Annotated in this window: 105 protein-coding genes and 1 tRNA gene (1 of these 106 only partly in view); 40 read left to right on the plus strand and 66 right to left on the minus strand. The window is 71.4% G+C overall.

The features are described 5' to 3' along the window. The first annotated feature begins 511 nt into the window (after positions 1-511). On the plus strand, positions 512-1,510 hold the full coding sequence (trpS, locus tag ACIPJI_RS31090) for a tryptophan--tRNA ligase (protein WP_356620674.1): 999 nt from the start codon (positions 512-514) through the stop codon (positions 1,508-1,510). A gap of 33 nt (positions 1,511-1,543) precedes the next feature. On the opposite strand, the gene proC is transcribed toward trpS, so the two are convergent. From proC to ACIPJI_RS31115, 5 genes are all read right to left on the minus strand, one after another. Then, positions 1,544-2,353 (minus strand): pyrroline-5-carboxylate reductase, encoded by an 810-nt coding sequence (proC, locus tag ACIPJI_RS31095; protein ID WP_307707666.1) that lies wholly within the window; start codon positions 2,351-2,353, stop codon positions 1,544-1,546. 109 nt (positions 2,354-2,462) lie between these two features. Further along, positions 2,463-3,248, minus strand: a complete 786-nt coding sequence (locus tag ACIPJI_RS31100; RefSeq protein WP_307707665.1) for an ABC transporter permease — start codon at positions 3,246-3,248, stop codon at positions 2,463-2,465. Beyond that, positions 3,245-4,012, minus strand: coding sequence for an ABC transporter ATP-binding protein (locus tag ACIPJI_RS31105; protein WP_307707664.1), 768 nt, complete (start codon positions 4,010-4,012; stop codon positions 3,245-3,247). Before ACIPJI_RS31105 ends, ACIPJI_RS31100 begins: the two co-directional genes overlap by 4 nt. A gap of 97 nt (positions 4,013-4,109) precedes the next feature. Further along, entirely contained in the window at positions 4,110-4,625 is a 516-nt protein-coding gene (locus ACIPJI_RS31110) for a hypothetical protein (protein WP_402250128.1), read from the minus strand. Between the two features lie 33 nt (positions 4,626-4,658). Next, positions 4,659-4,997 (minus strand): peptidase, encoded by a 339-nt coding sequence (locus tag ACIPJI_RS31115; protein ID WP_402250130.1) that lies wholly within the window; start codon positions 4,995-4,997, stop codon positions 4,659-4,661. 140 nt (positions 4,998-5,137) lie between these two features. Between ACIPJI_RS31115 and ACIPJI_RS31120 the strand changes: the two genes are divergently transcribed. Continuing rightward, positions 5,138-7,315 carry a PQQ-binding-like beta-propeller repeat protein gene (locus ACIPJI_RS31120; RefSeq protein WP_402250364.1) on the plus strand — a complete coding sequence of 726 codons (2,178 nt, stop codon included), beginning with the start codon at positions 5,138-5,140 and terminating at the stop codon, positions 7,313-7,315. Between the two features lie 33 nt (positions 7,316-7,348). Here the strand turns inward: ACIPJI_RS31120 and ilvD are convergent, their stop codons facing one another. From ilvD to ACIPJI_RS31140, 4 genes are all read right to left on the minus strand, one after another. Further along, the gene (gene ilvD, locus ACIPJI_RS31125) at positions 7,349-9,199 is read right to left on the minus strand and encodes a dihydroxy-acid dehydratase (RefSeq protein ID WP_356620676.1); all 1,851 of its coding nucleotides are present in this window, start codon (positions 9,197-9,199) and stop codon (positions 7,349-7,351) included. A gap of 93 nt (positions 9,200-9,292) precedes the next feature. Continuing rightward, complete coding sequence (locus tag ACIPJI_RS31130; protein ID WP_402250132.1) at positions 9,293-9,925, minus strand: TetR family transcriptional regulator; 633 nt, start codon at positions 9,923-9,925, stop codon at positions 9,293-9,295. Continuing rightward, a complete protein-coding gene (locus ACIPJI_RS31135; protein ID WP_356620678.1) occupies positions 9,922-10,740 on the minus strand; it encodes a sugar phosphate isomerase/epimerase in 819 nt (272 codons plus the stop codon). Before ACIPJI_RS31135 ends, ACIPJI_RS31130 begins: the two co-directional genes overlap by 4 nt. Before the next feature lie 23 nt (positions 10,741-10,763). Beyond that, entirely contained in the window at positions 10,764-11,696 is a 933-nt protein-coding gene (locus tag ACIPJI_RS31140) for a Ppx/GppA phosphatase family protein (protein WP_356620679.1), read from the minus strand. A gap of 40 nt (positions 11,697-11,736) precedes the next feature. Here ACIPJI_RS31140 and ACIPJI_RS31145 point away from each other — a divergent pair, with 40 nt between their 5' ends. Beyond that, positions 11,737-12,543, plus strand: coding sequence for a hypothetical protein (locus ACIPJI_RS31145; RefSeq protein ID WP_307707657.1), 807 nt, complete (start codon positions 11,737-11,739; stop codon positions 12,541-12,543). 106 nt (positions 12,544-12,649) lie between these two features. Here ACIPJI_RS31145 and ACIPJI_RS31150 read toward each other — a convergent pair whose 3' ends face one another. Then, positions 12,650-14,329: a hypothetical protein gene (locus ACIPJI_RS31150; RefSeq protein ID WP_402250135.1), complete on the minus strand. Its 1,680-nt coding sequence runs from the start codon at positions 14,327-14,329 to the stop codon at positions 12,650-12,652. Between the two features lie 172 nt (positions 14,330-14,501). Between ACIPJI_RS31150 and radA the strand changes: the two genes are divergently transcribed. Continuing rightward, positions 14,502-15,944 (plus strand): DNA repair protein RadA, encoded by a 1,443-nt coding sequence (gene radA / locus ACIPJI_RS31155; RefSeq protein ID WP_307707655.1) that lies wholly within the window; start codon positions 14,502-14,504, stop codon positions 15,942-15,944. A gap of 44 nt (positions 15,945-15,988) precedes the next feature. Beyond that, on the plus strand, positions 15,989-17,113 hold the full coding sequence (gene disA / locus ACIPJI_RS31160) for a DNA integrity scanning diadenylate cyclase DisA (RefSeq protein ID WP_005314096.1): 1,125 nt from the start codon (positions 15,989-15,991) through the stop codon (positions 17,111-17,113). Between the two features lie 84 nt (positions 17,114-17,197). Here disA and ACIPJI_RS31165 read toward each other — a convergent pair whose 3' ends face one another. Continuing rightward, on the minus strand, positions 17,198-18,049 hold the full coding sequence (locus ACIPJI_RS31165; protein WP_402250138.1) for a hypothetical protein: 852 nt from the start codon (positions 18,047-18,049) through the stop codon (positions 17,198-17,200). Positions 18,050-18,224: 175 nt separating this feature from the next. On the opposite strand from ACIPJI_RS31165, the gene ACIPJI_RS31170 reads away from it, so the two are divergent. From ACIPJI_RS31170 to cseC, 6 genes are all read left to right on the plus strand, one after another. After that, positions 18,225-18,878: a phosphatase PAP2 family protein gene (locus ACIPJI_RS31170; RefSeq protein WP_307707653.1), complete on the plus strand. Its 654-nt coding sequence runs from the start codon at positions 18,225-18,227 to the stop codon at positions 18,876-18,878. Between the two features lie 219 nt (positions 18,879-19,097). Continuing rightward, on the plus strand, positions 19,098-20,012 hold the full coding sequence (locus ACIPJI_RS31175; protein WP_356620682.1) for an A/G-specific adenine glycosylase: 915 nt from the start codon (positions 19,098-19,100) through the stop codon (positions 20,010-20,012). A gap of 203 nt (positions 20,013-20,215) precedes the next feature. Continuing rightward, positions 20,216-20,788, plus strand: coding sequence for a SigE family RNA polymerase sigma factor (locus ACIPJI_RS31180; RefSeq protein WP_307707651.1), 573 nt, complete (start codon positions 20,216-20,218; stop codon positions 20,786-20,788). Then, positions 20,776-21,441, plus strand: a complete 666-nt coding sequence (locus ACIPJI_RS31185; RefSeq protein ID WP_373465317.1) for a hypothetical protein — start codon at positions 20,776-20,778, stop codon at positions 21,439-21,441. The genes ACIPJI_RS31180 and ACIPJI_RS31185 overlap by 13 nt, the downstream gene beginning before the upstream one ends. A gap of 20 nt (positions 21,442-21,461) precedes the next feature. Further along, on the plus strand, positions 21,462-22,166 hold the full coding sequence (gene cseB / locus ACIPJI_RS31190; RefSeq protein ID WP_307707650.1) for a two-component system response regulator CseB: 705 nt from the start codon (positions 21,462-21,464) through the stop codon (positions 22,164-22,166). Between the two features lie 51 nt (positions 22,167-22,217). Next, the gene (cseC, locus tag ACIPJI_RS31195; RefSeq protein WP_356620683.1) at positions 22,218-23,594 is read left to right on the plus strand and encodes a two-component system sensor histidine kinase CseC; all 1,377 of its coding nucleotides are present in this window, start codon (positions 22,218-22,220) and stop codon (positions 23,592-23,594) included. Between the two features lie 98 nt (positions 23,595-23,692). Here cseC and ACIPJI_RS31200 read toward each other — a convergent pair whose 3' ends face one another. Next, positions 23,693-24,370: a M23 family metallopeptidase gene (locus tag ACIPJI_RS31200; RefSeq protein ID WP_307707648.1), complete on the minus strand. Its 678-nt coding sequence runs from the start codon at positions 24,368-24,370 to the stop codon at positions 23,693-23,695. A 565-nt stretch (positions 24,371-24,935) separates the two neighbouring features. On the opposite strand from ACIPJI_RS31200, the gene dacB (ACIPJI_RS31205) reads away from it, so the two are divergent. Further along, a complete protein-coding gene (gene dacB, locus ACIPJI_RS31205; protein WP_402250141.1) occupies positions 24,936-26,534 on the plus strand; it encodes a D-alanyl-D-alanine carboxypeptidase/D-alanyl-D-alanine-endopeptidase in 1,599 nt (532 codons plus the stop codon). 159 nt (positions 26,535-26,693) lie between these two features. Here the strand turns inward: dacB (ACIPJI_RS31205) and ACIPJI_RS31210 are convergent, their stop codons facing one another. Further along, entirely contained in the window at positions 26,694-29,219 is a 2,526-nt protein-coding gene (locus tag ACIPJI_RS31210; protein WP_005314109.1) for an ATP-dependent Clp protease ATP-binding subunit, read from the minus strand. Between the two features lie 431 nt (positions 29,220-29,650). On the opposite strand from ACIPJI_RS31210, the gene ACIPJI_RS31215 reads away from it, so the two are divergent. Continuing rightward, a complete protein-coding gene (locus ACIPJI_RS31215) occupies positions 29,651-30,217 on the plus strand; it encodes an SCO3374 family protein (RefSeq protein ID WP_402250144.1) in 567 nt (188 codons plus the stop codon). On the opposite strand, the gene ACIPJI_RS31220 is transcribed toward ACIPJI_RS31215, so the two are convergent. From ACIPJI_RS31220 to ACIPJI_RS31265, 10 genes are all read right to left on the minus strand, one after another. After that, a complete protein-coding gene (locus ACIPJI_RS31220; protein ID WP_005314111.1) occupies positions 30,196-30,531 on the minus strand; it encodes an Lsr2 family protein in 336 nt (111 codons plus the stop codon). The genes ACIPJI_RS31215 and ACIPJI_RS31220 overlap by 22 nt on opposite strands. A 146-nt stretch (positions 30,532-30,677) precedes the next feature. Next, a complete protein-coding gene (locus ACIPJI_RS31225) occupies positions 30,678-31,205 on the minus strand; it encodes an amino-acid N-acetyltransferase (protein ID WP_005314113.1) in 528 nt (175 codons plus the stop codon). A 9-nt stretch (positions 31,206-31,214) separates the two neighbouring features. After that, on the minus strand, positions 31,215-31,610 hold the full coding sequence (locus ACIPJI_RS31230) for a BlaI/MecI/CopY family transcriptional regulator (protein ID WP_189470353.1): 396 nt from the start codon (positions 31,608-31,610) through the stop codon (positions 31,215-31,217). A gap of 104 nt (positions 31,611-31,714) precedes the next feature. Then, positions 31,715-31,888: a hypothetical protein gene (locus ACIPJI_RS31235; RefSeq protein ID WP_402250147.1), complete on the minus strand. Its 174-nt coding sequence runs from the start codon at positions 31,886-31,888 to the stop codon at positions 31,715-31,717. A 14-nt stretch (positions 31,889-31,902) separates the two neighbouring features. Then, positions 31,903-32,490, minus strand: a complete 588-nt coding sequence (locus ACIPJI_RS31240; protein ID WP_307710444.1) for a hypothetical protein — start codon at positions 32,488-32,490, stop codon at positions 31,903-31,905. Between the two features lie 239 nt (positions 32,491-32,729). After that, the gene (locus tag ACIPJI_RS31245; protein WP_005314126.1) at positions 32,730-33,527 is read right to left on the minus strand and encodes a type III pantothenate kinase; all 798 of its coding nucleotides are present in this window, start codon (positions 33,525-33,527) and stop codon (positions 32,730-32,732) included. Next, positions 33,527-34,531, minus strand: a complete 1,005-nt coding sequence (nadC, locus tag ACIPJI_RS31250) for a carboxylating nicotinate-nucleotide diphosphorylase (RefSeq protein ID WP_189470359.1) — start codon at positions 34,529-34,531, stop codon at positions 33,527-33,529. The genes ACIPJI_RS31245 and nadC overlap by 1 nt, the downstream gene beginning before the upstream one ends. 2 nt (positions 34,532-34,533) lie before the next feature. Further along, the gene (locus ACIPJI_RS31255) at positions 34,534-36,246 is read right to left on the minus strand and encodes an L-aspartate oxidase (protein ID WP_402250150.1); all 1,713 of its coding nucleotides are present in this window, start codon (positions 36,244-36,246) and stop codon (positions 34,534-34,536) included. Next, complete coding sequence (gene panC / locus ACIPJI_RS31260; protein WP_307707641.1) at positions 36,243-37,289, minus strand: pantoate--beta-alanine ligase; 1,047 nt, start codon at positions 37,287-37,289, stop codon at positions 36,243-36,245. The genes ACIPJI_RS31255 and panC overlap by 4 nt, the downstream gene beginning before the upstream one ends. Further along, positions 37,286-38,206 (minus strand): Rossmann-like and DUF2520 domain-containing protein, encoded by a 921-nt coding sequence (locus tag ACIPJI_RS31265; RefSeq protein WP_402250151.1) that lies wholly within the window; start codon positions 38,204-38,206, stop codon positions 37,286-37,288. The genes panC and ACIPJI_RS31265 overlap by 4 nt, the downstream gene beginning before the upstream one ends. A gap of 118 nt (positions 38,207-38,324) precedes the next feature. Between ACIPJI_RS31265 and ACIPJI_RS31270 the strand changes: the two genes are divergently transcribed. Further along, complete coding sequence (locus ACIPJI_RS31270; RefSeq protein ID WP_402250153.1) at positions 38,325-39,578, plus strand: threonine aldolase family protein; 1,254 nt, start codon at positions 38,325-38,327, stop codon at positions 39,576-39,578. 115 nt (positions 39,579-39,693) lie between these two features. On the opposite strand, the gene ACIPJI_RS31275 is transcribed toward ACIPJI_RS31270, so the two are convergent. After that, positions 39,694-39,915 carry a hypothetical protein gene (locus ACIPJI_RS31275; RefSeq protein WP_402250155.1) on the minus strand — a complete coding sequence of 74 codons (222 nt, stop codon included), beginning with the start codon at positions 39,913-39,915 and terminating at the stop codon, positions 39,694-39,696. 104 nt (positions 39,916-40,019) lie between these two features. On the opposite strand from ACIPJI_RS31275, the gene ACIPJI_RS31280 reads away from it, so the two are divergent. Then, positions 40,020-41,132: a DUF5937 family protein gene (locus tag ACIPJI_RS31280; protein WP_402250366.1), complete on the plus strand. Its 1,113-nt coding sequence runs from the start codon at positions 40,020-40,022 to the stop codon at positions 41,130-41,132. Positions 41,133-41,188: 56 nt separating this feature from the next. Here the strand turns inward: ACIPJI_RS31280 and ACIPJI_RS31285 are convergent, their stop codons facing one another. Then, positions 41,189-41,863: a response regulator transcription factor gene (locus ACIPJI_RS31285; protein WP_159689055.1), complete on the minus strand. Its 675-nt coding sequence runs from the start codon at positions 41,861-41,863 to the stop codon at positions 41,189-41,191. 29 nt (positions 41,864-41,892) lie between these two features. Continuing rightward, positions 41,893-43,092, minus strand: coding sequence for a sensor histidine kinase (locus ACIPJI_RS31290; protein WP_356620691.1), 1,200 nt, complete (start codon positions 43,090-43,092; stop codon positions 41,893-41,895). An 87-nt stretch (positions 43,093-43,179) separates the two neighbouring features. Between ACIPJI_RS31290 and ACIPJI_RS31295 the strand changes: the two genes are divergently transcribed. Both ACIPJI_RS31295 and ACIPJI_RS31300 read left to right on the plus strand, forming a co-directional pair. Beyond that, positions 43,180-44,172 carry an SAM-dependent methyltransferase gene (locus tag ACIPJI_RS31295; protein ID WP_402250368.1) on the plus strand — a complete coding sequence of 331 codons (993 nt, stop codon included), beginning with the start codon at positions 43,180-43,182 and terminating at the stop codon, positions 44,170-44,172. Further along, on the plus strand, positions 44,169-45,311 hold the full coding sequence (locus ACIPJI_RS31300; RefSeq protein ID WP_307707635.1) for an NADH-quinone oxidoreductase subunit D: 1,143 nt from the start codon (positions 44,169-44,171) through the stop codon (positions 45,309-45,311). The genes ACIPJI_RS31295 and ACIPJI_RS31300 overlap by 4 nt, the downstream gene beginning before the upstream one ends. 12 nt (positions 45,312-45,323) lie before the next feature. Here the strand turns inward: ACIPJI_RS31300 and ACIPJI_RS31305 are convergent, their stop codons facing one another. The 4 genes from ACIPJI_RS31305 to ACIPJI_RS31320 all read right to left on the minus strand — a co-directional run bounded on the left by ACIPJI_RS31305 (position 45,324) and on the right by ACIPJI_RS31320 (position 48,940). Further along, positions 45,324-46,421: a hypothetical protein gene (locus ACIPJI_RS31305; protein WP_402250158.1), complete on the minus strand. Its 1,098-nt coding sequence runs from the start codon at positions 46,419-46,421 to the stop codon at positions 45,324-45,326. 83 nt (positions 46,422-46,504) lie between these two features. Then, positions 46,505-47,482, minus strand: a complete 978-nt coding sequence (locus ACIPJI_RS31310; RefSeq protein ID WP_402250160.1) for an ABC transporter substrate-binding protein — start codon at positions 47,480-47,482, stop codon at positions 46,505-46,507. Positions 47,483-47,546: 64 nt separating this feature from the next. Next, positions 47,547-48,227, minus strand: a complete 681-nt coding sequence (locus ACIPJI_RS31315) for an ABC transporter permease (protein WP_356620694.1) — start codon at positions 48,225-48,227, stop codon at positions 47,547-47,549. Further along, the gene (locus tag ACIPJI_RS31320; protein WP_402250162.1) at positions 48,227-48,940 is read right to left on the minus strand and encodes an ABC transporter permease; all 714 of its coding nucleotides are present in this window, start codon (positions 48,938-48,940) and stop codon (positions 48,227-48,229) included. The genes ACIPJI_RS31315 and ACIPJI_RS31320 overlap by 1 nt, the downstream gene beginning before the upstream one ends. A 129-nt stretch (positions 48,941-49,069) precedes the next feature. Here ACIPJI_RS31320 and ACIPJI_RS31325 point away from each other — a divergent pair, with 129 nt between their 5' ends. Beyond that, positions 49,070-50,242: an ABC transporter ATP-binding protein gene (locus ACIPJI_RS31325; RefSeq protein ID WP_307707630.1), complete on the plus strand. Its 1,173-nt coding sequence runs from the start codon at positions 49,070-49,072 to the stop codon at positions 50,240-50,242. Here the strand turns inward: ACIPJI_RS31325 and ACIPJI_RS31330 are convergent. Further along, on the minus strand, positions 50,229-51,338 hold the full coding sequence (locus ACIPJI_RS31330; RefSeq protein ID WP_356620695.1) for an alpha/beta hydrolase-fold protein: 1,110 nt from the start codon (positions 51,336-51,338) through the stop codon (positions 50,229-50,231). The two genes, ACIPJI_RS31325 and ACIPJI_RS31330, sit on opposite strands and share 14 nt — an antisense overlap. Before the next feature lie 143 nt (positions 51,339-51,481). On the opposite strand from ACIPJI_RS31330, the gene ACIPJI_RS31335 reads away from it, so the two are divergent. The 6 genes from ACIPJI_RS31335 (at position 51,482) to ACIPJI_RS31360 (ending at position 56,493) form a co-directional block, all read left to right on the plus strand. After that, positions 51,482-53,317 carry a phosphatidylglycerol lysyltransferase domain-containing protein gene (locus ACIPJI_RS31335; protein ID WP_402250165.1) on the plus strand — a complete coding sequence of 612 codons (1,836 nt, stop codon included), beginning with the start codon at positions 51,482-51,484 and terminating at the stop codon, positions 53,315-53,317. A 162-nt stretch (positions 53,318-53,479) separates the two neighbouring features. Further along, positions 53,480-54,337, plus strand: coding sequence for a dihydropteroate synthase (gene folP / locus ACIPJI_RS31340; RefSeq protein WP_356620697.1), 858 nt, complete (start codon positions 53,480-53,482; stop codon positions 54,335-54,337). After that, a complete protein-coding gene (locus tag ACIPJI_RS31345; protein ID WP_159689081.1) occupies positions 54,334-54,780 on the plus strand; it encodes a nuclear transport factor 2 family protein in 447 nt (148 codons plus the stop codon). Before folP ends, ACIPJI_RS31345 begins: the two co-directional genes overlap by 4 nt. 191 nt (positions 54,781-54,971) lie before the next feature. Then, positions 54,972-55,331 carry a dihydroneopterin aldolase gene (gene folB, locus ACIPJI_RS31350; RefSeq protein WP_005314173.1) on the plus strand — a complete coding sequence of 120 codons (360 nt, stop codon included), beginning with the start codon at positions 54,972-54,974 and terminating at the stop codon, positions 55,329-55,331. Then, a complete protein-coding gene (folK, locus tag ACIPJI_RS31355) occupies positions 55,328-55,927 on the plus strand; it encodes a 2-amino-4-hydroxy-6-hydroxymethyldihydropteridine diphosphokinase (RefSeq protein WP_307707626.1) in 600 nt (199 codons plus the stop codon). Before folB ends, folK begins: the two co-directional genes overlap by 4 nt. Before the next feature lie 77 nt (positions 55,928-56,004). Further along, a complete protein-coding gene (locus ACIPJI_RS31360; RefSeq protein WP_307710442.1) occupies positions 56,005-56,493 on the plus strand; it encodes a DUF3180 domain-containing protein in 489 nt (162 codons plus the stop codon). Positions 56,494-56,537: 44 nt separating this feature from the next. Here the strand turns inward: ACIPJI_RS31360 and ACIPJI_RS31365 are convergent, their stop codons facing one another. The 7 genes from ACIPJI_RS31365 to dacB (ACIPJI_RS31395) all read right to left on the minus strand — a co-directional run bounded on the left by ACIPJI_RS31365 (position 56,538) and on the right by dacB (ACIPJI_RS31395) (position 65,083). Next, positions 56,538-57,533 carry an aldo/keto reductase gene (locus ACIPJI_RS31365; protein ID WP_402250168.1) on the minus strand — a complete coding sequence of 332 codons (996 nt, stop codon included), beginning with the start codon at positions 57,531-57,533 and terminating at the stop codon, positions 56,538-56,540. 77 nt (positions 57,534-57,610) lie between these two features. After that, a complete protein-coding gene (folE, locus tag ACIPJI_RS31370) occupies positions 57,611-58,216 on the minus strand; it encodes a GTP cyclohydrolase I FolE (RefSeq protein WP_307707624.1) in 606 nt (201 codons plus the stop codon). A gap of 117 nt (positions 58,217-58,333) precedes the next feature. Beyond that, the gene (ftsH, locus tag ACIPJI_RS31375; protein WP_402250171.1) at positions 58,334-60,376 is read right to left on the minus strand and encodes an ATP-dependent zinc metalloprotease FtsH; all 2,043 of its coding nucleotides are present in this window, start codon (positions 60,374-60,376) and stop codon (positions 58,334-58,336) included. A 162-nt stretch (positions 60,377-60,538) separates the two neighbouring features. Further along, complete coding sequence (gene hpt, locus ACIPJI_RS31380; RefSeq protein ID WP_159689106.1) at positions 60,539-61,078, minus strand: hypoxanthine phosphoribosyltransferase; 540 nt, start codon at positions 61,076-61,078, stop codon at positions 60,539-60,541. Positions 61,079-61,116: 38 nt separating this feature from the next. Beyond that, the gene (gene tilS, locus ACIPJI_RS31385; RefSeq protein WP_356620700.1) at positions 61,117-62,160 is read right to left on the minus strand and encodes a tRNA lysidine(34) synthetase TilS; all 1,044 of its coding nucleotides are present in this window, start codon (positions 62,158-62,160) and stop codon (positions 61,117-61,119) included. A gap of 235 nt (positions 62,161-62,395) precedes the next feature. Next, positions 62,396-63,544: a zinc-dependent metalloprotease gene (locus ACIPJI_RS31390; protein WP_307707621.1), complete on the minus strand. Its 1,149-nt coding sequence runs from the start codon at positions 63,542-63,544 to the stop codon at positions 62,396-62,398. Between the two features lie 87 nt (positions 63,545-63,631). Continuing rightward, positions 63,632-65,083 (minus strand): D-alanyl-D-alanine carboxypeptidase/D-alanyl-D-alanine-endopeptidase, encoded by a 1,452-nt coding sequence (gene dacB, locus ACIPJI_RS31395; RefSeq protein WP_402250173.1) that lies wholly within the window; start codon positions 65,081-65,083, stop codon positions 63,632-63,634. 66 nt (positions 65,084-65,149) lie between these two features. Between dacB (ACIPJI_RS31395) and ACIPJI_RS31400 the strand changes: the two genes are divergently transcribed. Both ACIPJI_RS31400 and ACIPJI_RS31405 read left to right on the plus strand, forming a co-directional pair. Further along, positions 65,150-65,644, plus strand: coding sequence for an inorganic diphosphatase (locus ACIPJI_RS31400; protein ID WP_005314187.1), 495 nt, complete (start codon positions 65,150-65,152; stop codon positions 65,642-65,644). Between the two features lie 138 nt (positions 65,645-65,782). Next, complete coding sequence (locus ACIPJI_RS31405) at positions 65,783-67,456, plus strand: threonine/serine exporter ThrE family protein (RefSeq protein WP_307707619.1); 1,674 nt, start codon at positions 65,783-65,785, stop codon at positions 67,454-67,456. A gap of 23 nt (positions 67,457-67,479) precedes the next feature. Here the strand turns inward: ACIPJI_RS31405 and ACIPJI_RS31410 are convergent, their stop codons facing one another. After that, positions 67,480-68,181 carry a DedA family protein gene (locus ACIPJI_RS31410; RefSeq protein WP_307707618.1) on the minus strand — a complete coding sequence of 234 codons (702 nt, stop codon included), beginning with the start codon at positions 68,179-68,181 and terminating at the stop codon, positions 67,480-67,482. 131 nt (positions 68,182-68,312) lie between these two features. Between ACIPJI_RS31410 and ACIPJI_RS31415 the strand changes: the two genes are divergently transcribed. Next, positions 68,313-68,678, plus strand: a complete 366-nt coding sequence (locus tag ACIPJI_RS31415) for a YbjQ family protein (RefSeq protein WP_307707617.1) — start codon at positions 68,313-68,315, stop codon at positions 68,676-68,678. A gap of 85 nt (positions 68,679-68,763) precedes the next feature. Here ACIPJI_RS31415 and ACIPJI_RS31420 read toward each other — a convergent pair whose 3' ends face one another. Beyond that, the gene (locus ACIPJI_RS31420) at positions 68,764-69,522 is read right to left on the minus strand and encodes a MerR family transcriptional regulator (RefSeq protein ID WP_402250176.1); all 759 of its coding nucleotides are present in this window, start codon (positions 69,520-69,522) and stop codon (positions 68,764-68,766) included. Positions 69,523-69,606: 84 nt separating this feature from the next. Here ACIPJI_RS31420 and ACIPJI_RS31425 point away from each other — a divergent pair, with 84 nt between their 5' ends. Further along, positions 69,607-71,031, plus strand: a complete 1,425-nt coding sequence (locus ACIPJI_RS31425) for a glutamate decarboxylase (RefSeq protein WP_356620703.1) — start codon at positions 69,607-69,609, stop codon at positions 71,029-71,031. Between the two features lie 43 nt (positions 71,032-71,074). Here ACIPJI_RS31425 and ACIPJI_RS31430 read toward each other — a convergent pair whose 3' ends face one another. The 6 genes from ACIPJI_RS31430 to ACIPJI_RS31455 form a co-directional block, all read right to left on the minus strand. Then, positions 71,075-71,854: an ABC transporter permease gene (locus ACIPJI_RS31430; RefSeq protein ID WP_307707614.1), complete on the minus strand. Its 780-nt coding sequence runs from the start codon at positions 71,852-71,854 to the stop codon at positions 71,075-71,077. Beyond that, positions 71,851-72,780 carry an ATP-binding cassette domain-containing protein gene (locus ACIPJI_RS31435; protein ID WP_356620705.1) on the minus strand — a complete coding sequence of 310 codons (930 nt, stop codon included), beginning with the start codon at positions 72,778-72,780 and terminating at the stop codon, positions 71,851-71,853. Before ACIPJI_RS31435 ends, ACIPJI_RS31430 begins: the two co-directional genes overlap by 4 nt. An 86-nt stretch (positions 72,781-72,866) precedes the next feature. Next, entirely contained in the window at positions 72,867-73,508 is a 642-nt protein-coding gene (locus ACIPJI_RS31440) for a PadR family transcriptional regulator (RefSeq protein WP_307707612.1), read from the minus strand. 44 nt (positions 73,509-73,552) lie between these two features. Beyond that, positions 73,553-74,104 (minus strand): DinB family protein, encoded by a 552-nt coding sequence (locus tag ACIPJI_RS31445; protein WP_307707611.1) that lies wholly within the window; start codon positions 74,102-74,104, stop codon positions 73,553-73,555. Positions 74,105-74,221: 117 nt separating this feature from the next. Further along, positions 74,222-75,679 (minus strand): aldehyde dehydrogenase family protein, encoded by a 1,458-nt coding sequence (locus ACIPJI_RS31450; protein WP_402250179.1) that lies wholly within the window; start codon positions 75,677-75,679, stop codon positions 74,222-74,224. A gap of 62 nt (positions 75,680-75,741) precedes the next feature. After that, positions 75,742-76,662: a helix-turn-helix transcriptional regulator gene (locus ACIPJI_RS31455; RefSeq protein WP_356620710.1), complete on the minus strand. Its 921-nt coding sequence runs from the start codon at positions 76,660-76,662 to the stop codon at positions 75,742-75,744. Positions 76,663-76,975: 313 nt separating this feature from the next. Between ACIPJI_RS31455 and ACIPJI_RS31460 the strand changes: the two genes are divergently transcribed. Next, positions 76,976-77,470 carry an ATP-binding protein gene (locus ACIPJI_RS31460; protein ID WP_356620712.1) on the plus strand — a complete coding sequence of 165 codons (495 nt, stop codon included), beginning with the start codon at positions 76,976-76,978 and terminating at the stop codon, positions 77,468-77,470. 81 nt (positions 77,471-77,551) lie between these two features. On the opposite strand, the gene ACIPJI_RS31465 is transcribed toward ACIPJI_RS31460, so the two are convergent. From ACIPJI_RS31465 to rpmG, 5 genes are all read right to left on the minus strand, one after another. Next, positions 77,552-77,794 (minus strand): DUF397 domain-containing protein, encoded by a 243-nt coding sequence (locus ACIPJI_RS31465; protein ID WP_005314214.1) that lies wholly within the window; start codon positions 77,792-77,794, stop codon positions 77,552-77,554. A 225-nt stretch (positions 77,795-78,019) separates the two neighbouring features. Next, a complete protein-coding gene (gene rpsR / locus ACIPJI_RS31470; RefSeq protein ID WP_307707607.1) occupies positions 78,020-78,271 on the minus strand; it encodes a 30S ribosomal protein S18 in 252 nt (83 codons plus the stop codon). A gap of 1 nt (position 78,272) precedes the next feature. After that, complete coding sequence (locus tag ACIPJI_RS31475) at positions 78,273-79,409, minus strand: GTP-binding protein (RefSeq protein ID WP_356620713.1); 1,137 nt, start codon at positions 79,407-79,409, stop codon at positions 78,273-78,275. Then, positions 79,406-79,654 (minus strand): type B 50S ribosomal protein L31, encoded by a 249-nt coding sequence (locus ACIPJI_RS31480; protein WP_307707605.1) that lies wholly within the window; start codon positions 79,652-79,654, stop codon positions 79,406-79,408. Before ACIPJI_RS31480 ends, ACIPJI_RS31475 begins: the two co-directional genes overlap by 4 nt. A 1-nt stretch (position 79,655) precedes the next feature. Beyond that, the gene (gene rpmG / locus ACIPJI_RS31485; protein ID WP_005314221.1) at positions 79,656-79,820 is read right to left on the minus strand and encodes a 50S ribosomal protein L33; all 165 of its coding nucleotides are present in this window, start codon (positions 79,818-79,820) and stop codon (positions 79,656-79,658) included. A 61-nt stretch (positions 79,821-79,881) separates the two neighbouring features. Here rpmG and rpmB point away from each other — a divergent pair, with 61 nt between their 5' ends. From rpmB to ACIPJI_RS31500, 3 genes are read left to right on the plus strand one after another with little or no spacing between them, the layout of a single operon-like run. Continuing rightward, positions 79,882-80,118, plus strand: coding sequence for a 50S ribosomal protein L28 (gene rpmB, locus ACIPJI_RS31490; protein ID WP_307707604.1), 237 nt, complete (start codon positions 79,882-79,884; stop codon positions 80,116-80,118). Then, the gene (rpsN, locus tag ACIPJI_RS31495) at positions 80,118-80,423 is read left to right on the plus strand and encodes a 30S ribosomal protein S14 (protein WP_307707603.1); all 306 of its coding nucleotides are present in this window, start codon (positions 80,118-80,120) and stop codon (positions 80,421-80,423) included. The genes rpmB and rpsN overlap by 1 nt, the downstream gene beginning before the upstream one ends. Positions 80,424-80,461: 38 nt before the next feature. Continuing rightward, positions 80,462-80,941: a hypothetical protein gene (locus ACIPJI_RS31500; protein ID WP_402250182.1), complete on the plus strand. Its 480-nt coding sequence runs from the start codon at positions 80,462-80,464 to the stop codon at positions 80,939-80,941. A gap of 62 nt (positions 80,942-81,003) precedes the next feature. Here ACIPJI_RS31500 and ACIPJI_RS31505 read toward each other — a convergent pair whose 3' ends face one another. After that, positions 81,004-83,124 (minus strand): FUSC family protein, encoded by a 2,121-nt coding sequence (locus tag ACIPJI_RS31505; protein ID WP_402250184.1) that lies wholly within the window; start codon positions 83,122-83,124, stop codon positions 81,004-81,006. A gap of 93 nt (positions 83,125-83,217) precedes the next feature. On the opposite strand from ACIPJI_RS31505, the gene ACIPJI_RS31510 reads away from it, so the two are divergent. Then, complete coding sequence (locus ACIPJI_RS31510; RefSeq protein ID WP_356620716.1) at positions 83,218-83,874, plus strand: hypothetical protein; 657 nt, start codon at positions 83,218-83,220, stop codon at positions 83,872-83,874. A gap of 65 nt (positions 83,875-83,939) precedes the next feature. On the opposite strand, the gene ACIPJI_RS31515 is transcribed toward ACIPJI_RS31510, so the two are convergent. Beyond that, a complete protein-coding gene (locus tag ACIPJI_RS31515; RefSeq protein ID WP_356620717.1) occupies positions 83,940-85,082 on the minus strand; it encodes a DUF2786 domain-containing protein in 1,143 nt (380 codons plus the stop codon). Between the two features lie 125 nt (positions 85,083-85,207). Here ACIPJI_RS31515 and ACIPJI_RS31520 point away from each other — a divergent pair, with 125 nt between their 5' ends. Further along, positions 85,208-85,933, plus strand: coding sequence for an ABC transporter ATP-binding protein (locus ACIPJI_RS31520; RefSeq protein ID WP_402250185.1), 726 nt, complete (start codon positions 85,208-85,210; stop codon positions 85,931-85,933). Further along, entirely contained in the window at positions 85,927-88,077 is a 2,151-nt protein-coding gene (locus tag ACIPJI_RS31525; RefSeq protein ID WP_402250187.1) for an FtsX-like permease family protein, read from the plus strand. Before ACIPJI_RS31520 ends, ACIPJI_RS31525 begins: the two co-directional genes overlap by 7 nt. A 111-nt stretch (positions 88,078-88,188) precedes the next feature. Here the strand turns inward: ACIPJI_RS31525 and ACIPJI_RS31530 are convergent, their stop codons facing one another. Beyond that, a complete protein-coding gene (locus ACIPJI_RS31530; protein ID WP_356620720.1) occupies positions 88,189-88,902 on the minus strand; it encodes a lipoprotein in 714 nt (237 codons plus the stop codon). A 101-nt stretch (positions 88,903-89,003) separates the two neighbouring features. Between ACIPJI_RS31530 and ACIPJI_RS31535 the strand changes: the two genes are divergently transcribed. Continuing rightward, on the plus strand, positions 89,004-89,564 hold the full coding sequence (locus ACIPJI_RS31535; RefSeq protein ID WP_307707595.1) for a sugar O-acetyltransferase: 561 nt from the start codon (positions 89,004-89,006) through the stop codon (positions 89,562-89,564). A gap of 83 nt (positions 89,565-89,647) precedes the next feature. Then, on the plus strand, positions 89,648-91,333 hold the full coding sequence (locus tag ACIPJI_RS31540) for a bifunctional 3'-5' exonuclease/DNA polymerase (RefSeq protein ID WP_356620721.1): 1,686 nt from the start codon (positions 89,648-89,650) through the stop codon (positions 91,331-91,333). 155 nt (positions 91,334-91,488) lie between these two features. Here the strand turns inward: ACIPJI_RS31540 and ACIPJI_RS31545 are convergent, their stop codons facing one another. The 3 genes from ACIPJI_RS31545 to ACIPJI_RS31555 all read right to left on the minus strand — a co-directional run bounded on the left by ACIPJI_RS31545 (position 91,489) and on the right by ACIPJI_RS31555 (position 95,734). Continuing rightward, on the minus strand, positions 91,489-92,760 hold the full coding sequence (locus ACIPJI_RS31545; RefSeq protein WP_402250190.1) for a hypothetical protein: 1,272 nt from the start codon (positions 92,758-92,760) through the stop codon (positions 91,489-91,491). 95 nt (positions 92,761-92,855) lie between these two features. Beyond that, the gene (locus tag ACIPJI_RS31550; protein ID WP_356620723.1) at positions 92,856-93,365 is read right to left on the minus strand and encodes a SigE family RNA polymerase sigma factor; all 510 of its coding nucleotides are present in this window, start codon (positions 93,363-93,365) and stop codon (positions 92,856-92,858) included. 107 nt (positions 93,366-93,472) lie between these two features. Then, positions 93,473-95,734, minus strand: a complete 2,262-nt coding sequence (locus ACIPJI_RS31555) for an excinuclease ABC subunit UvrA (protein ID WP_356620724.1) — start codon at positions 95,732-95,734, stop codon at positions 93,473-93,475. Between the two features lie 127 nt (positions 95,735-95,861). Here ACIPJI_RS31555 and ACIPJI_RS31560 point away from each other — a divergent pair, with 127 nt between their 5' ends. Further along, positions 95,862-98,411 carry a polysaccharide lyase family 8 super-sandwich domain-containing protein gene (locus tag ACIPJI_RS31560; protein ID WP_402250194.1) on the plus strand — a complete coding sequence of 850 codons (2,550 nt, stop codon included), beginning with the start codon at positions 95,862-95,864 and terminating at the stop codon, positions 98,409-98,411. Positions 98,412-98,542: 131 nt separating this feature from the next. On the opposite strand, the gene ACIPJI_RS31565 is transcribed toward ACIPJI_RS31560, so the two are convergent. After that, positions 98,543-98,704 (minus strand): hypothetical protein, encoded by a 162-nt coding sequence (locus ACIPJI_RS31565; RefSeq protein WP_402250196.1) that lies wholly within the window; start codon positions 98,702-98,704, stop codon positions 98,543-98,545. Between the two features lie 354 nt (positions 98,705-99,058). On the opposite strand from ACIPJI_RS31565, the gene ACIPJI_RS31570 reads away from it, so the two are divergent. After that, on the plus strand, positions 99,059-99,631 hold the full coding sequence (locus ACIPJI_RS31570; protein WP_402250198.1) for a GNAT family N-acetyltransferase: 573 nt from the start codon (positions 99,059-99,061) through the stop codon (positions 99,629-99,631). A gap of 116 nt (positions 99,632-99,747) precedes the next feature. Continuing rightward, a complete protein-coding gene (locus ACIPJI_RS31575; protein ID WP_402250200.1) occupies positions 99,748-100,221 on the plus strand; it encodes a hypothetical protein in 474 nt (157 codons plus the stop codon). A gap of 23 nt (positions 100,222-100,244) precedes the next feature. Here ACIPJI_RS31575 and ACIPJI_RS31580 read toward each other — a convergent pair whose 3' ends face one another. The 8 genes from ACIPJI_RS31580 to ACIPJI_RS31615 form a co-directional block, all read right to left on the minus strand. Next, positions 100,245-100,910 (minus strand): proteophosphoglycan 5, encoded by a 666-nt coding sequence (locus ACIPJI_RS31580; RefSeq protein ID WP_402250201.1) that lies wholly within the window; start codon positions 100,908-100,910, stop codon positions 100,245-100,247. A 53-nt stretch (positions 100,911-100,963) separates the two neighbouring features. Continuing rightward, positions 100,964-101,040, minus strand: a tRNA-Thr gene (locus ACIPJI_RS31585). 117 nt (positions 101,041-101,157) lie between these two features. Then, positions 101,158-102,699 (minus strand): alpha/beta hydrolase, encoded by a 1,542-nt coding sequence (locus ACIPJI_RS31590; protein WP_402250203.1) that lies wholly within the window; start codon positions 102,697-102,699, stop codon positions 101,158-101,160. A gap of 105 nt (positions 102,700-102,804) precedes the next feature. Then, on the minus strand, positions 102,805-104,010 hold the full coding sequence (locus tag ACIPJI_RS31595) for a DNA polymerase III subunit delta' (RefSeq protein WP_402250205.1): 1,206 nt from the start codon (positions 104,008-104,010) through the stop codon (positions 102,805-102,807). A 194-nt stretch (positions 104,011-104,204) separates the two neighbouring features. After that, positions 104,205-107,360 carry a dTMP kinase gene (gene tmk, locus ACIPJI_RS31600; RefSeq protein ID WP_402250207.1) on the minus strand — a complete coding sequence of 1,052 codons (3,156 nt, stop codon included), beginning with the start codon at positions 107,358-107,360 and terminating at the stop codon, positions 104,205-104,207. Positions 107,361-107,516: 156 nt separating this feature from the next. Continuing rightward, complete coding sequence (topA, locus tag ACIPJI_RS31605) at positions 107,517-110,348, minus strand: type I DNA topoisomerase (protein ID WP_402250208.1); 2,832 nt, start codon at positions 110,346-110,348, stop codon at positions 107,517-107,519. Positions 110,349-110,572: 224 nt separating this feature from the next. Continuing rightward, a complete protein-coding gene (locus ACIPJI_RS31610; RefSeq protein ID WP_356620752.1) occupies positions 110,573-110,770 on the minus strand; it encodes a hypothetical protein in 198 nt (65 codons plus the stop codon). Positions 110,771-111,083: 313 nt separating this feature from the next. Further along, positions 111,084-111,840 carry the 3' portion of a methyltransferase gene (locus ACIPJI_RS31615; RefSeq protein WP_402250210.1) on the minus strand. The gene runs 743 nt beyond the window's last position, so the window shows 757 of its 1,500 coding nt (coding positions 744-1,500); its start codon lies beyond the right edge, outside the window; it ends in the stop codon at positions 111,084-111,086.

The following is a 111,840-nucleotide window of genomic DNA, read 5'->3' on the forward strand; positions in this document are numbered from 1 at the left end:
TTCGGCCTTCCGGCGGTTCCGACTCTATCAGACTCTTTCGGGCCTGATTCCCGGTCAGCGGGAGTTGTCTTCGCGGCTGTTGGGCCGTTCCGACGAGTGAGACTTTAGCGGAATCCCCCGCCCCGAAGCGAATCGGGGCCGGCGTCCTTTCGAACGCGGATTCTTCATTTCGCAAAGGCGCACGAAAGACAGACGACACAGAATGCCGTTCATCGAAGTGGGTCTTACGGAATGGCTGTCCGGGGCCGACCGGGGTCGGTGCTCACGTCGGACAACTCGGAGAACACTACGGATGCGGGTACCCGATGTCAACCCACCCCCAGAGGGCCCCGGGCGGCGTACTGTTGGGCCCATGACATCGCGCATGTGCCTCCACCAGTGGTGGGCCGCCTGACGGCGGCCGGCACCTTCGCATGCACCCACGGCCGCCGCCTCGGCGGCCGTTCGCGTATCTCCCTCCGGGAGCCCGGCCGCTGAGCGCGGCGGCTTCGATCAGGAGACGGAGAACGGGATGAAGCGGATCTTCAGCGGGATCAAGCCGACAGGGCATCTGACCCTGGGGAACTACCTGGGCGCGCTGCGCAGGTGGGTCGAGGTGGACCAGCACCAGGCGGACGCGCTGTTCAGCGTGGTCGACCTGCACGCCCTCACGGTCGAGCACGACCCGGCGCGGGTGCGCAGACTCAGCCGTCAGGCAGCGACCCTGATGCTGGCCGCCGGTCTGAACCCTGATCTGTGCACCGTCTTCGTGCAGAGCCATGTGGACGAGCACGCCCGGCTGTCGTACATCCTCGAGTGCACGGCCACCGACGGCGAGCTGCGGCGCATGATCCAGTACAAGGAGAAGAGCGTCCGGGCGCGCGCGGCCGGACAGAGCGTGCGGCTGTCGCTGCTCACCTATCCGGCGCTCATGGCGGCGGACATCCTGGCCTACCAGGCCGACGAGGTGCCCGTGGGTGAGGACCAGACGCAGCACGTGGAACTCACCCGCGACCTGGCGGTGCGGTTCAACCAGCGCTACGGGCACACCTTCAACGTCCCCCGGGCCACGCCCCCGCCGGTCGCGGCCCGGGTCATGGACCTTCAGGACCCCACGTCGAAGATGGGGAAGTCGCACGAGTCCGGCGCGGGCATCGTCTATCTGCTGGACGAGGCCGATGTGGTGCGCAAGAAGATCATGCGGGCGGTCACGGACAGCGGGCGGGACGTCGAGTACGACCCCGAGACCCGGCCCGGCGTCGCGAACCTGCTCGAGATCCTCGCGGCCTGCTCGGGCGGGCGCCCCAAGGAACTGGCCGGTGCGTACGAGTCGTACGGGGCCTTGAAGAAGGACACGGCCGAGGCGGTGCTCGAGGTGCTGAGGCCGATCAGGGAGCGGCACGCCGAACTGGCGGCCGACCCGGGACACGTCGACGACGTGCTCAGGAAGGGAGCGGAGCGGGCCAGGGGCATGGCCCGTCCGACGGTGGACGCCGCCTACCGGGCGATCGGACTGCTGCCGGCCGCATGACGGAACGCGGCAGGAGAACCGCGGCGGGGCCGGTCAGCCGTTGCCGGAGGCCAGTTCGCGGCTGCGGTCGCGGGCGGCCTCGAGTGCGGCGATCAGGGCCGCCCGTACGCCGTGGTTCTCCAGTTCGCGGATGGCGCTGATGGTGGTGCCGGCCGGCGATGTGACCGCTTCACGCAGTTTCACCGGGTGCTCGCCGCTGTCCCTGAGCATCACGGCCGCGCCGATGGCGGCCTGGACGATCAGGTCGTGCGCCTGGGCGCGCGGAATGCCGAGCAGGATTCCCGCGTCCGTCATGGCCTCGACGAGGAAGTAGAAGTACGCCGGACCCGAGCCGGAGAGGGCGGTCGCCGCGTCCTGCTGCGACTCGGGGACGCGCAGCGTCTTGCCCACACCGCCGAAGATCTCCTCGGCGTGGGCGACGTGTTCGGCCGTGGCATGGCTGCCGGCGGAGATCACGGACATGCCCTCGTCCACGAGAACCGGGGTGTTGGGCATGACCCGGACCACGGGCGTGCCCGCGGCCAGGCGCTCCTCGATGAAGGAGGTGGTGATACCGGCCGCCGCGCTGATGACGAGACGGTCCGCGGTGATGTGCGGGCCGAGTTCGTCGAGAAGCTTGCCCATGTCCTGCGGCTTGACGGCGAGAATCAGGGTGTCGGCGCGCTTGGCGGCTTCCGCGTTGGTGACGGGCTCGACGCCGTAGCGGGTGCGCAGCTCGTCGGCGCGGTCGGTACGGCGGGTGGTGACCAGCAGGTCCGCGGGGCGCCAGCCCGCACGGATCATGCCGCTGAGCAGTGCTTCACCGATCTTGCCCGTACCGAGGACTGCGACTGTCTGGGTCATGGCTGAAGTTCACCTCGCCGGTGGGGATACGTGCGCACATCCTGTCACCGGGGACGGGGTCGTGCCGTGGTCGTCCGAGTGTCGGTACGGGCGCCCCGCGGTGTCGGGGTCAGGCGGTGCGGCGGCGCAGGGTGGCGGCGCCGAGGGCGAGGACGACCAGTGCGCAGGCCGCGACGACCAGGACGTCCCGCACGAAGTCGCCGGTGACGTCGCGATGACGCAGGACCTCGCTCATGGCGTCGACGGCGTAGGACATGGGGAGCACGTCGGAGATCGCTTCGAGGACGGGCTGCATCGTGTCGCGGGGAGCGAACAGGCCGCACAGCAGCAGCTGGGGGAAGATCACGGCCGGCATGAACTGGACCGCCTGGAACTCGGAGGCGGCGAAGGCGGAGACGAACAGTCCGAGCGCCGTGCCCAGCAACGCGTCGAGCAGCGCGACGAGGAGCAGCAGCCAGGGCGAGCCGACGATGTCGAGGCCGAGGACCCACAGGGCGAGGCCGGTGGCCAGCAGGGACTGGATCACTGCGACGAGGCCGAAGGCGAGTGCGTAGCCGGCGATCAGGTCGGCCTTGCCGAGCGGCATGGCGAGGAGTCGTTCCAGGGTGCCGGAGGTGCGTTCGCGCAGGGTGGCGATGGAGGTCACCAGGAACATGGTGATCAGCGGGAAGATGCCCAGCAACGAGGCGCCGATGGAGTCGAACGTGCCGGGGCTGCCGTCGAACACGAACCGGAGCAGGAAGAGCATCACGCACGGCACGAGCAGCATCAGGGCGATGGAGCGCGGGTCGTGGCGGAGCTGCCGCAGGACCCGTGCGGCGGTCGCGAGGGTGCGGGACACGGAAGGTGCGTAAGCCGGCCGCGGAACGGTGGCGGGGATCGGGTGGGAGCTCATCGGCGGCTCTCCTGAAGGGCGTCGGCCTCGTCCACGAGGTGGAGGAAGGCCTGTTCGACGGTTTCCGAGCGGGTGCGGACGCGCAGGTCGTCCGGGGCGTCCTCGGCGAGGATCTCGCCTTCGCGCATGAGGAGGAGGCGGTGACAGCGTTCGGCCTCGTCCATGACGTGGGAGGAGACGAGGATCGTCGCTCCGCGTTCGCCGGCGAGGCGGTGGAAGAGGTCCCACAGGTCGCGGCGGAGGACGGGGTCGAGGCCGACGGTGGGTTCGTCGAGGACGAGCACCTCGGGGGTGCCCAGCAGGGCGACGGCGAGCGAGACGCGGCTGCGCTGGCCGCCGGAGAGCCGGCCGGCGAGCGAGTCGGCATGCGAGGCGAGGTCGACGTCCTCGATGGCTCGCGTGACGTACTCGCGGCGGGCGTCGCGGTTGCGGCGGCCCGGCAGGAGGACGGCGGCGAAGTAGTCGAGGTTCTGCCGGACGGTGAGGTCGTCGTAGACGGACGGGGCCTGGGTGACGTAGCCGATGCGGGAGCGGAGCTCGGCGGCGCCGGCGGGGCGGCCGAGGATCTCGAGGGTGCCGCCGACCTTGGCCTGGGTGCCGACGACCGCGCGCATCAGCGTCGACTTCCCGCAGCCGGAAGGCCCCAGGAGGCCGGTGATACGGCCGGACAGGACCGAGAAGTCGAGGCCGCGCAGGACGGTGCGGTCTCCTCGTAGCACGGTGAGGCCGCGGGCGAGGACGGCGACGCCAGAGGAATTCATCATGCGATGAATAATGCTCCCGCCGACAGGGGGCCGTCAAGCACGAACGCCCGGCCTCACCCCTGAGGGGCGTGACCGGGCGTTCGATTTCGTGTCGCCGTCAGCGGCGCTTGGTGCGGCCCTTCGTCCCACGGGCGGCCGGGTTGCCGGAGCGGGTGCCGCGACGCTTCTCGTACTGCCTGAGCGCCGACTCGTACTCGGCGCGGCGCAGCTTCTCGCCCGGCGCCTCACCGAGGCAGCGCAGGGCGTACGCGATGAGCGAGCCGATGAAGCCGATCATCTTGAGGCTGCGCAGCGCGTCCTCCGACGGGGAGCCGTCGGGCCGGCGGGAGAAGCCCTCCCAGGTCTTACGGAACGCGATGGCGCTGCACACGGCGAACATCACGACGACGATGACGTTCACGAAGCTGCCGACCTCTGCGATGGCCAGTCCCTGATATGCCAAGCGCAGGAGCAGGGCGGCCGCGAAGGCGGTGATCAGCGAGCCGGCGGCGACACCGGCCCGACGCAGCCCGTACCCCCCGTCGTGGCCGACCCAGGTCGTGCCGAAGAAACGGATGGGCTCGGGCTCCGGGCCGCCGCCGCTCGCCGTGGTGTTCTCGCTCTGCTCGCTCACGGGGTCGATTATCCCCGGTACGCCGGCGGAGGGTCAGGCGCAGCGCCGGGCGACGTAGCCGTCGCTGCCGGTCTGCACGTACGCGTCCGCCACGAACTCGCCGTTGGCGATGTTGTCCCAGAGGTTGCTCGTGCCGTAGGTGCCGGTGACGGTCTCGCCGGCCTTCTGGCAGTTGATCGGGACGGTGGCACCGTACGGCAGGATCCTGACCAGCCGGTAGTTCGTCCCCGGCCCGCTGCGCACATTGAGACGCACGCCGGGGGCGACCGGGTAGCGCTTCACCGTCATGGTGCCGACCGAATCGGCCTCGATCGCGTCCGCCTCGGCAGCCGCGTTCCCGGCCGCTGTGTTCTGAGCCTCTTCAAGAGCCATCGGACTTCCCCCCGTTGACATGATTGACATGGACGATTGGCGTTTCGCCGCGCGCAGGCTAGCAAGCCATGGCTGGATCGCACGCATCATCGACTAGGCTCCGTGCGTCGCGCGTGCGCACCATCAGACGGGGGTGGGAGATGCCACCGCTGCGCAGCACCGGGCCGTTCCCGGAAGCGGAGCATCCGGAATATGCAGGGCAGTACCGCCTCGAGGCGGTGCTGGGCAACGGGGGGATGGGCGTCGTCCATCTGGCCACCTCCGCCTCGGGTCTGCGGCTCGCGGTCAAGGTCATTCATGCCGAGCACGCCCTCGACCCGGAGTTCAGGGCGCGTTTCCGGCAGGAGGTCGCCGCCGCCCGACGGGTCAGCGGGGCTTTCACCGCGCCGGTCGTCGACGCCGACCCGGACGCCGATCGGCCCTGGATGGCCACCCTCTTCATCGAGGGCCCGACACTCGCCGACCGGGTGAAGCGGAACGGCCCGCTGAACTCGGCCGAGCTCGTCAGGGCGGGCGCCGGGCTCGCGGAGGCGCTGCGCGACATCCACCGGGCCGGCGTGGTGCACCGCGACCTCAAACCCAGCAACGTGCTGCTGGCCGCGGACGGACCGAAAGTCATCGACTTCGGGATCTCGCGTCCCACGGACAGCGATCTTCGCACCGAGACCGGAAAGCTGATCGGCACACCGCCGTTCATGGCGCCCGAGCAGTTCCAGCGGCCGCGCGAGGTCGGGCCGGCCGCGGATGTGTTCGCGCTGGGCGCGGTGCTGGTCCACGCGGCGACGGGTCGCGGGCCGTTCGACTCCGACAGCCCGTACATCGTGGCCTACCAGGTCGTGCACAACGAGCCGGACCTGGCGGGCGTGCCGGAGCAGCTCGTACCGCTCGTGGCGCGCTGTCTGGCGAAGGACCCGCAGGCGCGGCCGACGCCGTACGAACTGATGGTGGCGCTTCGGGCGTCCTCGCCGTCCTCCGCGTACGACACCCAGGCCTACATACCGGCGCAGCGCGATCCCGCTCCCTGTGAGAACCCTGGTTCTGTGGCCCCGCCGGCATCGAAGCAGGCGGCGGACGCGCCCGCCACCGCTTCTCCCGCGCGCCGGGCCCGAAGGCGCTGGGCCGTCGCCGCGGCCGCGTTCGCCGTGCTGGCCGCCGCCGGCACCGCCGCCGTCGTCGCCCTGGACGACGGCTCACCCGCAGGCGACCGCACCACGCCCTCCGCCGCACAGCGCTTCCGCCCGTGGAACGTCCCGCTGCGGGACGGCGCCGTCTCCGGTGTCCCGGTGTGCACGACCGGCGACGGCGACGCCCTCTACTGCGCCGCCCCGGGCGTCGGGGCCACCCGGCTGGACCCGGCCGACGGCACGACCCTCTGGACGGCGAAGGAGCGGGCGGCCGGTGCCGCCGCCGCTCAGAGCGACGAGGGCCTGGTGCCCCACCCCGCCGGCGGGCTGCTGCATGTGGTGACGCCGGACGGTGACCGCTACCAGGCGCTCGACCCCGAGACGGGCGAGGTGCGCCGGGAGCTGGACGCGTCCGGTCATCCGACCCTGCGAGCCGTCGGCGACACCGTCCTGCTGGTGTCGGACGCCGGGACGGTGCGGGCGATCGACGCGACGACCGGCGAGGAGCGCTGGCAGAAGCGGCACGGCGGGCCCGGTACCCAGTGGCTGTCCGACCCGGGCGGCGACGGTCCGGCGCTCGCCGCCACCCCGTCGGCCGACGGGACCTCCACCCTTGTCAGCGCCGTCGGTCCGATGAGCGGCGAGCTGCTGTGGACCGAACGCCTGCCGGGTTCGCTGACGCCGGTGCAGCTCTCCGGCGGCGTCCTCTTCCTCCTCTCGGCCGGCACCGACGGCTTCACCGGCGCGGTCGTCACGATCGACACCGCGACCGACAGCCGGCCCGTGCGCAGCATCCCTCTGACCGTCCCGGTCGACCAGGCGCAGGCGACGGTCGCGGGGAGGACCGTCTACATCTCCGGTTCCGGCGGCTCGCTCTTCGCGGTGGACACGGCCCGGCCGGGTCCCGGTGCCGACGGCCCCGAGCTGTGGCGCCTGGAGACCGGGGTCGCCCACCTTTCGCGCCCGGTCACCGACGGACGGGCGGTCTACCTGTCCGCCGCCGACGGGCGGCTGCTCGCCGTCGACGCGCGGATCGGAAGGATCACCGGCCAGACGGGCCTGCGGATGTCCGACGACGGTTCGACCTTCTCCGCGCTGCTGCCCGCACCCGTCGCCGCGAAGGGAAAGGTGTACGCCAGCGCCCCGGACGGCTCGGTCTTCGCCGTGGACGCGAAGGACCCGGCGCGCTGGTGAGCGCACCGGGTCCACAAGCAGTCGGGCGGCGGGTCAGCCCAGCTTGGACACGTCCCTGACGGCGCCCCTGTCGGCGCTCGTCGCCATCGCGGCGTAGGCGCGCAGTGCGGCGGACACCTTGCGTTCCCGCGACCTGGGGGCGTAGACGCCGCCCAGGGCCTCACGCCGTGAGGCCAGCGTGGCGTCGTCGACGAGGAGTTCGATGGTGCGGCCCGGGATGTCGATGCGGATGCGGTCGCCGTCCTCGACGAGCGCGATCGTGCCGCCCGAGGCCGCCTCCGGGGAGGCGTGGCCGATCGACAGGCCCGAGGTGCCGCCGGAGAAGCGGCCGTCGGTGATCAGGGCGCAGGTCTTGCCGAGGCCGCGGCCCTTGAGGAAGGACGTCGGGTAGAGCATCTCCTGCATGCCGGGGCCGCCCTTGGGACCCTCGTAGCGGATGACCACCACGTCACCGTGGGTGATCTCCTTCTTGAGGATCTTGTCGACGGCCTCGTCCTGGGACTCGCAGACCACGGCCGGGCCCTCGAAGGTCCAGATCGACTCGTCCACACCGGCGGTCTTCACGACACAGCCGTCGACGGCGAGGTTGCCGCGCAGCACCGCGAGTCCGCCGTCCTTGGAGTACGCGTGCTCGGCGGAGCGGATGCAGCCGTTCTCAGCGTCGTCGTCCAGCGCCTCCCAGCGCTCGGACTGGGAGAAGGCCGTGGCGGAGCGGACGCAGCCGGGCGCCGCGTGCCACAGCTCGACGGCCTCGGCGGACGGCGAACCGCCGCGCACGTCCCAGCTCTTGAGCCAGTCCGCGAGTGAGGGGCTGTGCACGGAGTGCACGTCCTCGTTCAGCAGGCCGGCGCGGTGCAGCTCGCCCAGCAGGGCGGGGATGCCGCCGGCCCGGTGGACGTCCTCCATGTAGTACGTGCGGTCCTTGGCGACGTTCGGCGCGACCTTGGCCAGGCAGGGCACCCGGCGCGAGACGGCGTCGATCTCGTCGAGGCCGAACTCGACGCCCGCCTCCTGGGCGGCGGCCAGCAGGTGAAGGATCGTGTTCGTCGAGCCGCCCATGGCGATGTCGAGGGCCATGGCGTTCTCGAAGGCCGCGAAGGTGGCGACGTTGCGCGGCAGGACGGACTCGTCGCCCTGCTCGTAGTACCGCTTGGTGATGTCGACGACCGTCGCGGCGGCGTTCTCGTACAGCGCCTTGCGGGCGGTGTGGGTGGCGAGGACGGAACCGTTGCCCGGCAGCGACAGGCCGATGGCCTCGGTCAGGCAGTTCATCGAGTTGGCGGTGAACATGCCCGAACAGGAGCCGCAGGTCGGGCAGGCGTTCTCCTCGATACGGAGGATGTCCTCGTCCGAGATCTTGTCGTTGACCGCGTCCGAGATCGCGTCGACCAGGTCGAGCGTGCGGACCGTGCCGTCGACGAGCGTCGCCCGGCCGGACTCCATCGGGCCGCCGGAGACGAAGACGGTCGGGATGTTCAGCCGCAGGGCGGCGTTGAGCATGCCCGGGGTGATCTTGTCGCAGTTGGAGATGCAGATCAGGGCGTCCGCGCAGTGCGCCTCGACCATGTACTCGACCGAGTCGGCGATCAGGTCACGGGAGGGCAGCGAGTAGAGCATGCCGCCGTGGCCCATGGCGATGCCGTCGTCGACGGCGATCGTGTTGAACTCGCGGGGCACGGCACCTGCGGCCTTGATCGCCTCGGACACGATCCGGCCCACCGGGGCCAGATGTGTGTGCCCGGGGACGAACTCGGTGAAGGAGTTGGCGACGGCGACGATCGGCTTGCCGATGTCCTCGCTCGCTACGCCCGACGCCCGCATAAGGGCGCGGGCGCCCGCCATGTTGCGGCCGTGGGTGACAGTGCGGGACCTCAGCTCGGGCATCGTCGCTCGCTCCTCGTGACGGGTGTACCTGCCTCGAGCGTACGCCGCCGCTCCAAGATCTGGACAGCTTGTCCGGAATGCGGGACGCCCGGCTCAGTCCTCGGTCGGTCGGCCGTCGACGTCCTCGGTCAGATAGCGCTGCAGCGACGGCGCCACCATCCGAACGATCTCCTCCGGGTCCACGGACGCCAGCGGCTCCACCTGCACCACGTACCGCAGGATGGCGATGCCCACCATGTGGGAGGCGGCGAGTTCGGCCCGGAAGTGCGGATCCGGTACGTCCAGCTCCGCCGCCACCCGCTCCAGCAGGCGCCGCAGCACGAAGCCCCGCAGCACCTTGGCCGCCGCCTCGTGGGTCAGCGCGGAACGGACGATCGCGAGCAGGGGCGCGCGGGTCGCCGGGTTCTCCCAGATGCCGATGAAGTAGCGCGCCAGGCGCTCGCCGATACCGGCCTGACCCTGGCCGAGGATCTGCGGAAGCACCATCGCCGGTTCGAAGGAGACCTCGATCGCGGCGGCGAAGACGTCGTCCTTGGTGCCGAAGTAGTGGTGGACGAGTGCCGCGTCGACCCCGGCCGCCCTGGCGATCCCGCGCATCGTCGTCTTGTCGTAACCGCGCTCGGCGAACTCGGCCCGGGCCGCCTGAAGGATGCGTTCCCGCGCGCCGGGCCCCTCGTCGGCCGCCTTACGGGCGGGACGGCCGCGCCGCCTGCGTTCCTCCGTCACGAGATGCGGGTGGCCGACGCCAGGTGCAGCCGGGTGAAGGCCAGCGCCTCCGCGAGATCGGCCTCGCGTTCGGCGGCGGACATGGCGCGACGGGTGTTGACCTCGATGACGACATGGCCGTCGAAGCCCGTGCGCGCGAGCCGCTCCAGCAGTTCCGCGCAGGGCTGGTCGCCGCGGCCGGGCACCAGGTGCTCGTCCTTCGCGGACCCCTTGCCGTCGGCCAGGTGCACATGGCCGAGCCGGTCGCCCATGCGGTCGACCATCGCCATGGTGTCGGTGCGGGAGGTCGCAGTGTGCGACAGGTCGATCGTGAAGTGGCGGTAGTCGTCCTTGGTGACGTCCCAGTCGGGGGCGTAGGCGAGCATCTCGCGGTCCCGGTAGCGCCACGGGTACATGTTCTCCACCGCGAACCGCACGTCCGTCTCGTCCGCCATCCGCCAGATCCCGCGGACGAAGTCGCGTGAGTACTGGCGCTGCCAGCGGAACGGCGGGTGCACCACGACCGTCGACGCGCCGAGCTTCTCCGCCGCCGCCTTCGCCCGCTGGAGCTTCACCCACGGATCCGTGGACCAGACCCGCTGGGTGATCAGCAGACACGGCGCATGGACCGCGTGGACCGGCATCCGGTGATAGTCGGAGAGCCGGCGGAGCGCCTCGATGTCCTGGCTCACGGGATCGGTCCACACCATGACCTCGACCCCGTCGTAGCCGAGGCGTGCGGCGACCTCGAAGGCTGTCGCCGTCGACTCCGGATAGACGGAAGCCGTCGACAGGACAACCTTCGCATCCGGGATACGCACGACTGGTTCTGCCACGGGGAACAGGGTACGGGGCCGAACTAGTCGGCAGGGAGGTGATCCAGGCGGCGGAGGATCACACCCTCGCGCAGCGCCCAGGGGCAGATCTCGAGTTCGTCCGCCCCGAAGAGGTCCATCGCACCCTCCGCCACCAGGGCTCCCGCGAGGATCTGGCGGGCCCGCCCCTCCGACACACCGGGCAGGCAGGCGCGCTGCTCGACGGTCATGGCCGCCAGCTTGGGGACCCACTCCTCCAGTGATTTACGACTCAGTTCCCTCTGCACGTACAGCCCCTCGGCGGAGCGGGCCGCGCCGGTTATCCGGGCGAGCTGCTTGAAGGTCTTGGAGGTCGCGACTATGTGGTCCGGCCTGCCGAAGCGGCTGAACTCCCCGACGACCCGGGCGATCTGGGCCCGCACATGGCGGCGCAGGGCCTTGACGTCGTGCGTGTCCGGCGGGTCGCCGGGCAGCATGCCCGCGGTGAGCCGGCCCGCGCCGAGCGGCAGGGACACGGCCGCGTCGGGCTCCTCGTCTATGCCGTACGCGATCTCGAGGGAGCCGCCACCGATGTCGAGGACGAGCAGCTTCCCGGCGGACCAGCCGAACCAACGGCGGGCGGCGAGGAAGGTGAGCCGCGCCTCCTCCTCGCCGCTCAGCACCGTCAGGACGACACCCGTCTCTTCCTTCACCCGGGCCAGCACGGCGTCCGCGTTGGTGGCCTCGCGCACCGCGGAGGTGGCGAAGGCCAGCACCTCTTCGCAGCCCTTGTCCTCCGCGGCCTCGAGGGCATCGGTGATCGTGTGGATGAGCCGGTCGACGCCTTCGTCACCGATCGCCCCGTCCTCGTCGAGCAGCTCGGCGAGGCGCAGTTCCGCCTTGTGCGAGTGGGCGGGCAGCGGCCGTGCGCCGGGGTGGGCATCCACTGCCAGCAGATGCACCGTGTTCGAACCGACGTCGAGGACTCCGAGTCTCATGGACGGAACGCTACTGCGGCCGCCCGCATACGCTGGACCCGTGCCAAAGACGAAAAAGGCGAAGCCGGGCAAAGCCAGCCCTCCGGAGAAGATCGAGACCGACGAGAAGGGCCTGGACTTCGCCCGCGCCTGGGTGGAGTTCCCCGACCCGGCCGACGACGAACAGGTCTTCCGCTGCGACCTGACCTGGCTGACCTCGCGCTGGAGCTGCATCTTCGGCAGCGGCTGCCAGGGCATCCAGGCGGGGCGCGCGGACGACGGCTGCTGCACGCTGGGGGCGCACTTCTCCGACGAGGACGACGAGAAGCGCGTCGCGGAGCACGTGGCCCGTCTCACGCCGGACCTCTGGCAGTTCCACGACGTCGGCACGAGCACGGGATGGGTGCAGAAGGACGACGACGGCGAGCGCCAGACGCGGCGCTGGGAGGGTTCGTGCATCTTCCAGAACCGCCCGGGCTTCGCGGGCGGCGCGGGGTGCTCGCTGCACATCCTGGCGCTGCGCGAGGGCCGCGAGCCGCTGGAGACCAAGCCGGACGTGTGCTGGCAGCTGCCGGTGCGGCGCACGTACGAATGGATCGACCGACCCGACGACTCAAGGGTCCTTCAGGTGTCCATCGGTGAGTACGACCGCCGCGGCTGGGGCCCCGGCGGTCACGATCTGCACTGGTGGTGCACGTCGGCGACGTCCGCGCACGGCGCCGGCGAGCCGGTGTACGTGACGTACCGCCCGGAGCTGACGGAGCTGATGGGCAAGGCGGCGTACGACGTCCTGGCCGGCCTGTGCGAGGCCCGCCTGGCGTCCTCGCTCCCCCTGGTCGCCCCGCACCCGGCCGATCCGGCCGTCTGAGAAACGCCGCGGCATCGGCGCACGCCGGTTGCGGAAGGCGGCCGCCCGCCCGTAGGGGCACAGGGGCGGGCGGCCGCGTTCCGGTCGGGGCTGCGCCCGTTGGCCGTCAGTTCGCCGGCGGAGGTGTCGCCGGCTCCGTGGGCGGACCCGTCGGCGGGTCCGACGGGGTCGGGTCCGGAGCGGGCGACGACGGCGGGTCGGAGGGCGGCGGACTCGACGGCGGCGTCGGGTCCGGCGACGAGGGGGGTGGGCTCGACGGCGGGGTCGGGTCCGGGGCCGGCGACGACGGTGGCCTCGTCGCGTCACCGTGCCCGCGGATGAAGACGACCGCCCCGGACGGATCGACCCCCACCCGTGCCCGCCACGGCCCGGCCGGCTCCCGCGAACGGTCGACGATCACATACAGGGTGATCGTTTCGCCGGGGTCCAGCGTGCCGGACGACCGGCTCAGGTAGAGCCAGGACGCACCCGTCCACGCCGACCAGTGGACCGGCGATCCGCCGGACGCCGTGAGCGTGATGCGCGTGCGGTCACCGGCCGGCTCCGCCTCGACGGTGATCCGGCCGGGCCCCACCCGGCCCGGGGCGGACGGCGGCGTGATCCTTTCCGCGCTGACGACCTCGACGGAGACGTCGGGCGAGCGGCGGTTCGCCGTGAACCTCGGGTCCGGCGTGGTGCTCGCGTTGCCCGCGTTCTCGTAGTGGTCGTACGGGTCGGCGGCCGAGCCGCCGGCGCCCGCCCGCTCGTCCGCGCTGGCCACGGGACCGCGGGCCTCCCCCGTCAGCGGCGCCCCTCGGTACGCCGCCCACAGGGCGAGCACCGGAGCGGCCACGACGGTGGCCACGACCGTCGTCGTCACCGCCCGCGCGCGCAGCCGGTCCCGCCGGGCCGCGTGGTCCTTCGGGTCCAGCGGGAAGCCTCGGGGGCCGAACCGGGGCCCTCCCGCCCGCGCCCTCGGCACGTGCAGCATCGCCATGTAGGCGGCCGCCCTCGGTGCCTCGACCAGCGGCAGCCTGGCAGGGGTGACGGCGGAGCCCGGCCAGGGCCCTCCCGCCCCGGCGCGCTCGGCGGCGCGCCGGCAGCGCGGACAGTCGTCGACGTGCCGGACGAGTTCCTGGCGCAGCGCCGCGGAGAGCAGCACGCGGTTGTCGCCGGTGAGCCGGCCGACCGCGGGGCAGTTGCCCTTCTCGACGACGGCGAGCGCGGCGCGGGTCCGCTCGACCTCGCAGGCGGCGGCCGCGAGGAGGTCGCGCGTGGCCGCGGGCTCCGTCCCGAGGACGGAGGCGACCTGGCCGGCGTCGAGCCCGTGCCGGACGGCGAGTTCGAGCGCCTCGCGCTGCTCGGGGGTGGTGCCGGCGGCCTCCGGCCATGCCAGCAGGGCGAGTTCGGCGCGATGACGCTCCGCGGTCCCGGGGCTCGCCCCGGCCGCGCGCTCCTCCGCGGCGGGGGGCGCCGGCCGCCCGGTGTGCGCGCCCTGGCGCCTGCGCCGCTGCTCGGTCAGCCGGCGCAGGCAGGCCCACCGTGCGAGCGCGTACAACCAGGCCTTTCGCTCGGCCGTGTCGCCGGGGCAGCGCCCCTGCTGGCGTTCGGCGATGGCGAGTACGTCACCGAGGACCGCCGTGGCCGCGTCGTGATCGCAGAGCACGGACAGGCAGTAGGTGAACAGGCCGTCCAGGTACGGCTCGTAACGTGCGGGCGGCCGCCCGGGGGACGTACGGGGGGCGCGTCGGTGCGCCCGGTGTGCGCCGGTGGTGTGGGTAGGGGATTCCAGCCTGCTGCTCGTCACTCGGTGACCGTAGGGGCAGGACGGCGACCCCAACGCACCCCTTGAGCACTTTTAACCCCTACGGGTGAACAGTTCGCTCGAAGGGGGACAGCGATAGTGAAATCGGGGCCGAATGCCATCCCCCTTTCGGTCGAGTCGCTGCGCTGTCGGTGGTCCCGGTTACGGTTTGCGCATGGCTGCCCGTACGAAATCCGCGAAGGACCGGCCGTCCTACCGCTGCACCGACTGCGGCTGGACGACCGTCAAGTGGCTCGGCCGCTGCCCCGAATGCCAGGCGTGGGGCACGGTCGAGGAGTACGGCGCACCCGCCGTCCGCACCACCGCCGCCGGCCGTGTGTCCACCGCCGCCCTGCCCATCGGCCAGGTCGACGGCCGGCAGGCGACCGCCCGCTCCACCGGCGTCGACGAGCTCGACCGGGTGCTCGGCGGAGGCCTGGTCCCTGGCGCCGTCGTGCTCCTCGCGGGCGAGCCCGGCGTCGGCAAGTCGACGCTGCTGCTCGACGTCGCGGCGAAGGCGGCGAGCGACGAGCACCGCACTCTCTACGTGACCGGAGAGGAGTCCGCGAGCCAGGTGCGGCTGCGCGCCGACCGGATCAAGGCGCTGCACGACCACCTCTACCTCGCCGCGGAGACCGACCTGTCGGCCGTGCTCGGCCACCTGGACGCGGTCAAGCCCTCCCTGCTGGTCCTGGACTCGGTGCAGACCGTGGCGTCCCCCGAGATCGACGGGGCCCCCGGCGGCATGGCTCAGGTCAGGGAGGTCGCGGGCGCGCTCATCCGCGCCTCCAAGGAGCGCGGCATGTCGACGCTGCTCGTCGGCCACGTCACCAAGGACGGCGCCATCGCCGGTCCCCGGCTGCTCGAGCACCTGGTGGACGTGGTGCTCTCCTTCGAAGGCGACCGGCACGCCCGGCTGCGTCTGGTCAGAGGCGTGAAGAACCGGTACGGAGCGACCGACGAGGTCGGCTGCTTCGAACTGCACGACGAGGGCATCACCGGTCTCGCCGACCCGTCCGGACTGTTCCTGACCCGCCGCGCCGAGCCGGTCCCCGGCACCTGCCTGACGGTGACCCTGGAGGGCCGCCGCCCCCTGGTCGCCGAGGTGCAGGCCCTCACCGTCGACTCCCAGATCCCCTCCCCCCGGCGCACCACGTCCGGTCTGGAGACCTCCCGCGTGTCGATGATGCTGGCCGTGCTCGAGCAGCGCGGCCGCATCACCGCCCTCGGCAAGCGCGACATCTACAGCGCCACGGTCGGCGGGGTGAAGCTCTCGGAGCCGGCCGCGGACCTGGCGATCGCGCTCGCCCTGGCCTCGGCGGCGAGCGACGTGCCCTTGCCGAAGAACCTGGTCGCGATCGGCGAGGTCGGCCTCGCCGGCGAGGTGAGGAGGGTCACGGGCGTCCAGCGCAGACTGGCGGAGGCCCACCGTCTGGGCTTCACGCACGCCCTGGTCCCCTCCGATCCGGGAAAGATCCCGGCCGGTATGAAGGTCACCGAAGTCGCCGACATGGGTGACGCCCTGAGGGTGCTGCCGAAAGGCCGTCAGGGGTCCTCCGGCGGCGGCTCGCGCAGAGAGCGGGCGGAGGCCCCACGGGAGGCGGAAGCTCGCCGGTAGACTTTGCCCTGGTCTCGCCCACCCGTACGAGCCGGAGGAGTGCAGTGGCAGCCAAGGACGGGGCATCAGCACCCGGAAAGTCCGGCGGAGGCTCCGGCAACGAAGCGCTGATCCGCGCCGCCCTGAGCGCCGTCGCACCGGGCACCGCCCTGCGCGACGGACTGGAGCGCATCCTCCGGGGCAACACCGGAGGCCTGATCGTTCTCGGCATGGACAAGACCGTCGAGTCGATGTGCACCGGCGGTTTCGTGCTGGACGTGGAATTCACCGCCACCAGGTTGCGCGAGCTGTGCAAGCTGGACGGCGCGCTCATCCTCGACAAGGACATCTCCAAGATCCACCGGGCCGGTGTGCAGCTGGTCCCCGACGCCTCGATCCCCACGGAGGAGACGGGCACCCGGCACCGCACCGCGGACCGGGTCTCACGTCAGTGCGGCTTCCCGGTCGTGTCCGTGTCGCAGTCGATGCGCCTGATCGCGCTGTACGTGGACGGGGAGCGCCGGGTCCTCGAGGAGTCGGCGGCCATCCTGTCCCGCGCCAACCAGGCACTGGCCACCCTCGAGCGCTACAAGCTCCGCCTCGACGAGGTCGCGGGCACACTCTCGGCCCTCGAGATCGAGGACCTGGTCACCGTCCGCGACGTCACCGCCGTCGCGCAGCGTCTGGAGATGGTGCGCCGGATCGCGACGGAGATCGCGGAGTACGTGGTCGAGCTGGGCACCGACGGCCGTCTGCTGGCCCTGCAGCTCGACGAGTTGATCGCGGGTGTCGAGCCGGAGCGTGAACTGGTCGTGCGTGACTACGTACCGGAGCCGACCGCGAAGCGCTCGCGCACCGTGGAGGAGGCACTCGCGGAGCTGGACGCGCTCAGCCACGGCGAGCTGCTCGAACTGCCCACCGTGGCCAGGGCACTCGGTTACAGCGGTTCGCCGGAGACCCTCGACTCGGCGGTCTCGCCGCGCGGTTACCGGCTGCTGGCGAAGGTGCCGCGGCTGCCGGGCGCGATCATCGAGCGGCTCGTCGAGCACTTCGGCGGGCTCCAGAAGCTGCTCGCGGCGAGCGTGGACGATCTCCAGGCGGTGGACGGCGTCGGCGAGGCGCGGGCCCGCAGCGTGCGGGAGGGCCTGTCGCGGCTCGCGGAGTCCTCGATCCTCGAGCGGTACGTCTAGGTCCTTCCGCCCGGATCAGGCCGGGACGGCGGTGCGCCCCCGGGCGCCGTCGTGCCCGGCTTTACCCCGGGGGAAGCCCTGGACTCAGACCTTGTCGAGACGGAACGAGGCCGGCAGCACCGTCGCGCCAGGGAACGTCGCCTCCACCAGGTAGGTGCCCGGGCCCACGGCGCCCGCCGGCGGGGTCGCGCACTGCGGCGCGCTCCGCTTGCGGTCCCACTCCACGGTGTGCGTGATCGTGGAGTTCGCCGGGACCTGGAGCAGCCGGCTCCCGGCCGGGCGCGGGCAGTCCTTGGTGGACCACACGGACTCGTCCTCGGCGTCGGTGACGGTGAACACGGCCGACTTCGGGCCGAAGTCGGCCTTGCACGTCGTCGCGGAGGAGTTGGAGACGACGAGCCGGAACGACGGGTTCTCCCCCGGCTCGTAGGCGACCTTCGCACTGCGCAGCGTCAACTTCAGTGATCCCGGGGCGCAGTCGGGGAGCGTCGAGCCCGCCGGTACGGGGCGGCCGGCCGAGCCCCCGCCGGCCGTACCGCCGGCGCCGCCACCGTCCGTGCCGCCGTCGGCCGAGCCGCCGGTCGTGCCGTTCGTCGCTCCGCCTGAAGCACCGCCCGAGGAGTCACCGGTGCCGCTGGAACCGCTCGAACTACCGGAACCGTTCCCGCCGTTGTCCGCGCCGGCGTCCGATTCGTCACGTCCGCCCGGCTGTTCGCTGATCGCGGGTCCCGACTGGCCGGGCCCCGGCGTGATCGAGGGAGCGGGAGACGTGCCCCCGGCGCCCTTGTCGTCGCTGCTGCCGCCGCCCTCTCCCACCGAAGAGACCACCCAGACGATCAGTACGGCGATGAGCGCAACCAGCGACGCCGCGACTGCCCTCCGTCGCCAGTAGATGGAGGAGGGGAGCGGCCCGATCGGATTGCGCAGAGATCCCACGGCTCAAACTCTACGAGAGATCCGGCCCAACTCCCGCCGTACCCGCCGCCATACTTCCGAACTCTCCCGATCATCATCACGGGCCCTGCCCCGCAAGGACGTTACTTTCGTCGGGGGTGGCCCTGACCGATGGCCCCGGGTGACCGCCTCCGCCGGGAAGGTACGGTCCCTGACCATGGACAGCAGCATCACCCGCGATCTCTACCGGGACATCATCGACTTCGCCCACACGACTCCTTCCTGGGTGCAGCACCTCGCCGAACTCTGGACGGAGGCGGGGCTGTTGCTCTTCGGGGTGCTGTTCGTCGTGGCCTGGTGGCGGTCGCGGGCCGGCGACAACCGGGCCGTCGCCCTCGCGGTACTCGCACCGCTCGCGACGGCCGCCGGCTACGTCGTCAGCGAGTCCCTCAAGTCGGTCGTGGACGAGGAGCGCCCGTGCCGCACGGTCGCGGACGCGGCGGCGGCACTGGTGCCCTGCCCCCCGACCGGCGACTGGTCGTTCCCCAGCAACCACGCCGCGATCGCGGGCGCGGCGGCCGTCGCCCTGGCCCTGGCGTGGCCGCGCATCGCGCTGTTCACGGTGCCGATGGCTCTGCTGATGGCGTTCTCCCGGGTCTTCGTCGGTGTGCACTACCCGCATGACGTGCTGGTGGGACTCGTCGTCGGCGCGCTCGTCGCGACGGTGTTCACGCTGGTGCTGGTCCGTGCGGCGGCGGCGCTGCTGGGCACCATGCGGATGAGCCGTACACCGCTCGTGGTCTGGTTCGCCGGCCCCGGACAGGCACCGGCGCCGGCGCCCACGCCGCAGGCGTACGAACCCCGCGCCTGACACTTTCGGGGGCTCCTTCGCCTCTGGGGAGCGGCCCTGCTCCCCAGGGGCGAAGGAGCGCGGCCGACGGCTCCATGCCCGCCCGGGCAGCACGCGGCGGCACACCTGGGACCCGCCGTCCGCCGCATCCCCGCGGCCGTCGGCGGACACGCCCCGTGGGCTTGCCGGAGCCCGTCTATGCGGCGTGCACACCGGCGGACGTGCCAGGATCGGTGTGCCATGACTGTCACTCACGAAACCCAGACGCCCGAAGCCGTCGACCCCGCCTCGCTCCACACCCCCGTCATCGCCTGGTTCGACCAGCACGCCCGTGACCTGCCCTGGCGTCGCCCCGATGCAGGCGCATGGGGCGTGATGGTGAGCGAGTTCATGTTGCAGCAGACCCCGGTGAACCGGGTCCTGCCCGTGTACGAGCAGTGGCTGGCCCGCTGGCCGCGCCCCGCCGACCTGGCCAAGGAGGCCCCCGGTGAAGCCGTCCGAGCCTGGGGCCGGCTCGGCTACCCCAGGCGTGCCCTGCGCCTGCACGGTGCCGCGCAGGCGATAACGGAGCGGCACGGCGGCGAGGTCCCGACCGACCACGCGCAGCTGCTCGCGTTGCCGGGGATCGGCGAGTACACGGCGGCGGCCGTGGCCTCCTTCGCGTACGGGCAGCGGCACGCCGTCCTGGACACCAACGTCCGGCGGGTGTTCGCCCGCGCCGCGACCGGCATTCAGTACCCGCCGAACGCGACGACGGCGGCCGAGCGCAAGCTGGCCCGCATGCTGCTCCCGGAGGATGAGCGGACCGCGGCCCGCTGGGCGGCGGCCTCGATGGAGCTGGGCGCGCTGGTGTGCACCGCCAAGAACGAGGACTGCGCGCGCTGCCCGATTGCGCGGCAGTGTGCCTGGCGGCTGGCCGGCAAGCCGGCGCACGTGGGGCCCGCTCGACGCGGCCAGACGTACGCCGGCACGGACCGGCAGGTCCGCGGCAAGCTGCTCGCGGTGCTGCGCGAGGCCGTGGCACCGGTGCCCCAGTCGGCGCTGGACGCGGTCTGGCACGAGCCGATGCAGCGGGGCCGTGCCCTGGACGGGCTGGTCGCCGACGGACTGGTCGAGCCGCTGGAGAACGGTCATTACCGCCTCCCGCTGACCTGACGCGGGCGCAGGGCCAAGATCTTTACCCCACCCACCCCACCTCTGAAACATTCGCTGTTACACAACCGATGGATGGCCGTGCGCCCTCCGACGGCTCCTCCGCACAGTGCCGTGACAACGCCTCCGTAGCTTCTTGTGACGCAGGAGAAACACAAGAACGGCAAAGCACGCAGAGCTTGGTCACGGGGACGGAGGCGGTTGGAATGGCGCACGGCGAGGTGCTCGCATTCGAGGAGTACGTACGCACCAGGCAGGAGGCGCTGCTGCGCAGCGCCCGCCGCCTCGTCCCCGACCCGGTCGACGCACAGGACCTCCTCCAGACCGCGCTCGTGCGCACCTACGGCCGGTGGGACGGAATCGCGGACAAGTCGCTCGCCGACGCGTACCTTCGCCGCGTGATGATCAATACGCGCACCGAGTGGTGGCGGGCCCGCAAGCTCGAGGAGGTCCCCACCGAGCAGCTGCCCGACGCCAGCGTCGAGGACGGCAGCGAGCAGCGCGCGGACCGCGCCCTGCTGATGGACGTGCTCAAGGTGCTCGCGCCGAAGCAGCGCAGCGTCGTGGTGCTGCGGCACTGGGAGCAGATGAGCACCGAGGAGACCGCCGCCGCGCTCGGAATGTCGGCCGGTACGGTGAAGAGCACGCTGCACCGGGCGCTCGCCCGGCTCCGCCAGGAGCTCGAGGCACGGGAGCTGGACGCCCGCACCCTGGAGCGGTACGAGGCGCGGCGTGCCGATCGGCATGACGGACGGGAGCGGGAGCGGTGCGCGGCCTGAGACGCAAGGGCAGCAGCAGGGCCATGGCGGCGAGCGGAACGGCGACGGCCGGGCTCGTCGCCGCGGCGCTGTTCGCGGCCGGCTGTTCCACCGGGGGCACGGGTGTGGAGGACGAGGGCGCGGCACCTTCCGAGGCCGCGAGCAGGGCCGCCCCGGTGCCGTCCGCCGGTGACGCGGGACATTTCACGGAGTCGGTGGACGCCGTCAAGCTGCTGATGGCAGACCCGAAGGTCAGTCCCCGGGTCAAGGCGGATCTGCGGCCGTGCGCGAAGGACTCGTACCCCGTCGACACCTCGTACGCGGTACTCACCGGAAACGACACGCCCGACGTCATCGTCAACGTGCTGACCTGCGGTGACGCGGTCGGCATGGGCACGTATGTGTACCGGGAGTCCGGAAAGACCTACGAGAACGTGTTCTCCGTCGAGGAGCCCGCGGTCTACGCGGCGGTCGACCGGGGCGATCTGGTGGTGACCAAGCAGGTGTACGCCAAGGACGATCCGGTGGCGGAGCCGTCCGGCGAGGAAGTGAGCACCTACCGCTGGTCGGCGGGCAAGTTCACCCGGGAGTTCTGGGTGCGCAACGAATTCAGCAGGGCGGTCGGCGAGGGCGAGGTGGTCGCCTCCGAGGCACCCGCGCCGAGCCGCAACTGAGAGAACTGAGAGAGCGCCGGATGGCCGAGACCCATGTCCTGTTCGTCGAGGACGACGATGTCATCCGCGAGGCCACGCAGCTCGCCCTGGAGCGCGACGGCTTCGCGGTCACCGCTGTGCCCGACGGGCTGCTGGGCCTCGAGGCGTTCCGGGCGGACCGGCCCGACATCGCGCTGCTGGACGTGATGGTGCCCGGCCTCGACGGGGTGAGCCTGTGCCGGCGCATCCGCGACGAGTCGACCGTTCCCGTGATCATGCTCTCGGCGCGCGCCGACTCGATCGACGTGGTGCTCGGCCTGGAGGCCGGTGCGGACGACTACGTCACCAAGCCCTTCGACGGCGCTGTGCTCGTCGCCCGCATCCGTGCCGTGCTGCGCCGCTTCGGCCATGCGAGCGGCCCGGCGGGCGACCGCGGCCCCGCGGGACGGCAGGAGCAGGGCGGCGCGCTGACCTTCGGTGACCTCGAGGTCGACACCGAGGGCATGGAGGTGCGCAGGGCCGGCGAGCCGGTGTCGCTGACGCCGACCGAGATGCGGCTGCTGCTGGAGTTCTCGTCCGCCCCCGGCACGGTGCTCTCGCGCGACAAGCTGCTGGACCGGGTCTGGGACTACGGCTGGGGCGGCGACACCCGGGTCGTGGACGTCCATGTCCAGCGTCTGCGCACCAAGATCGGCCAGGACCGGATCGAGACGGTCCGCGGCTTCGGCTACAAGCTCAAGGCATGAGGCCCGCCGTATGAGAGCCGAAGCACCTTTCGCCGAGGAGAGTCCCACCGCATGAGGCGTCTCGTCCTGCGCACCGGCGTCCGCTGGAAGATCAGCATCGCGATCGCCGCGGTCGGCGCGCTGATCGCCATGGCGCTCAGCCTGGTCGTGCACAACGCCGCCCGGGTCTCCATGCTCGACAACGCCCGCGACGTCCAGATGGACCGGGTCCTGCTGGCGCAGCGCTGGTACGAGTCGTCCAAGAACAAGGACCCGCGCTTCAACAGCAAGATCAACGACCCCGCGCTGCCGGACGCGCTCCAGCGGCTGATGCGGGAGAAGCGGCGCGGCTCGTACATCGACGAGGGCCACGACGGGACGCCCGAGATCTGGGCCGCCGTGCCCCTGGCGGGCGGTGACGTGCTCTCCCTGCACACCGAGTTCGCCGGGCGCAGCGCCGAGATCATGCAGGACCTGGACCGGGCACTGATCATCGGTTCCGTCTCGGTCGTGCTGGGCGGTTCCGCGCTGGGCGTCCTGATCGGCGGGCAGCTCTCGCGCCGGCTGCGCAAGGCGGCCGCCGCGGCCGGCCATGTCGCCCAGGGCAACCACGAGGTCCGGGTGCGGGACGCGATCGGCGGCGTCGTGCGCGACGAGACCGACGATCTGGCGCGGGCCGTCGACGCGCTCACCGACGCCCTCAACGAACGGATCGAGGCGGAGCGCCGGGTGACCGCGGACATCGCGCACGAGCTGCGCACACCGGTCACGGGGCTGCTCACGGCGGCCGAGCTGCTGCCGCCCGGGCGCCCGACCGAGCTCGTACGTGACCGGGCGCAGGCCATGCGGACGCTGGTGGAGGACGTGCTGGAGGTGGCCAGGCTCGACAGCGCCTCCGAGCGGGCCGAGCTCCAGGAGATCCAGCTGGGCGAGTTCGTCGGGCGCAGGGTCGCCGTGTTCCATCCCGAGGCGGAGGTCCGGGTGGTGCACAACTCCTGGGTGAGCACCGACCCCCGTCGCCTCGAGCGCATCCTGGGCAATCTGCTCACCAACGCGGCCAAGTACGGCAAGGGCCCGATCGAGGTCACCGTCGAGGGCCGGGTGGTGCGGGTGCGGGACCACGGTCCCGGTTTCCCGGAGTCGGTGCTGCGGGAGGGACCGAGCCGGTTCCGCACGGGCGCCAGCGACCGTGCGGGTACGGGGCACGGTCTGGGCCTCACGATCGCGGCCGGTCAGGCCCGGGTGCTCGGGGCGAGGCTGACGTTCCGCAACGCCGCGCCGGAGGGCGCGACGCCGCTGGGGGCCTCCGGTGGGGCGATCGCGGTGCTCTGGCTGCCCGAGCACGCGCCGACGAACACCGGGAGCTTCCCTGTGCTGACACCGGAAGCGGACCGGGAGCCGGAGCGGCCGAAGAGGCTGAAGCGGCCCCGGCTGAAGCGCCGCGGCTGAGCCCCTGCCGGACGCCGGGCGCACGAAGGCCCCGCCCGGATTCGGGCGGGGCCTTCTGATCACCCGGCGCTGTGCGACGGAGCAGGCTCAGGCGTGCGTCACAGGTTGACGCCGGCGGCGCGCAGGAACGACATCGGGTTGAGCGCCGAGCCGTAGTTCGGCGTCGTGCGGATCTCGAAGTGCAGGTGCGGGCCGGACGAGTTACCGGTGTTGCCGGACTTGGCGATGTTCTGGCCGGTCTTCACCTTCGCGCCCACGTTCACGTTGATCTTCGACAGGTGGGCGTACTGGGAGTACTTGCCGTTGTTGTGCTTGATCACGATGGCGTTGCCGTAGGCGGGGCCGTCGCCGCCGCCGTTCGGGCCCGCCTTGACGACGGTACCGGCGCCGGCCGCCTTGACCGGCGTGCCGATCGGCACAGCGAAGTCCTGGCCGGAGTGCTTGGCGGACCACATGGCACCACCCTGCGCGAAGCTCGCGGTCAGCGTGTACTTGTTGACCGGCTTGACCCACGCCGGGGCCTTCTTGGCGGGCTTCTTCTTGGCGGTCTTCTTGGCGGCCTTCGCCTTCGCGGCGTTCGCCTGGGCGTCGGCCTGGGCGGCGACGGCAGAGGCGGCGTCCACGACGGCCGGCTTGGCCGCCTTGCCCGCGTCGGCGGAGGCGACACCCGCACCGGCTCCGACGACCATCACGGCACCCATTCCGGCGGCCACGACAGCACCACGGGTACGGAGCACGGACGGGCGGAGCTGGTGGATCATGGTGCGCTTCGACATACGGGAGAACCTCCGGGCATGAATGGACCCGACGCATTCGCACCGGGCTGGCTCCACATTGGTAACCCGTGCTCCCAAGTCGCCTCAAACCCCCCAACTACGACATTGCGTCGTAGTGGCATCCACGGAAATACGGCTCTTGACGCCCGCCCGAGCCGCACCACACCGCCCGAAAATGGGGCCTCTTATGCCCGGGACCGACCGGTTTAACCGCACGTCCTGGCCACGGGGCCCCAGGACGGGCCCCCTCCGGCCCGGCCTGCGGGCCGGAGGGCCGAAGGTCCCGGACAGGCCGCACCCCCAGTGGGGGGCAAAACGGATATTCCGATCACTAATCCACCTAGTAGCACCCAAAACGCCTGTGCGCCTTGTCACGGAGGGGCCCCTTCGGGGGGCCCGGAATCGTGAGCCAGGCCACGCACGACAGCCGTCGGAAAGTGCTCCGGACCACACCGGAAAAGGGGCCGCGTGGTGACCGGGACCACTGAATTCGGCCTCTTCACCGCCTGGAAGTCCCGCCGCGCGTCCTTCCGGGAAGGATCCGCTTCCGGGATCCTCGTGTGCCATGAGTAGACCCGTGGTTCGTATCCGTCACCGCGCGCTGCGCCGCGCATGGATCTGGCCGCTCGCCGCCGGCCTCGCCTGCACGCTCACCTGGAGCTCGCCGGCCGGGGCCGGTCCGTCCGACACCGGCCTCAAGGGTGCCCTCGACAAGGTCCTCGCGGACCCCAGGACGGACGGTGGCGCCGTGAGCGTCGTGGTCGCCGACGCCGCCACCGGTGAGCGTCTCTACCAGCGCGACAGCGGCGACCGTCTGATGCCCGCCTCCAACACGAAGCTCGCCACCTCCGCCGCCGCCATGGCCGTGCTCGGCCCGGACCACCGCTTCAGCACCGACGTGCTGACCACCGGCCGCCGCCAGGGCGCCACTCTCACCGGCGACCTGTATCTGCGGGGCAGCGGCGATCCCACCCTGCTCGCGGCCGACTACCGACGCCTCGCGGCGGACGTCGCGGCGTCCGGCATCAAGCGCGTCACCGGACACCTCGTCGCCGACGACACCCGCTTCGACGACCAGCGTCTTGGCCGGTCCTGGGCGGCCGACGACGAGTCCGCCTACTACTCCGCACAGATCTCGGCGCTCACCCTCGCGCCCGACACCGACTACGACTCGGGCACCGTCGTCGTCGAGGTCGCTCCGGGTGCCCGGCCGGGGGAGCGTCCCCGGGTGAAGCTGACCCCGCCCACCGACTACGTACGCCTCGACGTCAGCGCCACCACGGTCGAGACGGGCCGACCGGACACCCTGGCCGTCTCCCGGGAGCACGGCACGAACAGGCTCACGATCAGCGGTGACGTCCCGGTCGGCGCGGCAACCGCCAAGGAGTGGATCGCGGTCTGGGAACCGACCGGCTACGCGGCCGCCGTGTTCGCCGACGCACTCACCGAGCACGGCGTACGGCTCTCGGGCACTCCCCGCCTGGGCCGACCGACCCCCGCCGGGGCGCGCACCCTCGCCTCGCACCGCTCCATGCCGCTCAGCGAACTGATGCACCCGTTCATGAAGCTCTCGAACAACATGCACGCGGAGGCGCTCACCAAGGAGATGGGGCACCGGGCGTCCGGCCAGGGCACCTGGGACGCGGGCCTCGCCGCGATCGGCGCCCAACTGGAGAAAGAGGGCGTCAGGACCTCCACACTCCGCCAGGCGGACGGCTCCGGACTCTCCCGGATGAACATGTTCCCGGCGGCGGAGCTCGCGAGCCTGCTGCTCTCGGTCCGCGACGCCCCCTGGTTCGCCGACTGGTACGCGTCCCTGCCCGTGGCCTGCGCCCCCGACCGCGCCGTGGGCGGCACGCTGCGTTCCCGCATGTGCGGCACCCCGGCCGCGCTCAACGCCCGGGGCAAGACCGGTTCGCTGACGGGCGCCTCCGCGCTGTCGGGATACGTCACCGACGCCGCGGGACGCCAGCTCGTCTACAGCGTCGTCCTCAACAACTACCTCGCCTCCTCGGTGAAGAGCATCGAGGACGCGGTCGTCGTCACCCTGGCGTCCTCGGACACGGCCGCGGGCACGATCGTGCCCGCGTCGCCCTCACGCGCCCGCACCGCGGAGCCCGAGGCCTCGCTGGAATGCTCCTGGCGCAAGCCCGCCTCCTGCTGACCCTGTCAGGGCCCGCAGGCGACAGCGGGCGGGCCCTGTTCCGCCGGTAACAGCAGGCGGGCACAGACACCACGGCACGTCGCGGCACGCGAAAGGGGCGGGCCCCGGACCTTGTGGGTCCGGGGCCCGCCCCGTCACGTCAGCCGGCCGACAGGGCCGTTACGCGTCCTTCGACAGGTTCGGACCGGTGCCACCGGCCGCCTGCTCGATCGGCGGGACGTCGGGCAGAGCCGACTTCTCCTCGCCGCGGAAGGTGAACTTCTTCTCCTCACCCTCGCCCTCGGTGTCCACGACCACGATGTGACCGGGGCGCAGCTCGCCGAAGAGGATCTTCTCCGACAGGATGTCCTCGATCTCGCGCTGGATCGTCCGGCGCAGCGGCCGGGCGCCCAGGACGGGGTCGTAGCCCTTCTTGGCAAGGAGCGACTTGGCCGTGGCGCTGAGCTCGAGGCCCATGTCGCGGTCCTTCAGACGCTCGTCCACCTTGGCGATCATGAGGTCGACGATCTGGATGATGTCTTCCTCGGTGAGCTGGTGGAAGACGACCGTGTCGTCGACACGGTTGAGGAACTCGGGCCGGAAGTGCTGCTTCAGCTCTTCGTTGACCTTGACCTTCATCCGGTCGTAGTTCGACTTGACGTCGCCCTGGGCGGCGAAGCCCAGGTTGAAGCCCTTGGAGATGTCCCGGGTCCCGAGGTTGGTCGTCATGATGATGACCGTGTTCTTGAAGTCCACGACGCGGCCCTGGGAGTCGGTCAGACGACCGTCCTCCAGGATCTGCAGAAGGGAATTGAAGATATCGGGGTGGGCCTTCTCGACCTCGTCGAAGAGGACGACGGAGAACGGCTTCCGGCGCACCTTCTCGGTGAGCTGGCCGCCCTCTTCGTAGCCCACGTATCCGGGGGGCGAACCGAAGAGACGGGAAACCGTGTGCTTCTCGCTGAACTCCGACATGTCGAGGGAGATCAGCGCGTCCTCGTCGCCGAAGAGGAATTCGGCGAGCGTCTTGGAGAGCTCGGTCTTACCCACGCCGGACGGGCCGGCGAAGATGAACGAGCCACCGGGGCGCTTCGGGTCCTTCAGACCGGCTCGCGTACGGCGGATGGCCTGCGAGAGGGCCTTGATGGCGTCCTTCTGCCCGATGACGCGCTTGTGGAGCTCGTCCTCCATGCGCAGCAGACGCGAGGACTCCTCCTCGGTCAGCTTGAAGACCGGGATGCCGGTGGCGGTCGCGAGGACCTCGGCGATCAGCTCGCCGTCGACCTCGGCGACGACGTCCATGTCACCGGCCTTCCACTCCTTCTCCCGCTTGGCCTTCGCCGCCAGCAGCTGCTTCTCCTTGTCGCGGAGCGAAGCTGCCTTCTCGAAGTCCTGGGAGTCGATCGCGGACTCCTTGTCGCGGCGGACACCGGCGATCTTCTCGTCGAACTCGCGCAGGTCCGGCGGCGCGGTCATCCGGCGGATACGCATCCGGGAGCCGGCCTCGTCGATCAGGTCGATCGCCTTGTCCGGCAGGAAGCGGTCCGAGATGTACCGGTCGGCCAGGGTGGCGGCCTGGACCAGCGCCTCGTCCGTGATGGAGACCCTGTGGTGGGCCTCGTAACGGTCGCGCAGACCCTTGAGGATCTCGATGGTGTGCGGCAGCGACGGCTCCGCGACCTGGATGGGCTGGAAGCGGCGCTCGAGCGCTGCGTCCTTCTCCAGGTGCTTGCGGTACTCGTCGAGCGTGGTGGCGCCGATGGTCTGCAGCTCACCTCGCGCCAGCATCGGCTTGAGGATGCTCGCGGCGTCGATCGCGCCCTCGGCGGCGCCCGCACCCACCAGGGTGTGGAGCTCGTCGATGAACAGGATGATGTCGCCGCGGGTGCGGATCTCCTTGAGGACCTTCTTCAGGCGCTCCTCGAAGTCACCGCGGTAGCGGGAGCCGGCGACCAGCGCGCCGAGGTCCAGGGTGTAGAGGTGCTTGTCCTTGAGGGTCTCGGGCACCTCGCCCTTGACGATGGCCTGCGCCAGGCCCTCGACGACCGCCGTCTTACCGACGCCGGGCTCGCCGATGAGGACCGGGTTGTTCTTGGTACGGCGGGACAGCACCTGCATGACCCGCTCGATCTCCTTCTCGCGCCCGATGACCGGGTCGAGCTTGGACTCACGAGCGGCCTGGGTGAGATTCCGGCCGAACTGGTCGAGGACGAGGGAGGTCGAAGGCGTGCCCTCGGCCGGGCCGCCTGCCGTGGCGGCCTCCTTGCCCTGGTATCCGGAGAGCAGCTGGATGACCTGCTGCCGCACCCGGTTGAGATCGGCGCCCAGCTTCACGAGGACCTGGGCGGCGACGCCCTCACCCTCGCGGATCAGGCCGAGCAGGATGTGCTCGGTGCCGATGTAGTTGTGGCCCAGCTGAAGAGCCTCGCGGAGCGACAGCTCCAGGACCTTCTTGGCACGGGGCGTGAAGGGGATGTGACCGGACGGGGCCTGCTGGCCCTGGCCGATGATCTCCTCCACCTGCTGGCGGACCGCCTCGAGCGAAATCCCGAGGCTCTCCAGGGCCTTAGCGGCGACACCCTCACCCTCGTGGATAAGGCCCAGGAGGATGTGCTCGGTGCCGATGTAGTTGTGGTTGAGCATCCGGGCTTCTTCCTGAGCCAGGACGACAACCCGCCGCGCGCGGTCGGTGAACCTCTCGAACATCGTTAATCGCTCCTCAGAGCGGTCAGGCAGTAAGGGGTCGGTCCCCTCCCTGTCCTTCCGCAGCTTAGTCCCGCAAGCGGGGACCGCTCATTCCAACTGCCGACACCCGTCTGTGGCCTCCTGACCCCTGAACGCCGACAACTGCTCCAACCCGATGGTGCGAGACGATGTTCCCGCAGGCCAGGCAGTTACCCCCACCGCCACTACGCCGATGGCGAACGTGAGACTGCCGTGCGAGCGTGTCGCCCCTCCCCACTAGGAATGTCTTACCCGCAGCCACCGACAGTCCATGCAGCGTGCACCCCGTCCCTCAGCTACGGGCGAACAACCTTGCGCCGTTCCTCGCGCATGCGCGCCCCCCATTCGGCGACGGTGAGCGATGACGACGGCACTGTGCGTAACCCTCACGGCGGCTGCGGAGTTTGCGGGACATGCCCTTCACCGTGCCGTCCCCCCGCGCGCCCTTCGAGGGCGGCACCGCGCAGTGGTACCGCAGCGAGCTCGGCTGGGCGGCGACGGACGGCAGTCCCGTGCGGCTCACGACGGGGGTGCGGTTCGACGTGCTCGACCTGCCGGCGGACGCCGGAGCGGCGGTGCTCCGCCGGGTCACCCGGACCGGACCGGTCGCCCTCATGGGGCAGCGCATGCGGCTGCTGGTCGCTCCGGGAAGCGCGGAGGAGCTGCCGGGACTGCTCGACTGGCTGGAATGGGGCGGTGTCGATCTCGACCTGACGGCCCTCGGCACGGGCGGAGCGATGACCGCCCCGCCGCCGCCCGGGCGCCCTGGCACCTGGCCGGCCGCCATGTGGCTGCGGCCCCCCGCGCCGGGGCGCGAGGCACAGCTGCCCGCCCTCGCCGGCCTCGGGGGCAGTGGGGATGCCCCCGATCTCGTACGGCTGGTGGACACGGCGGCCACCGAGTGCCACCGCGCCCGGCTGACGCGTACGGCGCGTACGGATACGCGACGGGCGACGAGTCAGCCGTTGGCCTTCTCGTAAGCCTCACGAACCGTCGCGGGGACACGGCCGCGGTCGTTGACCTCGAAGCCGTTCGCCTTCGCCCAGGCGCGGATCTCGGCGGTGTCCTTGTTGCCGCCGGTCGTCGCGCGGCCCTTGCCACGGCCGGTCGCCGCACGGCCACCGGTACGCCGGCCGTTCTTCGTGTACGGCTCGAGCAGACCCCGGAGCTTGTCCGCATTGGCGGTGGTGAGGTCGATCTCGTAGGTCTTGCCGTCCAGTGCGAACGTCACCGTCTCGTCCGCCTCGCCGCCGTCGAGGTCGTCGACAAGAAGGACCTGAACCTTCTGTGCCACCGGGATTTCCTTTCATCGAAAATGCAGTACGCGGAAAGGAAACCGCTTTTCCTTGGAAAACACAAACCCTTGACAGAGGTTCAGAACCCCGAGAACGCGGGAAACGTGCGCGATTCGGACATAGGGATCCGGCGCTCTAGTGGCGATCACAGGTGCAGAAGCATCCGACTGTTGCCCAAGGTGTTCGGCTTCACTCGTTCGAGACCGAGGAACTCCGCGACACCCTCGTCATAGGAACGCAGGAGCTCGGCGTAGACATCGGTGTCGACGGGTGTCTGAGTCTCCCCGATCTCGACGAAGCCGTGCTTACCGAAGAAGTCCACTTCGAAGGTGAGGCAGAAAACTCTGCGCACTCCGAGCCGGCGCGCGGTGGCCACCAGCTTCTCGAGAACCTGGTGTCCGATGCCGTGGCCCTTGAAGGCCGGGTCGACGGCGAGAGTGCGCACTTCCGCGAGGTCCTCCCACATGACATGGAGAGCGCCGCACCCGACAACCAGGCCGTCCTCGTCGCGTTCGGCGACCCAGAACTCCTGGATGGCTTCGTAAAGGGTCACCGTCGCTTTGTCGAGCAGGATGCCTTCCCCGACGTACGGGTCCACGAGCCGGCGCACGTCCGGCACATCGCCGGTCCTCGCGCGCCGGACGGTGAAGGCATTTGCTGCGGCATAAGGCATGGGCCGACGCTATCGCTCCGCGGCTCCGGGCTCCTCGGCGGCCTCGTTGCCCTGAACGAGACGCACTGCGGCTTGCAGCGACTCACGCTGCTCGGGGGACATCATGCCGAAGAAGGCGACAAGAGCCGCCGCGGGGTTGTCGCTCTTGGACCAGGCTTCGTTCATCAGTGCGGCTGCGTAGGCGGCGCGGGTGGAGACCGCTCTATATCGATAGGCCCGGCCCTCGACTTCCCGGCGGACCCAGCCCTTCTGATGGAGATTGTCCATTACCGTCATGACGGTGGTGTAGGCGATGGACCGTTCCTTCTGGAGGTCTTCCAGGACTTCCCTGACCGTCACCGGCCGGTTCCATTGCCAGATCCGTGTCATGACGGCGTCTTCGAGCTCTCCCAATTGGCGGGGCACACCACCACCATAGTGGGAGATCCAGGGTCAACCGCCCTTTGACGTGACAAAAAGGACGCACGGCGGGAATTCCGCCGTGCGTCCTCGACCGTCGGGGACGGCTCTCAGTTGTCGCGTCCGGCCTGCGGACTTGACTCCGCCCGGGACAGCGCCGCGTCCACGGCGGCGTCCTCCTTGGCCTTGTTCGGACCGCCCTGGCTCTTGACGATCGTCACGACCAGGCCGATGAAGAACACAGCCATCACCACGGGCGGCACAAGCGCGGAAACGTAGTCCATGCCGTCCAGGGTAACTAGCCGACGGCCCACTGCTCCGGTGGGGGCACGGGCTTACGGCGCGGCGGGAACACCTCGGAGGGCTTGGGAACAGGGCGCTCGTCCGGCGCGGGCTGCTTCGGCTGTGGCTGCGGTTGCGGCTTGGGCTTCGGCGCGTCGGCGGCGCGGCCGCCGGGGAGGGCGAGGAGCCGGGCACGCCGGGGCTCCTGGGCGGGCGCCGGGACGTGGACCGTGCGGCCGGCGAGCCGGTCGCGCACCGACTGCTCCGCCAGGCCCTGACAGCGCCGCAGCACGGCCGCGGCGGCCGGATTGCCGCGTAGGGCGCGCAGAGCCGCCAGATCGTCCGGGCGGGGGTCGTAACCGGCGGCGAGGGCGTCCTGGAGGCGCTCCAGGTAGCTGGTGGCCGTGCCGGGCAAGGCGTCGCGGTAGCGGGCGAGGTCGGCGACGAGGAACGCACGCAGCCGGCCTGCCTCGCGGACCGCCTCGTCGACGGAGTCGGCCAGGCGCAGACATTCCCGGACGTCGTCGTCGGCCAAGGGGACGGGGTGAAGGGCGACGGCGAGGGCGCGTCGGAGCACACGCAGCTCGTCCGCACCGAACGCCATGCCGCCACGGGATCCGTATGGCGTGGGCATGCCTTGGACGATACGTGCTAAATGGACAAAATCCTCTTAACGCCCGAACGTGGGCGCGGCGTGGAGCGAAGCCGGAGGCGTTGACGGGCGAAGCCGGAGGCGTTGACGGGCCCGGTGCGGGTCACGCCGCGGCCCCGTACGAGCGGGCGCCGACCGTCAGCGGCCTCGGCCCCGGGCAGGGGCGCCAAAAACCCCGGCGCCCCTGGGCGTCACATGCGGGAGACGTTGCGCTCGTAGACCAGGCGAAGACCGATCAGCGTCAGCCACGGCTCGTGCTCGTCGATCGCCGTCGCCTCGCCGAGGACCATCGGGGCGAGACCGCCCGTCGCGATCACCGTGACGTCGTCCGGGTCCTCCGCCAGCTCGCGCTTCATCCGCTGGACGACGCCGTCCACCTGGCCCGCGAAGCCGTAGACGATGCCGGACTGCATGGCCTCCACGGTGTTCTTGCCGATCACGCTCCGCGGGCGGGCCAGCTCGATCTTGCGCAGCTGCGCGCCCTTGACGCCGAGCGCCTCGACGGAGATCTCGATGCCGGGAGCGATCACACCGCCGGTGTACTCGCCCCGCGCGCTGACCGCGTCGAACGTCGTCGCCGTGCCGAAGTCGACGACGATCGCGGGGCCGCCGTAGAGGTCCACCGCGGCGACCGCGTTGATGATGCGGTCCGCGCCGACCTCCTTCGGGTTGTCCATCAGGATCGGCACGCCGGTCTTGATGCCAGGCTCCACCAGGACCGCCGGGACGTCGCCGTAGTAGCGGCGGGTCACCTCGCGGAGCTCGTGCAGCACCGAGGGGACCGTGGAGCAGATCGCGATGCCCTCGATGCCGTCGCCGAGTTCGTCGCCGAGCAGCGGGTGCATGCCCATCAGGCCCTGGAGCAGGACGGCGAGCTCGTCGGCGGTGCGCCGTGAGTCGGTGGAGATGCGCCAGTGCTCGACGATCTCCTCGCCGTCGAACAGGCCCAGGACGGTGTGGGTGTTGCCGACGTCGATGGTGAGCAGCATCAGCTCTCGACCTCACGGAGGTCGAGGCCGATGTCGAGGATCGGCGAGGAGTGCGTGAGGGCGCCCACCGCGAGGTAGTCCACGCCGGTCTCGGCGTACGCGCGGGCGTTGTCGAGCGCGAGCCGGCCGGAGGACTCCAGGACCGCGCGGCCCGCGACCAGCGTGACCGCCTCCGCCGTCTCGGCCGGGGTGAAGTTGTCGAGCAGGATCAGATCGGCGCCCGCGTCCAGGACCTCGCGCACCTGGTCGAGGGTGTCCACCTCGACCTCGATCGGCAGGTCAGGGAAGCGGTCCCGCACGGCCTTGAAGGCCGCCGCGACGCCGCCGGCCGCCACCACGTGGTTGTCCTTGACCAGCGCGGCGTCGGACAGCGACATGCGGTGGTTGACGCCACCGCCGCAACGCACGGCGTACTTCTCCAGGGCGCGCAGGCCGGCCGTGGTCTTGCGGGTGTCGCGGACCTTCGCCTTGGTGCCCTCGAGGACGTCGGCCCAGGCGCGGGTGGCCGTGGCGATGCCGGAGAGACGGCACAGGATGTTGAGTGCGCTGCGCTCGCCGGTCAGCAGGTCGCGGGTGCCCGCGGTGACGGACAGGAGCTTCTGTCCCGCCTCGACGCGGTCGCCGTCCTCGACGTGCCGCTCCACCTCGAACTCGGTGGTGCAGACGATCGACAGGATCGCCTCCGCGACCCGCAGACCGGCGACCGTGCCCGCCTCACGGGCGGTGAAGTCGCCGGTGGCGACGGCGTCCTGGGGGACCGTCGCGACGCTCGTCACGTCGACGCCGCCGTCCAGGTCCTCCTCGATGGCCAGGTGCGCGATGTCCTCGACCTGGACGGGGTCGAGCCCGGCCTCGGCGAGGAGCGTGGCGAGCGCCGGGTCCAGACCGCACTCGTACACCTCATCGGCGCAGCCGCAGTCGTCCCCGCAGCCGCCGCCGGCCGGGGCGCCGATCTGGATCAGCGGTACGTCCACGGGGCTCGGGCGTTCATCGGGCGTGCTCACGGTTACGGCTCCCTGGGTGCGTCGGGGACGGACAAGGTATCGGTGGACGGGAAGGCGGTCCCGTCGGTGTGCCGGACGACGAGCCGGCGGTCCGGCGCGAGCCGTACGACGAGATGGCGGCGCCACTCGGCGTCGTCGCGCTCGGGACGGTCCTCGCGCCAGTGGCAGCCGCGGGTCTCCTCGCGCTCCAGGGCCGCCGCGGTCAGTACTCGGGCCACGCACAGGAGGTTCGAGGTCTCCCACGACTCGACGCCGGGCTCCGCGGTCTTTCCGGAGCCTGCGCGCTCCTGCACGGCGGTCACATACACCGACTCGAGGGCGGCGGCCGCGGCGGCGAGCGACGCCGCCGAACGCAGCACGCCCGCGCCGTGGGACATGATCCGCTGGATCTCCGCGCGCTCCTCGGGGGCGATGAGCGGCAGCAGGGACGGCTCCCGGGGCGCGGCGGGCGCGACGGCCGGCCAGGGCCGCCTGGCGGCGATGTCGGCGGCGATGCGCTCCGCGAAGACGAGCCCTTCGAGCAGCGAGTTGGACGCGAGCCGGTTGGCGCCGTGGACGCCGGTGCAGGCGACCTCGCCGCAGGCGTAGAGGCCCGGGACGGTGGTGCGGCCCTGCAGGTCGGTGCGTACGCCGCCGGACGCGTAGTGGGCGGCGGGAGCGACCGGGATCGGCTCGGTCACCGGGTCGAAGCCGTGGGCCCGGCAGGCGGCGAGGATCGTGGGGAAGCGCTGCTCCCACATCTCGGCGCCGAAGTGGCGTGCGTCCAGGAGCATATGGTCGGCGCCCTGCTGCTGCATGCGGCGCATGATGCCCTTGGCGACGATGTCGCGCGGGGCGAGCTCGGCCAGTTCGTGCTGTCCGACCATGAAGCGGACGCCGGCCGCGTCGACCAGGTGGGCGCCTTCGCCGCGTACCGCCTCGGAGACGAGCGGCTGCTGGCCCTCGCTGTCCGCGCCGAGGAACAGCACCGTCGGGTGGAACTGCACGAACTCGATGTCCGAGACCTCCGCGCCGGCGCGGAGCGCGAGCGCCACGCCGTCGCCGGTGGAGACAGCGGGGTTGGTGGTCGCGGAGAAGACCTGGCCCATGCCGCCGGTGGCGAGCACGACCGTCGGGGCGTGGACCGCGCCCACGCCGTCGTGCTGGCCCTCGCCCATGACGTGCAGCGTGATGCCGGCCGTCCGCCCGTCCGCGTCGGTGAGCAGGTCGAGGACCAGGGCGTTCTCGATGGTCCGCAGCCCCTGGTCACGGACCGCGTCGACCAGGGCGCGGGAGATCTCCGCGCCGGTCGCGTCACCGCCGGCGTGGGCGATGCGGCGCCGGTGGTGGCCGCCCTCACGGGTCAGCTCGATCTCGCCGGAGGCCGGGTCGGTGTCGAAGTGCGCGCCGGTGGCGATCAACCGGCGCACGGCGTCGGGCCCCTCGGTGACGAGGGCCCGCACCGCCGCCTCGTCACACAGGCCGGCGCCCGCCACCAGGGTGTCCTCCAGGTGCTGTTCCGGGGTGTCGCCGTCACCGAGCGCCGCGGCGATGCCGCCCTGCGCCCAGCGGGTGGAGCCGTCGTCGAGACGGGCCTTTGTGACGACGACCGTGTCCAGACCGGCCGCTGCGCAGCGCAGGGCCGCCGTGAGTCCGGCGACACCCGAGCCGACCACGACGACGTCCGCGTCGATGGCCCAGCCCGGGGCGGGGGCTGTCAGCCGTATTCCGGTCACTTGGCGGCTCCGTCGGTCAGGGCGGTCCCGGGATGCGCGGTCCCGAAGTCCAGGGGGATGTTGTCGATGAGGCGGGTCGAGCCGACCTTGGCCGCGACGGCGAGGACCGCCTCGCCCCTGTGGTCGTCGGGCACCTCCTCGAAGGTCGCCGGGTCGACGAGTGCCACGTAGTCCAGCGCCAGCGGTGGTTTCGCCTTGGCCGCCTCGTCCAGGACGGTCCGGGCCGCGGCCCGCACGGCGTCGGCGCCGACGGGCGGCCATGCCTGGGCGACCGCGTGCGCGTCCGCCGCCGCGCGGGCCTCGCCGAGCTTGGAGAGCGCGGCGGCCCGGGTGGGCGCGGCCGGCACCGCTTCCGCCCTGGCGTGCAGGGCCTGCTGGGCGGCGAGCCGGTCGGCCGCAGCGAACAGGGCGCGGGAGAGGGCGAGTGCGGTCCGTCGCTCGCTCGCGGACAGGTAGCGGTTGCGGCTGGACAGCGCGAGGCCGTCCTCCTCGCGGACGGTGGGCACGCCGACGATCTCGACCGGGAAGTTCAGGTCGCGCACCATCCGGCGGATCAGGGCCAGCTGCTGGGCGTCCTTCTGCCCGAACAACGCCACGTCGGGGCCGGTGAGATGCAGAAGCTTGGCGACGACGGTGAGCATGCCGTCGAAGTGGCCGGGGCGGGTCCGGCCTTCGAGCCGCTCCCCCATGGGGCCGGCCGTGATGCGGACCTGCGGCTGCCCGCCCGGGTAGACCTCGTCGACGGACGGGGCGAACACCACGTCGGCGCCCGCCTCTTCGGCCGTCCGGAGGTCGGCGTCGAGGGTGCGCGGGTAGCGGTCGAGGTCCTCGCCCGCGCCGAACTGGAGGGGGTTGACGAAGACAGTGACGATGACGAAGCCCTTGGGGCCGACGCGCTCCCGGGCGGTACGGATCAAGGAGGCGTGTCCCTGGTGGAGGGCGCCCATGGTCATCACGACGGCGGTGCGGCCGGGGACGGCGTGGTGCTCCACCACGTACCGCAGGTCCTCCCTGGTCGGTACGAGCTCGAAGGCGTGGCTCATCGCAGGTCCCCCTCGGCCAGCACGCCCAGCAGGTCCTCCGCGAGCTCCGGCTTGAGCATGCCGTGCGCGAGTGCGCGGTCGGCGGTCGTACGGGCCATCGCCAGATAGCCGGCGACGGCGGCGGGAGCGTGTTTGCGCAGCTCGGCGACGTGCGCGGCGACGGTGCCCGCGTCACCCCTGGCGACCGGCCCGGTCAGGGCGGCGTCACCGGAACGCAGGGCGTTGTCCAGGGCGGCGCCGAGGAGGGGGCCGAGCATCCGGTCGGGGGCGCCGACGCCCGCGGCGCGCAGCAGCTCCATCGACTGGGCGACCAGCGTGACGAGGTGGTTCGCGCCGAGCGCGAGGGCCGCGTGGTAGAGCGGGCGGTTCTGCTCCTCGATCCACTCGGGCTCGCCGCCCATCTCGATGACCAGAGCCTCCGCGGCCAGCCGCAGCTCCTCGGGCGCGGTCACGCCGAACGAGCAGCCGGCCAGTCGCTGCACGTCGACCGCCGTGCCGGTGAAGGTCATCGCGGGGTGCAGGGCCAGCGGCAGCGCCCCGGCCCGCAGGGCGGGCTCGAGCACCTTGGTGCCGTACCGGCCGGAAGTGTGCACGAGCAGCTGCCCGGGCCGCACGGCGCCGGTCTCGACGAGACCTTCCACCAGGCCGGGGAGCGCGTCGTCCGGGACGGTCAGCAGCACCAGCTCCGCGCGGGCCAGCACCTCCGCGGGCGCCACCAGCGGGACGTCGGGGAGCATGGCGGCGGCCCGGCGGACTGAGGCGTCGGAGACTCCCGATGCGGCGACCGGCCGATGACCGGCGAGTTGCAGGGACGCGGCGAGCGCGGGCCCTACCCGTCCCGCTCCGACCACGCCGACGGTCAGTCGGGCGGGGCGGTCCCGCGGGTCGAGCGGTTCCTGTGGTGCTGTGGGATTCACGCGGCGGTGCCTTCCGTTCCAGTCCGCACGGGTACCGGACGATTTCTCGTCCACGATGCTACGCCAGCGTTTCCGGCACCCCCGCAGTTGTCCACAGGCTGTGGGCGATGATCGGACCGTGACGGACACGAACGGAACGAACGAGTACGGCAAGCAGTCGGAGCCGGACGACCTGGACCACCGGACCGAGCCGGACGGCCCGGACGGACAGAACGGGCAGGACGGGCAGGACGAGCGGCGTCGCCGCCTCGCCGCGTGGCGCGCGTCGGACCGCGTGCTGTCGCGTGTCTCCGCCGACCGGCGGATCGGCGAGCGCCTCGCCGCGCTGGCGGAGGCCGCGGGCGAGGTGCACGACCTGGACGACTGGACCGACGTGTACGGGAACGGGGTCGTGGCGGAGCTGGAGCGGCGTACGGCCGCGCTGCTCGGATTCCCGGCCGCAGCGTTCTTCCCGACCGGCACGATGGCGCAGCAGGTGGCGCTGCGCTGCTGGGCGGCGCGCACCGGGAACGCGACGGTCGCGCTGCACCCCCAGGCGCATCCGGAGGTGCACGAACGCTCCGCCTTCTCCGTGGTGAGCGGCCTGCGTACGGTCCACCCGACGACGGAGCCCCGGCTGCCGACGGCCGACGAGGTGCGCGAGTGCGACGAGCCCTTCGGCGCGCTGATGCTCGAACTTCCCCTGCGGGACGCCGGCTTCGTGCTGCCCACCTGGGACGAGCTGGTGGCCGTCGTCGAGGCGGCGCGGGAACGTGATGCGGTGGTGCACTTCGACGGCGCGCGTCTGTGGGAGTGCGCCCCTCACTTCGGCCGCCCGCTGGACGAGATCGCGTCCCTGGCGGACAGCGTGTACGTGTCGTTCTACAAGTCGCTGGACGGCATGTCGGGGGCGGTGCTCGCCGGACCGGCGCCGCTGATCGACGAGGCGCGGGCCTGGCGGCACCGGTACGGGGGCCAGTTGTTCCAGCAGTACCCGGCCGCGCTGTCGGCGCTGCTGGGCCTCGAGCGGGAGCTGCCCCGGCTGCCGTCGTACGTGGCCCACGCGAAAGTCGTCGCCGCGGCGCTCACGGACGCGCTGCGCGAGTCTGCCGTCCCCTGGTCGCGGATCCACCCGCCCGTTCCGCACACGCACCAGTTCCAGGTCTGGCTGCCGTACGACAAGGACGTGCTGAACGAGGCGGCGCTGACGCAGGCGGAGGAGACGGGCGTGACGCTCTTCCGCCGCTGGTTCTCGGAAGGCTGCCCGCCGGGGGTCTCGGTCACCGAGATGACGGTCGCGTCCGAGGGCCTCGGGTGGACGCCGCAGGACGTGGCGGAGGCGGTGTCTGAGTTCGTACGCCGCCTCCCGGGGTCCGCGCCCGCCTCCGCGTGACGGCCCGGCGGGTGCGCTTCATGGCCGCCCGGCGGGCGTGTCGCGTGATCGCCTGACCGGTGCCGGCCGCCCGGTGCCGGGCGGCCGTGGCCCGGCGACCGGGGCCCGGCGGGCATCAGCCGGGGTCAGGGGACGCCCGGCAGTCATCTGCCTGCGGGCGGCGGGCAGCGGCGGCCCGGACGCCGATGCGCCGGCCCGCGATCACCGCGCGGAAGCGGCGGTGGCCCCGGGCCTCGCGGAGCGTCCGCAGGTCGTGGTCGCCGGGGCGCGGCGGCGGCGCGGTGTCGGTCCGCGCGGCCCGGTACAGGTCGAGCATGTGCTGCTGGATCGCGTTCATGGCTCCACGCTGCTCCCGCCGTCCGACGCGCGTCGCGTCGATTGACGAGCCACGTCAAACGTGGCTGCGCCCGCCCCGGGGCCCCGCACCATGGAGTCGTGAGCGTGACCATCGACATCACGGGGCTGGCCCCCGAGCGCATCGTCTTCGACATCTCCCCACTCGCCGAGCTGGGCGTGGCCCTCCACGCGCTCTCCGAGCCCGGGCACCACCCCGGGCTGCACGGCTGGGCCACGGCGACGGCCGCCGGTCTCAAGCCGGACCTCGCCGACCGGCTGCACGAGGCCGACTTCCTGTGGCGTTCGACGTTCTCGGACATCTTCCTGCCCTTCGCCGGGCTGCCGGCGCAGCCCGGACGGATCGGCGCGAGCCTCAAGGAGGAGCTGGACCTGCTCGACCGGCTCGACGACGAGCGGTTCGTGTCGTCGGCGCTCGAGTTCACCTGCGCCGGCACGTACTCGACCGGCGCCCCGTCCCCGCTCGTCGACGCCTCACGACGGGCGCACGCGCTCGATCTGGCGGCCAACCGCGGGCCCCGCCAACTGGACTTCACACGGCGGCTGCTGGCCGACCCGGCGTCCGTACGCGCCTGGCTGCGGCGGCTCTTCGAGGACTGCGACGACGCCTTCTTCGCGGACACCTGGGGACGCGTCTCGACCCAGCTCGCCGCCGACGCCCGCCACAAGACCGAGCTGATGCGCCGCAAGGGCCTCGCGGAGGCGCTGCGCGCCGTCTCCCCGGCGCTGTCGCTCGACGAGGGCGGCACCGTGATCAGTGCCGACAAGCTCGCGGACGGGCGGACCAGCGCCACCGACCCGGTGTTCGGCGCGGGGCTCACCCTGCTGCCGTCCAGCTTCGGCTGGCCGCATCTGATGGTGGTGCACGCGCCCGGCTGGCAGCCGGTGATCCAGTACCCGATCGGGGCGCCCGAACTGCCGGGCGCCGCCTCCGTGGAGCTGCTGAAGCTCCGTATGGACGCGCTCGCGCACCCGATGCGGATGCGGCTGTCCCGCAACCTCGGCCGGGCCGCGTACACGACCAGCGAGCTCGCGGACTCCCTCGGCATCAGCGCACCCGAGGTCTCCCGCCACCTGGCCGTGCTGAAGAAGGCCAAGTTGATCTCCACCCGCAGGCGCGGCCGTTACGTGCTCCACCAACTGGACGTGACGGCCGTGGCGCGGCTCGGGAGCGACTTCCTCGAGACGGTGCTGCGCTGACCGCGGGAGCCCATGCGCAAGCCCACGAGGCGCGCAGCCGCCGGTGCGCCGACCGGTCAGCCCGCCCCGCCGCCGGCCCGGACCAGCCCGGTCTCGTAGGCCAGCACCACGACCTGCACGCGGTCACGGAGGCCGAGCTTGGTCAGGATGCGGCCGACGTGTGTCTTGACGGTGGCCTCCGAGAGCACCAGGCGGCCCGCGATCTCCCCGTTGGACAGGCCCTGGGCGACGAGCATCATCACTTCCCGCTCCCGCTCCGTCAGCCTGGCCAGCTCCTTCTGCCGCGGCTCCGGGCCGGCGCTCGGCAGCATCGGGGAGAAGCGGTCCAGCAGCCGCCGCGTCGTCGACGGCGCCACGACCGCGTCACCGCTGTGCACGGAACGGATCGCGCCGAGCAGTTCGCCGGGCGGCACGTCCTTGAGCATGAAACCGCTGGCGCCGGCCTTCAGCCCCGAGAAGGCGTACTCGTCGAGGTCGAAGGTGGTCAGGATCAGCACCTTGGGGGCGTCCGGCTCCGCGCAGATGCGCCGCGTCGCCTCCACCCCGTCGAGCCTCGGCATGCGTACGTCCATCAGCACGACGTCGACGGCGGTCGACCGCAGGTTCTCGATCGCCTCCGCGCCGTCCCCTGCCTCCGCGACGACCTCCATGTCCGGCTGGGCGGCAAGCACCATGCGGAAGCCGGTGCGCAGCAGCACCTGGTCGTCGACGAGCATCACGCGGATGGACATGTGGGTTCCGTCCCTCGGTTCTGTGGGCACTAGTGGGCGGGCTTGAGCGGCAGCAGCGCACTGATACGGAAGCCTCCGCCGGGCCGGGGTCCGGCGTCCAGGGTGCCGCCGACCATACCGACGCGCTCCCGCATGCCGATGAGGCCGTGGCCGCGGCCGTCCGCGCCGCCGTCCTCGTACAGCTCGTGCGAGGCGCCGCGGCCGTCGTCCTCGACGAGCAGTCCGAGCCCGTCGTCGAAGTAGACGAGCCGGACGCTGGCGCCGGCGTCCGGGCCGCCGTGCTTACGGGTGTTGGTGAGTGCTTCCTGCACGATCCGGTAGGCGGTGAGCTCGACACCGCTGGGCAGCGGCCGCGGCGTTCCCTCGACCTTGAAGTCCACGGTCAGGCCCGCCCGGCGGACGTGCTCGACCAGTTCCTCGATCTGCTTCACGTCGGGCTGGGGGACGTACTCGCCGCTCTCCGGCCCGTCGCCGGTACGCAGCACGCCGAGCAGCCGGCGCATCTCCGCGAGCGCCTGGCGGCCGGTGCTCGAGATGGTCTCGAGCGCCTGCTTGGCCTGGTCGGGGGCGGCGTCCAGTACATAGGCGGCGCCGTCGGCCTGCACGACCATCACGGACACGTTGTGGGCGACGACGTCGTGGAGCTCGCGGGCGATCCTGGCACGCTCGGCCGCCACCGCGACCTTGGCCTGCGCCTCGCGTTCCTTCTCCAGGCGGGTGGCGCGCTCCTCGAGCTGGTCGAAGTAGGCGCGCCGGGTGCGTATGGAGTCGCCGAGGACCCAGGCCAGGACGAACGGCAGGCTCATGACGACGGTGATGAAGATCCGCTCGGAGACCGCGGACGCCTCCTCCGGCCAGCGGATCTGCGCCAGCGACGCCGCGGACAGACCGCCGATCAGGGCCAGCCGCGAGGCCCACCGGGGCGAGCCGACCGCCGCGACCGTGTAGATGATGACCATCATCGCGAAGTCCGCCGGGTTGACGCCGACGTCGAGCACGAGCTGCGCGACGCCCGCCAGCGCGGCGAGGACCAGCATGTGTTCGGGCATCCGCCGGCGCATCGCCACGACCAGGCTCAGTGCCGTGACGATGACGGCGGCCGCGACGGTGCGGCCGGCACCGTCCGGCACCTCGACCACCCACAGCATGGCGAATCCGAAGAGCGCGACGGCCCAGAAGGTGTCGACGCCCGTCGGGTGTCTGCGGATGAAGTCGTAGAGGCGCTGCACGTAACCCAGAGTAGGGAAGGCAGATAGGTGCAGGGGTCAACCGGAGGGGCGATCCGGGGAGCGGAGGCGTACTCCGCAAGGTGGAGACTGGTGCCCGTGACGTATGAGACCGGCGATTGGCGCGGCTGGCGGGACGCGGCGGAGACCGCGCTGTACGGGCCGGGGGGGTTCTACCGGCGGCCGGAGGGTCCGGCGGGCCATTTCCGTACCTCGGTCCACGCGTCCGGGCTGTTCGCCGCCGCGGTGGCCGAGCTGCTGACTTCGACGGCCGGGTCGCTGGGGCTCGAGGAGCCGGCGCTGATCGACGTCGGGGCGGGCCGCGGTGAACTGCTGACCGGTGTGCTCGCCGCGCTGCCGCCCGGCCTGTCGGTCCGCGCGTACGCCGTCGAGCGGGCGGACCGGCCCGCGGACCTCGACCCGCGTATCGAGTGGACCGCGGAGTTCCCCCAGGGTCTGGACGGGCTGCTGTTCGCGAACGAGTGGCTCGACAACGTTCCCGTGGACGTCGCCGAGGTGGACGCGGACGGGGTAATCCGCCGCGTGCTGGTACGCGAGGACGGCGAGGAGCGGCTCGGCGACGAGGTCACCGGGGCGGACGCCGACTGGCTCGCCCGCTGGTGGCCGCTCGGCGAACCGGGAACGCGTGCGGAGATCGGCCGGCCACGGGACGAGGCGTGGGCGACGGCGGCCGGCTCTTTGGCGTCGGGTCTCGCGGTCGCCGTGGACTACGCGCACACCGCAGGGGCCCGGCCGCCGTTCGGCACGCTGACCGGTTTCCGCGACGGCCGCGAGGTGCGCCCCGTGCCGGACGGAAGCTGTGACATCACGGCCCATGTGGCGCTGGACGCGTGCGCCGCGCCGGGGGGCGCCGAGCTGGTCGGCCAGCGGGAGGCGCTTCGGAGACTGGGCGTGAGCGGGGAGCGGCCGCCGCTCGCCCTGGCGTCGTCGGACCCCGCGGGCTATGTGCGCGCCCTGTCCCGGGCCGGGGAGGCGGCGGAGCTGACCGCGAAGGGCGGCCTCGGCGACTTCACCTGGCTCATGCAGCGGGTGGGACGGCCTCTGAGAGACTGGTCGGCATGACGGAGACGACGGTCGGCATCGGCGGTGCGGCGGAGAACACCGACATGGTGCTCAACATCGGGCCCCAGCACCCCTCCACCCACGGCGTGCTGCGTCTTCGTCTGGTGCTCGACGGCGAGCGCATCCGGGAGGCCGAACCGATCGTCGGCTATATGCACCGCGGCGCGGAGAAGCTCTTCGAGGCCCGCGACTACCGGCAGATCGTGGTGCTCGCCAACCGGCACGACTGGCTGTCCGCGTTCTCCAACGAGCTCGGCGTCGTCATGGCCGTGGAGCGGATGCTCGGTATGGAGGTCCCGGAGCGCGCCGTGTGGTCCCGTACGCTCCTCGCCGAGCTGAACCGGGTCCTCAACCACCTGATGTTCCTCGGCTCCTATCCCCTGGAGCTGGGCGGCATCACGCCGGTGTTCCACGCGTTCCGCGAGCGTGAAGAGCTGCAGACCGTGATGGAGGAGATCTCCGGCGGCAGGATGCACTACATGTTCAACCGGGTCGGCGGCCTCAAGGAGGACCTGCCCGCCGGCTGGCTCGGCCGTGCCCGGCACGCGGTCGCGGACGTCCGCTCCCGCATGGACGTGTACGACCGCCTCGTCCTCGGCAACGAGATCTTCCGCGGCCGGACGCGTGGCGTGGGAGTGCTCTCCGCGGACGCCGTCCACGCCTTCGGCGTCAGCGGTCCCATCGCCCGCGCCTCCGGTGTGGACTTCGACCTGCGCCGGGACGAGCCCTACCTCGCCTACCCCGAACTGCAGGACACGCTGCGGGTGGTGACCCGGCAGGAGGGCGACTGCCTGGCCCGCTTCGAGGTGCTCCTCGAGCAGACGCACAACGCGCTGGACCTGGCGGACGCCTGCCTCGACCGGATCGCCGACCTGCCCCCGGGTCCGATCAACCAGCGGCTGCCGAAGGTCCTCAAGGCGCCCGAGGGCCACACGTACGCCTGGACCGAGAACCCGCTCGGCATCAACGGCTACTACCTGGTCTCCAAGGGCGAGAAGACCCCTTACCGGCTCAAGCTCCGCTCGGCGTCCTACAACAACATCCAGGCGCTCACGGTGCTGCTGCCCGGGACGCTGGTCGCCGACATGGTCGCCATCCTCGGGTCGCTGTTCTTCGTCGTCGGCGACATCGACAAGTAGCGCCCGCCGCGATCAGGAGACGGCGTTGCGCAGCCCGGCGACGTCCAGCTGCTCCGTCTCGTCGTGCGCGGTCAGGTCGATGACCTTGCCGACCGCGCGGGGGCCGCTGATGCGCTGGGCCGCGAGGGCCTCTTCACCCACGACGTCCGCCAGGTCCTCGTGCTGGACCGCTTCGATCGCCTTCTGCGTGCCGGACGCCTCGAGGGCCCTCAGTGCGGCGGCGCCCTCGACGGCCTTGACGCCGTCGCCGGCCTCGGCAACGGACGCGGCCTCGTGGGAAGTCCCGTCGCCCGTGCCGCCGTTCGCCGCGCTGCCCGTGCCGAAGAAGTCGAAGCCGCCCTCAGGGCGCTTCACGCGGGAGCGCTGCTGACCGTACGGGACGATCGCTGCGGCGGCAGGAACGGTCCGGCGTGCGGGGAGGGCGGACGACGGGCGTACGGTCTGCTCGGCCCCGGCGCCCGCCGCGTGCTTCCCCTGCGGCTCGTCCGCCTCACGGGAACGCTCCGCGAGGTCCCGTCGGCGTGCTTCCTCGGCCGTGTGTCTGGCCTCCTGCGCCGCGGCGTTGCGGGACAGGTCCTCCAGCGCCCTGGCCGCACGCAGAAACGTCGAGGGCGTCGGCGTGGAACCGGCGGGCAGCAGTGCCTTCGCCGGTGCCGCCGCCTCGATCGCGAGCTGCCTGCGGCCCTCGAGGGCGCTGGCCCGCTCCGTCTCCGCGTTCGCGTACCGCCGCAGCAGCGCCGCGTGCTCGCCCCGCAGCGCGGCGAGCTCGACCCGCTTGGCGCGCAGCTTCGCGTCGAGCTTCAACCGCAGCTCGCGGGACTCCTCGACGTCCGTCTCGAGCTCCGCGATGCGTTCCTCGAACTTCCACTGGTCGCCGGCCCGGCCGCGGGTCAGCTCCGCGACCCTGCGTCCGGCCGCGCGGTCCCAACTACGCATGAGGACGGCACCGGTGACGGCGGCGGCCGCCGCGGCGGCGACCAGCACACGGAGCGCCACGGCATCGCCGACGAACCACGCGCCGGCGGCGCACAGAACCGACGCTCCGGCGACCGCCGAGGGAGGCAGCAGCTTGTGCAGGGGCGGGGAATGGCGGTGGCGTCCTCGTGGCATGGCCTGAAATTTACCGTGCGTAGGCACTGAATGGGGCGTCGGCCCGGCAAATCTCTCGGAGAGAATGCCGGGCCCGGCGACCGCTACTTCCGCAGCAGTCCCTCCGACTCCAGATATGCCTTCGCGACGTCCGCGGGCTTCGCGCGTTCCGAGTCCACCTTGCGGTTCAACTCTGCGAGATCCTCGGTGGTCAGGGCCTTGGTCAGCCCGGCGAGGACATCGGCGATCTCCGCGCCGCCGGCGTCCTTCGCATTGACGACCGGGAGAATGTTGTCCGCGTTCTGAAGCTTCTTGTCGTCCTCCAGGAGGACCAGGCCGTAGCTCTCGAGCGTGCCGTCGGTGGTGTAGGTGAGCACCATGTCGTCCTCACCGTCCTTGACGGCCTGCTTGGCCTGCGGGGTCCCCACGCCCTTCGGGTCGATGCCCGTGACGTCGATGCCGTAGGTCTTCTTCAGACCCGGTGCGCAGAAGGGCCGCACCTCGCACTCGTCGCCGGCCGCGATCTTCACCGGTCGCTTCGACCTGCCGAGATCGCTGAGTGTCTTCAGTTTGTTCTTCTCGGCGAATTCCTTCGTGACGGCGAAGGCGTTCTGGTCGACGGCTTCGCCGACGGGCAGCACCTTCAGTCCGAGCGGCTCCGCGAGCTTCGTGAGCTCCTGAACGGTCGAGGTGACATCACCCGACGCGACGGGCTTCTCCTCCGGTGCCTTGGGTCCGTTGACCTTCGCGTTGAGGAATTCGGCGAGGGTCGCCGCGTATTCCGGTACGACGTCGATCTCGCCCTTCTCCAGGGACGGTTCGTACAGCTCGCGGTTCTTCACGGTGGTGATCGACGTCTTGTAGCCGGCGTCGCCGAGCAGCTGGGCGTACAGCTCTGCGAGGACCTTCGACTCGGTGAAGGCCGCGGCCCCGACGACCAGGGTGCCCTTCTTCCCCGAGCCGGCCCCCGGTGACGTGCCGGCGCTCTCCTGCTCGAGGGATTCACCGCCGCACGCGGCAAGGGAACCCGTCAGGGCCACCACACCGAGTACCGCACCGGCGATGCGTGAGGTCTTGATCATCAGGTTCTCCGTCCACAGCGACATGGGAAGCGAATTGGTGACACAAGCAGGTCGGCGCGTGCCGTCAGCCGGACGACGGCACGGTCCTGCGCAAGGGACTCAGCAGCCGGTCGGCGGCCACCAGAACCCCTTCCACGACGAGGGCCAGCAGGGCCGCGAGCAGCGCGCCCGCGACCACCTGCGGTGTGTTGTAGGTGTTGAACCCGGCGGTGATGATGCGGCCGAGGCCCCCCTGGCCGACCATCGAGGCGATCGTGGCCGTCGCCACGACCTGGACGGCGGCCGACCTCAGCCCGGTCATCAGCAACGGGTACGCGAGGGGCAGCTCGACGCGCAGGAAGACCTGCCCGCCCGACATGCCCATCCCCCGCGCGGCCTCCACCACGGCACGGTCGACCTCCCGCATGCCCACGTACGCGTTGGTCAGCAGCGGCGGCACGGCGAACAGCACCAGGGCGATGATGGTCGGCACATAGCCGGCGCTGCGCAGCGGCGTGAGCATGAACAGCGCGAGGACCGCGAAGACGGGCACGGCCCGACCCGCGTTGGAGATGTTGACCGCGAGTGCGCCGCCCTTGCCGATGTGCCCGAGCCACAGGGCGACGGGCAGCGCGATCGCACAGGCGAGGACGAGAGCGACACCGCTGACGTAGACATGCTCGCCGAGCCGGTGCCAGGCACCGCCCTCCCCGGACCAGTTGGCGCCGGTGGTGAGCCAGGTCCACGCACCCGAGACCACACTCATCAGACCTTCGCCTCCGCCGTCCGCACGCGGGTCCAAGGGGTGAGCAGCCGCTGCACGCCGAGAAGCAGCAGATCGGCGACGGCCGCCAGCAGCACGCACAGCACGGACGCGGTGAGCACCTGTGCCTTGAACGTGGTCTGCACGCCGTCGTCGATCAGATTGCCGAGACCGCCCTTGCCGACGAGCGCACCCACCGTCGTCAGCGCGATCGTCGACACGGTCGCGATCCGGATGCCGGCCATCAAGGCCGGCAGGGCCAGCGGCAGTTCCACCTCCCACAGAAGGCGCGCGGGGCCGTATCCCATGCCGCGGGCGGCCTCACGCGCCTCCGCCGGGACCGCTTCGAGCCCGGCCATGATGTTCCGCACGAGGATGGTGAGGGAGTAGAGCACGAGCCCCGTCACCACCAGGGCGGCGGACAGCCCGAAGAACGGCAGCAGCAGCGAGAACATGGCCAGCGAGGGGATCGTGTAGAGCAGGGTGGTGAGCCCCAGCACGGGTCCCGCGAACCGCGGCCTGGCACGGGCCAGCAGCGCCAGCGGGAAGGCCACCGCGAGCCCGATCAGTACCGACGCGACGGTGATCCAGACATGCTGGACGGTCGCGTCGGTCAACTCCTGGCTGCGGGAGCGGAAGTACTCGCCGCAGATCCAGTCGTTCGCCGCGAGGCAGCTCCCCGCCGCCTGCTTCGTGCCCGCCCACCCCGTACTCATCCACTCCCACCTCCCCCGTAACCGCCGAACGTATGTCTGGTGACCATAACCCTGGCGACCGACAATCCCCCGGGACCGCCACATTGCAGCAACATGGCTTTCACACAGCACCCGTCACAATGGGGAGTCATGATCCGGTTCGAGCACGTCACCAAGCGGTACCCGGACGGCACCACGGCCGTCGACGATCTCTCCTTCGAGGTCGCGGAGGGTGAACTGGTCACGCTCGTCGGACCGTCCGGCTGCGGCAAGACCACCACCATGAAGATGGTCAACCGCCTCATCGAACCGAGCAGCGGGCAGATCTTCGTGGACGGCCACGACATCGCCGGGACGGACCCGGTCGAACTGCGCCGCCGTATCGGCTATGTGATCCAGCAGGTCGGCCTCTTCCCGCACCGGACGGTCCTGGAGAACACCGCCACCGTCCCCCGCCTCCTCGGCGTCAAGCGGTCCGCCGGCCGGGCGCGTGCGGCCGAACTCCTCGAACTGGTGGGCCTCGATCCGTCCGTGTACGGCGACCGGTACCCCGAGCAGCTGTCGGGCGGCCAACGCCAGCGCGTCGGCGTGGCCAGGGCACTGGCCGCCGACCCGCCCGTGCTGCTGATGGACGAACCCTTCGGCGCGGTCGACCCCGTCGTGCGCGAGCATCTGCAGAACGAGTTCCTGAAGCTCCAGGCCCAGGTCCGCAAGACGGTCCTTTTCGTCACCCACGACATCGAAGAGGCCGTGCGCCTCGGGGACCGCATCGCCGTCTACGGGCAGGGCCGCATCGAGCAGTTCGACGCCCCCGCCGCCGTCCTCGGCGCCCCCGCCACCGGGTACGTGGCCGAGTTCGTCGGCGCGGACCGCGGGCTCAAGCGGCTGTCCGTCACCCCCATCGAGCCGGCGGACCTGGAGCAGCCGCCGGTCGTCCACCTCGACGATCCGCTCCCCCGCGACCTCGGCGCCCGCTGGGCCGTCGTCCTGGACGGCGAGGAGAACCTGCACGGCTGGATCTCCGCGGAACGGGCCCGCCAGGGCGGTTCGGTGCGCGACCACGCCCGCCGTATGGAGGCCTGGCTGCCGGTGGGCGCCTCGCTCAAGCAGGCGTTCTCCACGATGCTCCAGCACGACGCGGGCTGGATAGCGGTGATCGACAAGGAGGAGACCGGGCGGTTCCTCGGTGTCCTCACACCGGCCCGTCTGCACGAGGCGCTGCGGCGCTCGATCGACGCGGACGCCCAGGACATCGCGCGTGCGGAGGTGGCCCTGGAGTCCATCGCGACCGTCCCGCCGGCGGGCCCCGTCACGAAGGACTGAGCCGGCCTGCCAGCCACTGGAGGGCCGGCGGTATCTCGCGCCGCCAGGTGTTGAAGTTGTGCCCGCCGCTGTCGAGGACGATCGACGACACCCGCGCCGGCGCCTTCACCTTCTTGACGAAGGAGCGCGTCCCCGTCAGATTGCCTTCCCCCTGCCGGGAGGTGGTGACGAGGAACGACGAACGGCCCTGCGGCAGATGGTCCAGGCTCCACAGCAGGTCGGCCCGCTTGCGCTCCCGGTCGTCGCCGTGGAACAGGTCACCGGTCGTCGGGTCCTCGGCCGCCTTGTAGTACGCCGAGAGCCCGACGCCCGCCGAGAACCGCTCCGGATGGTGCAGCGCGATCTTCAAGGCGCAGTAGCCGCCCGTGGAGTTGCCCATGAAGCCCCAGTTACGCGCGTGGGTCCCCACCCGGTAGGTCTCGGAGACCGCCCTCGGCAGGTCCTCGGCGAAGAACGTCTCCGTCTTCGGTCCCCCGGGCACGTCCACGCATTCGGTGTCCCGGGGCGGCGCCACCGTCGGCCGCAGCATCACCAGGATCATCGGCTGCATCCGCCCCTTTTTGGCCTGCTCGTACGCGGTCCTCGGGTATTTGAGGCCCTTGAGCAGGTTCTCCGCGGTACCCGGGTACCCGGTCAGCACGACGGCCGCCGGAAAGGTCCGCTCCCGGTGCTCCGCATGGAAGTACTCCGGCGGCAGATAGACGTACGCGGGGCTGTCGATCCCCGACTTCGCCCCGGACACCACCACTTTGTGTATCTGGCCGCCCGTCTCCGGCCGGGACGCACCCGGCACGCCGGGCTTCTGTTTCTCCACGACCTTCAGGTGCGTGCCCTGGGAGTGGTCCACGACCACGCCCATGTCCTGCTGCTGCCCGAAGAGGTCGGCCCAGGAGCCGTAGAACAGGAAGGAGTTGTTGGCCGCGAGCCCGACCGCGGCGAACAGCGACAGCTGCGTGGCGAGCAGCAGACCGACACGCCCCGCCACGGCACGCGGCCCGCGGTGCGCCAGCCGCGGCCACAGCCACACCGTGGCGGCGAACAGCAGCACGGCCGCCGCGGCGGCCAAGGCCAGGACTTTGTTACTGGTCAGACCCATGAGTCGGGTGTGCCTTCCGAGTCGACGAATTCCGGATGCGGATGAACCCGCCTCCCCGAAGTCCCGTCCTAGAGGGCGCAAATCGTCCGGGCCGACCGACCTGAGGCCTTGGGCACGGGATCTCATCCGAATCACGGGAAGCGATGTCTGCAACGGTAGATGGGGACAAATCAGGATCGGTTCCGAATCGGGTGCGCCGCATGCTGCACGGCCCACGGCCCGAGACGGTCCCGGCCCTGGTCGGCACGGCCTGCACGTTCGTCGGTCTGATCGACATCGCGGCAGGGATCTTCCCGCGTTTCCGGCACAGCCGGATGCACACGATCGCCGAGGTACTGCCGGGCGCCACCGGCCCGTTCGCCGCCGCGCTCTCGCTGAGCGCGGGCATGCTGCTGCTCCTGCTGGCGCACGGGATCAAGCGCCACAAGCGCCGGGCCTGGCGGGCGGCCGTCGTGCTGCTGCCGGCCGGCGCCGTCGCACAGTTCGTCTACCGGCACTCCGTCATCGGCGTACTGCTCTCCCTCGCGCTGCTGACACTGCTGCTGCGGCACCGGGGCGAGTTCGCCGCCCTGCCCGACCCCCGCAGCCGCTGGCGGGCGCTCGCCAACTTCGTCTCCATGGGCGCCGGTTCGCTCGCCATCGGCCTGGTGGTCGTCAGCGCCCACCCCGGCAGGGTCGTCGGCGACCCCGGCCTCACCGACCGCCTGGAGCACGTCCTCTACGGGCTCTTCGGCTTCGAGGGCCCCATCGAGTACACCGACGGCGTCTCCTGGACCGTCGGCTACTGCCTCGGCGCACTCGGCCTGCTGACCGCCGTCACCACCATCTACCTCGCCTTCCGTCCCGAGCACCCGGCCGCCCGCCTCACCGAGGACGACGAGCGCCGGCTGCGGGACCTGCTCGCCGTCCATGGCGGGCGTGACTCGCTCGGCCACTTCGCGCTCCGCCGCGACAAGGGCGTCGTCTTCTCCCCCAGCGGCAAGGCCGCCGTCTGCTACCGCGTCGTGTCCGGTGTGATGCTCGCGAGCGGCGACCCGATCGGCGACGTCGAGGCATGGCCCGGCGCCATCGAACGCTTCATGGACGAGGCGAAGGCCCACTCCTGGACCCCGGCGGTGATGGGCTGCTCGGAGACCGGCGCCGAGGTCTGGACCCGCGAGACCGGCCTCGACGCCCTGGAGCTCGGGGACGAGGCGGTGGTGGATGTCGCGGATTTCTCCCTCACCGGGCGCGCCATGCGGAACGTGCGCCAGATGGTGAAGCGCATCGAGCGGGGCGGCTACCGCACCCGCGTACGGCGCGCCCGTGATCTCACCGACGACGAGGTCCGGCAGATCCGCCGCGCCGCCGCCGACTGGCGCGGCACCGACACCGAGCGCGGTTTCTCCATGGCGCTCGGCCGTATCGGCGACCCCGCCGACGGTGACGCCGTCATCGCCACCGCCCACAAGGCCGACGAGAGCGGAGAGTCCCCGTACGGCGACCTGAAGGCCGTCATCCACTTCGTCCCGTGGGGCACGGACGGCATGTCGCTGGAGCTGATGCGCCGCGACCGGTCCGCCGACCCCGGCATGAACGAGCTGCTGATCGTCGCCGCCCTCCAGGCGGCGCCCGGCCTGGGCGTCGAGCGGGTCTCCCTCAACTTCGCGATGTTCCGGTCGGCGCTGGCCAGGGGCGAGAAGATCGGGGCCGGACCGGTGCTGCGGCTGTGGCGCGGGCTGCTCGTGTTCCTCTCCCGCTGGTTCCAGATCGAGTCGCTGTACAAGTTCAACGCCAAGTTCCGGCCCCGCTGGGAACCCCGTTTCGTGGTCTTCCCCACCACCCGTGACCTGCCCCGTATCGGCTTCGCCGCGATGCAGGCCGAGGGATTCGTCAATCTCTCGCTGCCGCGTCCCTTCGCCCGCCGGCGCACCCGCGTGCCGCGCCCTTGCGCCCATCTGCCCGCCCGGCCGGAACCGCGCGAGGCCCGCGCGGCATGACCTCGGTCCGCCGCGTGCGACACCGCCCCTCGGGGGCCGGGGGCGCCCGGGTGCGGCGCGAGCGCGGCTCGAGCCCGGCCCGGTCGCCGCACAGGTTGCGCACGAGCCACACCCGGCCACGAGTGTCATGGGCGTGGTCCGTACGGGCCTAGGCTGGGTTCCATGAGTACGTTGCGCGGACGGGGCACGGCCGACGGCCTGCCGGAGTGGGATCGCTGTGCGGTCATGGGAGTCGTCAATGTGACGCCGGACTCCTTCTCCGACGGCGGGCGCTGGTTCGACACCACGGCCGCGATCAAGCGTGGTCTCGAGCTGGTGGCCGAGGGCGCCGACCTCGTCGATGTGGGCGGCGAGTCCACCAGGCCCGGAGCCAGCCGGGTCGACGAGGACGAGGAGCTCCGCCGGGTCGTCCCCGTCGTGCGGGGCCTCGCCGCGGAGGGCGTCACCGTCTCCGTCGACACCATGCGCGCCGTGGTGGCCGAGCAGGCGGTCGCGGCCGGCGCGGTGCTCGTCAACGACGTCAGCGGCGGTCTCGCCGATCCCCGGATGGTCCCCGTCGTGGCCGCGACCGGCGCCCCGTTCGTGGTCATGCACTGGCGGGGCTTCAGCGAGGACATGAACAGCCGCGCCGTCTACGGCGACGTGGTCGCCGAGGTGGTCGCCGAACTGCGCGCCCGTATGGAGGCCGTCGTCGAGGGCGGGATCGCGCCCGAGCGCATCGTCGTCGACCCGGGCCTCGGTTTCGCCAAGCAGGCGGACCACGACCTCGCGCTCGTGGCGCATCTCGCTGAGCTGCGTGCGCTCGGCCGTCCGGTCCTGGTGGCCGCCTCCCGTAAGCGCTTCCTCGGCCGCGTACTGGCCAAGGACGGCCCGCCGCCGCCCGCCCGCGAGCGGGACGCCGCCACCGCCGCGGTCTCCGCCATCTCCGCCCACGAGGGCGCGTGGGCGGTCCGGGTCCATGAGGTACGGGCCACGGCCGACGCCGTCAGGGTCGCGAGGGCCGTCGAGGGTGCCCGGTGAGCCTGACCGACACCGAGCTCGTCGAGCAGGCCAACACCGCCTTCTACGAGACGATGGAACGCGGCGACTTCGACGAGCTGTCCGACCTCTGGCTGGACGACGACATCTCGTGCATCCACCCCGGCTGGCCGGTCCTCTCCGGCCGCGGGGAAGTGCTCCGCTCGTACGCCCTGATCATGGCGAACACCGAGTACATCCAGTTCTTCCTCACCGACGTGAAGGTGCACCTGGCCGGTGACACGGCGCTGGTCACCTGTACGGAGAACATCCTCAGCGGCGGTCCGGCGGAGGACGGCGGCGAGCTCGGGCCGCTCGTCGGCCAGCTGGTCGTGGCGACCAATGTGTTCCGCCGCACGGCCGACGGCTGGAAGATCTGGTCGCACCACGGTTCTCCCGTGCTGACGGAAACCGACGGCGAAGAGGACGAGAACAGCCCCTCATAAGTGGGTAGGGGCCAACAAGAGGGTTCGCCGCCGCGCACGTGCGGGTATACGCGCCTACCCGGCCTCTCGTGAGTCCTCCACGGCCCCATGGGCAGGTCCTGTCGGTGCTCGCAGGTAGATTCGAACGCGGGCACCACGCCATCCGCACGTGGCCGCGTGCCCGCAGACCTACAGAAGCAGGAGTGATTCGCGTGGATCGTGTCGCGCTGCGCGGCCTCAAGGCCCGTGGGCACCACGGCGTTTTTCCCAAGGAGCGGGAAGAGGGCCAGACCTTCATCGTCGACCTGGTGCTCGGTCTGGACACCCGCCCCGCGGCGGCCGACGACGACCTGGCGAAGACCGTGCACTACGGAGTGGTCGCGGAGGAGGTCGTCGCCGTCGTCGAGGGCGACCCGGTGGACCTGATCGAGACGCTGGCGGAGCGGATCGCCCAGGTGTGCCTCAAACACGACCCTGTCGAGGAGGTCGAGGTGGTGGTGCACAAGCCGGACGCCCCGATCACGGTGCCCTTCGACGACGTCACCATCACGATCACCCGGAGCCGAGTATGAACCAGGCAGCGAGCGACCCGACCGTGCAGCCGGTGCCGTCGTCCGTCACGGAACAGGTCGATGCGGCCGATGTCACCCTGTCCAACCCGAAGGACGCCGTGCTCTCCCTCGGCTCCAACCTCGGAAACCGCCTGGAGACCCTCCAGGGCGCCATCGACGCCCTGGAGGACACTCCCGGCCTCCGGGTGAAGGCCGTGTCTCCCGTGTACGAGACGGAGCCCTGGGGAGTCGACCCGGGCAGCCAACCGTCGTACTTCAACGCGGTGGTCGTGATCAGGACGACCCTGCCGCCGTCCTCTCTTCTGGAACGCGGCCAGGCCATCGAGGAAGCGTTCGACCGCGTCCGCGACGAGCGCTGGGGCCCGCGCACCATCGACGTCGACATCGTCGCCTACGCGGACGTCGTGTCCGACGATCCGACCCTCACCCTTCCGCACCCGCGCGCCCATCAGCGTGCCTTCGTCCTCGCCCCGTGGCACGACGTGCAGCCGGAGGCACAGCTGCCGGGACGCGGCGCGGTGGCCGAGCTGCTGGCCGGTGTGGGCGCCGGCGGCGTCCAGCCGCGCGGCGACCTGGAACTGCGGCTGCCCGAGTAGTCGTTAGGCTCGTACGGAACGATCTCCCGCGGCGGGGTCGGCGGGTCATGAACGACAGGCGAAGGGCGGCTTTCTCGGTGAAGCAACTACGGCTCGGTGTGCTGGCCGGTCTCTTCGCCGTGGCAGGAATCCTTTCCTGGGGCGGCGCCCGCCTGTGGGACTCGCTCGGCACCCTGCCGAGCGTGCCGCTGGCCGCGCCGATCGTGCTCGCCGCAATCGCCGTCGTCCTCGCCGCCACCGCGCTCTCTCTGCGCGCCCGCCTGCGGGCGCAGCGAGAACGCCGGCCGGGCGCCAAGGGCGTCGAGCCCCTGATGGCCGCCCGCGCGGTGGTCTTCGGTCAGGCGAGCGCCTTGGTCGCGGCCCTGGTCAGCGGCATGTACGGCGGCACGGGCGTGTTCCTGCTGGGCTCCCTCGACGTCCCGGCCCGCCGCGACCAGGCGATCTACGCCGGTTTCGCGGTGGTGACCGGCATCGCCGTGATCGCCGCCGCTGTCTTCCTGGAGCGGGTCTGCAAGCTCCCGGAGGACGGCGACGACGAGAACGGCGGCGGCGCGGCCAGGGCCTGAACCCGGAGCGCCACGCCACAGCCGGCTTGGCGCCGGCCCTCCGGTCAGAGCAGCGTGCCGCCCTCCACCTCGGTGGACGACAGGATCGCCGACAGCCGCTCGAGCACCTCCCCCGGCAGCTTCACCCTCCCGGCCGCCAGGTTCTCCTCGATGTGCGCGGGCGTCCGGCTGCCCGGAATCGGGACCGCGTGCTCGTCCTGGTGCAGCAGCCACGCCAGCGCCAACTGGGCGGGCGTGATCGACAGCTCGGCCGCGATGCCGCGGACCGGGGCGAAGCGGTCGTTGTTGGCCTTGAGGTTGGCGGCGGCGAAGCGCGGTGCGTTCTGCCGGAAGTCGCCCTCCTTGACCTCGCTGACGGCTCCGCTGAGGAAGCCGCTGCCCAGCGGGGACCACGGCACGACGCCCACGCCCAGTTCCCTTGCGGTCGCCAGCAGCTCCGGGTCGATCGGCCGCCACATCGACCACTCGGTCTGCACGGCCGCCACCGGGTGCACGGCATGCGCGGCGCGCAGCTGGGCGGCGGTCACATTGGACAGACCGAGGTGCAGGACGAGGCCGTCCTGGATCAGCTCGGCGACGGCGCCGACGGTGTCCTCCAGCGGCACCTGCGGATCCGGGAAGTGCGGGTAGTACAGGTCGATCCGGTCGGTGCCGAGGCCGCGCAGGCTCGCTTCCGCGTAGCCGCGGACATGCTCCGGCGCGGCGTTGACGGCCAGCTCGCCGAAGGCGAAGCCGACGGGGAACGGATGCGGTTCGACACCCTTCGGAAGCCGGAATCCGAATTTCGTGGCGATGGCGACCTCGTCGCGCCTGCCACGCAAGGCCCTGCCGATGAGCTGCTCGTTGTGGCCGTCGGTTCCGTAGCCGTCGGACGTGTCGATGAACGTGGCGCCGGCGTCGACGGCGGCGAGCAGGGCCCGCTCGCCGCGCTCGTCGTCGATCTCGCCGTACACACCGGGGGAAAGGACCATCGCGCCGAAGCCGAGGGCGGAGACCTCGAGGCCACCGAGTCGGCGCGTGGGCAGCAGTTGTTCGGTCATACGACCGATCCTCGCAGCAACTCCCGCCTGCCATCGGGAAGTTGACGAAGAACGCGGGCCTTGTCCGGAGTGTGGGATCAGCGCGCCATGATCAGGCTCATCGCCTCGTTCCGCGTCGCGGGGTCGCGCAGCTGACCGCGGACCGCCGAGGTGATCGTCTTGGCGCCGGGCTTGCGGATGCCGCGCATCGACATGCACATGTGCTCGCACTCGACGACGACGATGACACCGCGGGGCTCCAGGATCTCCATCAGGGAGTCGGCGATCTGAGTGGTCATCCGTTCCTGTACCTGCGGCCGGCGCGCGAAGACGTCCACCAGCCGGGCCAGCTTGGAAAGGCCGGTGATCTTGCCGCTGGTGGACGGGATGTAGCCGACATGCGCCACGCCCCTGAAGGGGACCAGGTGGTGCTCACAGGTGGAGTACACCTCGATGTCCTTGACGAGCACCATCTCGTCGTGGCCGAGGTCGAACGTCGTCGTCAGGACGTCCTCGGGCTGCTGCCACAGCCCGGCGAATATCTCCCTGTACGCCCGCGCCACGCGCGCGGGCGTCTCACGCAGCCCCTCGCGGTCCGGGTCCTCGCCGACCGCGATGAGCAGTTCACGAACGGCGTTCTCCGCCCGCTTCTCGTCGAACTCGGCGAGATAGCCCTCGCCGTCCAGCGTCACCGGGTCGGTCATCTGTGCCTCGTTCCTGTGCTCTGACGTGGCGCGAAAACGCCGCGCCTCCCAGGCTAGAACCTGGGAGGCGCGGCGTTCATTCCGGGGCCTGTGGCCCTGGGGCGACGAATGCCCTGGTCAGGCCTCCGGACGCTCCTCCGGGACCGGCTCGGCGGACGCCTTGGTGACATCGGTCACCGCAGTCGCCGTGGCCGAGGCCGACGGCGCACCGTTCGCGGCTCCGTTGGTCAGGGCCAGCTCCTTGGGCGAGAGCACCGGCGGGCGGGTGGAAGGCGTACGCCGCGAGGAGCCGGTCCACGCCGGGCGGGCCGGGCGCTTCACGATCGGCGCGAAGATCTCCGCGATCTCCTCCTTGCCGAGCGTCTCCTTCTCCAGCAGCTGGAGGACCAGGTTGTCGAGGACGTCGCGGTTCTCGACGAGGATCTCCCAGGCCTCGTTGTGCGCGGTCTCGATGAGCTTCTTGACCTCTTCGTCGACCAGCGCCGCGACCTCTTCCGAGTAGTCGCGCGGGTGGGACATCTCGCGGCCGAGGAACGGCTCGGTGTTGTCACCGCCGAACTTGATCGCGCCCAGCCGCTCGGTCATGCCGTACTGCGTGACCATCGCGCGGGCCGTGGCGGTGGCCTTCTCGATGTCGTTCGCCGCACCCGTGGTCGGGTCGTGGAAGACGAGCTCCTCGGCCGCACGCCCGCCCAGCATGTACGCGAGCTGGTCGAGCATCTCGTTGCGGGTGGTCGAGTACTTGTCCTCTTCCGGGAGCACCATCGTGTAACCGAGGGCGCGGCCCCGGGACAGGATCGTGATCTTGTGGACCGGATCGGAGTTGGGTGAAGCCGCCGCGACCAGGGCGTGACCGCCCTCGTGGTACGCGGTGATCTTCTTCTCCTTGTCGGACATGATCCGGGTCCGCTTCTGCGGGCCCGCCACGACACGGTCGATCGCCTCGTCCAGCGCGTGGTTGTCGATCAGCTTCTTGTCGCCGCGCGCGGTCAGGAGCGCGGCTTCGTTCAGCACGTTCGACAGGTCGGCGCCGGTGAAGCCGGGCGTGCGCCGGGCAACGGCGCCCAGGTCCACGTCCGGAGCGACCGGCTTGCCCTTCTGGTGGACCTTGAGGATCTCCAGACGGCCCTGCATGTCCGGACGGTCGACCGCGATCTGCCGGTCGAAGCGGCCCGGGCGCAGCAGCGCCGGGTCGAGGATGTCGGGCCGGTTGGTGGCGGCGATCAGGATGACGCCGCCCTTCACGTCGAAGCCGTCCATCTCGACGAGCAGCTGGTTCAGCGTCTGCTCGCGCTCGTCGTGGCCACCGCCGAGACCCGCACCACGGTGCCGGCCGACGGCGTCGATCTCGTCGACGAAGACGATCGCCGGGGCGTTCGCCTTGGCCTGCTCGAAGAGGTCCCGGACCCGGGAGGCACCGACACCGACGAACATCTCGACGAAGTCGGAACCGGAGATCGAGTAGAACGGGACGCCCGCCTCGCCTGCGACGGCGCGTGCGAGCAGCGTCTTACCCGTACCGGGCGGGCCGTAGAGCAGCACACCCTTCGGGATCTTGGCGCCCACGGCCTGGAACTTGGCCGGCTCCTGGAGGAACTCCTTGATCTCGTGGAGTTCCTCGACGGCCTCGTCGGACCCCGCCACGTCGGCGAAGGTCGTCTTCGGGGTGTCCTTGGTGATCAGCTTGGCCTTGGACTTCCCGAAGTTCATGACTCGGGAGCCGCCGCCCTGCATCTGGTTCATCAGGAACAGGAAGACCACGACGATCAGCACGAAGGGCAGCAGGGAGAGCAGGACCGAGACGAACGGGCTCTGCTTCGACGGCGAGACCGTGTAACCGTCCTCGATCTCACCGGCCTGGAACTTCTCCTGCAGCTTGTCGGCCAGGTCGGCACCCTGGGTGCCGATGTAGCTGGCCTGCACCTTGCTGCTGTTGTCGACCTTCTGGTCTTCCTTGAGCTCGATCTTGATGATCTGCTCGTCACCAGTGGTGAGTTTTGCCTGCTTGACCTGGTTCTTGTCGATCGCCTGGACGACCTCGCCGGTGTCAACCGTCTTGTAGCCACCGGACGAGCCGACGACCTGCATCAGCACGACCACGGCGAGGACGGCCAGCACGATCCACATGACCGGCCCACGGAAGTATCGCTTCACGTCCATCCATACGGGGCGGTGTCGCCCCGTCCCTCCTGCCCGTAGGTAAATGCTGCTGTGAGAAAAGACAACTGTTCTTCGGACGGTACCTCAGCATTGACGCCGACGACCGCCTTCCCCTGCTCCAACGGCGAAAAGGCGGGCTTGGTTCCCCGGCGTGCCGTTGCTTCAGCCTCCGTAGACGTGCGGCGCCAGTGTGCCGACGAACGGGAGGTTCCGGTACTTCTCCGCGTAATCGAGGCCATATCCGACGACGAACTCGTTCGGGATGTCGAACCCGATCCACTTCACGTCGATCGCGACCTTGGCCGCGTCCGGCTTCCGCAGCAGGGTGCAGACCTCGAGTGAGGCCGGCTCCCGGGAGCCCAGGTTCGACAGCAGCCACGACAGGGTCAGTCCCGAGTCGATGATGTCCTCGACGATCAGGACGTGCTTGCCCTTGATGTCGGTGTCCAGGTCCTTGAGGATGCGGACCACACCGGACGACTGGGTGCCGGCGCCGTACGAGGACACCGCCATCCAGTCCATCGTGACGGGGGTGGACAGCGCGCGCGCCAGGTCCGCCATCACCATCACCGCGCCCTTGAGGACTCCGACGATGAGCAGGTCCTTGCCCGCGTACTCTGCGTCGATCTTCGCGGCCAGCTCGACGAGCTTCGCGTCGATCTCTTCCTTGGTGATGAGCACCGACTGAAGGTCGGTGCCCATGTCCTTCTCGTTCACCCGCGTCGCTTTCTCTCGGCGGTTCAGCCTTGCCGAATGACCAGTCTGCCACCCTGGCGTCGCGCTTCGACCCGGCCGGGCAGGTTGATGGCGCCCTGACCGCGCCATCCGGTGATGAGGCGGTCGACTTCCTCGACGTGCCGGGCGAACAGCGATCCTGCGGGAGCCCCGGCCTCGATCACGGCCCGGCGCAGCACCCGGCGGCGCACGGCGGGCGGCAGGACGTAGAGCTTGGCGCATTCCAGCCGGCCGCTCTCGTCCCGCACGGTGGCCTCCGCGTCGGCGGCCCAGCTGTCGAGGGCGTCGGCATCGTCGCGGGAGAGCTGGGCGGTACGGGCGAGGGCCTCGACGACGCCCTTGCCGAGCGCCTTCTCCAGGGCGGGCAGCCCCTCGTGGCGCAGCCGGGAGCGGGTGTAGGCGGGGTCGGCGTTGTGCGGGTCGTCCCACACGGGCAGCGACTGGACCATGCAGGCCTTGCGAGCGGTCTGCCGGTCGATGTGGAGGAAGGGCCGGCGGTAGCGGCCGGCGGTGCCCGACACGGCGGCCATCCCGGACAGCGAGCGGATGCCGGAGCCTCTGGCGAGCCCGAGCAGCACGGTCTCCGCCTGGTCGTCGCGGGTGTGGCCGAGCAGCACGGCAGCGGCCCCGTGGCGCTCGGCGGCGTCGTCCAGAGCGGCGTAGCGGGCGTCACGGGCCGCGGCCTCGGGCCCGCCCGCGCGGCCGACCCGGACGGCGATGGCCTCGACCGGGTCCAGCCGCATCGCGGTGAGGCGTGCGGCGACCTCGGCGGCGCGCATGCCGGAGCCGTCCTGAAGGCCGTGGTCGACGGTGATGCCGCCGGCCCGGACGGAAAGTTTGCGGGCCTCGAAGGCGAGGGCGGAGGCGAGCGCCATGGAGTCCGCCCCGCCGGAGCACGCCACGAGGACGAGCGGGGGTTCGCTCGCGGGCGCCGGGCCCGGGGCGGAGTGAGCGAAGCGTGCGGCGTTTGCTGTCTGGTCGGTGAGTACGTCGTGGAGTACGCGGCGGACCGCCAGGCGTATCGCCGCGACCGCAGGATGGGGACCCATGTCCGGTGCCCTTCGTGAACGGTTCGGGAGTGGGGTGACTCGGTCGAGTCGGACGATCAGGACGGCCACAGGAAATGACCGCCACTCCGAGATCAGTCACTCAGAGTGCGTCGATGGTGACAGAACCGAGCCAATACCCGAGCATTGCACGCCTATCCACAGCCCACGGTCCCTCGGACGGGTGATTGGAGGGGCGCCCTTCTGCCGATGCCCGCCTGTCTTTCGCGACTCTCCTCTATGGCGCGCCCTCCCCCTTGCGGTGCACCCTCGCGACCCAGTCCGCCGGTTTGGCGATCTCCGCCTTGGTGGGGAGCGTGTTCGGTGAGGTCCAGACGCGGTTGAAGCCCTCCATCCCCACCTCCTCCACCACGGCCCGCACGAAGCGCTCACCGTCGCGGTACTGGCGCAGCTTGGCGTCGAGCCCCAGCAGCTTGCGCAGCGCGAGGTCCAGCCGGCTCGCACCACGCGCCCTGCGCTGCTGGAACTTCTCCCTGATCTCCGCGACCGACGGCACCACGGCGGGGCCGACGCCGTCCATCACGAAGTCTGCATGGCCCTCCAGGAGGGACATCACCGCGGTCAGCCGGCCGAGGATCTCGCGCTGGGCGGGGGTCTGCACCATCTCGACGATGGAGCGGCCGTCCTCGTCCTGCTCGCCCTCCGGGCGCGCGCCGACGAGCGACTGCGCGGCCTCCCGGAACCGCTCGAGAACGGTCATGGGATCCATCTCGGTCTCACTGAGGAACGACTGGATCTCGCCCTCGAGGTGGTCGCGCAGCCAGGGCACGCCGGTGAACTGGGTCCGGTGGGTCTCCTCGTGGAGGCAGACCCAGAGCCGGAAGTCGTGCGGTTCCACTTCCAGTTCGCGTTCGACGTGGACGATGTTGGGCGCGACCAGCAGCAGCCGTCCGCCGCCGTTGCCCTCCGCGGGGTCGCCGGCCGGCAGGTCGCGGCCGGCCGGCGCGAAGGTCTCGTACTGTCCCAGCACCCGCGAGGCCAGGAACGACAGCAGCATGCCGACCTCGACGCCGGTCACCTTGCCGCCCACGGCGCCGAGCACCGCGCCGCCGGGGGTGCCGGAGCGACGATCCTGCATCTTGTCCAGCAGCGGGCGCAGCAGTTCGCGGAAGCCCGCGACGTTCGCCTTGATCCAGCCGGCCCGGTCCACCACGAGGACCGGGGTGTCCCGTGGCCGGGCGCCGTCCGGGATCATCCTGGTGAACTCCCGGACGTGCTCCTCCGAGGCCTTGGCGTGGCGGCGGAGCTCGGCGACGACGGCGCGCGCCTCGTCCCGGCTCACGTCGGGACCCGGCCGCACGAAGCGGGTCGCGGTCGCCACGGCGAGGTTCCAGTCGACCATCTCGGCACCACCGATGCTCGTCATGCGTCAACCGTACGTTCTCGGCCCGCGCCGCGGAGAGGTGTTGTCGCCCGCCGATCCGTTCCCCCGGCCGGTTCGGGCCCCCTGCCGTCAGGACACCAGGGCGGCCGCCAGCCGGTCGAGAGCGGGCTGCGCCTCGTAGGGGGAGGGTGTGTCCGCGGCGAGGAACGCGAAGCCGAGGAGTCGGCCGCCCGGGTCAACGACGGTGCCGGCGAGGGAGTTGATCCCGGTGAGGGTGCCCGTCTTCGCGCGGACGAGGCCGGTGCCGGCGGAGGTGCCGGAGTAGCGGTCCTCGAGGGTGCCGCTGAAGCCGGCGACGGGCAGTCCGGTGAGGATCGGCCGCAGCTCGGGGTGGGCCGCGTCCGCCGCCCGCGCCAGAACGGTCGTGAGCAGCGCCGCCGACACCTTGTCCTGGCGGTTCAGCCCGCTGCCGTCGGCGAACCGGGTCCCGGCCAGCGGCAGCTGGAGCCGGCGCAGCTGCTTGGTCACGGCCCGTTCCGCTCCGGCGAACGACGCCTTGTCGCCGGTGGCGACGGCGGTCTGGCGGGCGAGTGACTCCGCGATGTCGTTGTCGCTGTCGGTGAGCATCCGCTCGACGACGGACGACAGGGGCTCGGAGAGGACCTGCGCAAGAGGGACCGCCTCGGCCGCCGCGCGCCCGGGGGCGGGCGGCGAGGTGCGGATCCCGCGTTCGGAGAGCTGCTCCTGGAAGACCCGGGCCGCCTCGGCCGCCGGGGCGGCGCTGCGGGTGGCGGGCCCCCTCGTGCGGTCGTCGAGCCGGCCCTGTCCCACCATGAGGGCGGTGACCGGGGCGATGTTGTCGTTGGGGCCGATGGGATGCAGGACGGGGCCCTGGTAGAGCGAGGCGTCGTACACGAGCCGGACCGTGGCGGCCTTGCCGCCCTTCTTCGCGCCTTCCGCACGCTCACGCAGGGCACTCGCGGTCAGGTCGGCCAGTTCGGCGAGACGCGCCCGGTCGAGGGTCGCGTCGCCGCCTCCGACCAGCGTGATCGTGTCGGCGTCCGGAGCGGCGACGACCGTGGTGGGGATGCGGTGGTCCGGTCCGAGCGCGGTGAGGGCCGCGGCGGCTGTGGCGATCTTGACGGTGGACGCCGGAACCATCGGGGCCTCGGCCCGCTTCCCGTACAGCCGCTCGCCGGTGGTGAGGTCGACGACGCAGACGGCGGGGGCCGGTCCGAGGCCGGAGTCGGCGAGCAGCGGGCCGAGCGTCCCGGCCAGGCCGTCCACCCGGGCCGGGTCCTCGGCGGAGACGGTCCGCGGGCCGCCGAGGGCCTCGAGCACCGCGGCGGCGGAGGGCGCCGGTGCGGGGCGCTTCGGTGCGGGCGCTTCGTGATGTGTGCCACCAGTGGGGCCGTGGGCCGCCACCCGGTGCTTCTCGGCCTTACGCTGACCGGAGTCCCAAGGCCCCGCCGCGGCCACCGCCCCGGCGGAGAGGGTGAGGCCGACCACGGCAGCACCTGCTGCGAGCTGCCACGTCCTGACCTTCGGCACCTCGCACCAGCCCCTTTCGCGATCACACATGTGCGTGAGGGACACTTAATCACCAGTACTGCGTCTTGCTATGTGTTGATCATGGAGGAGCCACCCGTGGAGTTCGACGTCACCATCGAGATCCCGAAGGGTTCGCGGAACAAGTACGAGGTGGACCACGAGACCGGTCGGATCCGCCTTGACCGTCGACTCTTCACCTCGACCAGCTACCCGGCCGACTACGGTTTCGTCGAGAACACCCTCGGCGAGGACGGCGACCCGCTCGACGCGCTGGTCATCCTCGACGAGCCGACCTTCCCGGGCTGCCTCATCAAGTGCCGTGCCATCGGCATGTTCCGGATGACGGACGAGGCGGGCGGCGACGACAAGCTGCTCTGCGTGCCGGCCTCCGACCCGCGCGTGGAGCACCTGCGGGACATCCACCACGTGTCCGAGTTCGACCGCCTGGAGATCCAGCACTTCTTCGAGGTCTACAAGGACCTGGAGCCGGGCAAGTCCGTCGAGGGCGCCGACTGGGTCGGCCGCGCCGAGGCCGAGGCCGAGATCGAGGCCTCCTTCAAGCGCCTCGAGGCGCAGGGCGGCGCGCACTGACGCCGTACCGCTGACGTACGCCGGCGCGGGCGGGACACCTCGGGTGTCCCGCCCGCGTCGCGTTTCTCCCCATGCCCGTGCCCATACTGGGCAGAAGCGCCGGTCAAGGGACCGTACGAGAGGGAGCGAGGAACACGAGTGGTGGCGGAACCCGAGGGTCCGGAAGACCGGAAGCCTCAGTCCGACGAGGCGCACAGCGCCTTCATCCCGCCGGCGGGGGTGGAACAGCCCGAACCGCCGGAAGAGGACCACCCCAGTTCCGAGTTCGCCGTCCCGGAAGGTCTGGTCCCCGAACCGCCCGCGGAGCCGGAAGGCTCCGCGTTCGCTCCGCCACGCACCTACAGCGCCAGGACCTCGCCGCCCGCCTTCACCCCGGCACACGGCATCCCGATGGTGCGGCTCACCAAGGACGCGCCCTGGCAGGACCGCATGCGGGCGATGCTGCGGATGCCGGTGGGCGAACGGCCGATGCCGGAGACACCGCACCGGCACGACGAGTCGGGTCCGGCCGTACCCCGCGTGCTCGACCTGACCCTGCGTATCGGCGAGTTGCTGCTCGCCGGCGGCGAGGGCGCGGAGGACGTCGAGGCGGCCATGTTCGCCATCTCCCGCTCCTACGGGCTGGACCGCTGCGAGCCGACGGTCACCTTCACCCTGCTGTCGATCACCTATCAGCCGTCCCTGGTGGACGACCCGGTGACCGCGAACCGGACCGTCCGGCGGCGCGGCACCGACTACACCCGGCTCGCCGCCGTCTACCGGCTGGTCCACGACATCAGCGTCGAGGAGTCGGACGTCACGCTGGAGGAGGCGTACCGGCGCCTCGCCGAGATCCGCCGGAACCGGCACCCCTACCCCGGCTGGGCGCTGACGCTGGCCGGCGGGCTGCTCGCGGGCTCCGCCTCCGTGCTCGTCGGCGGCGACACGGTGGTGTTCCTCGCCGCCGCGGTCAGCGCGATGCTCGGCGACCGGCTGGCCTGGCTGTGCGCCGGGCGTGGGCTGCCGGAGTTCTACCAGTTCGTCGCCGCGGCGATGCCCCCTGCGGCGATGGGGGTGGCGCTGAGCCTGTCACCGCTGGAACTGCGGGCGTCCGCGGTCATCACCGGTGGACTGTTCGCGCTGATCCCGGGCCGTGCGCTCGTGGCCGGCGTGCAGGACGGTCTGACCGGCTTCTACATCACGGCGGCCGCGCGTCTGCTCGAGGTCGGCTATCTGGTGGTCGGCATCGTCGTCGGCGTGCTCGGGGTGCTCTATCTCGGAGTCGCGCTGGATGCCGGACTCAGTCCGGAGACCGCGATCCACAGCGTGCCGCGGCCCGTCACCCAGACCCTCGCGGCGATGGGCCTGTCGCTGTGCTTCGCGGTGATGCTCCAGCAGGAGCGCCGGACCGTGGCTCTGGTGACCTTCAGCGGCGGCGTGGCCTGGGTGGTGTACGGCGCGGTCGCGGACGTCGCCGGGGGATCGCCGGTGGCCGCGACCGCGCTCGCCGCAGGCCTTGTGGGCCTGTTCGGTCAGATGCTCTCGCGGTTCCGGTTCGAGTCGGCCCTGCCGTACGTGACGGCCGCGATCGGCCCGCTGCTGCCCGGTAGCGCCACGTACTTCGGGCTGCTGGAGGTCGCCCGGGGCAATCTCAACACCGGTCTCGCCTCGCTGAGCAAGGCGGCCGCCCTGGCGCTGGCCATCGCGATCGGTGTGAACCTCGGAGGCGAGATCTCCCGGCTGTTCCTGCGGGCGCCGGGTGTCACCGGCGCCCTGCCGGGCGAGGAGACGCCGGGCGGACGCCGCGCGGCCAAGCGGACGCGCGGCTTCTAGGGCCTTCTCGCCGGCGCTCGGCGTCAGCGCTTGGCGTGACGGCCGCCGCGGGACGACGGGGGGATCTCGCCGTCCGGTGAGGATGCGGCGGCTGCCGCCGACTTCTTGTTCTTGGAGCGGGCCCGCAGGAACTCGACCGCGATCGGGACGACCGAGATCAGGACGATCAGGATCAGGATCGCCTCGATGTTCTTGTGGACGAACTCGACCTTGCCCAGCGCGGCGCCGAGCAGCGTGACGCCGGCGCCCCACAGGACGCCGCCGATGATGTTGAACGTGACGAACGAGCGGTAGTTCATCCGGCTCACACCGGCGATGATCGGCGTGAACGTGCGCACGATGGGCACGAAGCGGGCCAGGACCAGGGACTTCGGGCCGTACTTCTCGAAGAAGTCGTGCGCCTTCTCCACGTTCTCCTGCTTGAAGAGGCGGGAGTCGGGGCGCTTGAAGAGGGCCGGGCCGACCTTGCGGCCGAAGAGATAACCGACCTGGTCGCCGATGACGGCGGCCAGCACGATCAGCGTGCAGACCAGCCACAGCGGCATGTCGATCTTGCCCGTGGTCACCAGCAGGCCCGTGGTGAACAGCAGCGAGTCGCCGGGCAGGAAGAACCCGATCAGCAGGCCGGACTCTGCGAAGACGATCACCAGGACACCGATCAGCCCGAACGTGGTGATCAGGTAGTCCGGGTCGAGCCAGCTCGGTCCGAGCGCAAGGGTGTTCACGAGGTCCGGGCTCCTGTGGTGGTAGTCGTCGGCAGGGTCGGCTGCCCAAAGCTATCAACGCACACGGGGGACACCCGGTGCCACCTGCCTCTGCGGATGCGAGGTGAACGCAGGGCCATGAAGCTTTCACCATGGGAATCGATGATTACGGCGGTGGACAGGGCCCGCAGGCCGATGTGCTGGTCGTCACGACGAACGACCTCCCCGGCTTCCACGTGGAACAGGTGATCGGCGAGGTCTTCGGCCTGACGGTGCGCTCGCGCCATCTGGGCAGCCAGATCGGGTCCGGCCTGAAGTCGATGATCGGCGGTGAACTCAAGGGCCTGACCAAGACCCTCGTGGAGACCCGCAACCAGGCCATGGAGCGTCTGGTCGAGCAGGCCCGGACACGGGGGGCGAACGCGGTGCTCGCGTTCCGCTTCGACGTGACGGAGGCCGCGGACGTCGGCACGGAGGTCTGTGCGTACGGCACGGCGGTGAAGGTCGCCAGGGCGTGAGAAAGGACGGGCGTGCCCGGCCGTCGCCGCGCCCGCCCGTCCCTCTCGCCCGGTCCACTCGATCGTCCCCGCCCGCCCGTGCAGCTCAGAGGTGCCGGACGGCATTCGCGAGGATCGCCTCCCGCTCGTACGCCGCCAGGCCGGGCCTTGCCTTGTCGATGTTGCGGGTGAACCGCTCGTCGGCGACATACATCTCCGCCAGGCCCGTGTGGATCTCGTACGTGCAGGTGTAGTGGTTGCTCGAGATCCACCGGCGGTGGTCCTCCGCCACGTCCATCGCGGCCTGCGACTCCGGCTCCTCGCCAGCGTCCATCAGCGCCACGAAGCGGCGGGTGATCTCGTCGGCCTCGCGCTGGATGCGCAGCCAGTCCTCCTTCGTGTACGAGGCCGTGCGCCGCCGGGACTCCTCGTACGCGTCGCTGCCGCCCCAACGCTGCTCGGTCTCCTCCACGTACTCGTCGGGGTCGAAGTCCCCGAAGACCTCGAACTTCTCCTCGGGCGTGAGGTTGATGCCCATCTTCTTCGCCTCCATGGCTCGTTCCACGGCGGCGGCCATCTCCTTGAGTTTGGTGATCCTGGCGGAGAGCAGTTCGTGCTGCCGCCGCAGGTGGGCCTGCGGGTCCGCTTCGGGATCGTCCAGGAGTGCCGCCACCTCTTCGAGGGGAAAGCCGAGCTCCCTGTAGAACAGGATCTGCTGCAGCCGGTCCAGGTCGGCGTCGTCGTACCGCCGGTGGCCCGACCCGCTGCGGCCGCTCGGGCGCAGCAGTCCGATCTCGTCGTAGTGGTGCAGGGTGCGCACCGTGACTCCGGCGAAACGGGCGACCTGTCCCACGGAGTAGCTCATCGCCTTCGCTCCTTCGTTCGCGTTACGGACCCAGGCTGCTGCCTCACGTTGCGTGAGGTGCAAGCCCGTACGAGCCTGAGGCCTATGGCACTCCACCAGGGCACCACCGGGACCGAGGACCACACGCCGGAGCGGCGCAGGCTCGCGGTCAATCCCTTCTTCGGTCCGGCAGACCCGGTCGGCGGGATGACGGCCGCCCCGCCCACGCACCGCCTCCCGGACGGCCCGATGCCGCCTCTCACGGCGTATCAGCTGGTGCACGACGAGCTCATGCTCGACGGGAACTCCCGCCTCAATCTCGCCACCTTCGTCACCACCTGGATGGAGCCCCAGGCGGCGGACCTGATGGCCGAGTGCCGCGACAAGAACATGATCGACAAGGACGAGTACCCGCGCACGGCCGAGCTGGAGCGCAGGTGTGTGGCGATGCTCGCCGACCTGTGGCACGCGCCGGACCCGGCCTCGGCCGTCGGCTGTTCGACCACCGGGTCGAGCGAGGCCTGCATGCTCGCCGGGATGGCCCTCAAGCGGCGGTGGGCGAAGCGGAACGGCGACCGCTATCCGGCGAAGGCCCGGCCCAACCTGGTGATGGGCGTCAACGTGCAGGTCTGCTGGGACAAGTTCTGCAACTTCTGGGAGGTCGAGGCACGGCTCGTGCCGATGGAGGGGAACCGCTTCCATCTCGACCCGCAGGCCGCCGCCGAGCTGTGCGACGAGAACACCATCGGGGTGGTGGCGGTCCTCGGTTCGACCTTCGACGGCTCCTACGAGCCGGTCGGCGAGCTCTGTGCCGCGCTGGACGACCTCCAGGAGCACACCGGCCTGGACATCCCGGTCCATGTCGACGGAGCGTCGGGCGCGATGGTCGCCCCGTTCCTCGACGAGGAGCTCGTCTGGGACTTCCGGCAGCCGCGCGTGCGCTCGATCAACACCTCAGGGCACAAGTACGGGCTGGTCTACCCCGGCGTGGGGTGGGCGCTGTGGCGGTCGCCCGACGAACTCCCCGAGGAGCTGGTCTTCCGGGTGAACTACCTGGGCGGCGACATGCCGACCTTCGCCCTCAACTTCTCCCGCCCCGGCGCGCAGGTCGTGGCGCAGTACTACACGTTCCTGCGGCTCGGGCGCGAGGGCTACCGGGCCGTCCAGCGGACCGCCCGCGAGGTCGCGACGGGGCTCGCCGACCGGATCGGGGCTCTGGACGACTTCCAGCTGCTCACGCGGGGCGACCAGCTGCCCGTCTTCGCGTTCACGACCGCCCCGGACGTGACGTCCTTCGACGTCTTCGACGTGTCGCGGCGGCTGCGGGAGAAGGGGTGGCTGGTGCCCGCCTACACCTTCCCCGCGAACCGCCGGGACCTCTCGGTGCTGCGGGTGGTCTGCCGCAACGGCTTCTCGGCGGACCTCGCGGAACTGCTCCTGGAGGATCTGCGGCTGCTGATTCCCGAACTGCGCGCACAGTCCCACCCTTTGAGCAGAAACAGCGCGGAGGCGACGGCCTTCCACCACTGAGGGCGCGGCACCGCACCGGCCGCGGCCGGTGCGGTGCCCCGACTCAGCGGCCCAGACGCCGGAAGCGGGAGACCGCCAGCGGGAAGAAGACCGCGACCAGCACCAGCGGCCAGGCCACCGCCAGCAGGTCCGCGTGCTCCGCCGCCCAGGAGCCCGTGGCCACGTCCGGGATGCCGGCGAGGTCGCGGACCGTCGTCGCGGTCGCCGAGATCGGGTTCCATTCGACGGCCGCGCCCAGCCAGCCCGGCATCGATTCGGGCGTCGCGAAGGCGTTGGACAGGAAGCCGACCGGCCAGACGAGGATCTGCACGGCCTGCACCAGCTCCGGCTTCCCCGCGACCATGGCGAGGTGGATACCGGCCCACAGCATCGCGAAGCGCAGCAGGAGGAGCAGCCCCACGGCCCCGAGCAGCGCGCCGAAGCCGCCGTTCCAGCGCCATCCGATGGCATGGCCGACGCCGATCATGACCAGCAGGCCGAGCGCCGACTGCAGCATGTCCGCGAAGCTCCGCCCGACCAGCACCGCGGACGACGCCATGGGCATGGATCTGAAGCGGTCGATGACGCCCTTGTTGAGGTCCTGGGTGACCGCGAGCATCGTCGCCTCGAGGCCGAAGGCCATGGTCAGCGCGAGCATGCCCGGAATCAGGAAGTCGACGTAGGCCCCTTCCACGCCCCGGCCGCCACCGATCAGATAGCCGAACATCAGCAGCAGCATCACGGGGAAGACGAGCCCGACCACGACCTGCACGGGCTGCCGTGCCCAGTGCGCGAGTTCGCGCCGGGTCATGGTCCAGGAGTCGGTCAGTACGTAACTGCTCATGCCGCGTGCTCCTTCGTCAGGTGGAGGAAGACCTCGTCGAGGGTGGGGCGGCGGATGGACAGGTCCTCTGCCTCCACCCCGGCCGCCTCCAGTGCCCGCACGGTCTCGGTCAGAGCCGCCATCCGGTCGCTCACCGGCGCGCTGACCAGCCGCCGATCGGGGTCCACGGTCGCCTCGCCGGGGAGCATGGAGGCGACGAGGGCGAGGCGGTCCGTGTCCCGCAGGACCACGTCGATCCGGTCGCCGCCGGTCTTCGCCTTCAGCTCGTCCGCCGTGCCCTCCGCGATCACCCGTCCGGCGTCGACGACCGAGATCCGGTCGGCGAGCTGGTCGGCCTCCTCCAGGTACTGCGTGGTCAGCAGCACCGTGGTGCCGGCGCCGACGAGGGAGCGCACCGAGGCCCACACCTCGGCCCGGCCGCGCGGGTCGAGCCCTGTCGTCGGTTCGTCGAGGAACAGCACTTCGGGCTCGGTGATCAGCGAGGCCGCGAGGTCGAGCCTTCTGCGCATGCCGCCGCTGTACAGCTTGACCGCCTTGCGTCCGGTGTCCGCGAGGTCGAACCGCTCGAGCAGTTCGTCGGCCCTTCTCCCCGCCCGGCGTGCGCCGAGGTGGTAAAGCCGCCCGAACATCTCGAGGTTCTGCCGGCCACCGAGCTCCTCGTCGACCGCCGCGTGCTGCCCGAGCAGACCGATCCGCCTGCGGACCTCGCCGGCCTGGGTGCGTACGTCGTGACCGGCGACGCGCACCACGCCCTCGTCGTGCCGCAGCAGTGTCGCCATGACCCGTACGGCGGTGGTCTTGCCCGCGCCGTTGGGACCGAGCACGCCGTGCACGGTGCCGCGCGCCACCGTCAGGTCCAGGCCGTCCAGAGCGCGCTTGTCCCCGTACCGCTTCCGTACACCCTCGACGACGATCGCGTCCGTCATCCGTCTCCTCCAGCACCCTTGGAAACAGTAGTCAAATTTGACCACCGCCGTAAAATAGTCCCCTGAAATCGATTGGTCAAACTTGATTAGTCGAGATCGCCCTCATGCGGCTCGCCCGTCGCGTAAGGGTTCTCCTCGCCCTCCGCCCGCACCCCGACGAACGGTTCGCCCTCACCCGCGAAGGTGTAGGCGCCCTCCTCGATCCGGCGGATCAGGCCGCGTGTCCACTCCGCGCCGAAGTCCGCGGACGAGACCCACATGTTCATGATCTCGCCGATGTGGCCCAGGGACTGGGGCCCCTCTTCCGGCGTGTAGTACTCGGTGACCGACGCCCGCCACTGCTCCAGACCGCGCACTCTCTCCTTGAGCAGTGCCACCGCCTCGTCCCGGGGCAGATCGACGATGAACCCGATGGCGGCCGAGAGCACGTCCGTCTTCTGGTCGTGCGCCGTCAGGGATTCACGCAGGAGCGAGAAGAACTCCTCGGTGCCCCGCTCGGTGATCTCGTACTCGGTGCGCGGCGGCCCGCCGGCCGTCGACGGGGCGATCTCATGGGCGTGCAGCAGTCCCTGCTTCGCCATCTGCTTGAGCGCGTGATAGATCGACCCCGGCTTGGCGTTGGACCACTCGTGGGCGCCCCAGTACTCGAGATCGTTGCGGACCTGGTAGCCGTGTGCCCGTCCGTGCTGGCGCACGGCCCCCAGGACGAGAAGCCGGATCGCTGACATCCGCGTACCTCCTGATCAACTTTGACCAGGGTACGCAGCGGTCATCACGCGCCCCAGTCCCCACCCTGTTCCAGCGCGACCAGGTCGAACGCGCCCTTGCCGTCCAGCGACTCGCGGATGATGTCCGCGTGGCCCGCGTGCCGGGCGATCTCCTCGACCAGGTGCATCATCAGCCACCGCATCGAGACGCGCGCGTCCTTGGGGAACCAGGGCGCCGGGGGCAGCGGGAAGGTGTCGTCCATGCTCGGCACGGAGCGGATGAACTCCTCCGTCTCCTTCGCGACCGAGTCCCAGAAGGCCAGCACACCCGGCACGGTCTCCTCGCCGACCAGACGGAAGCTGTCGCCCCAGGTCTCCTCGCTGCGCTGCCGCTCGTTCGGCCGCTGCTGCGCCAGCCGCAGCCAGTTCAGCTCCATCTCCGCCACATGCTTGACCAGCCCCGACAGCGACAGCTCGCTCGCGCTCGGCCGGCTCGCCGCCTGCTCCTCCGTCAGACCGAGGACGGAGCGCCGGATCGCGCCCCGCTGCGCCTCGACGAAGGACAGGAGCGCGCCGCGCTCGTCGCCGTGGGCCTCCGCGGGAACGTGGGTGACCATGGTGTGTCCGCCTTCCGGATCGTGGAGGAGGGCCGTGCGCCTTCCTGCCGACACCTCACAAGCTACGGGCCCTTGCGGTCAGGTTCTGTCCGCAAGGGCTCGCGCCGAGAGGTTTCGTCAGAACGGGAACCGCGAGCGCCCGTGCTGTACCGAGATCCACTTCTGGGTGGTGAAGGCGTCGAGCATCGAGTCACCGTTCAGCCTGCCGAGACCCGACTGCTTCTCACCGCCGAAGGGCACGATCGGCTCGTCGTGCACGGTGCCGTCGTTGATGTGGATCATGCCGGTGTCCACCCGCTTGGCGAGCCGCACACCCCGCTCCACGTCACCGGTGTGCACGGCGCCGCTCAGGCCGTACGGCGTCTCGTTGGCGATCCTGACCGCCTCGTCCTCGCCGTCGAAGGGGACGATCAGGGCCACCGGGCCGAAGATCTCCTGCGTCAGTACCGGCGAGTCGGCGGGGATGCCGGTCAGCACCGAAGGGGAGACGAGGTTCCCGTCGATGGCGCCGTGCAGCAGTGCCGTCGCGCCCGCCTCCACCGTCTGCTCGACCAGCGCGGAGACCGCGTCCGCCTGGGAGGAGTTGATGAGGGGGCCGATGTGGGTCGCGGGGTCGGCCGGGTCGCCCACCTTGAGGGTCCGCACCTTGGCGACGAACTTCTCGGTGAACTCCTTCTCGACCGAGCGGTCCACCAGGATGCGGTTGGCGGCCATGCAGACCTGGCCCTGGTGCACGAACCGGCTGAAGACCGCGGCGTCCACCGCGTAGTCGATGTCGGCGTCGTCGAGCACGATCAGCGCGCTGTTGCCGCCGAGTTCGAGAACGGCGTGCTTGAAGTTGGCCGCGCAGACGGTGGCCACGTGCCGGCCCACCTTGTCGGAGCCGGTGAAGGAGATCACCTTCGGTATCGGGTGCGCGATGAGCGCGTCGCCTATCTCGGCTATGTCCGTGATCACGACGTTCAGCAGACCGGCCGGCAGCCCCGCCTCCTCGAACACCTTGGCCACCAGTGAGCCGCCGCAGATCGGGGTGTTCTGGTGCGGCTTGAGGACCACGGCGTTGCCGAGGGCGAGCGCCGGGGCGACCGACTTGACCGACAGCAGGAAGGGGAAGTTGAAGGGACTGATGACGCCCACCACGCCGACCGGGACCCGGTAGACGCGGTTCTCCTTGCCGTCGACCGGCGAGGGCAGGATGCGCCCCTCCGGCCGCAGCGCCAGGTGCACCGCCTCGCGCATGAACTCCTTGGCGAGGTGCAGCTCGAACGCCGCCTTGAGGCGGGTGCCGCCGAGCTCGGCGACGATCGCCTCGGCGATCTCCTCCTCGCGGTCCTCGATGATCCGAAGGGCCCGCTCGAAGACGGTCCGTCGGGCGTACGGGTTGGTGTCCGCCCACGCCCGCTGGGCGCGCTCCGCCGCCCGGTATGCCTGGTCCACCTCGTCGGCCGTGGCCACGGGGATCGAGGCGAGCTTCTCACCGTCGTAGGGATTGAAGTCGATGATGTCCCAGGAGCCGGTGCCCGGCCTCCACTCGCCGTCTATGTACTGCTGGGCCAGATCGGTGAAGAAGGACATGTGATCCCTTACTCCAGAGGCATGAGCACGGACGTCTGATGTTGCGTCATCGTACTTATGTTTCAGATGAGTTGGAGGAGGCCCCGAAGAAGGTCCCGGGTCTCGGCCGGATCCGGACTGTCCTCGGTCAGCCGCTCCATCACCCGCTCGTACTGGGCGACCTCCTCGCGCTTGTCCAGGTACAGCGCACTGGTCAGCTGCTCGAGGTAGACGATGTCGGAGAGGTCCGACTCCGGGAAGCGCAGCATGGTGAAGGCGCCGCTCTCGCCCGCGTGGCCGCCGAAGCTGAAGGGCATCACCTGGAGCGTGATGTTCGGGTGCTCGGAGACCTCGATCAGATGGCGCAGCTGGGCCTGCATCACCGCCCGGTCGCCGTACGGGCGGCGCAGGGCCGCCTCGTCCAGCACGGCGTGCAGGTGCGGGGCCCGCTCGGAGACGAGGGTCTTCTGGCGCTCCAGGCGCAGGGCCACGCGGCGGTCGATCTCGGCCCGGGGCGCGTCGGGCATGCCACGGGTGACGACGGCGTGCGCGTAGGACTCGGTCTGCAACAGCCCGTGCACGAACTGCACTTCGTAGATACGGATCAGCGAGGCGGCGCCCTCGAGGCCGATGTATGTCTGGAACCAGCCGGGCAGTACGTCACCGAAGCTGTGCCACCAGCCGGCGACGTTGGCCTCCTTGGCGAGCCCGAGCAGCGCATCGCGTTCGCTGTCGTCGGCGACGCCGTAGAGCGTCAGCAGGTCCTCCACGTCGCGCGCCTTGAAGCTCACCCGGCCCAACTCCATACGGCTGATCTTGGATTCGGACGCGCGGATCGAGTAGCCGGCCGCCTCTCGCGTGATGCCACGCGACTCCCTCAGCCTTCTGAGCTGTGAGCCCAGAAGGATGCGCCGCACCACCGAACCTCCGCCCGGGCCCTCGGCGCGGGACTGTTCCCACGACCACGCTGACTCGCCTGCTGCCACGACTTCGACCCTCCCCATCCCCGCTGTGCACGCTCTGCTCGCTCGACACCGATGCTTCCGGAGGTCCCCCCGAACCCCAAGAGCGGGATTCTGCCACCAAAACGCTTCAGCCCGTACTCATTCGATTACGGAAATGAGAAGGCGTCAGGCAGAGCTCGCAAGATATTGGTGGAAGAAATGAGTAAGAACCGGCACGGGGACGGACAGGTCCGGCGCGTGCACGTGCATCTGCCCTTGCATCTGCCCTACGCATTCGGAACCATGGTCCTCGCGCACCTGCGTGCTCGTTCGTGTTGAAGCGTCACAGCCGCGATTCCCGGGAGTGCCTCGCATGGGACCGAATGGATCCACCATGCTCGAGCCGTTACGGCAGGGCCTTCCCCCCTTCGACCCCGCGGCCGTCTCGAGTTCGGCCTCGTGCGCCCTGCCCGCCCGCTTCGAAGCGGTGCGCGGCGCCCGTCTGTTCACCAAGAACACACTGGGCCAGTGGCAGCTGGACGAACGCTTCGACGATGTCGCCCTGGTCGTCTCCGAGCTCGTGACCAACGCCCTGCGGCACGCCCTGCCGTCCGACGGCGCCCCGCACGAGCCCGCCAAGGAAGCCCCGGTGCGGCTGCACCTGATGCGGTGGACCGGCCGCCTGGTGTGCGCGGTGCGCGACCCCAGCCACGACGGCCCCCGGTCGCGCGAGGCAGAGGAGGACTTCGCCGCCGAGTCCGGCCGCGGCCTCTTCCTGGTCGACTCCTTCAGCGACGGCTGGGGCTGGCACCCGCTCGCGGGGTCGCTGCGCGGCAAGGTGGTCTGGGCGCTGTTCCGTCTGCAGTAGCCGCCGTTCCGTCTGCAGTAGTCGCCCGCGCCGGGACCCGTTCGCGTGTCCCGGCGTCGCGCGCGCCGGCGCGGCAGGGCCTCACGCCCCCGCGATCAGATGATCGAACTCCCCGTCCTTGACGCCCAGAAGCAGTGCTTCTATCTCGGCGGGCGTGTAGACGAGCGCGGGCCCGTCGGGGTGCCGCGAATTGCGCATCGCCACGTCGCCGTCCGGCAGTCTGGCGAGCTCCACGCACGAACCCTGCGAATTGCTGTGCCGGCTCTTCTGCCAGACGACCCCGCGAAGCTCCGTCGCCGCCATGCCGTTGTAGACCTGGTGCACAAGTCGCTCCCGGGGTGCAAGGTGCAAGTGTCAACTATCCGGGATCATAGCTGTGTTCACATGCAGATGCATGACGCGGATGCACGAGCAGATGCACGTGCACGCGGGGTGTCCCCGCGGTTACAGCGGCCCCATCGATAGAGACGTCTGCTCCCGCCGATCGGTGCCGTCCTTCGCGACCCGGTTCCGGCGCCCCCGGGGATACGTACGACCGCGCCCACCCGTTCAGCCGGTCGAGCCGGAGGAGGAGTAGGGCAGCAGCGCCATCTCCCTCGCGTTCTTGACGGCCCGGGCCAGCTGCCGCTGCTGCTGAGCGGTCACCCTGGTCACCCGGCGGCTGCGGATCTTCCCCCGGTCCGAGACGAACTTCCGCAGCAGATCGGTGTCCTTGTAGTCGATGTAGGTGATGCCGGCCCGGTCCAGCGGATTGGGGCGGGACCTGAGCGGTGTGCGCGTTTCCTTGCGGCGCGGTGACATGTCAGACCTCCAGTAGGGAGTCGAAGGCGGGCGGCAGCCGCTTCCAGGCCTCGCGGCCCGCGGCGTACTCGGCGTCGGTCAGCAGGCACGACTCGAGGAGTTGCTCGAGTCCGTCGCGGTCGAGGCCCGGCGAGGTGAACACCAGATGCTGGCAGCGGTCGCCGTGCTCGGGGTGCCAGTCCAGCGCGGCGGCCGCCCGGCGCACCGGCGGAACCATCTCCCATGCGGCGTCCGGCAGCGAGGCGAGCCAGGGCCCCGCGCTTTCGACACAGAGCGCGCCCCCGGCCGCGTCCCAGGCCAGCAGGGTGTCCGGCCGGTCGGCGAGCCAGAACCGGCCACGGCTGCGCGCCGCCGCGCAGGTCAGGTCCTCCAGCGCCTGGTAGAGGCGCTCCGGGTGGAAGGGCCGGCACCTGTGCCACACATAGGTGGCGACGCCGCAGTCGTCGGCCTCCTGCGGCAGCAGTGCGCAGGCCGGATGCTGCGCGGCGCCGGCCGCGTCCACGTCGAACCCGGCAACGGCCGCGGCGGCCAACTCCTCGCCGTCCACCGCGATCCGCCGGGCCGTCGGGTGCAGCTGTGCCAGCAGGGCGCGGTCCTCGTCGTCCGCCTCCTCGCTGTCGACGAGGGCGAGGACCGGAGCGTACTCCAGCTGACGCGCCCAGGTGTCCGCGATCGTGCGCCGGTCCGTGGCCGCCGCTGCGAGGCCCGCTTCCGCCAGGTCGTCGCCGTTTGCGAGATACGGCAGAAGCAGCGCGGGGTCCACCGCGGTCATCACCGATGTCAGGGCGATACCTTCGCCGCCGTGCGCGGCGATCACCTCGGCCATGGCCTTGGGCTCGACCGAGTCCCACAGCTCGACGATCGCGAGGCCGGTGGCGCCGTCCGCGGCGAGCCGCGCCAGCTCGGGCACCAGGTCCTCACGCAGCGCGCAGCAGGCGCAGTCGTTGACGAGCGGCGTCTCGCCGGTGTCGCGGACGCCCTGTGCGTCGCGGACCGTCCTGGTGACCGTGCCCCGTCCGGCGGTCGAGAGGTCGTGGTGGAGGGCGACGCTGCCGGGCACCGTGGCGAGCAGCCGTTCCACGGCGGCCCGGCGTGCGTCGGCGTGCAGCCCGCCGACGAGTGCGACGGGCAGCGTCACCGTCGGCCTCCGTACCGGCGCTCGAAGCGCTCGACGCGGCCGGCGGTGTCCAGGACGCGTGCCGTCCCTGTGTAGAAGGGGTGGCTCGCGGAGGAGATCTCGACGTCGATGACGGGATAGGTGTTGCCGTCCTCCCAGTCGACCGTCTTGTCGCTGGTGGCCGTCGACCGGGTCAGGAAGGCGAAGCCGGCGGCCTTGTCGCGGAAGACGACGGGGGCGTAGGGCGGGTGGATGCCGGACTTCATGTCAGCGCTCCTCTCGGAAGTCGACGTGGCGGCCTGCGACGGGGTCGTACTTGCGAAGGGTCAGCCGGTCGGGGTCGTTACGGCGGTTCTTGCGGGTGACGTAGGTGTAGCCGGTGCCCGCGGTGGAGCGGAGCTTGATGACCGGGCGGATGTCGTTGCGAGCCATGGGGCTAGTATATGGAAATGATTTCCATTACCAAATGGGCTCTCACGAGAGGTGCATCACCATGTCCGCGCACTGCATGCTGACCGGGGCCAGGCCCGGCTTCGGCAATCGGATCTCCCACTCGCACCGGCGCACGTCCCGCCGCTTCGACCCCAACATCCAGCGCAAGCGCTACTGGCTCCCCGGTGAGGGCCGCCATGTCCGTCTCACGCTCAGCGCGCGGGCGGTCAAGACCGTCGACGTGATCGGCGTCGAGGCCGCCGTCGCCCGGATCCGTGCGCGCGGGGTGAAGGTCTGATGGCGAAGAAGAGCAAGGTGGCACGCAACGAGCACCGCAAGGCGGTCGTCGAGCGGTACGCGGCCCGGCGGGCGGAGCTGAAGGAGATCCTCCGCAGGCCGGACACGGGCGAGGAGGAGCGGCAGGCCGCGCAGGCCGAACTACGCCGTCAGCCGCGTGACGCCAGCCCGACACGCGTCCGCAACAGGGACGCGGTGGACGGCCGACCGCGGGGCCACCTGCGGAAGTTCGGGCTCTCCAGGGTGCGGACGCGTGAGCAGGCGCACGCCGGCTTCCTGCCCGGAGTACGCAAGTCCTCCTGGTAGCTTGGCGCGGTCTTGCTATCGATCAGGGGGACAGATCCGTGCTCAAGCTCGTACGTACATCGGCCGTCGCGGCGGGCCTCGTCGCCGCCCTCGCGCTGACCGGATGCGGCAGCGGCGACAGCGACGACGCCGGCAAGGACCAGGCCACGGCCTCGCCCACCGAGGCCGGCGGCGACAGCGGCGGCGGCGAGGGCAGGGCCCGCGACATCGAGGGCACCTGGACCGGACTGAGCGACGGGAAGCCGGTCGCGCTGTCCGTCCAGGGCTCCAACGCCGCGATCGTCGCCGACGGGCACGCCTGCACCGGTGAGGTGCAGGACACGGGCAAGCAGACGCTGTCGCTGAAGTGCGCGGACGGGAACACCGACCGCACGCTGGGCTCGATCGAGTCCCACGACGGGACGACGCTGGTCATCTCGTGGGACGCCGGCAAGAAGGACACGCTCAAGAAGAGCGAGGCGGGCGCGCTGCCCGACGGTCTGCCGACCGGCCTGCCGTCGGACTTCCCGACCCCGTGACGGCCGCGGTTCACCGCCGGCCGGTCGCCGGTGGTGAGCCGCCCCGCACGTCTCCTACCTTGTCACCGGGCCGCGGGTCCCTCATGGGTCCGCGGCCCGTCGTCGCCCTGCCTCGCGGCCATGGCGTCGGCCAGGTCGTCCAGGGCGGCGAGGAGTTGGACGGCTCCGCCCCGCAGGACGGCGTCGGACGTCTCCGTCGTCCCCCAGCGGTCCACGACCTCGTGCACCGGCCCCCAGTCCGGCACCCGGTTCTCGCGTACCGCTTCCGCGCCCTCCTCGACGGCGTGACGCAGCACCTCGGCCAGCGCGGCGGCGGCAGGCACCGGCACGGCGCCCTGACCGCCGCCGTACTCGGGCAGGTGCGCCTCGATGAGCATCGCGACCCTGCCCGCCTGGGCGAGTGCCCGGCCCGCGTCCTCCGCCGTTCTGCGTGACAGCACACGGGAGCGCACGGGCTCGTGCTTGGCCTTGGACAGGGCGTCCCGCCAGGCGATCCGGGCGTCACGCGAGTCGAGCAGCGTGCCCCGGACGTCCGCCGATCCCGGCGGTCCGGACGTGTCCGGCCCCTCGGCGGGATCGGCGTACCGGTCGAGGACGGCCGCGGCGTAACGGCCGTTCGCGAGCAGCCAGTCGGCGAGCCGGTGGTGCAGGCGCGGGGTCTCCCAGGCCGGGTAGAGGGCATAGGCGAGCATCGCCAGCACCCCGCCGAGGAAGGTGAGCAGCACCCGCTGGGGAACCGTCTGGGCCCAGTCCTCGCCGCCGGTGCCGAGCAGGAAGACCACGTAGGCGGAGATGAAGACGCTGGCCACCGCGTACCCGGTGCGCATGACGAGGTACATGCCGAAGGCGCACAGGACGGCGATGCCCGCGCTGACATAGGTGCCGGGCCGGGCCGTCTGCACCACCGCCGTCGCCACGCCCACACCGACGAGGGTGCCGCAGAAGCGGGCGACGGAACGGCCGTAGGTCTGGGAGAAGTCCGGGCGCATGACCATGACCGCCGTCAGGGGCGCCCAGTAGCCGTGGCCCAACGGGAGCGCCGTGCCCAGCAGATAACCGGCGGCCACGACCGCCGACGAGCGGACCGCGTGCCGCAGCACCGGCGAGTCGGGGCGCAGTTCGTCGCGCATCGCCCGCAGCGCGCCGGGGACCAACCGCACCAGCCCGTGCCGTGTGCGGTGGTCGGACTCGGCGTGGCCCGCGCCGCGTGCCGTGCCGACGACCTCGTCGAGCAGTGCGGTCAGCCGCAGGGACGCTCGGCGGGGCGGCCCGGAGAGGAGGGCGCCGGTGTCGGGCGTCCGCAGGGCGGCGGCCGCGGCCGGCGGCACCAGGACGGCCTCCCCGTGCCGTACGGCACGCGCCGCGGCGTCGAGCACCGTCCCCGCGGCGTGGAGGAGTTCGCGCACCCGGTCGCGGGCCGGGCCCTTGGCGGGGACGCCGACGGCCGGGTCGGCCAGTGAGGCGAGCACGGGTCTGATGCGTTCGGCGACGCCGCGGGTGCCGTGCAGCTCCGCCGGCCTGCGCCTGGCCTGCCGCGGGGTGACGGCAGCGGCACTGCGGGCGTGCATCAGCGGGGCCGGGTCGAAGGACGCGGTCGGGTCGTCGCGGAGCCTGCGCGCGTAGTCGGCCTCCGCCGCGAGCGCGTCGGCGAGCGCGTCGCGCTGCGCGCCCCAGCGGCGTACGGGGAACAGGACGACGAGCAGAGCCTGTACGACCCCGCCGACGGCGATCATGGCGGCATGGCCCGCCGCGGCGGCGACCGACGTGGGCAGTGTGACGGTCACCAGCATGATGGCGATGTTGGAGGAGGCCATGATCCCGGCGGTCGGCCCCACCGCCCACAGGAGGCCGCCGAGGAAGGTCCACAGCGTCAGCAGGGCGAGGAACAGGGCGACATGAGCGCCGGTGAGGTAGCCGAGGAAGGTGGAGACGGCGAGCGTCGCTCCCGACAGGAGCGCGAGGACCGGCCGGGGCCGCCAGCTGCGCTGGAACGTGGCGATGGCGGCCTGGAACGCGCCGAAGGCGGAACTCACGGCGACCGCTGGGCCGAAGAGCGTGAGTCCCGCGCCGACGACGAGCGCCAGCCCGGCGGCGCCCCGGAGGGCGATGAGCGGTTCCAGCCGTTTCCGCTCGACCTTCAGCCCCGAAAGGGCGGTCTCCTTCAGCGCCCGGAGCCAGCTCATGGGCCGAGCGTAACGACCTTTCCCGGCATTTCACCCGACCTCCGGGCACAGTGCGTTGCCCGGCGGGCCACACCTGGGCCCTACGCTCTCACCATGTCGAACATACGCACGGCGCGGTTGTCGTCGGACGGGCTGTGGATCGCCTTCGCGTTGCTGCTGTGCGCGTCCGTCGTCGTCTGGCTGGCGGCCGGCCTGCTGGCGGCGATCTCCGAACTGGACGAGCGGTGCAGCCACGGGCTGGTCGGCCCCGGCGGCCCGTTCACCGTCGAGCGGAGCAGCCTGCCGCCGGACGTGCGGTGCGTGTTCGCGGACGGCACGACCATCTCCACCGCCGGCGCGCTGGTGTGGGTGATGTGGGCGTGCGTCGCCGCCACGGCCGCCTGCGCCGTCGCCGCGACCACGCTGGAGTTCGTCCGGCCCGATCACGAGAAGGCGGCCCGGCGGATGGGGGCAACCGCCGTGGGCGCCGGATTCGCCCTCGCTCTCGTCCACGCCGGCGGCACGGCGCTGACCTCGCCGGGGAAGGAGCCCCTGCAGGCCTGCTCGGCGTTCGTGACCGGCATCTACGACCGCGCCGCGCGCGTGGACCGCGACATCTTCCCCGCCCAGGCCACCTGTGTGTACCGGGACGGCACCACGTACCGCCTCCTGCCGGAGTGGCTGGGCGTCCTCGAGTGGCTGCTGCTCGGCGCGGTGATCGTCTGCGTGGCGGTCATGGCCGCGGCCAGGAGGCGGCAGCGCGCCGACTGACGGGGCCAGGCAGTGACGCGGAGGCCGGGCCGGAGGGGGCAGCGCCTTCGGCCGGCGGGGCGTGCCTAGTGCCGGGGCCCGCGTGCGATACGTCCCGCCGACGGCGCCGGGCCCCGCCGCTCGGCGCGGTCCGCCGCGGCGCGGCCGTCCTGCCAGCCGTCGAGGTCCGTGGCGCCGCGCACTCGGGTGGTCGTCGTCTCCGGGAACATCCGGTCGGTGTGCGAGGCCACCGCCACGTCCCGCGATGCCAGGACCGGCAGCAGGTCGGCGGTGACCACCTCGTCGGCGACAGCGGTCAGATGTTCGCCCAGGCGGCTCGCGTACGCGGTCCAGAACGACTGGCGGAAGGTCTTGGTCCGCCGGCGGCCGCCGGCCCGCTGCGCGGACTCCGCCTTGGTGAGGGCCGCCGCGCCCTGGACGAGCAGGGACGTGTGGAGCAGCTCGACCGACTCGAGATCACTCTCGAAGCCGACGACGGTCGAGAAGGCGAACGCGCTGTTCCACACCGCTCGGCAGCGGTTCGCGGCGGCCACCGCGTCGAGCAGGACCGCCTTCGCCGTCTCGTAGGGGGCGTCCACACCTATCCGGCACGCGGACGGGGCGTCCGGGCTGTGCGTACGGGCGGCCAGCAGCGCCTCGTCGACGCTGTGCCGGGCCATCAGCTCCTGTGCCTTCGCGGTGAGCGCCTCCGCCTCCTGTGGGTAGCCGGTGGCCTCCGCCTTCGCCAGCAGCGCCCGGATCCGCCCGAGCATGCGCGGCTCGTACGGTGACGCCGGCACGGAGGCCAGGGACTCGCCCGGGACGGGGCCGACCGGTTCGATCGCCGGGAGACGGGAGAGCAGCCGGTACAGCTCCAACAGGGCCGTGGCGTGCGAGAAGCGGTCCGACCTGGGCGGCTGCAGGCCGGCCAGGTCGCCGAGCTGGGCACGGAAGCGGGGTGCGAGCCGCGGGCCGTAGCGCTTCGTCTCCGCCGTGATCAGCCCCGCCGCCAGCAGTTCGTGCGTGTCGTCGAGGTCCCGTCGGACCAGCCGCACGACGTCGGCCGGCTGCCAGCCCCGCTCCCACGCCCGCCGCACGAACTCCTCGCCGCGAAGGCGCAGCTCGTCGTCGGCGGACGGGTCGGCGGCGAGCAGGGACGCGCCGGTGTCGAGCGCCTCGTCGCCCTCCCCGTACAGCGCCGCCGCCAGCGCCTTTTCGACCGTACTCATACTTCGGATGGTCCCACGGACGGGGCGGCCGGTCCCGCGGGGTGCCGCGGGGTAGGGCAGGCCATACCCCGGGGACACCCCCCAGTGGTCGTGATCACGGCGCCGGAAGACGGAAGCCTGGCGGCATGACCACAACAGCCGTACGGCTCACCGGCCTCCGCCGCGTCCACCGTGACGTCACCGCACTCGACGGAGTCGACCTGGAATTCCCGCGAGGGTCCTTCACCGCCGTCATGGGGCCCTCCGGATCGGGCAAGTCCACCCTGCTCCAGTGCGCCGCCGGGCTCGACCGGCCGACCTCGGGGACCGTGGAGATCGACGGTGTCAGGCTCGAAGGGCTGAGCGAACGGCGGCTGACGCTGCTGCGGCGCGACCGGATCGGCTTCGTCTTCCAGGCCTACAACCTGATCCCGTCGCTGACCGCGGCCCAGAACGTCGCCCTGCCGCTGCGGCTGGCCGGGCGGCGGCCGTCGCGCGGCGACGTGCGCGGGGCGCTCGCCGAGGTGGGTCTCGAGGGGAGAGCGGGGCATCGGCCGGGACGGATGTCGGGCGGGCAGCAGCAGCGGGTCGCTCTCGCCCGCGCCCTGATCACCCGGCCGGCCGTGCTGTTCGCGGACGAACCGACCGGCGCGCTCGACACCGTCACCAGCAAGGAGGTGCTCGGACTCCTGCGCGGGCTGGTGGACCGCGAAGGGCAGACGATCGTGATGGTCACCCATGATCCGGTGGCCGCTTCGTTCGCCGACCGGGTCGTCCTCCTGGTCGACGGGCGGGTCGGCGGAGAGCTCACGTCGCCCACGGCCGAGCAGGTCGCGGCCCGTCTCGCGGGGCTGGAGGCGGTCCCGTGCTGACCGTCGCCTGTGCCGCACTGCGGGCACGCTGGGCGACGTTCGTCGCCGGCTTCGTCGCACTGGCACTGGGCGTCGGACTGATCGCGACGATGGGTCTCGGCCTGGCCTCCACCTTCGAGCCACCGAAGCACCCGCCGGAGCGGTTCGCCTCGTCACCGGTGGTCGTCATGGGGCAGGACAGGCTCACCGTGGAGGTCCGTCGGGGGCCGGGGACCGAGGAGGTGTCGAAGCCGCTCGTCCATCCACACCCTGTGGACACAGAACTGGTGCGGGAGCTGGCCGCACTCGGCCCGGTGACCCGCGACGGCGGCCCTGACGCGGTCGGCGTCGACGCCCCCGCCGACAAGGTCGAGGAAGTGGTGGGCCACAGGGCGCAGGTCCTCACCGGGGGCGAACGGCGGCGGGCGGATCCCGGGACCGAGCGCGACGCCCAGGCTCTCGTCTCGGTGAACTCGCTGCTCGGCACGGCCGGCGGCGTGTCCGCCTTCGTCTCCGTCTTCGTGGTCGCCTCGACGTTCGCCTTCGCGGTGGCCCTGCGGCGGCGTGAGTTCGGGCTGCTGCGGACGGCGGGGGCGACACCCGGCCAGATCCGCCGGCTGCTGCTCACCGAATCGCTGGTCGTCGGCGTGCTCGCCTCCGCCGCGGGCTGCGCGCTCGGCGGGTGGGGAGCCCCGCGGCTGGCCCGAACCCTCGTCGAAGGGCAGGTGGCCCCCGAGTGGTTCGCGATCCGCGACGACGTGAACTGGCCCTTCCACATGGCGTTCTGGACGGGGGTGCTGGTCGCCCTCACCGGAGTGTGGGCGGCCTCGCGCCGGGCAGGGCGCATCGGCCCCGCGGAGGCGCTGCGCGAGGCGGACGTGGACACGGGCGTGCTGTCGCGCGGCAGGCTGCTGGCCGGCATCGTCCTGGCGGTGGCCGGCGCGGCGCTACTGGCCTGGGGGCTCGCCACGGACCCGGCCGACCTGCTGAAACGCAAGACGTACCTGACCCGGCCGATGATCCTGATCACCGCGGTCGCACTGCTGGCTCCGCTGCTCGTGCGGCGCACCGCGAGGCTGCTGCCCCTGCCCGGCGCGGTCGGGATGCTCGTACGGGAGAACACCGCCGCGTCCGTGCGCCGCACGGTTGCCGTCGCCGCGCCCGTTCTCGTCACCGTGGCACTCGCCGGTTCGATGACCGGGACCGCCGAGTCGGTGACGGCGGCGCGGGCGGCGGACGCCAGGGAACGGACAGCGGCCCAACTCGTCGTGACCGGTGAACGGTTGCGGGTGACGGAACGCCCCGCGGCCACAGCGGCGACGAGGACCGCGACCCTCTCGCCGTCCGCGTCCACCGCCGTGTACGTACGGGAGGAGGGCACCGCACTCGTCGGGTTCGAGGCGCGTGCGGTGACCGACCCGGCGGCGTTCGCGCAGCTGGCGCGGCTGCCGGTCACGGCGGGCGACCTGCGCGACCTGGACGACCGTTCCATCGTCGTCACCGAGGAATGGATGCAGCACGAGGTGGGCCGGACCATCGACGTGTGGCTGGGCGACGGCCGCCCGGCCAGGCTCCGCATCGCCGCTGTCCTGGCGGTCGGGACCGGTGGCGACGGCGCTTTCGTCACAGCAGCCAACGCGCCCACCGCACCGGTCGACAGGATCGACGTACGGGCCGGTTCCGGCGCCTCCCCGGCCGCACTCGCCGCCCTCGCCGCCGAACTGCGGCACTCCTTCGGCGGAACGGTCCGCGAAGTGGACGAGTGGGCCGCCGCGACACATCCCCGCACCAGCTCGCAGACCCGTCTCGGAATGCTCGTCGTCCTCGGGATCGCCCTTGTCTACACGGCGATCGCCCTCGCCGGAACGCTGCTGATGGCCACCTCGGCACGCGCCGGGGAACTCGCCTCGCTGCGCCTCGCGGGAGCGACCCGGGCACAGGTGCTGCGGGTGGTCACGGGTGAGGCACTGCTCTCCGTCGCCGTGGGAACCGTGCTGGGGGCCGCGATCACCGCGGTGAACCTGGCCGGGCTGGGGACGGCGCTGGCCGCGCTGTCGGCGCCCGTGACCGTCGTGGTGCCGTGGGGGACGGCCGGAGCGGCACTCGGGGCATGCGCGGCGGTCGCCGTCCTCGCGGCGCTGGTCAGCTGCCCGCGGACCAGGTGAGGGGGCCGGGTGAGGGGGCCGGGTGAGGGACGGGGTCGTAGGGCTCCCGGGGCGGGGCGCCGCGAGCCCGTCCCCCGCCCGCGGTCCTTTCCCGGGACGACGCACGCCCGGTCAGGAAATACGCAGCGTCCGCTTCGCGAGTTCGTACGCGGGGAGCATCTGCTCGTGTTCCTGCGAGTCGAATCCGCCGAGGTCCACGACCACCAGGCCCTGCGGCGTGGTCACGGCGAAGGCACGTTCCTTCTTCGGGTCGTCGAGGAACTCGTTCTTGTTGATGTACGTGACCTCTGTGGCGGCGAACTTCCCCGCCTTGGTGTCCTTGTACACCTCGTCCGTCCGCTCCTTCGCCCCGTCGGCGACGAACGCCTGGAGCGCCTTGCGGGTGTCGCCTCCGGCCTCCGCACCGACCCACACCCGGATGAAGCCGATGTGTCCGGCGGGCTTCGCGTCGATCTCGCACACGAGCGTGACCGGGCCCTGGTCGAGGACCGCGGCGAACTCGCTGTCCTTGTCGCTCTCGACGCGCTCGGGCTTGAAGTCCGCGGCGAGCGAGAAGGTGACGGGCATGGGGCAGGCGGAGCCGGGGGCCCCTACCGAGCCCGCCGCTGCCGGCCCGCCGGCCGCCTTGTCCTGCTCCTTGCTCTCTCCCTTCTTCGTCTCTTCCTTGTTCGCGTCCTGCTGGGTGTCCTGCCGGCTCCCCGGACCGCCCGCCTTCTCGCCGGAGTCGGCCTTCGACGAGCAGCCGCTCGCCACCCCCGTCACCAGTACCGCCGCCACCGCCCCGAGAGCCGCACCGCGCACACGCCCCCGCATCACAGTCCGCACCGAAGGATCCCCACCCTGTCTGTCCGTGAACCCGCCACCGCTTTCGGTGGCGTAGCAGGATCGATCCTACGGAGAGCGGGTGTCGAGGAAGGGTTCGATCAATGGGCGAGAACAAGGACCGGATGCTGGCCGGCGAGTGGTACCTCCCGGACGACGAGGAGTTGGGCGCGGACACCCGGCGCCGCGGCGAACTCTGCGCCGCCTACAACGGGAACGGCGGCGCCTCGCCCGACGATCGGACCGCGATACTGCGCGAACTGCTCGGCTCGCTGGGCAAGGACGTACGTATCCGGCCGCCGTTCCACTGCGACTACGGGCACTACATCAGCATCGGGGACCGTACGTTCGTCAACTTCAACGCGGTCTTCCTCGACGCGGCCCCCATCACCGTCGGCGCGGACGTGCAGATCGGACCGAACGTGCAACTCCTCACCCCGACCCACGAGATGGACACGGAGCGACGCCGGGCGGGCTGGGAGAAGGCGGTCCCCATCGTGATCGGCGACAACGTATGGCTCGGCGGCGGCGTGATCGTCTGCCCCGGCGTCACCATCGGGGAGAACACCGTCGTCGGCGCGGGTTCCGTGGTCACCAAGGACCTGCCGGCCGGGGTGCTCGCCGTGGGCAACCCGGCCCGCGTCGTCCGCACCCTCACGGACTGAGCCCCCGCAGCGCACCCACCTCCCGCGACGCTGCCCGGCCCGTCGACCGGCGGTTGTCGTACCCGGCTGCCACACTCGAACCCATGGGCGAACGATGGGCTCTGGCAGCGGCGGAGGGGGACGGGGCCAGGCTCGTCCCCCTCCGTCCCGACGGCCTGCCCGCAGGGCCCGTTGTGGAGGAGCCCGATCTGGTCGAGGCGGTCCGCTCCCGCCCCGAGGCGGACCGGTGGGTGTGGCGGTCCACCGCCGGGATCTATCCGCGGCTGCTGGCCGCCGGTGTCCGGGTCGAGAGGTGCTACGACATCGAGGACGCCGAGCTGCTGCTGCTCGGCCACGAGGGACGGCTCGGCGAACCCCGTTCGGCGGCCGCCGCCTGGGCGCGGCTGCGCAACGCTCCCGTGCCGCCCGATCCGCCCGCCCGCGCGGCGGAGCCCGGCTCCCAGTCCTCACTGTTCGAGCCGCAGCCCGTCGCCGTGCCCCTGGAGGCGCTGCTCGAGGTCTATGCCGACCAGCAGCGAAGGCATCTGGCCGCGGAGCACCCCGGCCGGATGCGGCTGCTCACGGCCGCGGAGTCCGCGGGCATGCTGGTGGCCGCCGAGATGAACCGCGCGGGACTCCCGTGGCGGGCCGATGTGCACCGGGCGGTGCTGCACGAGCTGCTCGGCGAGCGGTACGCGGGCGGTGGCGAGCCGAGACGTCTGGCGGAGCTCGCGGACGAGGTGTCGGCCGCCTTCGGCCGGCGCGTGCGGCCGGACCTGCCTGCGGATGTGGTGCGGGCGTTCGCCCAGGCCGGGATCAAGCTGCGCTCGACCCGGCGCTGGGAGCTGGAGGAGATCGACCATCCGGCCGTGAAGCCGTTGATCGAGTACAAGAAGCTGTACCGCATCTGGACGGCACACGGCTGGGGCTGGCTCCAGGACTGGGTACGGGACGGCCGTTTCCGGCCCGGGTACCTGCCCGGGGGCAGCGTCTCCGGCCGCTGGACGACCAACGGTGGCGGGGCACTTCAGATACCGAAGGTGATCCGGCGGGCCGTCGTCGCGGACGACGGCTGGCGTCTCGTGGTCGCCGACGCCGACCAGATGGAGCCGCGGGTGCTCGCCGCGATCTCGCGGGACCACGGCCTGATGGAGGTCGCCGGGCACGACGGCGACCTCTACACGGCGCTGTCCGACCGGGCGTTCTCCGGTGACCGCGACCACGCCAAGATCGCGCTGCTCGGCGCGATCTACGGCCAGACGTCGGGCGACGGCCTGAAGAACCTGGCGGCGCTCCGGCGCAGGTTCCCGAGGGCGGTGGCCTATGTGGACGACGCGGCGAAGGCGGGCGAGGAGGGCCGGCTGGTACGGACGTGGCTGGGGCGCACCAGTCCACGGGCGGCCGGGGCGGGCGACGACGACGAGGCGGGCATCCCCCAGGAGCCGCTCGAAACCGCCCCCGCCGACGGCGAGTTCACGCCTGGCTACGCGTCGACCAACGCCAGGGCACGGGGCCGTTTCACCCGGAACTTCGTGGTGCAGGGCAGCGCCGCCGACTGGGCGCTGCTGATGCTGGCGGCGCTGCGTCAGGCGACCTGGGGGATGCGGGCGGAGCTGGTGTTCTTCCAGCACGACGAGGTGATCGTGCACTGCCCGGCGGACGAGGCCCGCGACGTGGCGGAGGCGATCCGCTCGGCCGGTGAGCTGGCCGGGCGGATCGCTTTCGGTGAGACGCCGGTGCGGTTCCCGTTCACGATCGCGGTGGTGGAGCGCTACTCCGACGCGAAGTGACGCGTAAGGGCACGGCTGCGGGGGTCGGCGCCATGAAGGCCAGGCTTCCGGCTCGGCGCCATGAAGGCCAGGCTCCGGGGGTCGGCGCCGTGGAAGCCCTGCCGCACAGCTCGGCGCCGTTGAGGCCCGGGCTGCCGGCCCGGCCCCGCTGCGGCTCACCCGGCCGCCGTGCGCCACTTCTCGTCGAGGACGATGGTCTTCATCTGCTCGATGGTCAGGACCGGCTCGGCGCGGCTGGCGTCCTGGCCCTGCCCCGGCGCGTTGAAGGCCATCATCACGACCCGGAAGCCGTCGGGACGCAGGGTGTCGACCGTCCAGCCGACAGCGCCCGCGCCGCCCTTCTGGTCGGGGTCGTTCTCCTTCTTCACCATGACCTTCGTGCCGTCCGGCAGGGTCGTGACGTCGCCGGTGAAGAGCTCCGTCGCGAGGTCCTGCATGCCGTTCTGTGCGTTGACCTGGATGAAGCCGGCGCCCTTGCCGTCGTCGGCGACGACGAATCCGTAACCGGGTTCGCCCTGCTTGTCGAGGACCTGCAGCCCCTTGGGCAGCAGCGACGTGAGGACCTTGTCCACCGGGGTGCCGGTGGAGCCGGGCAGCGGTGTCTCCTTGTGGGGCTCGCCCAGCTGTGCGCCGATCGACCGCCACACGTCGTCCGTGACGAGCGTCTTCAGCTGCGGGCCCGTCAGGGGCGGCGCCGGCCGGCTGACCGGCGCACCCTTCTCGGCCGGCGCGTTCCATTCACTGGCGTCGACCTGCACGCCCCCAGGTGTGATCAGGACGGCCCGCCACAGCCGGGTGTCCACGCGCCGGTCGGGATACTCGTAGCCCTGGAACAGCATGTAGCGGGAACCGTCGGGGAGCGTCTCGGCCGTGCAGGTGTCGTGCTGCACCAGCGCCTTGGACGGGCAGGTGACGGACTGCTCCACGCTCCGTCCGGCCGGATCGACGGTGCTCACGCCGAGGCTGATCGCCGCCGCTCCTCGTCCGTCGTCGAAGACGACGGAGGCGTACGGGCCGGTCCCTCGGCCCTTGGCGTCCTCGGTGATGCCCTGGCCGTCCTCGCGGGTGGTCTTCCCCTCGGGCAGCAGGGCCTTGAAGGCCGCGATCATCTTCTCCTTGGTGACCCCGCCCCCCGCGGGCGAACTCGGAGCGCCGGGCGTGGCCTGCCCTGCGACGGCGGTGGGCGTGGCCGGTGCCGCGACCGACGCCCGGCCGTCGCCGGAGCCGAGCGCGCCGCTCGTGTAGCCGCCGGCGACGCCGACCACGGCGAGTGCCAGGACACTGCCGGTCACGGCGGCGGCGCGACGACGGGCCAGCCGGCGGCGGCCGCGGGTCAGGCCGCCTTCCACCAGACCCGGCCGGTCGGAGGGCCGGAAGGTGTCGCCGGTACGGCGCATCGCATCACCGAGTTCGTCCTCGAAAGGCATGGGGAACCACACTCTCTGGTCGCAACGCATGAAATGAAGTGGTGGAGCCCGCGGGGCGGCCCGCAGGAGGAGCCCGCCGTCGTAAGTGCCGCGCCTCAGCGGGCGGCGAACTCGACGAGGCTGCCGCCGAGCTGCTCACGGAGCTTGGCGAGCGCCCGCACCGCTCTGGTGCGCACCGCGGCGGAGCTGACGTTCATCGCGTCGGCGGTCTCCTCGATGCTGCGGTCCTCCCAGTACCGCAGCACCACCACCGCCCGGTCCTTCGGTGAGAGCCGGCCGAGCGCACCGAGCAGTGCGAGGCGCAGCTCGGGGTCGTCACCGCAGAGCAGGGCGGAGTCGGGCAGTTCGCCGACAGGGCGTTCCGAAGCGGAGCGCCGGCGCCTGTGAGTGAGGAACGAGCGGACGAGAACGGTCTGTGCGTATCCCGCCGGATTCTCGATCCGGGAGACGCGCCCCCACAGCACGTACATCCGGCCGAGCGTCTCCTGCACCAGATCCTCCGCGAGGTGGGTGTCCCCGCTGGTCAGGAGGCAGGCGGAGCGGTAGAGGTGCGCGGCGCGGTTCGCCGCGAACTCTCTGTACTCCTCCGTGCGGGACGCTCTCATCCCCTGCTCACTCTCCCCCGTCGTGCGCCGGCGACCCCTTCACCTCATTGACGCGGCAGCGTCCCCGTAATGTTTCAACCGTTTTCCAGGACCCCGTCCTGGGCGGGTCAGGCCCCGACGTACTCCCGCAGGTGATGCGCGGTGAGGGTGTCCCCGTGGGCGACCAGGTCCTTGGGTGTCCCCTCGAAGACGATGCGGCCGCCGTCGTGTCCGGCGCCGGGGCCGAGGTCGATGAGCCAGTCCGCGTGTGCCATCACCGCCTGGTGGTGCTCGATGACGATCACGGTGTTGCCGGCGTCCACCAGCCGGTCGAGCAGCGCCAGCAGCTGGTCCACGTCGGCCATGTGCAGACCGGTGGTCGGCTCGTCCAGGACGTACGTCGCCGCCTTCTCCGCCATGTGGATGGCCAGCTTGATGCGCTGCCGCTCACCGCCGGAGAGGGTGTTGAGCGGCTGTCCGAGCCGGAGATAGCCGAGCCCGACGTCCCGCAGCCGCCCGAGGATGGTGTGTGCCTGACCCGAGGTGAAGAAGTCGTGGGCCTCGGCCACCGACATCCCCAGCACCTCGCTGATGTTCTTGCCGCGCAGGGTGTACGTGAGCACCTCGGGCGTGAACCTCTTGCCCTCGCACTCCTCGCACACCGATGCCACGCCGGCCATCATGGCGAGATCGGTGTAGACCAGCCCGAGGCCGTTGCACTTGGGGCAGGCGCCCTCCGAATTGGCACTGAACAGGGCCGCCTTGACGCCGTTGGCCTTGGCGAAGGCCGTACGGATCGGGTTCAGCAGACCGGTGTACGTCGCCGGGTTCGAGCGGCGCGAACCGCGGATGGGCGACTGGTCGGCGACCACCACTCCCTCACGGGCGGGCAGGCTGCCGTGGATCAGCGAGCTCTTGCCCGACCCGGCGACGCCGGTGACCACGGTCAGGACGCCGAGCGGTATGTCGACGCTCACGTCCCTCAGGTTGTGCAGGTCGGCGCCCTTGATGGCCAGCTGTCCGCGCGGCTCGCGCACCTTCTCCCGCAGGCCGGCCCGGTGCTCCAGATGCCGCCCGGTCAGCGTCCCGGAGGCACGCAGTCCGGGCACATCGCCGCTGAAGCAGATCTGTCCGCCTTCCGTGCCGGCCCCGGGACCGAGGTCGACGACGTGGTCGGCGATCGCGATCACCTCGGGCTTGTGCTCGACGACGAGCACCGTGTTCCCCTTGTCGCGCAGCCGCAGCAGCAGGTCGTTCATCCGCCGGATGTCGTGCGGGTGGAGACCGACGGTCGGCTCGTCGAAGACGTAGGTCACGTCGGTGAGGCTGGAACCGAGGTGCCGCACCATCTTCACGCGCTGCGCCTCACCGCCGGACAGCGTGCCGGCGGGCCGGTCCAGGCTGAGATAGCCGAGGCCGATCTCCACCAGCGAGTCGAGCAGGTCCCGCAGTCCGGCGAGCAGGGGGGCCACACCCGGGTCGTCGATCCGGCGCACGAACTTCGCGAGATCGCTGATCTGCATCGCGGAGCACTCCGCGATGTTCACGCCGTCGATCTTCGAGGACAGGGCGGCGGCCGTCAGTCGCGTGCCCCCGCAGTCGGGGCATTCGCGGAAGACCACGGCCCGGTCGACGAAGGCCCGGATGTGGGACTGCATGGCGTCGCGGTCCTTGGTCAGCATCGTCCGCTGGACCTTCAGCAGCAGTCCCTCGTACGTGAAGTTGTTGCTGCCGACCTTCACCTTGACCTGCGGCTTGTGGAGGAAGTCCGCCCACTCCCGCTCGGTGAAGTCCCTGAGCTTCTTGTCCGGGTCGTAGAAGCCGGAGTTGGCCATGATCTGCCAGTACCACGAGTCCACCGCGAAGTTCGGCACGGTGATCGCGCCCTCGTTCAGCGACTTGTCACGGTCGACCAGCTGGTCGATGTCGATGTCCGACACCTGGCCGACGCCTTCGCAGCGCGGGCACATGCCTTCCGGAAGATTGAAGCTGAAGGCTCCGGAAGTGCCGATGTGCGGCGTGCCGAGACGGGAGAAGACGATCCGCAGCATGGTGTACGCGTCGGTCGCCGTGCCCACGGTGGAGCGTGAGTTGGCTCCCATCCGCTCCTGGTCGACCACGATCGCGGCGCTCAGGTTGTGCAGCGCGTCCACGTCGGGCCGGCCGAGGCTCGGCATGAACGACTGGATGAAGGCGGTGTACGTCTCGTTGATGAGCCGCTGGGACTCGGCGGCGATCGTCCCGAAGACGAGGGACGACTTCCCCGAGCCGGACACACCGGTGAAGACGGTGAGGCGCCGCTTGGGGATGTCGAGCGAAATGTCGGCCAGGTTGTTCTCGCGCGCGCCGCGCACCTGGATCACATGGTGGTTGTCGGCCGGGATCGTCATTCGGCCGACGTTAGCCGACCCCACTGACAACGGGGCCCGGTACCTGTGTCCCGCCCGTTGACAGCGGTGGGACAGCGTTGTTTCGTCGTCTGGCAAGCGCTTTCCGGCCGAACCTTGGAGCGTTCAGGTGGAGTTCTCGCGTCGTTCCGTGCTGTCCGTGATCCCGGCGGCAACGCTGCTTGCCGTGGCACAGCCCCTGCGCGCCCGAGCCGCGCCCCGAGTCCGCTCCTCCGCCTCCGGGCAGGCAGCCGATCACGAGACCCTGCTCCGCAACACGGTGGCCGTCTTCGCCGGCACGGCGGAGGCCAACGCCCGGCCCGAAGTCGCCCCGAAAGTCGCGGTCATCACCTCTGCGGCGCGCTCACGGCTCGCCGCGATGGACGACGCCGGACCGGGCGAGCTCTTCGCGGGGGTTCCGCTCGGGACCAGCGATCCCAACCTGAGCAGGACGTTCCAGTACCTGTACGAGATCGCCCTGGCCACCCGCACCCCTGGCGCCTTTGGCCTGCTCGACGACACGGCGGTCAGGCGCAGGGTCGCCGACGGCCTGGTCCGTCTCCACGACGAGTACTACGGCGACCAGTCGAAGGGCTACTACGGCAACTGGTTCAACTGGGAGATCGGCATCCCCGCCCATGCGACCAAGACCCTCGTCCTCCTCGGCGACGAACTCGCGGCGTACCGGCCGGACCTCGCCGCGACCTACATCGCCTCCATGGACGCGTACCTGCGCAACGGCAAGGACGGCGACGTCGACCTCGACTCGCGCTTCCACACCGGAGCCAACCTCGCCGACATCACGACCAACCGGATCCTCCAGGGAGCGGTGCTCGGAGACGACGCCCGCGTCAGCAAGGCCGTCGCCGACCAGCTCACAGTCTTCGCGCGGATCGACCCGTACGACCTGCGGCACGGCGTGACCGACGGCTTCTACGCGGACGGCTCCTTCGTCCAGCACGCCTCCGTCGCCTACACCGGCTCCTACGGCAAGGGCCTGCTCACTCGGATCGTCCAGAGCGTCAAGATCCTCGACGGAACGGCCTACGTGCCCTCCGAGAACCTGGTCGGCGTCGTCCAGGGCTGGGTCGCGGAGGGCTTCGCCCCGGTGATCTTCGAAGGCTGGATGATGGAAATCGTCAAGGGCCGCGCCGTGTCACGCACCGGCACGGGCTACGCGGACGTCGCCGCCGTCGTGGAGGCCGTCGTCGACCTCGCCGGGTACAGCACCGGCGGCGACACCGATGCGCTCGAGGGTTATGTCAAGTACGTCCGGCAGACCTCCAGGGCGAACCTGGACCCGGCCTCCTTCGTCTCCCCCGTCAGCATCGCCCGCTACGCCGACATCCTGAACTCCCCGGTCCCGGCGAAGGACCTGGGGCCCGCCGCCTCCCACACCGCGTTCAACGCCATGGACAGAACCGTCCACCGGCGCCCCGGTTACGCCTTCGCCCTGGCCCGCAGCTCGGACCGCATCAGCAAGTACGAGTACATGAGCGGCGAGAACCTGATGCCCTGGTTCCAGGGCGACGGGGCCCACTACCTCTATCTCTCCGGCCAGGACCAGCGGCAGGCGTTCGGCATCGACTACTTCACCACCGTCTCCCCGTACCGCCTGGCGGGCGTCACCGCGCCCGTGGAGGACCGCCGCACCGTGCCGGAGCTGTACGGAACGCTCTGGTACGACAATCCCGAGCGCGGTTTCACCTCGTCCTCCGAGTCCCAGAACACGTACGTCTACTTCCCGCGCGGCAGCCACCCGCACTCCGGGGGCGCCCGCCTCGGCGCGTACGGCGCCACCGCGCTCGTCCTGTCCGACGACGTCGCGTACGCCGCGAAGGAGGCGGGCGAACTGCCCGACGACTTCGTCGCCTACCAGGGCGCCCGTGGCACCAGATCCTGGTTCATGCTCGACGACGAGATCGTCGTCCTCGCGGCCGGTGTCACCGGCCACGCGGGCCGCGCGGTGACCACCACCGTCGACACCCGCATCGCTCCCCCCGCCGCCCCGGTCACCGTCACCGGAGAACTCCACGACGGGACGCCGTGGCAGGGCACCGGCACCGCGCCGCTCGCCTGGCTGCGGTACGCCGATCCGGGGCAGCGGACCGCGGTCGGATACGTCTTCCTGTCCGGACCCCGGCCGAACGTCGCGCTCGACACGGTCACCCGCAGCCCGCGCCGCGTCCGTCTGTCCAACCCGGACACCGCCGTGACCAAGCAGGTCTTCACGGTCTCCTACGACCGGCCCGCCGGTGCCGCGCCCGCCGCCATGGCCCACGCGATCGTCCCGAACGCCTCCGAGCGCCGGTTGGCCTCCTACGCCGGCGGGCCGCTGGCCGTCCTCGCCAACACCGTCCGCGCCCAGGCGGTCAAGCACACCCGGCTGGGCATCCTGGCCGTCAACACCTTCACCCCGGGCACCCACCACGTCGAGCGACTCTCCGTCGACGGCCCCGCGTCGGTGATCCTCCGCCGGTTTGCCGACGGCACCTGCTCGATCGCGGTGTCCGACCCGACCACAGAACGCCGCACGGTCACGGTCACCCTCCACGGCCGCGCCCTGCGCCCCGTCTCGGCGGACGACGGCGTCCGCACCACCCACGTCCCGGGCGGCACCCGCCTCGACGTCACGACGCACCACGCCTACGGCCGCAGCTTCACGGCGACGCTGCGTTAGGGGTTCTCGTCCGGATCAGGCCGGCCGCGAAGGGGTCCGATTGTCGCCGAACTCGTGGCACAGCAAACAGGAAATCAGCCGGTGAACAGGGACACCGGAACAACAGCCCGTCCGATCGAGGACAACGACCGTCAGGAATCTGCCGCTTCGACGGTGTCCGGATTCACGGGCACAACGCCCGTATCAGGGACCAAGCCCTGCCGAGCGAGGAGAAGTCCGGCCTGGAATCGGCTGGTGGCGCCGAGTTCCTCCATGATGGCGGATATGTGGCGACGGCAGGTGCGGGTCGCCATGCCGAGCCGGCGCGCGATCCCCTTGTCCTTGAGACCTGAGCGCCCCGACCGGCGAGTTGCCGTCCGCCGCGCCGCCGGGACAGCGAGGCATGGACGACGACCACCATGCCGCGCCGCACCCCGAGTGCCCGGAACTCTTCCACGAGCAGGCGTTCATCGAGTTTCCGCATCGTGCGGGCTCCCTCCCCGGGTAAATCATGCGGGCAGGCGACCACGGGAAAAAGAGGGGCCCTGGGACCACAACGGGCCTGGCATCAACAGGACACCTCGCGGTTGTGGTGAAATCCGGCGGGTGCGGAACCTTCCGCCGGCGATCGAGCAGCGTCGCCGTGCCCGCAGTGACATCGTGGTGCCATGACCATCGAAGTTCGCCCGGCTTCGGTCTTCGAGGACGTCCGGACCCTGCTCGGCCCGAAGTCACCGGGCGCGAACGTCTGCTGGTGCCTGAGCTACCGGATCCCGTCCAAGCTCAACAACGAGCTCCGGGGGCCTGCCCGCGGCGAGTACGTCGCCGAGCTGTGCCGTACCGGTCCCCCTCCGGGCGTGCTCGCCTACGACGGTGACGAACCGGTGGGCTGGGCCGCCGTGGCGCCGCGCTCGGACACGTCCTTCGCACGCAATCGCAAGATCCCGCACGTCGACGACCTGCCGGTCTGGTCGCTGTGGTGCATCCGCGTGCGCCCCGGTCACCGCAAGCAGGGGATCTCGCACGCCCTCATCGCCGGTGCCGTCGAGTTCGCCCGCGCCCACGGCGCCCCGGCGATCGAGGCGTACCCCCTCGACAACGGCGGGGCGAAGGTCGACCTGACGATGGCGTACGCCGGGATCCGCAAGAACTTCGAGCGCGCCGGATTCACCAAGGCCGCCGACACCACCTCCGTGCTGGCCGGCCACCCCCGGATCCTGATGCGCCTCGACCTGCGCTGACCCCGCCGCACCCACCATCGGCGCCGGACCGGGACCCTGCCGCACGCGCGGAGCGGGCAGAGCAGTGCGGGTTCTGCACCGCGGCGCTGTCAGTGGGCCCTGACAGGATCGGCTCCATGGACTACTGGCCGTACCCGCCCGCAGAGGCGGAGCGCATCGACCCGTTCGACAGCATGCGCAGCGAGACGCAGTACGTGCTCTTCGGCGGCCACCGGCCCACGTCCGCGTTCACCGACCCGGCCAGGTTCGACGCCCCCGATCTGCACGAATGGATCCCGATGGGCTACAAGATCCTCCGGAAGGCGCAGAAGGTGGCCGTCCTCCGGCACGGCGACGTCGTGCGGGAATGGCCGGTGCTGCACCGCAACCCTCGCGTCGACCCCGTCGACCCGCCGGCCGGCGAGACGCTGTACCTGGACAACTGGCTGCGCGGTGTCTGCGGGTACCGGGTCCTGACCTCGCCGACCGCGATGAGCGCCCCGGAGGACGCCTACGACTACACCGCTGCCCTCACGCTGGCCCGCACCGCCTCGCGTGCCGAAGGCCGCGCCTTGGTCGTGTACATGTACGACGCCGAGAACTGGCACTGACGACGCAGGCTCACCACTCCTGGTCACACGGCCAGGAACTTCCTCGCCGCGGCCGCACCCGCGGCAGGGTCCCAGCCGCCCTTCCCGATGACGGCGGTCACGTGCGCCTCGGTGACGTCGCCGTCGGCGGCGACCAGTGCGTCGATGGCGTCCTGGCGAGCAGTCGCACCACCGAGCCCCGGGGCGTCACGGGTGAACGAGACGATGCTCTCGCGGGTCCGTTCCATGGTCAGGGCGGGCAGGCCCACGCTGTGGAACCCGTCGGGGACGCTGTACGCGGCGCGCTTCCACCCGTCGGCGTCGAAGCCGTAGACGAAGCCCACGTATTCGTCGGCGTCCAACGTCTGCTGCACCACCGGCCGCCACCAGTCGGGCGCCCCGGCGAGCAGATCGGTCTCGTCCTCGCCGAACTCCTCGGCAGCGGGGCCGTAGTACGTCTGCGAGTACTCGTGGTCGTGGCCCACCAGCAGCGCACGGCCCTCGCCGAGATGATGCAGGTCGAGCCAGTTGCCCCCGCTGTCGTCGAAGTGCCAGACACGGCCGTCGGCACGGCACGTGGCATTCGGTCCCCGGGCGGCACAGACCGCCGCGAACGCTGCCCAGCGTCCACGCAGCTGCGCCGGAGCGGGCAGGTCCAAGGCCATCAGTCCCACGATGTCCCCCTCCGTGATCTCCGTCTCGGGCGGCATGTCCCGAGCAACAGAAAACCCCAAGTCAGGGATTATCCGACCTGGGGTTCCGATGGAGCCGCCTTCGGGATTCGAACCCGAGACCTACGCATTACGAGTGCGTTGCTCTGGCCAACTGAGCTAAGGCGGCAAGCTGCCGGGAGATACACGTCCTCGCCGAGGACACGCTCTCATCAGCAGCGGCGCCAAGTCTACAGGGTTCTTCGGGGTGCCCCGAACCACCTCCCCCGCGCCCCTGACGAGGGCCTCAGCAGCGCTTGCCGTCCTGCGGGGCCTCGCCCTCGATGAGGTAGGCGTTGATCGCCGTGTCGATGCAGTCGCTGCCCCGGCCGTACGCGGTGTGTCCGTCGCCGTCGTACGTCAGCAGCCGGCCGGACGACAGCTGGCCCGCGAGGCTCTGGGCCCACTTGTACGGCGTCGCCGGGTCGCGGGTGGTGCCGACGACCACGATCGGGGCCGCGCCCTTGGCCTCGATGGGGTGGGCCTTGCCGGTCGCGGGGACGGGCCAGTGGCCGCAGTTCCGGGCAGCCCAGGCGAAGCCGCGGCCGAACACCGGGGATGCCTTCTCGAACTCGGGGACGGCGGCGAAGACCGCGTCGGGGCTCTTGAAGGCGGCCGGCAGGTCGAGACAGTTCACGGCCGCGTTGGCGAACATCAGGTTCGCGTAGGACCCGTCCGCCTCGCGCTCGTAGTAGCTGTCGGCCATCGCCAGCAGCGGGGCGCCGTCGCCGTCCTGGGCCGCGGCGAGCGCGGAGCGCAGCTGGGGCCACGCGCCGTCGTCGTACATCGCGGCGATCACGCCGGTGGTCGCCAGGGACTCGCCGAGCTCGCGGTCCTCGCCGGTGGGCACGGGAGACGCGTCGAGCTTCGCGAAGAAGTCCTTGAGACGGGCGGTCGCGTCGGCGACGGACTTCTTACCGAGGGGGCATTCCGCCTGCTTGACGCAGTCGGCGGCGAACGCCTTGAACGCCGTCTCGAAGCCGGCCGTCTGGTCGCGGTTCAGTTCGCGGGCGGGCAGGGCCGGGTCCATCGCCCCGTCGAGGACCAGCCGGCCGGTCCGGTCGGGGAACAGCTCGGCGTAGGTCGCGCCGAGGAAGGTGCCGTACGACGCTCCGACGTAGTTCAGCTTCTCGTCGCCCAGCACCGCACGCAGGACGTCCATGTCACGGGCCGCCTCCGTGGTGGAGACATGGGGCAGGACCTTCCCCGAGCGCTTCTCGCAGCCCGCCGCGAAGTTCTCGTACGCCTGCTCCAGCTTGTCCGCCTCGGCGGTGTCGTCGGGCGTCTGGTCGACCTGGGTGTACTTGTCCATCTCGGGGCCCGTAAGGCATTCGACGGGCTCGCTGCGCGCGACGCCGCGCGGGTCGACGGCCACCATGTCGTAGCGGGCGCGGACCGGGGCCGGGTAGCCGATGCCCGCGTACGCCTGGAGGTAGCCGACGGCCGAGCCGCCGGGCCCGCCCGGGTTCACCAGCAGCGAGCCGAGCCGCTTGCCGGGCCCGGTGGCCTTGACGCGGGAGACGGCGAGCTTGATCGCCTCGCCCTCGGGCTTCGCGTAGTCCAGCGGGGCCTTCATCGTGGCGCACTCGAAGTTCGGCACGCCGCATTCGCGCCAGTCGAGCTTCTGCCCGTAATACGGCGCGAGGGCAGCGGAGGGCGCCGACCTGCCGGCCGCCCCTGGTGCCTCGGACTCGCTCACGGACGGGCCACCGGTGGTGCAGCCGGAGACGAGCAGGCCGACGGTGGCCAGCGGAAGGGCGAACGTTCGGAGCAGGCGCCTGGTGTCCATCCCACGGAGCGTAATGGCAGCAGGCAGCCGTTGCCCGTCCCGGCTCGCACGGGTGAACCGGTCAAACGGACGACGATCTCTGTGCCGACGCCGTCGGCGGACGCCTCAGCCCGCGCGCAGCGCGACGGTCATCGCCTCGACCGCCAGCAGCGGCGCGACGTTGCGCTCCAGCGCCTCACGGCAGGCGACGATCGCCTCTATCCGGCGCAGCGTGCTCTCGGGCGTGGAACCGCGGGCGATGCGGTCGAGCGAGTCGCGCACATCGTCGTTGGCGAGGGCGACCCGCGAACCCATCTGCAACGCGAGCACGTCCCGGTAGAAGCCGGTGAGGTCCGTCAGCGCCAGGTCGAGGCTGTCGCGCTGGGTGCGGGTCTTGCGGCGCTTCTGGAGGTCCTCGAGCTCCTTCATCAGGCCGGCCGTCCCGCGCGGCATCCGGCCGCCCTCCGACGCGCCCAGCGCCGCCCTGAGCTCCTCGGTCTCCTTGACGTCGGTGTCCTCGGCGACCTGCTTGGCGTCGTCGGCGGCCGCGTCGACCAGCTCCTGGGCGGCCCGCAGGCAACCGCCGATGTCCTCCACGCGCAGGGGCAGCTTGAGAACGGCGCTGCGGCGGGCCCGGGCCCGTTCGTCCGTGGCCAGGCGACGGGCGCGGCCGATGTGCCCCTGCGTGGCACGGGCAGCCGTCGCCGCGAGATCCGGTTCGACGCCGTCCCGTCTGATCAGCACGTCGGCGACAGCGGCCACCGGCGGCGTGCGCAGGGTCAGGTGACGGCACCGCGAGCGGATGGTGGGCAGCACGTCCTCGACGGAGGGCGCGCACAGCAGCCACACGGTGCGCGGGGCCGGCTCCTCGACGGCCTTCAGCACGGCGTTGGCCGACCTCTCGTTCAGCCGCTCGGCGTCCTCGACGAGGATCACCTGCCAGCGGCCGTTCGCCGGCGCGGTGAACGACTTGCGGACGGTGTCCCGCATGTCGCCGACGAGGATCTGCGTGCCCGTGGCGGCGATCCAGCTCACATCCGCATGCGTGCCGATCAAGGCTGTGTGGCAGCCGTCGCAGAAGCCGCACCCCGGCGTGCCGCCCAGCGCCCGGTCCGGGCTGGTGCACTGCAGGGCCGCCGCGAAGGCACGCGCCGCGGTGACGCGCCCGGAACCGGGGGGTCCGGTGAACAGCCAGGCGTGTGTCATCTTCGACGCGGGCGGCACCGGCTCCCCGGCGGCGTGGGCGGTGACGTGCGCGTCGGCGTCGCGAGCGGCGGCGGAGAGCTGCTCCTGGACGCGCTCCTGGCCGACCACGTCGTCCCATACGGCCATGTGCCGTCACCGACCTTTCCTGCTGCGGTCTCCCATTGTGGCGGAGGGCGCCGACAGTGCCGTCCACGGGCGTCCCGCCGCCCCGTCCCGCTGGTCCGTCGGCCCTCCGGTCCGCTGGTCCGCCGGCCCCGCACGTCCCGCAACCGGAAGAGGACCGGGCACCGGGCCCGGTCCTCTTCAGCGGCGTGCGGCCGTCAGCCGCGGCGGCCCCGGCGTCCGCGGCCGCCGTCGTTCTCGTCGTCCTCGTGCGGGCCGAGGAGTTCGTCCGCCAACGTCGGCAGGTCGTCGAGCGGTGTCTCCTCCGCCCAGTCGGAGCGCCGGCGCGGGCGCTCCGCCGAGGGATCCACCTGGGGGAGTTCGGTGGTGCGTTCGTTCCCGCCGCCGACGCCGCGCTCCTCGTGCTCGTCACGGAAGATGCCCGGCGGCACACGGCCGGCAGGACCGTCGTCCCGTACCGGAGGCAGTACCGCGGTCTCGTCCGCCGCACGGGCGTCACGCACCGGCCGCAGCATGGTGGTGTCCGCGTCGTCAGGGACCTTGGGCAGCATGGCCGTCTCGGCCTCGTCGGGGACCTTCGGCAGCATGGCCGTCTCGGCCTCGTCCGGGACCTTCGGCAGCACGCTCGTGGCGTCGTGCGAACCGCCGGGCATCGGGACTTCCTGCGTGACCTCGTCCGGCTTCACGACCGGAGTGGGCACCGTGGTCTCCACGGCGGACGCGGCGGCGGCCGCGGCCGCGGCGGCCTCCGCCGCCCGGCGTGCCTCCTCCGCCTTCAGCAACGCCTCCTCGGCCTTGCGCTGCTTCTCGAGGCGGCGTTCCTCCGCCTCCTTGCGCAGCCGGGCCTCTTCCTCCGCCTGCTTGCGCAGTCGTTCCTGCTCCGCCTGGCGTGCCCGCTCCTCGGCCTCGCGACGCTGCCGCTCCTCCTCGGCCCGGCGCCGTGCCTCCTCGGCGCGCTGCCTGGCCTCCTCGGCCTGACGCTCCGCCTCGCGCTGCCGCGCCTCCTCCAGCTCGCGACGCTTGCGCTCCTCCTCCTCGGCCCGGAGCTTGGCGAGCTGTTCCTGCCGCTCCCGTTCGAGGCGTTCCTCCTCGGCCTTCCGCGCGGCCTCTTCCTCGGCCTTGCGGCGGGCTGCCTCCTCGGCCGCCTTGCGGGCGTCCTCCTGGGCCTTGATCTCCGCCTCCGACAGCGGCAGCAGCTGGTCGAGCCGGTGCCTCACGACCGTGGTGACCGACCCGGGCTCCTGTCCCGCGTCGACGACCAGGTAGCGGCCGGGGTCGGCCGCGGCCAGGGTCAGGAAGCCGGAGCGGACCCGCTGGTGGAACTCCGCCGGCTCGGACTCGAGCCGGTCCGGTGCCTCGGTGAAGCGTTCCCTCGCCGCCTCGGGCGAGACGTCGAGAAGCACGGTCAGGTTGGGCACGAGACCGTCCGTCGCCCAGCGCGAGATCCGGGCGATCTCGGTCGGGGACAGGTCACGGCCGGCGCCCTGGTAGGCCACGGACGAGTCGATGTACCGGTCGGAGATGACGATCGCGCCCCGGTCGAGGGCCGGGCGGATCACGGAGTCGACGTGCTCCGCGCGGTCGGCCGCGTACAGCAGCGCCTCGGCGCGGTTGGACAGACCGGCGCTCGAGACGTCCAGCAGGATGGAGCGCAGCCGCTTTCCGACCGGCGTGGCACCGGGCTCGCGGGTGACGACCACCTCGTGGCCCTTGGCGCGGATCCATTCGGCGAGGGCCTCGACCTGGGTGGACTTGCCGGCTCCGTCACCGCCTTCGACGGCGATGAAGAATCCGCTCGTCGCGGGGGCCTGCCCCGGGTCGGCGCCGCCGCGCAGCGCGTCGCGGAGGTCACGGCGCAGCGGCACGCCGGAGCGGTCGTCCGTCTTGGCGAGGACGATCGCGGCCACCGGCAGCAGCAGTGCTCCGACGAGCATGAGCGTGAACGCGGCCCCGCCGTGTGCGAAGACGAAGTCGCCGCCGGCCAGCCGGTGGGGTCCGATCGCGGCGGCGAGCAGCGGGGCGGCGACCGCGGCCAGCCCGATGACGACGCGGACGACCGCCTGGAGATGGGTGGCGAGCCGGGGCCGCCGGAAGTCCTCGGTCTCCTGGTCGACGAGTGCGTGTCCGGTGTTCGCGGCGATGCCCGCGAAGACGCCGGCGACCGCGGCGAGGATCAGCCCGGTCGCCGTGTCCGGCACGAGGCCCAGCGCGAGCAGGGCGACACCGGTCACGGCGAGCGCGAGGGCGAGCAGCCTGCGGCGGGACAGCGAGGGCAGGACGGCGCCCGCCCCGCGGATGCCGGCACCGGTGCCGCCGACCAGCGCGAGGATCAGCAGCGAGAAGGTCACAGGGCCGCCACCGAGGTCGACGGCGTGCAGCACGGCGACCGACGCGGCGGAGGCGACGGCCGCGGTGACGGAGGCGCAGGCCAGGACGAACAGCGGTATGGCGCCGGTGCGGCCCTTGTCCGGCCCGTCACCCTTGGACGGCCGCCGCAGACCCTCCAGCGGCGAACGCGGCCGGGGCGTCTGCGAGCCGGGCAGTTCCACGAAGTACAGGGTCGAGACGGACGCGGCGAACAGTCCGGCCGCGAGGTAGGAGCCGAGGGCCGCCTGGTGCTGGGAGAACCATTCGACGCCCGTGCCCAGCAGGTTGCCGATCAGCGTGGCGACCAGGAGAGCCGCGGCCGCGGCGGGTACGACGGCGAACGCGGTGCGCAGCCACAGCGTGCGCAGCGACTCGAGGTGGTCGGGCAGGGGCCGTACGGCCGCGCCCTCCGGCGGCGGCGCGGGCAGCAGCGCGGGCGCGGCGCCTTCGCGGGCGACGGTCCAGAAGCGCTCGGCGACGCCGGTCAGGAAGACGGTGACGAGCAGGATCGCCAGTGCGTTGTCGGGCGTCCAGTCGATCCACAGCGGCGCGACGACGAGCAGCGCCAGACGCAGCCCGTCGGAACCGATCATGGTCCAGCGCCGGTCGAACGGACCGCTCGGCGCCGTGAGCGAGGTCATCGGGCCGAGGAGTACGGCTCCGAAAAGGAGCGTCGACAGGACCCGGGCGCCGAACACGGCGGCGACCGCGAAGGCGGCCCCGCGGTATCCGCTCCCGAACGAACCGGACTCCACCGCGGCCTGGAGCGACAGCAGGAGGAGCACGAGCACGGCGAGTGCGTCCCCGATGCCGCCGGCCACCTGGGCGTTCCACAACCGCCTCAGCGGTGGGTGGCGCAACAGGGAGCGCACGGCCCGTTCACGTGAGTCCGTGGCAAGTGCATCGGAACCCGATGCGTCGGAGGCAGTGTGTGCAGCGGTGCTCATGACCGCCTGCTGCTCGGCTGGCTGCTCGGCTCGCGTCATTCGGCCAGCCTATCCGGAGCGTGGTGCTCCCCGGAGGGGTGTCCGAACATACGGACGTCTTGTGGCAAGGGTGTGAAGTTCCCCTTACGGCGGAGTGCGCGATCAAGGGATCCGGCGGGGCGGTCCCCTCATGAGGAGACCGCCCCGCCGTCCCTGCTACTCGTCCGCCGAAGCGGCCGTCTTCTTCGCCGCCGACTTCGCGGCGGTCTTCTTGACGGTCGTCTTCTTGGCGGTGGTCTTCGCGGCAGTCGTCTTCTTGGCGGCGGTCTTCTTCGCCGCCGTCTTCTTGGCTGCCGTCTTCTTCGCGGGAGCCTTCTTCGCCGTCTTCTTGGCGGGCCCCTTCGCGCGCTTCTCGGCGAGCAGCTCGTAGCCACGCTCCGGGGTGATGTCCTCGACGCTGTCGCCGGTCCGCAGGGTGGCGTTGGTCTCGCCGTCCGTCACGTACGGGCCGAACCGGCCGTCCTTGACGACCACCGGACGCTCACTCACCGGGTCGGTGCCCAGTTCCTTCAGCGGCGGCTTGGCGGCGGCCCGGCCACGCTGCTTGGGCTGGGCGTAGATCGCCAGCGCTTCTTCCAGCGTGATGGAGAAGAGCTGCTCCTCGTTCTCGAGGGAGCGCGAGTCGGTGCCCTTCTTCAGGTACGGGCCGTAGCGGCCGTTCTGCGCGGTGATCTCGACACCCTCGGCGTCGGTGCCCACCACGCGCGGCAGGGACATCAGCTTGAGGGCGTCCTCGAGGGTCACCGTGTCCAGGGACATGCTCTTGAAGAGCGAGGCGGTACGTGGCTTGACCGCGTTCTTGCCCGTCTTCGGCGTGCCCTCGGGCAGGACCTCGGTCACGTACGGGCCGTAACGCCCGTCCCTGGCGATGATCTGGTGGCCGGTGGCCGGGTCGGTGCCCAGCTCGAAGTCGCCGCTCGGCTTGGCGAGCAGTTCCTCCGCGTACTCGACGGTGAGCTCGTCGGGCGCGAGGTCCTCGGGGACGTCGGCGCGCTGGTGGCCCTCCGCCTCCTTCTCGCCGCGCTCGACGTACGGCCCGTACCGGCCGACGCGCAGCTTGATGTCGTTGCCGACGGGGAAGCTGGAGATCTCCCGGGCGTCGATCGCGCCGAGGTCGGTGACCAGTTCCTTGAGGCCGCCGAGGTGGTCGCCGTCGCCGTTGCCCGCCTCGGAGGCGGCGCCGGCGGCGTCGCCCTCACCGAAGTAGAAGCGCCTCAGCCACGGCACGGCCTGGGCCTCGCCCCGCGCGATGCGGTCGAGGTCGTCCTCCATCCTCGCGGTGAAGTCGTAGTCGACGAGCCGGCCGAAGTGCTTCTCCAGCAGGTTGACGACGGCGAAGGAGAGGAACGAGGGGACGAGGGCCGTCCCCTTCTTGAAGACGTAGCCGCGGTCGAGGATGGTGCCGATGATCGAGGCGTAGGTCGACGGGCGGCCGATCTCGCGCTCTTCCAGCTCCTTGACGAGGGACGCCTCGGTGTAGCGGGCCGGCGGCTTGGTGGCGTGACCGTCGACCGAGATCTCCTCGGACGACAGGGCGTCGCCCTCCGCGACCTGCGGCAGGCGCCGCTCGCGGTCGTCGAGCTCCGCGTTCGGGTCGTCGGCGCCTTCGACGTAGGCCTTCATGAAGCCGTGGAAGGTGATCGTCTTGCCGGACGCGCTGAACTCGGCGTCACGGCCGTCCGAACCCCGGCCACCGATCTTCACGGTGACGGAGTTACCGACCGCGTCCTTCATCTGAGAGGCGACGGTCCGCTTCCAGATCAGCTCGTAGAGCTTGAACTGGTCACCGGTCAGGCCGGTCTCCGCGGGGGTACGGAAACGATCACCCGACGGGCGGATCGCTTCGTGCGCCTCCTGCGCGTTCTTGACCTTGCCGGCGTACACGCGCGGCTTGTCCGGCAGGTAGTCGGCGCCGTACAGCTGCGTCACCTGCGCACGGGCCGCGGCGACGGCCGTCTCGGACAGCGTCGTGGAGTCCGTACGCATATAGGTGATGAAGCCGTTCTCGTACAGCTTCTGGGCGACCTGCATGGTCGCCTTCGCCCCGAAGCCGAGCTTGCGGGACGCCTCCTGCTGGAGCGTCGTCGTACGGAACGGTGCGTACGGGGAGCGGCGGTACGGCTTGGACTCGACCGAGCGGACGGCGAACGACGCGCCTTCGAGCGCTGCCGCGAGGGAGCGGGCGTTCGCCTCGTCCAGGTGCAGCACCTGGGCGGACTTGAGCCGGCCGTCGGAACCGAAGTCGCGGCCCTGCGCGACGCGCTGCCCGTCGACGGTGTTCAGGCGGGCGGTGAGCGTGGACGGGTCGGACGGGTCACCGGCCCGGCCGGTGGAGAACGTGCCGGTCAGGTCCCAGTACTCGGCGGAACGGAAGGCGATCCGCTCGCGCTCCCGCTCGACGACGAGCCGGGTCGCGACCGACTGCACACGCCCGGCGGACAGCCTGGGCATGACCTTCTTCCACAGGACCGGCGAGACCTCGTAGCCGTAGAGGCGGTCGAGGATGCGGCGGGTCTCCTGGGCGTCGACCATGCGCTTGTTCAGCTCGCGCGGGTTGGCGACGGCGTCCCGGATCGCCTCCTTTGTGATCTCGTGGAAGACCATCCGGTGGACCGGGACCTTGGGCTTGAGCACCTCGAGGAGGTGCCACGCGATGGCCTCGCCCTCGCGGTCCTCATCGGTGGCCAGGTAGAGCTCGTCGGATTCGGCGAGCTGCTCCTTGAGCTTCCTGACCTGGGCCTTCTTGTCGGCATTGACGACATAGATGGGCTGGAAGTCATGTTCGACGTCGACGCCGAGCCGCCGCACCTCGCCGGTGTACTTCTCCGGCACCTCTGCGGCACCGTTCGGCAGGTCGCGGATGTGCCCGACGCTCGCCTCGACGACATAGCCAGGGCCGAGGTAGCCCTTGATCGTCTTCGCCTTGGCGGGCGACTCGACGATCACAAGTCGGCGGCCGCCGTGTGCGGTCTCGCTGGTCGGGGACAACTTCGCTCTTCTCTCCGGTCGACGCTCGATGGGCGCTCACGGCTGGTGCGGCACGTGGTCCTGTGCCTGGTCGCACTGCTGTGACGCTGCTGTCGCTGCGGAGTGTGACGGTACAACCCGCCCCCGTGTCAAACGGCAAAAGCCCGCAACGGCCACTCGAACGGTAACCCGAGTCCAGCTGTTCCTGCCGCCCGGACCCGGCACGTCGTCTTCCGGGGGCCGGGTCAGAGGCGACCGAAGCACCACACGGCGAGCGTGAGGAACACCGCACCGAACAGCATCCCGAAGGTCACGCCCGTGGCCGTGGTCACTCCGTGTGCCACGGGCCGGCGGTGCAGCGCGCGCATCGCCGTCCACAGCAGCAGTGCGGCCCCGAACAGCGCGAATGCCGCTCCGGCGAAGATCGCTGGCCCGCTCTCCATGCCCGTACCCGGTCCTTTCCTGATGCCGAGGTCCCTGTGCAGGGGCGAGGCTGGCACCCCTGGGCGTCGCAGGCACGAACTCCGGGTGAACGCCACGTGGGGTTCACCCGCCCGGTCGCGGTCGAAGTCACACGGCGCACGGGGGCGAAGTCACAGGAAATCAGACCGCAAACCGAACCTTGGCCGGATTTCCCCGTCGATTTCCGCCACCGGAAGCGGCGGGAGCCGGGACCAGGAACGCGGACCAGGAACGGCAGCGGGACCGGCCGGACCAGGAACCGGGAGCAAGGCCGGTCCGCAGCAGGATGCGGCCTCACCGAGGGGCCGGCTCCAGGAAGCCTTCCTCGATCAGCAGCCGCAGTGCCCCCGGAGTGCGGTCACGCAGCAGGACCGGATCCTCCCCGAGCAGTTGGGCGATGGCGTCGAGGATCTGCCCTGCGCTCAGGCTGCCGTCGCACGCGCCCGCGAAACCGGCGCCGACCGTGTCCACCTTGGTGGCGCGGCGCATGCCCCGGTTCTGGCGCAGCACCACATGTTCCGGGTCCTCCGCCCCCGGCATCCCGACCTGCTCCTGCATGATCTCCTCGGCCAGCACGAAGTGATCGGCGAGCAGCGCGGCGTCGTCACGCGCACGCAGATAGTCCTGCCGGGCGAAGTGCGCGCGCACCGTGTCGCCGAGCGGCTGCTCGACGGGGTGCGGCCACTCCTCCGTGACGATCGAGGGGCGTTCGGCGCCGGACTTCCGCAAGGTGATCCAGCCGAAGCCGACCGACTTCGTGCGACGGGCCTCGAACTCGTCCAGCCACGCGTCGTACCGCGCGGCGTACCGGGCCGGGTCGGTGCGGTGGTCCCCGCTGTCGCGCAGCCAGAGCTCCACGTACTGCGTCACGTCCTGCACCTCGCGCTGCACGATCCACGCGTCGCAGCCGGGCGGCACCCACGAGCGCAGCCGGTCCTGCCAGTCCTCCCCTTCCACGTGCTGCCAGTTGGCGAGGAACTGGGCGTGGCCGCCGTCGTTGAGCCTGTCCCCCGCCTGCTGGACGAGAGAGCGGCACAGATCGTCCCCGCCC

Source organism: Streptomyces sp. NPDC086835 (genome assembly GCF_044745705.1).
In the GTDB taxonomy this organism is placed as follows: Bacteria; Actinomycetota; Actinomycetes; order Streptomycetales; family Streptomycetaceae; genus Streptomyces.

What these genes read in the sequence shown, in the direction of transcription:
- rpsN (WP_307707603.1), top strand. Translation starts at nt 80,118, where the DNA reads ATGGCGAAGAAGAGCAAGGTGGCACGCAACGAGCACCGCAAGGCGGTC.
- tilS (WP_356620700.1), bottom strand. Translation starts at nt 62,160, where the DNA reads ATGGGTCCCCATCCTGCGGTCGCGGCGATACGCCTGGCGGTCCGCCGC.
- cseC (WP_356620683.1), top strand. Translation starts at nt 22,218, where the DNA reads ATGAGGCGTCTCGTCCTGCGCACCGGCGTCCGCTGGAAGATCAGCATC.
- ACIPJI_RS31460 (WP_356620712.1), top strand. Translation starts at nt 76,976, where the DNA reads ATGGGACCGAATGGATCCACCATGCTCGAGCCGTTACGGCAGGGCCTT.
- dacB (WP_402250173.1), bottom strand. Translation starts at nt 65,083, where the DNA reads ATGTGTGATCGCGAAAGGGGCTGGTGCGAGGTGCCGAAGGTCAGGACG.
- ACIPJI_RS31365 (WP_402250168.1), bottom strand. Translation starts at nt 57,533, where the DNA reads ATGACCGAACAACTGCTGCCCACGCGCCGACTCGGTGGCCTCGAGGTC.
- ACIPJI_RS31120 (WP_402250364.1), top strand. Translation starts at nt 5,138, where the DNA reads ATGCCACCGCTGCGCAGCACCGGGCCGTTCCCGGAAGCGGAGCATCCG.
- ACIPJI_RS31550 (WP_356620723.1), bottom strand. Translation starts at nt 93,365, where the DNA reads ATGAGAGCGTCCCGCACGGAGGAGTACAGAGAGTTCGCGGCGAACCGC.
- ACIPJI_RS31450 (WP_402250179.1), bottom strand. Translation starts at nt 75,679, where the DNA reads ATGTCCTTCTTCACCGATCTGGCCCAGCAGTACATAGACGGCGAGTGG.
- ACIPJI_RS31215 (WP_402250144.1), top strand. Translation starts at nt 29,651, where the DNA reads ATGCCCTTCACCGTGCCGTCCCCCCGCGCGCCCTTCGAGGGCGGCACC.
- trpS (WP_356620674.1), top strand. Translation starts at nt 512, where the DNA reads ATGAAGCGGATCTTCAGCGGGATCAAGCCGACAGGGCATCTGACCCTG.
- rpmG (WP_005314221.1), bottom strand. Translation starts at nt 79,820, where the DNA reads ATGGCTCGCAACGACATCCGCCCGGTCATCAAGCTCCGCTCCACCGCG.
- radA (WP_307707655.1), top strand. Translation starts at nt 14,502, where the DNA reads ATGGCTGCCCGTACGAAATCCGCGAAGGACCGGCCGTCCTACCGCTGC.
- hpt (WP_159689106.1), bottom strand. Translation starts at nt 61,078, where the DNA reads ATGGGCACCGACCTTCAGTCGGTGCTCATCACCAAGGAAGAGATCGAC.
- ACIPJI_RS31210 (WP_005314109.1), bottom strand. Translation starts at nt 29,219, where the DNA reads ATGTTCGAGAGGTTCACCGACCGCGCGCGGCGGGTTGTCGTCCTGGCT.
- ACIPJI_RS31235 (WP_402250147.1), bottom strand. Translation starts at nt 31,888, where the DNA reads ATGGACTACGTTTCCGCGCTTGTGCCGCCCGTGGTGATGGCTGTGTTC.
- ACIPJI_RS31545 (WP_402250190.1), bottom strand. Translation starts at nt 92,760, where the DNA reads ATGCCTTTCGAGGACGAACTCGGTGATGCGATGCGCCGTACCGGCGAC.
- ACIPJI_RS31610 (WP_356620752.1), bottom strand. Translation starts at nt 110,770, where the DNA reads ATGGAGAGCGGGCCAGCGATCTTCGCCGGAGCGGCATTCGCGCTGTTC.
- ACIPJI_RS31275 (WP_402250155.1), bottom strand. Translation starts at nt 39,915, where the DNA reads ATGAACGCGATCCAGCAGCACATGCTCGACCTGTACCGGGCCGCGCGG.
- ACIPJI_RS31420 (WP_402250176.1), bottom strand. Translation starts at nt 69,522, where the DNA reads ATGAGCTACTCCGTGGGACAGGTCGCCCGTTTCGCCGGAGTCACGGTG.
- ACIPJI_RS31415 (WP_307707617.1), top strand. Translation starts at nt 68,313, where the DNA reads ATGGGAATCGATGATTACGGCGGTGGACAGGGCCCGCAGGCCGATGTG.
- ACIPJI_RS31335 (WP_402250165.1), top strand. Translation starts at nt 51,482, where the DNA reads ATGTCTGCAACGGTAGATGGGGACAAATCAGGATCGGTTCCGAATCGG.
- ACIPJI_RS31590 (WP_402250203.1), bottom strand. Translation starts at nt 102,699, where the DNA reads ATGGACACCAGGCGCCTGCTCCGAACGTTCGCCCTTCCGCTGGCCACC.
- ACIPJI_RS31555 (WP_356620724.1), bottom strand. Translation starts at nt 95,734, where the DNA reads ATGACGATCCCGGCCGACAACCACCATGTGATCCAGGTGCGCGGCGCG.
- ftsH (WP_402250171.1), bottom strand. Translation starts at nt 60,376, where the DNA reads ATGGACGTGAAGCGATACTTCCGTGGGCCGGTCATGTGGATCGTGCTG.
- ACIPJI_RS31245 (WP_005314126.1), bottom strand. Translation starts at nt 33,527, where the DNA reads ATGCTGCTCACCATCGACGTCGGCAACACCCACACCGTCCTGGGCCTG.
- ACIPJI_RS31105 (WP_307707664.1), bottom strand. Translation starts at nt 4,012, where the DNA reads ATGATGAATTCCTCTGGCGTCGCCGTCCTCGCCCGCGGCCTCACCGTG.
- ilvD (WP_356620676.1), bottom strand. Translation starts at nt 9,199, where the DNA reads ATGCCCGAGCTGAGGTCCCGCACTGTCACCCACGGCCGCAACATGGCG.
- folK (WP_307707626.1), top strand. Translation starts at nt 55,328, where the DNA reads ATGAACCAGGCAGCGAGCGACCCGACCGTGCAGCCGGTGCCGTCGTCC.
- tmk (WP_402250207.1), bottom strand. Translation starts at nt 107,360, where the DNA reads ATGACGCGAGCCGAGCAGCCAGCCGAGCAGCAGGCGGTCATGAGCACC.
- ACIPJI_RS31310 (WP_402250160.1), bottom strand. Translation starts at nt 47,482, where the DNA reads ATGATCAAGACCTCACGCATCGCCGGTGCGGTACTCGGTGTGGTGGCC.
- ACIPJI_RS31170 (WP_307707653.1), top strand. Translation starts at nt 18,225, where the DNA reads ATGGACAGCAGCATCACCCGCGATCTCTACCGGGACATCATCGACTTC.
- ACIPJI_RS31285 (WP_159689055.1), bottom strand. Translation starts at nt 41,863, where the DNA reads ATGTCCATCCGCGTGATGCTCGTCGACGACCAGGTGCTGCTGCGCACC.
- ACIPJI_RS31565 (WP_402250196.1), bottom strand. Translation starts at nt 98,704, where the DNA reads ATGGCGACCCGCACCTGCCGTCGCCACATATCCGCCATCATGGAGGAA.
- ACIPJI_RS31100 (WP_307707665.1), bottom strand. Translation starts at nt 3,248, where the DNA reads ATGAGCTCCCACCCGATCCCCGCCACCGTTCCGCGGCCGGCTTACGCA.
- ACIPJI_RS31425 (WP_356620703.1), top strand. Translation starts at nt 69,607, where the DNA reads ATGGCACTCCACCAGGGCACCACCGGGACCGAGGACCACACGCCGGAG.
- ACIPJI_RS31505 (WP_402250184.1), bottom strand. Translation starts at nt 83,124, where the DNA reads ATGAGCTGGCTCCGGGCGCTGAAGGAGACCGCCCTTTCGGGGCTGAAG.
- cseB (WP_307707650.1), top strand. Translation starts at nt 21,462, where the DNA reads ATGGCCGAGACCCATGTCCTGTTCGTCGAGGACGACGATGTCATCCGC.
- dacB (WP_402250141.1), top strand. Translation starts at nt 24,936, where the DNA reads ATGAGTAGACCCGTGGTTCGTATCCGTCACCGCGCGCTGCGCCGCGCA.
- ACIPJI_RS31240 (WP_307710444.1), bottom strand. Translation starts at nt 32,490, where the DNA reads ATGGCGTTCGGTGCGGACGAGCTGCGTGTGCTCCGACGCGCCCTCGCC.
- ACIPJI_RS31305 (WP_402250158.1), bottom strand. Translation starts at nt 46,421, where the DNA reads ATGCCACGAGGACGCCACCGCCATTCCCCGCCCCTGCACAAGCTGCTG.
- rpmB (WP_307707604.1), top strand. Translation starts at nt 79,882, where the DNA reads ATGTCCGCGCACTGCATGCTGACCGGGGCCAGGCCCGGCTTCGGCAAT.
- ACIPJI_RS31515 (WP_356620717.1), bottom strand. Translation starts at nt 85,082, where the DNA reads ATGAGTACGGTCGAAAAGGCGCTGGCGGCGGCGCTGTACGGGGAGGGC.
- ACIPJI_RS31115 (WP_402250130.1), bottom strand. Translation starts at nt 4,997, where the DNA reads ATGGCTCTTGAAGAGGCTCAGAACACAGCGGCCGGGAACGCGGCTGCC.
- ACIPJI_RS31325 (WP_307707630.1), top strand. Translation starts at nt 49,070, where the DNA reads ATGATCCGGTTCGAGCACGTCACCAAGCGGTACCCGGACGGCACCACG.
- proC (WP_307707666.1), bottom strand. Translation starts at nt 2,353, where the DNA reads ATGACCCAGACAGTCGCAGTCCTCGGTACGGGCAAGATCGGTGAAGCA.
- ACIPJI_RS31535 (WP_307707595.1), top strand. Translation starts at nt 89,004, where the DNA reads ATGGGCGAGAACAAGGACCGGATGCTGGCCGGCGAGTGGTACCTCCCG.
- ACIPJI_RS31455 (WP_356620710.1), bottom strand. Translation starts at nt 76,662, where the DNA reads ATGGGGAGGGTCGAAGTCGTGGCAGCAGGCGAGTCAGCGTGGTCGTGG.
- folE (WP_307707624.1), bottom strand. Translation starts at nt 58,216, where the DNA reads ATGACCGACCCGGTGACGCTGGACGGCGAGGGCTATCTCGCCGAGTTC.
- ACIPJI_RS31540 (WP_356620721.1), top strand. Translation starts at nt 89,648, where the DNA reads ATGGGCGAACGATGGGCTCTGGCAGCGGCGGAGGGGGACGGGGCCAGG.
- ACIPJI_RS31225 (WP_005314113.1), bottom strand. Translation starts at nt 31,205, where the DNA reads ATGCCTTATGCCGCAGCAAATGCCTTCACCGTCCGGCGCGCGAGGACC.
- folP (WP_356620697.1), top strand. Translation starts at nt 53,480, where the DNA reads ATGAGTACGTTGCGCGGACGGGGCACGGCCGACGGCCTGCCGGAGTGG.
- ACIPJI_RS31570 (WP_402250198.1), top strand. Translation starts at nt 99,059, where the DNA reads ATGACCATCGAAGTTCGCCCGGCTTCGGTCTTCGAGGACGTCCGGACC.
- ACIPJI_RS31140 (WP_356620679.1), bottom strand. Translation starts at nt 11,696, where the DNA reads ATGAGACTCGGAGTCCTCGACGTCGGTTCGAACACGGTGCATCTGCTG.
- ACIPJI_RS31595 (WP_402250205.1), bottom strand. Translation starts at nt 104,010, where the DNA reads ATGGCCGTATGGGACGACGTGGTCGGCCAGGAGCGCGTCCAGGAGCAG.
- ACIPJI_RS31200 (WP_307707648.1), bottom strand. Translation starts at nt 24,370, where the DNA reads ATGTCGAAGCGCACCATGATCCACCAGCTCCGCCCGTCCGTGCTCCGT.
- ACIPJI_RS31390 (WP_307707621.1), bottom strand. Translation starts at nt 63,544, where the DNA reads ATGACGAGCATCGGTGGTGCCGAGATGGTCGACTGGAACCTCGCCGTG.
- ACIPJI_RS31510 (WP_356620716.1), top strand. Translation starts at nt 83,218, where the DNA reads ATGTCGAACATACGCACGGCGCGGTTGTCGTCGGACGGGCTGTGGATC.
- ACIPJI_RS31435 (WP_356620705.1), bottom strand. Translation starts at nt 72,780, where the DNA reads ATGACGGACGCGATCGTCGTCGAGGGTGTACGGAAGCGGTACGGGGAC.
- ACIPJI_RS31180 (WP_307707651.1), top strand. Translation starts at nt 20,216, where the DNA reads ATGGCGCACGGCGAGGTGCTCGCATTCGAGGAGTACGTACGCACCAGG.
- ACIPJI_RS31575 (WP_402250200.1), top strand. Translation starts at nt 99,748, where the DNA reads ATGGACTACTGGCCGTACCCGCCCGCAGAGGCGGAGCGCATCGACCCG.
- panC (WP_307707641.1), bottom strand. Translation starts at nt 37,289, where the DNA reads ATGAGCCACGCCTTCGAGCTCGTACCGACCAGGGAGGACCTGCGGTAC.
- ACIPJI_RS31440 (WP_307707612.1), bottom strand. Translation starts at nt 73,508, where the DNA reads ATGTCAGCGATCCGGCTTCTCGTCCTGGGGGCCGTGCGCCAGCACGGA.
- ACIPJI_RS31175 (WP_356620682.1), top strand. Translation starts at nt 19,098, where the DNA reads ATGACTGTCACTCACGAAACCCAGACGCCCGAAGCCGTCGACCCCGCC.
- ACIPJI_RS31330 (WP_356620695.1), bottom strand. Translation starts at nt 51,338, where the DNA reads ATGGGTCTGACCAGTAACAAAGTCCTGGCCTTGGCCGCCGCGGCGGCC.
- ACIPJI_RS31480 (WP_307707605.1), bottom strand. Translation starts at nt 79,654, where the DNA reads ATGAAGTCCGGCATCCACCCGCCCTACGCCCCCGTCGTCTTCCGCGAC.
- ACIPJI_RS31445 (WP_307707611.1), bottom strand. Translation starts at nt 74,104, where the DNA reads ATGGTCACCCACGTTCCCGCGGAGGCCCACGGCGACGAGCGCGGCGCG.
- ACIPJI_RS31580 (WP_402250201.1), bottom strand. Translation starts at nt 100,910, where the DNA reads ATGCCGCCCGAGACGGAGATCACGGAGGGGGACATCGTGGGACTGATG.
- ACIPJI_RS31315 (WP_356620694.1), bottom strand. Translation starts at nt 48,227, where the DNA reads ATGAGTGTGGTCTCGGGTGCGTGGACCTGGCTCACCACCGGCGCCAAC.
- ACIPJI_RS31300 (WP_307707635.1), top strand. Translation starts at nt 44,169, where the DNA reads ATGACGGAGACGACGGTCGGCATCGGCGGTGCGGCGGAGAACACCGAC.
- ACIPJI_RS31320 (WP_402250162.1), bottom strand. Translation starts at nt 48,940, where the DNA reads ATGAGTACGGGGTGGGCGGGCACGAAGCAGGCGGCGGGGAGCTGCCTC.
- rpsR (WP_307707607.1), bottom strand. Translation starts at nt 78,271, where the DNA reads ATGTCACCGCGCCGCAAGGAAACGCGCACACCGCTCAGGTCCCGCCCC.
- ACIPJI_RS31430 (WP_307707614.1), bottom strand. Translation starts at nt 71,854, where the DNA reads ATGAGCAGTTACGTACTGACCGACTCCTGGACCATGACCCGGCGCGAA.
- ACIPJI_RS31520 (WP_402250185.1), top strand. Translation starts at nt 85,208, where the DNA reads ATGACCACAACAGCCGTACGGCTCACCGGCCTCCGCCGCGTCCACCGT.